Origin of the sequence: Planifilum fimeticola (assembly GCF_003001905.1) — a bacterium.
GTDB lineage: Bacteria > Bacillota > Bacilli > Thermoactinomycetales > DSM-44946 > Planifilum > Planifilum fimeticola.
The window spans coordinates 1-114,081 of the sequence record NZ_PVNE01000005.1 but is presented as its reverse complement, the minus strand read 5'-3'; the positions used below and the strand labels follow the sequence as shown (position 1 = coordinate 114,081).

Here is a 114,081-nt window from a genome sequence, read left to right as displayed (position 1 = left end):
GAGGAGTCGGAAAATGGCTCCTCCGGATGTTTTGTGTTGTTTCCGACAGCCCAGGGTTACGCCCCTTTTCCATTTCCGGTTTTGTGATATAATCCACCACAACCTGAAGAAAGCCGTCACAGGAGGGAAAGGGATGCGGCAACGGAATCTTATCATCCTGATCGGCTTCATGGGGACGGGCAAGACGACGGTCGGAAAGGCCCTGGCCGACCGCCTCAAGCTTCCCTTGACGGACACGGATCAGGAAATAGAGAGAAAAACGGGAAAAAGGATTTCCGAACTGTTTCGGGAGTTCGGGGAGGAGGGGTTTCGCGATCTGGAAAGCCAGGTGCTCAAACAGGTGTTGGATGGAACCCCGGGTGTGGTGACGACGGGTGGGGGGGTTGTGCTCCGCCCTGAGAACGTGCGGTTGATGAAGGAGACCGGATGGGTGGTCGCCCTGCACGCGAGTGAGGAGGAGATCCTCCGGCGATTGGCCGGCACTGCGGATCGGCCCCTCCTGCTGGGGGATGTCAGGCAGCGCGTTTCACGCCTTCTCAATGAACGAAGAGGGCTATACGATTTTGCCCACGTTCGGGTGGACACCACCGGGATGACGGTGGCGGAGGTGGTGGATAAAATCTGCCGGTTGGCCGAAAACGAGGCGTTTAAACCGGACCGGTCCCGTCCATCCTAAGTGCTGGGGGGTGATCATGTGTCGTTCAAGGATTGGATCACGTATCTCCTGGAGCGGTTGGTCTGGTTTATGGAGACCCCCCGGGAGGAAAGGAAAAAGGAGAGAAACGTCCGGAAGGAGCCCTGGGCGACACGCTGGTTCGGCTTAATTCCCCTTTCCATGAAAATGGCCGTCGACAAACAAAAATCCCGATTGAGGAGCCGATCGTAAATGGAGAGTGACCGTTCGCGGAATTACAAGCTGGTGGATTTGCGGGACCACCCGGAGGTGATCCGGCAAATCACCGAAGCCGAGCAAAAATTGAATCAGATGATCGGCGAAGATGTCGCCTTGATCGCCTACGTTCGTAAGCAATGAAGAAAGGCCGAAAACGTAACGAAGTGTGCCGTTCACGGTACGGATCCAAAGCGGAACGTCCTTTGTCCGTGCCGGTCGTCGCCGGGAGGAAGAATCCGGGGAGGTCATTTCCCCGGATTCCCATGCGGGTTCGGCTCAACTCGGCTTGTGGTGTGTCGGCGCGAGCCGATGCGACCGTTCCCGATTTCCCGCAAAAATGGATAATGATATGGGCGAAACGACCTTGGTGGAAGCGTGCTTTCCATCGGGTCTTTTTTTGTATATTTAAAGGGACGATTCCCAAGGTGGACTTGCAACGGGGCACGTTCTGCGAAGCGTTGGGAGGGCGGCCCAAAAAAATCAAGGGAATCCATACGGGAGGATGTATGCTTAAAGTTACCAAGGATCTACTTGACTGCTGCCGATATAAACGACCTGATGGCCCTCGGGTGGAGGTGTATTTGTCGTTCATAGAGGATTTTGGCGGCGAGGAAGACGCGGAAGCTCTCCTGGATCTTTACTTGATGTATCCGGATGCTTTTCAGCTGTTATCAACCCTTCGAAAGATCGGCGGCGAAAAGACAGCGGAACGGCTTTTTGTCCAATGCATTGAAAATCATCGTGTCAAAGAGGAGTTTGTCGGGGATGTTTTCACGACCCTCGCGCATATGGGTTATCAGCCCGTAGAAGAAGTCCTTTATCACCGTTTGCGACACGAACAGTGTTTGAACAGTGACGAATGCGTGGCATTGCTCCACTTTTCCTGTTCCGGTTATGAAGCGATGATTCGTGAGAAAATCCTTAAATATAAAAATCAACACCTTTTCCCGGAGTTCCATCCGCTTCTCGCCAGCAAAATCCCGGATCCGGAACTGCCGGATTTGCTTTATCATTGGGGAACCCATTGGGCTTCGACGGATTGCAACGGCGGCCTTGTGTTGGGGTTGGCTCTTTATGGCGATTCGGAAAGAGACCGCTTCAGACAAATCCTTTGGGATCCCCGCTGGGAGGCAAATGGAGTCAGTACCGGAACCATCCATTGGACATTCACCGGGATGCAATACCTGGGCATCACGTTCCGGGAGTTGTTTCGGGAGGTCAAAGCTTCTGCTGAAGAGGGGACGGACGAAGAAGAAGTTGGATATCGTTTGTTTGTGCTCCGGGATTTGCTGGAACACCGGATCCACTCATCCGCTGAATTGCCGCTCCGTTTTGTCCGCATGCAGGAGAGTTGCGAACAGATTTATGATGAACTGGAGAATTTTATCGAATGGTCGATTTGCAATGTGAAAGAGGGGTATTCCGATTTTTACGGCACGAAAGATCTTCTGCGCATGAAAATGGATCAGGAATTGCGAAAGGATTTTGTGCTGAGGGAGTTTGTCGGATAAGAAAGGCATTGCTTTCCTGGGGTGCTTTCTTGTCACGGCTATTCGGTTGTTTGATGAGGGGCCTCAAAAGGCGCGGGATTTTTCATTCCTGCGCCGTGCAGCCGGTTCAATCGGCGGAACCGATAAACACTGCCGGGGTCCGAGAACTTTTTCGGTGAAAATTGTGTTATACTTGGATGAACAGGCTATCGGATCGGTGGTCTTTCTGATCTCGCACCCCGCCCCTGAATGGGCGGTTCGGGGATCGGCCAACCTCCGGTCCGAATGCTATAATATGTTTAACCGACTTTCCCATTTAAAGGGGCGAATGATTTCATGTTTCATCGCAGGGAAACGCGGCCGGTGAAAGTGGGAAACATCCAGATCGGCGGCAACGATCAGGTGGTCATTCAGAGTATGACCACCACCAAAACCCACGACGTGAAGGCCACGGTGGAGCAGATCCGCCGGCTGGAAGAGGCGGGCTGTCAGATTGTCCGGGTGGCCGTTCCGGACATGCGCGCCGCCGAAGCCATCCCGTCCATCAAGAAGGAAATTTCGGTCCCGTTGGTGGCGGACATTCATTTTGACTACCGCCTGGCTCTCAAGGCGATCGAGGGCGGGATCGATAAAATCCGCATCAATCCGGGGAATATCGGGCGCCGGGATAAGGTGGAAGCGGTGGTGAAGGCGGCCAAGGAGAGGGGGATTCCCATCCGCATCGGCGTGAATGCTGGATCCTTGGAAAAGCGGATTTTGGAAAAATACGGCTATCCGACGGCGGACGGCATGGTGGAGAGCGCCCTGTACCATATCGGCATTCTTGAGGATCTCGATTTCACAGATATTGTAGTCTCCCTGAAAGCCTCCGATGTCCGGCTGGCCATTGAAGCCTATCGAAAGGCGGCCGCCGCTTTTCGGTACCCCCTCCATCTGGGCATCACCGAATCCGGTACCCTGTTTTCCGGGACGGTGAAAAGTGCCGCCGGCCTCGGAGCGCTTCTGGCCCAGGGGATCGGCTCCACCATCCGTATCTCCCTGAGCGCCGATCCGGTGGAAGAAGTGAAGGTGGCCAGGGAACTTTTGAAGGCCTTCGGCTTGGCGGCCAACGCCGCCACCCTGATCGCCTGTCCGACCTGCGGGCGCATCGAAATCGACTTGATCAGCATTGCCAACGAAATCGAAGAGTACATCGCCAATATCAAAGCGCCGATCAAGGTTTCGGTTCTCGGCTGCGCCGTCAATGGTCCCGGCGAGGCCAGGGAGGCGGATATCGGAATCGCCGGCGCCCGCGGTGAGGGTCTGCTGTTCAGACACGGCAAGATTGTCCGAAAAATCCCCGAGGAGAAAATGGTCGAGGAACTGAAGAAGGAAATCGACAAGCTGGCGGAAGAGTATCGCCACAAGCAGTCTGTCGAGCAGAAAGCTTGATTGGTTCCGGGAGCGGCGCGAAGGGCGTCGCTCCTCCTTTATTGCCTGTTTCCGTATAAATCCTCCCGGGGGTTGACATACTATGGGCGAACCACCAAAAAGGGGGTTGCAAGATGCGTCGATTGGCTCTGCTACTGGTGATTATCGGAGCACTCAATTGGTTGTTGGTGGGTTTGTTTCAATGGGATCTGGTTTCGGCGATTTTCGGGGGAGACGCGACGCGTGAATCCTCCATGATCAGCCGAATCATTTATGCTCTGGTGGGGTTGGCCGGTATTTACGCGATCAAGTTTTTGTTTGAAGATCGCGTGCCCGCCGGGGATGCCGGAGGCGATCAGTAACCCTGGGAGTTGCGAAGGCTGGAACAGAAGAACCGTTTCCACGGGAGACGGTTCTTTTTTCATGGGGAAACAGCGGGCGGGAAATCAAAGCGGCAAGGTCGTATGGATATAAGGGAGAAATCATCATGCGGGACCGTCGGGGGACGCCCCCGGACGGTTTCGTCCAGACGGAGGGGAGAACATGAGCATGCCTGTCATCGGAGTGACCGCCTCCCGGGATGATCGGGGAACCCTGTCGGTCGGCAAGGAATATCTGGAGTCCGTCTTGAAGGCGGGGGGGCTTCCGCTGATTGTTCCCTATGTGGAGGATGCCGAGTCGATTCGGAGGATCGCGGAGCGGATCGACGGATTGCTGTTGACCGGAGGTGGAGATATCGATCCCGCATGGTTCGGTGAAGAGCCGATTCCCGGACTGGGGTGGATCGATCCGAAGCGGGATCATCTGGAGATCTGCCTCGTCCGAAGGATGTTGGAGGAAAACAAACCGATTTTGGCCATCTGCAGAGGGTGTCAAATTCTGAATGTGGCCGCCGGCGGGGACATGTTCCAGGATTTGTACGGGCAGCGGGAAGGACTTTTGCAGCATCAGCAGAAGGCGCCCCGTTTCCACCTTTCCCATTCGGTGGAGGTGGCTGAGGGTTCACTGCTGCACCGAATCGCGGGGAGTTCCGCCATAAAGGTAAACAGTTTCCATCACCAAGCCGTTCGAAAGGTGGCCCCGGGTTTCATCGCCTGCGCTACGGCGAAGGACGGAGTGATTGAAGGGGTGGAAAGCGTCCGTCATCCTTTCGTCCTGGGGGTGCAATGGCATCCGGAACACCTGTCCGCGACCGACGACGTCTCCCGACGTTTGTTCGAGGCCTTTGTCCGGGCGGCTTCATCGGACTGATTCCGTTTTGAGCAAGTAGCTGCATAACTTCCCCATGATACCCCCCTTCCCTTTGGAGCACACTACAACCAGAAGGGGGGTGTGTGTGATACGGGTGCTCTTATCCTTGTTATGCCTGCTGTCTTTGCTCGGATGTCATTCGGTTCACGAGGAACAGTCCGCAGAGCGCCTTCTGCCCATCACCCACCAGCGGGAAGTCACCCGTCCGATTCCCTTTATCCTGAGGGCGGATGGGAAAGAGTGGATCCTGGATCTTCGCCGGATGGGCTATGATGGAGTCGATCCCACAACATTGGACCGCGATGCCTTTGATCGATGGCTTAGGCCCATCGAACGGGAACTTTATCGTCCTCCCCGTTCCGCCCACTTTCGCAACCGGGTTCTCCAGCCCCATCAAACCGGAAGGAAAGTGGACCGGCAGGCGATCGAAGAGTGGTTGGACGTGATCCACGCATACATCGGACGGCCCATGGAGGTTCCCTTCATTCCTCTGAAACCGTCCATCACCACATCCGATCTCAAGGGGATCCGCCAAAAGCTGTTGGGGACCTACACCACCCGCTTCAATCCCGGAAACATCAACCGGACCCACAACATCCTGTTGTCCACGAAGGCGATTGATCATGTGGTGGTCGGCTCCGGAGAGGTGTTTTCCTTCAACAAGACCGTCGGACCGCGCACGCGGCAACGCGGATACAGACCGGCTCCGGTGATCGTCAGGGGAGAGTACAGTGAAGGAATCGGAGGCGGCATTTGTCAGACCTCATCCACGTTATTCAACAGCGTCGACCAGGCCGGGCTCCGGATCATCCAAAGGGTCAGCCACAGCAAGGAGGTCACCTACGTGCCCCCCGGAAGAGATGCCACGGTTTCCTGGGGCGGACCCGATTTTCAATTCCAGAACCAATTGGATCGGCCGATTCTGCTGGTGGCATCCGCACGCGGGGGATGGTTGACGGTTTCCGTCTACAGCTCCGCGGACATTCAGCACCGAAAGCGATCGGTTCCCGCACCGCCCGAGGAAGAACCGGACACGCAGCGGACCCGGCCCGATGAACCCAATGCCCGCTTGGGAAATCCATAGCGGGCAGGGATTCCGGCTTGTGCCCCTCCAGATCAGGGGCACTTTCATTTTTCAGGAAAAACTTTCATGGAACCGAGTGAGGAAACCCATCGCGTCAAATCGTCGTTAAGTTATTGAGAATGCGCATTTGGTAATATGGAAAAGGCCGTATCTCATTTGCTATAATAAAAGGCGCTATTCGAACTAATCTGTTGTTTGTGCAAAAGGAGGCCTTGGATGAGGAAAATCGCATTGATCGCCCTGGGGGTCATCGTTCTACTCCTCTCCGGCACCTTGGCCGTATATGCAATGCGAAAAGAGGTTACCGTCTCCTTTACCGATAAAGAAAAACCGGTAAAACTGCAGGTCCTGCGGGGTACGCTGGCCGAGGCATTGGAGGGGCACGGTTATGATGTGAATCAGCTGAAGAAGCAGTACATATCCAGCGTTCCGTGGGATCAGCCCATCAGCGACGATTCGGTGATTCAGCTGACCTGCAATTGTTCCGTCTCCCTGGAGATGGGAGGCAAACGCGTCGGCACCTACAAGACGAAGCAGCTCACCGTCGGAGATTTCCTCCGGGAGCGGAAAGTGGACTTAAGTCCCTGGGATGAAGTAAACACACCCCTGGATGAGCGGATCAAGAACAACATGCTTATCGTCGTGGACCGCGTTGAAAAGCGGATCAAGAAAAAAGTGGAGACGGTTCCCTACAAGACCGTGAAAAAGAAGGATCCCCAGCTGGCCGACGGGGAAGAAAAGGTGGAGAAGGAAGGCAAGAAAGGAAAGCGGATTTTCGAAGTCATCGTGACCTACAAAAACGGAAAGTCGATCGACACCGCGGAAAAATTGATCGAGGAAATCGATCCCGTCAACAAGGTCGTCAAAGTCGGAACGGGAGAGAACGTGACCGCCGCGGAAACCACTGCGAGGGCGGCGGCGGGACGCATCGCCGGCCACGAATATGTCAAGACGATGATGGCGGAAACCACGGGGTATACCCACACGGGCAGTCGGACGGCGACCGGAACGTGGCCGAAAAGGGGAACACTGGCCGTCGATCCCCGGGTGATTCCCCTCGGAACCAAAATCTACATTCCGGGATACGGCGTGGGGGTGGCTGAAGACACCGGGGGCGCCGTGAAGGGAAATGTGATCGACCTCTTCTTCGAGACCCGGAATGAGGCCATCCGGTGGGGAAGAAGAAACGTGACCGTCTATATCCTGAAGGATTGATGGAGTGGAAACACTCCGATTTTTTTCTTTTTCTCTTCTTTCTGGAAAAGATTTGGCGTCCGGCGCAGGTTGGTGCTTTGTTTCCGCGGGGGTTCGTTGTATACTGAAAAGTGGAGGAGATTTCCTGTGAGGTGTGGATTTCATGGTCGGGCGCAACGATCCCTGTCCCTGCGGAAGCGGACTCAAATACAAAAAGTGCTGTGAACGGGTGGTGGCTTTCCGGTCCGCCGAGCGCGCCCGGGAATCGCGGGAATCGGAAGTGAAATTGGCCCTTTTGACTGAGCTGAACGAGTGGTTTGATCGACAGATGACGAAAAAAGCGGTTTCCGAATGGGTCGATCATTTCAAAACCGCCATGGGTCTCCCCCTCCATCAACCGATTCCTTCCAATTATTTTCACACTTTTCGTTTCTGGCTTCTCTTCGACGCTCCTTGCATGGACGGAAGGCGCCCCGCCGATCGCTGGAGGGAAGTGGTGACTCCCCTTCCGGATCGGGAAAAATGGGTTGAGGAACTGTGCCGAATCCACCTCGGTTGTTACGAGGTGTTGGAGGTCGGAGGGGATGAGGCCCGCGTCAGACCTCTGCCTTGGGGGGAAGAGCTTCCCGTCCGCGTGGCTGAACCGATAGAAAAAGGGGCAATCGTCATCGCCCGCCTCTCTCGGTTGGGTAACCGGTACGAATGGTTTGGCCCTTATACTACCTTTTTCCACGAGATGAGAGGGGAGATACTCTTGTATCTGAAGCAGTTCGCGGACAAGGAGAAGGAACTCGGTCGTGATTTCTGGGTTCGGGAAGGACTCGGTGTCCTGGGATGGTCGATCCGACGCGCCAAAGACCGTGAGGAGATTTCCAAGATCATTGAATCGGTGGAAGAAGTGGCGCCGGCGGCGGAGAATTTGATCCCGGCCTCCCTGCCGGAATTGCCCGAAGGGGAGCGGAATTGTCCGGAAGCGGTGAACCATCAGTTGCAGCTGTTTTTCGAGGATGTGGTATCGCCGCTGCAGCGGAGAACTCAGGAGCTGTATGGACGGACGCTTCGCTTTTTCCGCGATTATGTTGCCACCCATTTTGGAAAAGCGTTTCATTGGCGTCTTTTGACCGAGGATGTTCTGGAGCACTTATGCGGCGTATGGTACGTGGATCAAGCAGAGGGGACCCCGGTCGGTTCAAAGATTTTTCTAAACACGCTGAAGCAACTGTTCCGCTGGTTGAATGAACAGGGAATGGCCTCCGTGTATTCCGCTTACCGGCCGGTATACATCAAACTGATCCGGTCGTTGCCGATGGCGCTGGAAGCGAAGCGCTGGATCAGGGAGCACGGGGTCCAACGGGGGGAGATCAAAGCTCCGACCTTGACGGGCACTTTCATGTTGACCCTTTCGGCGTCGGGCCCCCTTCTGGCTGTGGGCGGCAAGTGGCTGCCCATCAACCTGCGGGGATATCCTCCCAACTGGACGGACAACCGGTTTTGGGTGAGGGGGGTGGTGGCGGTCCGGCAGTGGGACAGCTTCCTTACGGACGTGGAAGGGGTTTACCCCGTGACCAAGGAGTGGAGCGCCGCCGCACCCGAAGCCAAGATGTCCGTGGAGAATCATCCCTGAGAAGCGGCCCGAATGGAGGAGGCCGCTTTTTTCTTTGGTTAAAAACCGTCGGAATGACAAAAATACCTAGGGAGGCGGGCGAGGACGACCGCCCAATCCTTTGCGGGACGGGAGTGAAGGGCGTGGCCGTCACCCTCCATCTGCCTTCCCGAAGTCTGGTTTTGTTGTGCGGGGCTCCGGGATCGGGAAAATCAACTTTTGCCGAGCGGCATTTTTTATGGTCGCAAGTCGTTTCCTCGGACCGATGCCGGGAGATGGTTTGCGACGACGAGGAGAATATGGCCGTTCATCGGGAAGCCTTTTCCCTATTGAGGCTCATCGTCCGTTTGCGCCTCTCCCTGGGGCGTTTCACCGTGATTGATTCGACGGCTCTGGAAAGAAAACATCGGACGGCGTACGTCTCGATGGCTGCGCAATACAACTTCCATCCGGTGGCCATCGTCTTCGACGTCCCCTATGAGCTCTGCCTCCGGCAAAATGAAAGCCGCAGCCGCCGGGTTCCTCCCGAGGCGATTCGGCACTACCACAACCTGCTGCAAAAGACGAAAATCTCGGTGAGAAATGAAGGCTTTGACAGGGTGTTCATCCTGAGCCCGGAACAGATTCGGACGGCGCGGATTGCCTTCGAGGATAAGGATGAAAAAGAAGGGGACAATAAACGGAGGAATTCACGGGAAAGGGGAGGATGAAATTGATTCGTTTCTTGCGAAGATACATGGGTCGCAGGCGGGAGGAACAGATCAAGGAATTGGTCAACGAAGTGGGGCGGGAGTTGGGAATGGAAGAGAAACCAGACCAACGGAATGCCGGCCGAGAAAAGGAAAAGGAGCAGGATCGCCCTTAAATCGCGCCATCATCTCCCCTGAATAACAGCCGGGGAAAAGCGATGATCCCGGTGGCTCAAAAACGCGGCCAGCCCCCTTTCGGTTTAGTTGATGGAATGGGCAATCCCCGTTCCCGATTCGTCACGCCCTTCGGGGGTTGTTGAAGGATCAAAAGGGACGTTTTTCATCAAGGCGCTACAGCTGCAAGGAAAAATTGATCGACCTGGCACTCCGAAAGGGGTGCTCTTTTTTGTGTCTGCAGGACGCATGCCCATTTTCACATGTCCGCAGTTTCCGCATTCGTCCTAGACGAATATACCTGTGATTAAGATCGGGATGAAAGGAAGGATAACGTGAAGAAGCGAAGGAGCGCCAAGCAGCATCCAAAGAGGAATCTCTTCCCGGACGAGCGGATTCTGGACATGTTGGACCGGATCGCGGATGAGGAACAGAACGAGCTGTTCCGTCGCAACAAGAAAACTGCGCAACGAAGTTCGGAATCGATCGGCCGGTCATCCGCTTGGCTAAAACCTGCAGAGGAGGCGAATATCTCCGGAGCGGAGGAAACCAAGGAACAAAAACCTTACTCCCGTGAACCCGGAGAGGCCAGCTCGACGCCGTCCGATCGCCGCTTGTTCATTTACACGGATCAATTGGCGAACAACGCCGTTACCAACGAGAAATTGGCCAATCGGTCCGTCGACGGTTCCAAAATTCAGTACGGGAGCATCAGCAGGGACCATTTGGCCGACTTCTCTGTGGATGAATCCAAATTGGCGGAAGGGGCGGTCATCGACGCCAAAATTGCGCCCGGATCGATCAAGGAGCATCATCTTGCCCCGGAATCGGTCAGCGGGGATCACATCCGGCGGGAGACCATCCAGGCGAAACATCTGAAGGAGAACAGCATACCGGGAGATCGTCTGACCGATCGTTCGATCCATGGAACCAAACTGAAGGAAGGCAGCATTCAGTCGCATCACTTGGCCGTCGGTCACGTTCAGGGCAAACACCTGGAAGATGAGACCATCACGGCGCAAAAGATCAAAAGCGGTTCCATCCTCTCGCGCCACTTGACCAACGACAGCGTGGATGGCACCAAGTTGGCCGACGAATCGGTATCCGCATCCAAATTGCAGAGGGGAGCCGTCACCTCCGAGAAATTGTCTCCCGGGTCCGTGAAATCGACACACCTCGCCCCTTCCTCCGTCAAAAAGGAACATCTGACGGACCGGGTCATCGAGAGCCGACACCTGATTGATGAAGCGGTCACCTCCTCAAAAATCGCCGCCAATTCGGTCGGAAAGGTTCATCTTCAGGAGCAGTCGGTATCCGGTGAACATCTCGTTTCCAAAAGCGTTCAGGAGAAGCATCTGGCCGACCGCTCGGTGACCCGCTCGAAGATCGCCGAGCGCGCCGTGGCCTCCGATGCGATCGACGACGGAGCCATCCAGGGTCGGCATATTGGTGACGGCGCCATCGGAGAACATCATCTGGAAGAGCGTTCCGTTGGCAGCAACCATCTCAAGGAGGGAGCCATCCGGGGTGAAAATCTGGCGGATAATTCCATCCCCGGCAGCAAGCTGGTCGATCGATCCATCACCACGTCGAAGATCGCTCCCGAATCGATATCCACCGACAAACTGGTCGACTATTCCGTCACAACCATCAAGTTGGGAGAAGGTGCCGTCACCTCAGGAAAACTGGCCCATGCGAGCGTGAAGGATTATCATCTGGAGAACGGTGCGGTCAGCGCCGACAAGCTGGCTTCCGAGAGCGTGTTGGGACACCATTTGACGGATTCGGCCGTCACCTCCGAGAAACTGGCTCTCAACAGCGTAATGAATCATCACTTGACGGACGAGGTCATCACCTCCGAAAAACTGGCCCCCGAAAGCGTGATGCGGCACCATCTGGCGGACGGGGCGATCAGTTCCGAAAAACTGATGCAGGATAGCGTGACGGAGCAGCATTTGGCGGACGGTGCGGTGAGCTCCGGGAAGCTGGCGCCGGAGAGCGTGACGGAGCAGCATCTGGCGGAAGGAGCGGTCAGCTCCGGGAAGTTGGCTCCCGAGAGCGTGATGCGGCACCATTTGGCGGACGGGGTGGTGAGCTCCGGGAAGCTGGCGCCGGAGAGCGTGACGGAACAGCACTTGGCGGACGGTGCGGTGAGCTCCGGGAAGCTGGCGCCGGAGAGCGTGACGGAGCAGCACTTGGCGGATGGTGCGGTGAGCTCCGGGAAAATGGCCGCCGGGAGCGTGACGGAGCAGCATCTGGCGGACGGTGCGGTGAGCTCCGAGAAACTGGTGCCGGAGAGCGTGACGGAGCAGCACCTGGCGGATGGTGCGGTCAGCTCCGGGAAGCTGGCGCCGGATAGCGTGACGGAGCAGCACTTGGCGGATGGTGCGGTGAGCTCCGGGAAGCTGGCCCCCGAGAGCGTGACGGAGCATCATCTGGCGGAAGGAGCGGTCAGTTCCGGGAAATTGGCTCCCGAGAGCGTGATGCGGCACCATTTGGCGGAAAGGGCGGTCAACTCGGCGAAGTTGGCTCCCGAGAGCGTGATGCGGCACCATTTGGTGGACGGAGCGGTCAGCTCCGGGAAGCTGGCCCCGGAAAGCGTCATGGAGCACCATTTGACGGACGGCGCCGTCACGTCTGCGAAGATCTCCGTCGGGAGCGTGACGGAAGAGCACCTGGCGGACGGAGCGGTCGGCTCCGGGAAACTGGCGCCGGAGAGCGTGACGGAAGAGCACCTGGCGGACGGTGCGGTGGGCTCCGGGAAGCTGGCGTCGGAGAGCGTGACGGAGCATCACCTGGCGGAAGGAGCGGTCAGTTCCGGGAAATTGGCTCCCGAGAGCGTGATGCGGCACCACTTGGCGGATCGGGCCGTCAGCTCCGGCAAACTGGCCCCCGAGAGCGTGATGAAACACCATTTGGTGGACGGAGCGGTCAGCTCCGGGAAGCTCGCCCCGGAAAGCGTCATGGAACACCATTTGGCGGAGGGTTCGGTCTCGTCCCGGCACATTGTTCAGGGCGCGATCTCATCCGAACATCTCTCTTCGCAGTGCGTCACCGGCGAGGCCCTGGCTGACTTGTCCGTGACCGGTGAAAAGATCGCCGACGGATCCATCGGGCCGGAAAAACTGAGTTTCCCGATCTTTTCCCAGCCGGTAATGCAGTGCGGAACCGCCGCCTTTTCCATCGCCGAGTACGAACGGGAAACCGAAGTGGAGGTGCCGCTGGATTTCCCCTTTGCCCATGAAGGATACGTGGTCGTGGCGATGACCGATCGGTCCGGGTGCTGGTCGGTTCTTCGGGAGAGAAGGGCGGCGTCTTTCACCCTGGTTGTGCAACGTGACGGCACCGTCGGATCGCGGGTGGAGGGTACAGTCTTCTGGATCGGAATGCACCACCGGCCGATCGGCGAAGCGCTTCAACCCGAGGAAACCGAACCGGTTTCGCCGACGGAGGAAGATGAACAGGAACAGGATGTGCTCCTGTTGAACGGAGGAGCAACGGAAGCCGCCGAAGACATCTCTTCGGATGAAGCGGTTTCCACGATTCAATCGATCGATCCTTCCGGCGAGACCGAGAAGGAAGATTGATCAACGGACAAAAGAAACCCTTTTTCCGTCATCGGCGGAAAAAGGGTTTCGTCATGAAACGCACTTTTCTCAGCGGTATGACGGAGTGCGCAGGTATGAGGCGATTTCAGCGATTTTTTCGTTGGCGGCGGTCAATACGGAGGAGGGAATGGGCTGGTCCCGTAAATTGCCCTTATTGCGGTGGATGGAAGGTCGGCCCAATCTCAGCAGGGTTTCGTCGGAGGAACCGGAGTTCGGATGAGGGGAATCGGTGGGGATGCGCAGGCGATAAACCGTTCCGGAGGCGACATCTTCAATCCGAATGTCATAAATGGGCGGATGCTGTTTCCGGCGAACAAATCCTTGGGATGTCAGCGTCTGATCGATCACCCGACGGGGACAGACGATACCCGTGATGCGCTTGGCCAGTAACCGCATGTCGCTCCTCCTTCAAAGGAATGGTTTCCCTACCCCTTTTCCCTTCCTGGACGAGATTAAATCGCATTTTTCATGAATTTCGGTAAATAAGGGGACGACTATTTTAATTTATGCGTCCATGGTTTACGATATGATCAGTGACGATGGGAGGGATTGCATTGAACCGAGCGGATCTTCACACGCATACCACGGCTTCCGACGGATTATATTCTCCGGAGGAGCTGGTGCGCGCGGCCCGGGAAGCCGGGTTGGCCGCCGTCGCCGTGACGGATCACGACACGGTGGCCGGGGTGGAGCAAGCGATGAGGGCGGGCGAGAAATGGGGGATCGATGTGATCCCCGGCGTGGAAATCAGTTCCCTCGCGGAGGGAAAGGAGATCCACGTGCTCGGTTATTTTCCGAAGGGAAAAATCGATCAGGAGTTCGTGGAGAAGCTTCGCTCGCTTCGGGAAGTCCGCCGAAAGCGGAATGAAATGATCGTGGAAAAGTTGAGGGAGCTGGGGATCCCGATCACGATGGAGGAAGTGATGGCCAAGAAGCGGGGACAATCGCCGGAGGCGAACGTGGGCAGACCTCATATCGCGGAGGTGCTGGTCGACAAGGGCTTCGCATCATCGATCGATGATGCCTTTCATCGCTTCCTGGGGAAAGGCGGAGCGGCCTACTGCACACCGCGCCGCATTTCCCCCGTCGAGGCAATCGGTTGGATCTCCGAGGCGGGAGGGGTTCCCGTTTTGGCCCATCCGGGAATTTATGAGGACGATGAATTGGTTGAGACGCTGATTCAAAACGGCCTCGCGGGACTGGAGGTTTATCATCCGGATCATGACCCGGATGCGGAACGCCGTTATGAAGCGTTGGCCGTAAAGCACCGACTGATCATGACAGGGGGTTCCGATTTCCACGGGGAACGCCACGGCATCCCCTATCACGGCCCCCTCGGAAGCCGCACCATTGAATGGAATGGCTTGGAAGCCCTATTCGTCCTGAAACGGTGAAAATGATTCCACCGGCAAACGCTTGGACATTTTCAGGTGGGGGATACCGGCGTCCATAAAGGGAGCACCCTGAACCCGGTACCCCAATTTTTCGTAAAAGGGGACCGCGTGGTCCTGGGAGTGCAGGATGATTTCCGAAACTCCCGATTGGGCGGCGTAACGTTCGATCCGTTCCATCAGCACGCGTCCGATTCCCCGCCCCCGGTATCGGGAGAGGACGGCCACCCTTTCCACCTTGCCTACCTTTGGCGCGATGAGACGGAATCGGGCGGTTCCCACAACGGTATCCGAAACATAAACTAGAAAATGGGAAGCGGTGGCATCCCACTCATCTTGCTCCAGCGATTCCGGGACTTGCTGTTCTTTTACGAAGACGTCCCGACGCAGGGCGAGGGCGGCGTTCTTTTCCTCTTCCTTTTCGGCCTTGATGATGCGGATCTCCATGTAGCCCGTCCCTCCCGGTGCCTGTTTCCCTTTTTAGGGAGTTGTGATCAGTTTCTTCCCCTGAGCAGGAAGCTTTGATAGACGGTCCAGGACTCGTTTTCCAGCTGATACAGCAGGTGAAACCGGTCGACGATGCTCGTCAGGTCGAATTTTTTCATGCGAAGGCTGCCGTAGACGTCGTGCAGCTCATCGTTGGACAGATCCTGCCCGATGGTCAGGTGCGGGGTGTAATCGAACCGGCGTTCGTGGTAGATGGGGTCCGAGTTGATTTTTTCATGAAGCCTGGTCACCGGTTCGCCGTCGGTCAAAGCCAGATAAATGACGTTGTTGATGGGATGGAAAGTGCCGACCTTGTGAAAATGGATGGTAAAAGGTGCGGTTTCTTCGGCGACCCGTTCCAGGTGTTTCACGACTTGGGGCAATTGTTCATCCTCAAGCTCAAAGGCTTCCTTCAGGGTGATGTGCGGCTGGATCAGCGTGTAGCGGGGATCGTAACGTTTCCGGAACGAGTTGGCCACATCCTGCACCTTTTTTTGCGGAAAAATGGCGACTCCGTATTTCATAAAATTCCTCCTTCATGACTTCATGATAAGATAAGCTGAAAAAACACCGTCGGGGTGCGGAGGGGGTGTACCGCCAAAGCTCCGCATGACAATTACTAAAGCGGCGGCACACCCCCTTCAGCTGTCTTCCGTCCTTGAGAGCGGGTCGCCGACAGAAAAAAGGCAATCATTCTTATTATACCCCGACCAGTTGGAGGGATAAAGAGCAGATGCCTCCGGACATTTCCGATCCGAATTGTGGTATCATGAAGGGGATCCTTCCCAAAAATTCACATGGCAGTGGAAAAGGAGTGAATCGGATGGAAAGAAGACGGGTTCACAGCCGGGAAGTGAAAGAGGCCGCATTGAAACGGCTGCGCGAACGGGGGGTGACGATCGAAGAGATTGCGGAGATCGTCTACCGGATGCAGGCGCCCTACTGTGATTATTTGACCTTGGATCACTGCGTCGAGAGCGTGCTGGCGGTCTTGGAGAAAAGGGAGATCCAGCACGCCATTCTCGTCGGTATTGAATTGGATCAATTGGCGGAAAAAAAGCGATTGTCCGAACCCCTCCAATCGCTCGTCGAAGGGGACGAAGGGTTGTTCGGCTGCGATGAGACCCTGGCGTTGGGATCGGTTTTCGGCTACGGCAGCATTGCCGTCACGACTTTCGGCCATCTGGACAAACAGAAGATCGGAGTCATCGGCCGGTTGGACAACAAGAAGAACGGGAAGGTCCATACGTTTTTGGATGACCTGGTGGCTAGCATCGCCGCTTCGGCATCCAGCCGGTTGGCCCACCGGTTGAGGGACGAACAGGAGCAGTCGGACGCGGAGAAATTGAAGGATATCAGTGCGGGATGACCCCCCGCGCGGGAAAATGAGGGACTGCGGGAGTGCATTCGTTTCATAAAAGTGCTTGGGCCCGGGCGGCATGAAACCGGCATCGGGTAGATACACTATTTCGTGGAGAAAACGGATTCCGTTCATCCCGAAGGAGTGGAGATCATGAGCTGCTGGATTTACTGGGCCAAACTGTACGATTCCCGCTTTCAAGCCCGATGTCTGGCCGCGCGGATGATGGAGGACTGGTGGGTTTACGGGTATGACAGCCCGGCGGAAGTGGAGGTGTTTCGTTCAAAGGGCGGACGTTACGGGGTTCGTTACATCTGGCGAAAGGATGAAAAAGGAAGCAAAAAAAATTAAAAATACCCCTTGCATTGTTCGGCGACATGTTGTATATTTATAGCTGTCCTCACTTGAAGCCATCGACGCGGGGTGGAGCAGTCGGTAGCTCGTCGGGCTCATAACCCGAAGGTCGCAGGTTCAAGTCCTGCCCCCGCAACCAAATGAAACGAGGAAAACGGGCGTTCAGCCCGATTCCATGGAGCTGTGGTGTAGAGGCCTAACATGCCTGCCTGTCACGCAGGAGATCGCGGGTTCGAATCCCGTCAGCTCCGCCAGGATGTGGGCCTATAGCTCAGTTGGTAGAGCGGTCGGCTCATAACCGATTGGTCACAGGTTCGAGTCCTGTTGGGCCCACCATGATCCACCGTTTTGGGCAGTTAGCTCAGAGGGAGAGCGCTTCCTTGACACGGAAGAGGCCATAGGTTCGATTCCTATACTGCCCACCACAAAAAAGCACCTCGCTTGCGAGGTGCTTTTGCTTTTTTCGTTATCCGGTCTTTCACGCCTGTTTTTGGATGGGGGTTTCTGGTCGGTACATCCCGACTGTGTTAAAATGAGATGGATAAAACTCGGGTAAGGAGATACCCATGGGAAGACCTACTTTACTCGTTGCGGTGGCGATCCTCAGCGTTTTTCTGTGGATGTTTGTTCCGTTTAACCTTTTGAATCAGCACCTGCCCTGGCTTCGCACACCGGAGAAGCCGCAGGAGCAGACGGCTTCCCCTCCCCGTCCGGCGCCCTCCAAAAAGGCGGAGAAGTTGTCGGCGAAAGTGGAGGTTCCCTTCCGGAAGGAAGACGGAGTCATCACCTTCCGGCTGTCCGACCTGAAGGAAAAGTTGCGGATCGATTACGATTATGACGCCAAGGAAGGGCTTCTCACGATCCGCCAAGGAAAGGTCCACCTGACCATGTTGAGGGAAACGCCGGTTTTGAGCCGAAACGGCGTTTATTTACCCGTCGAGGCGTATCCCATCATCCGTAAAGGAGAAATACGGATCCCCTCCGTCGTGGTGGAAGAGGGATTGGGCAGGCAGGTGGAGATTCGCGATGAATATGCACTGATCGAACAAAACGCTTCGGTCCCGGTCATGGCGGAACCCAAGCGACTTGAAGTCCCCAAGGGTGACGCTCGGGGGCTGATCGATTACCTCTCCTTTCTGGACACGCCGATTCGGGGGGCTCGGGTAAGCACGAAGGATTCCCACCTTCCCGGCGCCCCGCGTCCCTACCGGAACGGAGTTCATGAGGGGCTGGATTATTTCAGCTGGACCAGCAGGATATCCATCGATTCCCGGACTCCGGTGATTGCGGTGGCGGATGGGGTGGTTGTCCGCGCCGACCACGACTATCAGGAGATGTCGGAGGCGGAGCGGAACCGCTATCTTCAGATCGGCTCTCAAAACGGGGGGCAGACGCCGCAATACATCCTCGACAAGATGCGCGGACGGTCCGTATGGATCCAGCACGAAAAGGGGGTCCTCTCCCGGTATTGCCACTTAAGCCGCATTCACGGCGACATCACCGTTGGGAAAAAGGTGAAAAAGGGAGAAGTCGTCGGTTATGTGGGAAACTCGGGCACCAGCGACGGGGCCAAGCGCAGCAACGCGGGGATGCACCTTCACCTGGACCTGTTCATCTACGGCGAGTGGCTTTGGGATGACTTCACCCCCGCCGAGCGTCGCCACATTCTCCAGAGCATCCTGGACCGGTAGGTCAGATGCGGTGCCCGCCGATTTTGCCGGCCCGGTCGACGAACACGCTGGCTCCGGTGAGGGAGCGGGCCCAGAAGATGCTGGTCGTTCCGAACCGGTTGCGGATGGCGTCGATGGCCTCCGCCAACCGTTGCTCCCTTTCCCGTTTCCCGAACAGGTCCAGCTGCATCACCCGGTCGGAGGACAGGTTGCTCAGGGTGATTCCGATCAGGCGAACGGGCCGGTGATCCCAGTGACGCCGGAGCAGAACCTCGGCCGCTTCAAACACTTTTCGGCCGATGTTCGTGGGTTCGGAAAGGGTGAGGGAGCGGTGGACGGAACCAAAATCGAAGCTTCGGAGGGTGAGGGAGACCGTCCGGCCCGTATAGCCGGCCTTGCGGGCCCGGGCGGCCACTTCCTCCGCCAGTTCGCGCAGGACGGTCCGAAGGTCGCTCACCTTCGTGTAATCCCTCGGAAGGGTGAATTGATGTCCGATGGACCGGTTTTTATCCAGGCTGCAGGGATCGACCGGGCTGGAATCGACGCCCCGTGCCGAGCAGTGAAGAACCCGGCCGATGATGCCGAATCGCCGTTCAAGCATCGCAGGATCCGCTTGAGCCAGATCTCCGATGGTGCGGATGCCCATTCGCTGCAGGTGTCGGGAGATCCTCGGACCGACTCCGAACAACCGGATGACCGGAAGGGGCCACAACCGTTTTGGAACGTCTCGTTCCGTCAGGACGGTGAGCCCGTCCGGTTTTTTCATTTCAGCGGCCATTTTGGCCAACAATTTGTTGGGGCCCACACCGACGGAACAACGGATCCCCGTCTCCCGCAGGATTCGTTCCTTGATGCGGCGGGCCGCCTGGATTCCGTCCCCGAACAGCTTTTCGCACCCGGTGAGTTCCACAAAGGCCTCATCGACGGAAAACGGCTCCACGAGCGGGGAGAACTGGTGTAAAATGTCCACGATCTGCGATGACACGCGGAGATAGGTGGCCATGCGGGGAGGAACCAGCTCGGCCGGGGGACAAAGCCTTTTCGCTTCGAACACGGGCATTCCGGTTTCCACTCCGTATTCCTTTGCCTCGTAGGAAGCGGCCAGCACGATGCCGTGCCTCCGCGAGGGATCGCCGCACACGATGATCGGACGGTTTCGCAAGGAAGGGTTGAGGGCTTGCTCCACACTGGCGTAAAAGGCGTTCATATCCGCCAACAGAACGGTCCGCCTCCGCTCCATACCTCGCCACACCTCCGAACAAACGTTCCTAATATAGGATATCCGCTTTTGGCGCGGATGAGAAGAGGAATATTTTTACAAGGGAGGGGAGGCATGGGCTGATTTAACCGAATAATCGAAAAAAAAGAAGCGACGGGCTGAGGTCGCCCGTCGCCGGGGAAGCGGCTGAAGGGTTTCCCGGATCATTTTCGGGGGTAAAAATACATAATCCGACCGTTAAACAGGCGGAGTTCCCCCTGGAACGCCTTGGCGAGATAGCGGCAAAATTCATTGGCCTTCGACTTATCTCCGTGGGTGGCGCCCGGAGGAATGAGGATTTGAATGGTATGGCGGCCTCCCTTTTCGGCGGGTTCCTGCTTCACTCCGATGAGCAAGCCGCGGTACATCTTGGGATCTTTTCCCTTGAGGACCAGCCAGCTGTTTTCGTTTTCCGTCCGTTCCTCCACCGTATAGGGAAAGGCGGCCTCCTCATAAGTCCAGCCCAGCTGGCGCCCGGTGCGGGAAGCCATGTCGACGTACCGGTCCAACTGTTCCTTGACGTCTTTCAGGGAAACCTCCGTCTGCGTCGAATTTTCCACCAACCGTATCCATGCGCGGTTGTCCATGTTTTCCACCTCTGATTTGTAGAAAAAGTCCCTTTTTGCTTTGGGCCGGCTGCCCCTTTTCATCTTAACACTTGGATGGATTCCATTACAATCGGGGCGGGTATGGAATGTAAGAGAGGTTTCGTTGACGAGTCGATTCCAATCATATAAATATTATGAAAATATGTTGTTCGGTTGTTCGGCATGTGATACACTGAGAAAACATCCGGAGGAGTCGATGGGGGATGGATCCGATGCGCAAGGCGGACCTCATGGATGAAATCCGCTCGAAGATCGGCGTCATGGCGGACAAGTTGGAAGGGGATATCGAGGCCTTATACAGGTATGTGATTGAGACCCTGTATGAGCACGTTTCCACCTATCGTTACGTCGGCATCTACCTCACCCGGGGATATGAATTTGTGCGTTTTCATTATGCCGGTTACAGTTCACACCCCCCCGTGATCCGGTTTGGACAGGGATTGCACAGCTTGACGGCTGCCCGGGGCAAACTGGTTCGGGAGCGGGTCGGCCGGTGGACGGAAGTGCTGGTGCCCTTCTACAAAGGGCATCATCTGATCGGAGAACTGGTCGTCATCGGGGAGCCGGAGGACGGCATCGACGAGGAAGATCTCGCTTTGTTCCGAGAAATCGCCTCCCTGCTGGAAGCGAAGGTGAAGGAATGCAATTCTTCGAGGGATGATTGAACGTTTGGGCGTATGAAAAATGGGGTAAAGAAATGAGACGCTGATTTCTTGGATGAGCCGATATCACATACAGGAAAGTGAGGGTGATTTGACGAGAAGAAACTTCAGCGCGAAGGGGGATTGCTGATGAGCCACTACGAGCGCCTGTACGATGAGTCCGAAAAGGTGAAGGTCCGTTTCGTGGGTTTTGTTTCCGAGCACGGACGTTACGATTTCGGGATCATCTATACCAAGATGTTTTTCGGAAAGCCCCTGGTGGTCTGCATGCAGACCGGGCGGTCGTCGCTCCTTTCCCTGGAGGACGCGGAAAACCTGGAATATCTCCAGCGGGTGTACAATTTGCGGTCCCGCGAGGAAGCGGAGGAGTTGTCCGTTTTCCTCCGCACCAATCTCCCGGCGCTGACGATGGAGTCCGAATCGGAGATGTGAGATGCCGGGATGAAGCCGGGTGAATCGATTTTCCCGCCGAATCGGAAAGGCGCGGAATCCGGAAGGAGACCGTGCCGGCGACCGGGTGAATCGATTCACCCTTTTTTTGTTTTTTTATGGGGGATATGATCTTAATCGACCCCTGTTGACGATTATGGTATAACTTATTATACTATAAGTGTCATACCAATTAAAGCGCTTTCAGTCAAGCTTCCGGGAGAGGAGACGAAAGTACGATGGAAGTGATCGTCTGCCAAAGCTGTGATGAGATCATCGATTACCTGGAGACGGAAAAGGCCGGAGTTCTGTACGGAAAGTGCCCGGGGTGCAAGGAAGAGAATTCGATGGAAGAGCGTTGACAAACCTTTTCATGTAAGGAAATCGGCCATCCCCATACAAAAAAACCCGTGTCCGGAAAAGACGCGGGTTGAACCCCAGAGGGGGTTTTTTATTTTGTGCTATTCTTTGTCCTATTCGTCGATGACGCGGATCATCCGGATTTCCGGGTCTTCCGGTCCCTGGACAGGGAGTCCCACCCGCATGTGTTCCCGGATGTAGTTGATGTTGGTGCGGGTGATTCGCTCTCCCGGAAGGAGAACCGGTATGCCGGGAGGGTAAATCATGATGAATTCGGCGATGATTCTTCCGGCGGATTCATCGAAGGGAACCGTGGTGGTTTTCGCGTAGAAGGCGTCCCGCGGAGAAAGGACCAGTTCAGGGATATCCGGCAAGCGGATGCTGATCCGGTTCCTTCGGCCTGCTGTGTAGTATTCTCTGGAAAGTTCCGCAAGCGCCCGGACCAGGGTGTCGATCGTCTCCGGGGTGTCCCCCGGGGTGATAATGCAGAGGATGTTGTAGAGATCGCTCAATTCCACCTCGATGTTCCAGCGGCTCCTGAGCCACTTTTCCGCATCGTATCCGTTAATTCCCAGTCCTTTCAGGTGGATGGTCAATTTGGTTTCATCCAGGTCGTAAACGGCGTCGCTCCCCAGGATTTCCCTGCCGACGCAATTGAGGCCGGGGATGGCATTGATTCGCTCCCGGGCCAGGGCGGCGAGAGAGAGGGTTCGGTCCAGCATTTCCTTCCCGCGCGTGGCCAGATGCCGCCGGGCGGCATCGAGGGATGCCAGGAGAAGATACGACGTGGATGTGGTGGTCAGCATGCTGATGATCGACTGTACCCGCCGCGGGTTGACCCGCTGAGACCGGATGTTGAGGATGGAACTTTGCGTGAGGGATCCGCCCAGCTTGTGCATGCTGGTGGCCGCCATATCCGCTCCGGCCTGCATGGCGGACAGGGGCAGCCGTTCGTGAAAGTGGGTGTGGACCCCGTGGGCTTCATCCACCAAAACGGGGATGTTCCATCGATGAACCGTCTCGACGATTTCCGCCAAATTTCCGGCAATCCCGTAGTAGGTGGGATTGATGAGAAGAACCGCTTTGGCATCCGGGTGCGTCCGCAGGGTTCGTTCCACGTCCTGGACGGTGACGCCGTGGGCGATGCCCAGCTGCTCGTCCATCACCGGATGAACGAACACGGGATGCCCCCCGGCCAAGATGATGGCGGTCAATACCGATTTGTGCACGTTACGCGGAACGATGATCTTGTCGCCGGGCGAACAGACGGAAAGGACCATCGTCATGATCGCTCCGCTGGTGCCCTGGACGGAAAAAAAGGTGTGATCCGCCCCGAAGGCTTCGGCCGCGAGCTTTTGCGCCTCCTGAATGGGACCGTGGGGATGGTGCAAATCATCCAGCGGTGCGATGTTGATCAAATCGATGGACAGGGCGCGCTCTCCCATGAAATCGCGAAACTCCGGGTCCATCCCCTGTCCCTTTTTGTGTCCGGGAATGTGGAATTGAAGGGGGTTTCTTGCTGCATGTTCTTTCAGCCGCGTAAACAGTGGCGTGAGTTGTTGCCGATTGTTCAAGGGTGTTTCCGCCTGCCTTTCCAGAATTAACGACAATAAGTATATCAGATGCCCGGAGAGATCAAAAGGCATAATCGGCCCCTGGGATGCCGGAAAAATCCGCCTTTAAAGCGGACGGGGAGGGCGGGTCAAAACCCGATCGGATTTCCGAATGTTTTTGCAAGGGAATTTCGGGGAAAGAAACATGATGTAACACCTCGTCGGCATTGATTGGGACAGTTTTCTCGGATCTCGGCAAAAAATGAGGCCGGTTCCCCCTTCGACCTGTTGAAAAACATGGTTTATTTCGATAAGCTTAGCTTGACAGGGAGCGGCTGAAACCGCTGTCCGCCGAAAAACGCGGAGGTCTGTTATATATCAAAGTCGGAGGAAGGTGAAACAGACCATGACAGAATTGACCTGGAAAGTGGGCGGTGCCCAAGGGGAGGGGATTGACAGCACCGGCGAGATTTTCGCCATGGCGCTGAACCGGCGGGGACATTACGTCTTTGCCTACCGTCACTTCATGTCCCTGATCAAGGGAGGACACACCAATTACAAGGTTCGCGTCACTCCCCGGAAGACGGGATATCACGGAGACGGGTTGGATATTCTGATCGCTTTCGATCAGCGGACAGTGGACGAAAACGGCTGGGAGCTGAATGAGGGGGCGGCTCTCATTTACGACTCGAGCCGGATTCGGTCGCTCAAGGCCCCGGAGGGAAAGAACATCCGCCTCTGCCCGGTTCCGGTGACGGAGATGGCCAAGGAAGTGGGCAGCCCGATCATGAAAAACATGATCGCTTGCGGCGTGTCCGCCGGTTTGGTCGGTCTTTCGCCGGATGCCTTCGATTCATTGATTGAGGATCGTTTCGGCAAAAAAGGGGAGCAGGTGGTTGCAAAGAACAAGGAGGCCGTGCAGAAGGGATACGACTATGCCCTCGCCCATTTCGGCCAGCTGAAGGAGCTGCCGGATCCGGAACCCGAGGAAGACGGGGGAGGACACCTTTACCTCTCCGGAAACGAGGCCGTCGCGTTGGGGGCGTTGGCTGCCGGATGCCGTTTTCTCGCCGCTTATCCGATCACGCCGGCGACGGAGATCATGTATGCGGCGCTGGCTCACTTCCCCCGGTTCGGCGGGAAAGTGATCCAGGCGGAGGATGAGATCGCTGCCTGCATCATGGCGATCGGCGCCAACTATGCGGGCGTGCGGGCGATGACTTCCACTTCCGGCCCGGGCATTTCCCTCATGCAGGAGGCGATCGGCCTGTCCGGCATCACCGAGACTCCGCTGGTCGTGGTGGATGTGATGCGGGGCGGTCCGGGAACCGGTTTGCCGACCAAGACGGAGCAGTCCGACCTGAATGAATTGTTGCACGGTTCCCACGGGGAGATTCCTCGGATCGTACTGACCCCCACCACCGTGGAGGAGTGCTTCCGATACACCGCCGAAGCCTTTAACCTGGCGGAGAAGTATCAATGTCCCGTGATCGTGGCCACCGACATGTTCCTGGGCATGTCCAAGCAATCGGTGCCCGTGAAAGCGATTGATTTCTCGTCGGTCCGCATCGATCGCGGCGAGTTGATTTCCGATGAAGAGCTGGCCCAGTTGGCTCCGGGGGCATATCGCCGCTACACCGTGACCGAGTCGGGAATTTCCAAACGCTCGATTCCGGGTCAGAAAAACGGCCGCTTCGTCGCTTTGAGCAACGAGCACGATGACGGTGCCATCGAGGAGATCGAGGATCCCCGGACCCGGGTGGAGCAGATGAGTAAGCGCTTGCGCAAGTTGAAGGGATTTGACGCGGATGCCATCGGATACAGCTACGACGGCCCGGAAACCACCGAATGGACGCTGGTCGGTTTCGGATCCACCGCCGCCCAGATTCGAGAGGCCGTCGAAGTCCTGCGCAGCAAGGGAATCCGGACGGGACACCTGCAGCTCCGGGTGTTGAATCCCTTCCCGGATGCTTCGGTGAAACGAGTTCTTGAGGGAGCGGAGCGCATTCTGGTGGTGGAGAACAACGCCACCGGCCAGCTCGCCGAACGGATCCGCGCCCGGGTCGGGTTCCACGACAAAATCGTCAGCTGCCTGAAGTTCAGCGGAGATCCCTTCACGGTGAAGGAGATCCTCGGGCATGTTCATCAGGAGGAAGGGGTGACGGCGTGATGGCGACCATCAAGGATTTCCGAACGAACAATCGACCCACCTGGTGTCCCGGGTGCGGCGACTACGCGGTGTTGTCTTCCCTGCAAAAGGCTTGTGCCGACCTGGGGTTGGCTCCGGAGGAAGTGGTTCTGGTTTCGGGGATCGGATGTTCGGGGAAAATCTCCCAACACTTCGGTTCCTACGGTTTCCACAGCCTCCACGGGCGGGCATTGCCAACGGCGACGGGGGTGAAACTGGCCAACCAGGACCTCACGGTGATCGCCGCCGGGGGAGACGGCGACGGATACGGGATCGGGATGGGGCACTTCGTCCACGCGGTGCGGCGCAACATCGACCTGACCTACATCGTGATGGACAACCACATCTACGGTCTGACCACCGGACAGCTTTCCCCGACCAGCGAACGAGGGTTCAAGTCGAAGACTTCGCCGCAGGGTTCCGCGGAGGAGCCGGTCAAGGCGGTGGAAACCGCCATTGTCAACGGCGCCAGCTTTGTGGCTCAGGCCTTTTCCGGAGATGTAAAGCAGATGACGCGCCTTTTCGAAGAAGCGATCCGCCATCGCGGTTTCGCCTTGGTCAACTGCTTCAGCCCGTGCGTCACCTTCAACAAGGTGAACACCTATGACTGGTTCAAGGAAACGCTGGTCAATCTGGACGAACGGGAGGATTACGATCCGACCGATCGGGAAGGAGCCCTTCGCCTCCTGCATGAAACGAAAGGAGTGGTCACCGGGGTCCTGTATAAACAGGAACGCCCCGTCTTCCACGAGGAGATGATCGGGGCGAGCGAGGTGGCTACGGCCAAGGTGGATCTCCGACTGAAGGAGGAAGACGCACAGGCCCTGCTGCAGAGCTATCGCTGATCGAGAGCACCCAAGATCTCCCGCCTTCGGGCGGGTTTTTCTTTTTTTGTCCGGCAGGGCCTGTTATATAATTTATGTTTATATTATATTATTGTTATAATACAACATCAAACAAAAGGTGCGAATGGCCAAAGAATTTCCGTGACCGGATGTTTCCGGCTCCGGAAGTTTCCCATCCAATCCTCATCCGGATACCGAAAGGAAATCGGAGATGGAGATGGCGGAGGAATCGGAAATGAAAAAGGTTTTTCTGGCCCGGGTGTTTCACCGGGAATCGATGCAGGGGAATTTGACGGGGGTGGTGGTTTGTCCCGAGCCGCCCAGTCCCGGGGACTGCCGGTATATCGCCCGTCGGCTGGGATTTCCGGACACCTGTTTCGTCTGGAGGGGCGAATCGGGAAATTGGATTCACCGGACGTTTTCCCCCTTCGAGGAGCTGTCTTTCTGCACCCAGACCCTCCTGGCCGGGGCGGCGACGCTGCAGGAAATGGCGGGGCCGGGGGGTTGCTCCTTTGAAACGGCGGTCGGTGCGGCGGTGGTGCACCGGGACGAAGGTCTTTATTGGATCCGTCAGGAGGTGGAGGCGGCCCGTCCGCTGGAGGACCGATCCGTCCTCTCCCGGCTGGGACTGGGGGAGGGGCTTCTGGCCGGGGAACCAGCCGTCACCGGCGGAGCCCGGCCGCGGCTGTACATCCCCCTTCCTTCCCCGGACGCTCTGTATCGGTTGACCTTATCGCCGGAAACCGTCTTGAAGATTTGCCGGGAGCAAGGTTTAAAAGGGCTTTGCTTTTTTGCCGTGGTGGATGGGGGGCTCATCGCTTTGCGGGTCTTCACCACTTCCCTGGGGGGAGGCGAAGATGCGGCGACCGGAGGGGCGGCTCTCGGATTGATCGGTTACCACCGGTTTCGGCCGTTGGGTTTGTCCGGGCGGGTGCGGGTGGAGCAGGGGCAGGCGGAAACGGAAAAAAGGGGATGCCTCCGGCTCCGGTGGAGCCCCGCCTCCCCGTCGGTGTGGCTGGGGAGTCCGGTGGACGTGTTGGTGCGGGGAACTCTTGTCGAGTCGGATTGATCGGAAAAGCCCATCGATGGACGGCGCAGATTCCGGATGAGAAAAACCCGCTGTTGGAGCGGGTTTTTCTCGCTCTTGCCTCTCCGGAAAGCGTGACGAGGGACAGTTTCCGGCGCGGGTTCGCAGGAAATCCCTGTTTCGCTTCCGCGAGGGCATTTTTTCGATTATCCTCCCGGGTGCACCCCTACTTTCGCGGCGAGCCGGTAGAGGGGAAGAAGTTTGTCGATGGTCTCTTCAATGGTGTTTACGAGTCGGTCCGGGTCTCCCACCACCGGGTCGTTGCGGTCCAGGTGGATGCCGCACAGGAATTCCGCCTTCTTTACGGTTTCCAACCGGTCCAAGCGCTGCCGCACCTGGTCGAGGGACAGGTCCCCCTTCCGAACCGCATCCGGCTTCGTGTGATCATCCGACAGCAGGAAATGGTCGGGAATCGACGGCCAGATTTCATTCAGCCGTTCTTTCAGATTGCGGGCGAAGGCCCCCTTGTCCGGGGACTCATAAATCAGGGCGAACACAATGAACAGATGGGTTTGCCACAGACCCGTCTGAAAATGGGGATGAGCTTTGTAGCCCCGCTTGTTGGTTGCCCAGGCCACCCAGGTGTCATCCGGGGGATGAACGGTCCGCCGGGCATGTTTGGCCACGTGCGCGTAGACCGGTTCCCCGAGCCGGGAGGACAGGAAGGGAACCACGGTTTCCCCGATCGCTTCCAGTTTCGGACGGACGCGCTCCTTCAGGGCCGCCATCCGGGAGTCGAGACCGGGGATGGTGAATACATCGAAATCTTCCTCGGTGAAACCGACCGGTTTCATGGATTTTCACCTGCCAAGCGCTTTTCTTCATTCTAGCATAAAGGAAGACGGGACCCAAAAAGCAGAACGGAAAGGCATGTATGGTGTGAGGTTGGGGGAAAGGGGCCGTTACCTTCTTTGAGAATTGAACGTATTGTGGAAGAAAGAGTTCCCGTTCCTCCGTCGAGAGGAAGAGGCTCCTCGGGAATCGGAAAAGCGGGTATGTCATTTTCCCCGTCTTCGGGCTGCCGGCACCCGTTTTGGCGAGCAGGGGTTTATTTTGATCATCAGGGGGGCATCCTGTATCCAGAATCGGTCATGGAAAATGATGGAGATGGCGGTCCCGATCCGGGTTGGCACCAAACCATGAAAAAGGGGTGCAGCGGAACTGTGGAAGAGGTGATTAAAGCGTACAAGTGCCGGGAGCCGGAGAAACGGATCCCCGTTCTCCGACTGGAGCTGGATTACGAGCTGGCCCTGCTGTACGAAGCTTTGATTGAAAACAACACCCATCGCATAGATCAGTGCAAGGCACGCCTGGAGGAACTTCGCCGGGAAATGTTGATGCTGGAAGCCCTGTAGGCAGCTGTTGCTTCATGGAACCGGCCTCTCGGAAAAAAGGATTGGGAAACATCGTGTCGAAGGTTGAAGTGTATCTCGCAAGAGGTGCACTTTTTTCTGTTGCGGTGAAAAATGGGAAGAGGAGGCCGGAACTTTGGAGTGGAAAGTGACCCAGGAATCGTTGCCCCAATTGGCTGTCGACGGGGTCGTCGTCCTGCACACCGAAGGCGGCAAGACCGTTCGCGAAGATGCGAGGGCAGTGGACGAGGTGTTGGATTTCCGGATTTCCCGATTGATTGCGGATGGAGAGATCACCGGAAAATACGGGGAAATCACCCTGCTGCACACATGGGACAAGATTCCCGCCAAACGGGTTTTTGTTCTGGGAATGGGGAAGGAAAAGGAGCTGGATGTGGACCGTCTGCGCAATGGGCTTGCTGCCGTCGCCCGGAAGGCGGTGGAACGGGGGTTGAAGCATCTGGGAATTGCCTTGCCCGAGTCCCTCGCGGAGGGAAAAAACGCTTCCGATCTCGTTCAGGCGGCAGTGGAGGGCGTGGAGCTCGGGGCGTATACTTACGAGGGATACAAGGAGGAAAACAAGGAAGCGTCCCTATCCACCGTTTTCCTCTCCCTCTCAGGCTTGTCCCCGTCCGGAGCGGATGCCGGCCTGGTGCGGGGGAGGGTGTTTGCCCGCGCCACCAACTTGGCCCGCACCTGGGTCAACGAGCCGGCGAATCTGCTCACCCCTGCAGCCTTGGCGGAGCGGGCCGCGGACGTGGCGAAGCGGCACGGTCTAGAGGTGGAGATTCTGGATGAAAACCGGCTTGAAGAGATGAACATGGGCGCGCTGTTGGCCGTTTCCCGGGGAAGCGAAAATCCTCCTCGAATGATCGTCCTTTCCTATATCGGAGCGCCGGAGAGCAAAGAGGTGCTGGGACTGGTGGGCAAAGGCATCACCTTTGACAGCGGAGGCATTCAGGTGAAGCCTGCCAAGTCCATGAACCGGATGAAGGAGGATATGGCCGGTGCCGCCGCGGTGATCGCCGCGATGGAGGGAATCGGCTCCCTCAAGCCCCACAGCAATGTGGTCGCGGTGGTTCCGACCTGTGAGAACTTGGTGGACGGAAGGGGATTTCGACCGGGGGACGTGATCCGGTCTTTCAGCGGGAAGACCATCGAAATCGAGAATACCGATGCAGAGGGAAGGCTGATCCTGGCCGACGCTCTCGCCTACGCCCGTCGGCTGGGCGCGACCCGTTTGGTGGACGTCGCCACCCTCACGGGAGCGGTGGTGGTTGCCTTGGGCAGGGAAGTGACGGGTCTGATGACCAATGACGCCTCCTGGGGCGAGGAAGTGAAAATCTCCGCCCGCCTGGCCGGAGAGAGGGTGTGGGAGCTTCCCCTGGTTCAGGAGTACGAGGAATGGTTGCGCAGTTCGGTGGCCGATTTGAGAAACCACGGCGGAATCTCTGAAGCCGGGGCGATTCAGGGGGCGATGTTCCTCAAACAGTTTGTCGGTGAGACACCATGGGTTCACCTGGATATCGCGGGAACCACCTATTCCCGAAAGGCACGGGGCATTCACAGCGAAGGAGGAACGGGGGTCGGCGTCCGCACGCTGATCCAGTTGGCCATCCGCTTCGCCGGCCATTGAGCTTTTGAACCCTGCAAAGATTCTTGCGAACCATCTGGAGAAGGGGATGCACGATGAAAATTGTCCGATACGAGCATCGAGGAACTGTCGGTTACGGAGTGTGGCGCGAGGGGATGATCCATCCGGTGGAGGGCCGGCTGTTCGATTCCTTCGCCGAAACGGGGGAGCGCCTTCCGGAGGGCGATGTTCGACTGCTCTCTCCCCTGGTTCCCAACAAATTGATCGCCATCGGGCTCAACTACCGGGAACATGCCCGGGAGCAGGGCAAGCCCCTGCCGGAGGAACCGTTGATGTTCATGGTATCCCCCACCGCCGTCGTCGGCCCCGGCGAGGCCATCCGCCTTCCCAACCTGGAGGATCGAATCGATCATGAGGCGGAATTGGCGATCGTGATCGGCAGGAGAGGCAAGAACATTCCGCGGGAAAAGGCGGAGGAGTACATCTTCGGTTACACCTGTGCCAACGACGTTTCCAACCGGGTTTTGCAGGCCCGCGACGGCCAAAACACCCGGGCCAAATCCTTCGACACCTTCAAGCCCCTTGGGCCGGCGATCGCGACGGAGATCGACCCGTCGAATCTTTCGGTTCGCTGCCGGGTGAACGGGGAGATCCGGCAGGACGGCCGCACCTCGGATTTGATTCATCCCGTTCCCGTGCTGGTGGAGTTCATTTCCTCCGTCTTCCCCCTGGAACCCGGCGACGTGATTTTGACCGGGACCCCGAGCGGGGTGGGACCTCTCCGCCCAGGCGATGAAGTGGAAGTGACCATTGAGGGAATCGGAACCCTTTCGAATCGGGTGGTAGCGCCGTGAGCAGGCGCACCTGCGGAAAGAGCCGATCCCCGATTTCCGCACTGCGTGCGGAAGGGGATGCCGGCGGGAAGATCCGCGGAGGGCCGCCGTTTTGAAGCGCAGCTGGAGCCTGCTCGGGGAGGAGCTGGCCCGCTGGAAACCGGGGATGACGGCGGATGAATGGTGGGAAGGGGAGGATCGCTTTTTCCGGTGCCTGGGAAGCGTGTTGGTTCAGCGGACCGCCTGGCACAATGCCAAACAGGCGATCGGAAGAATGAGAGAGCTCGGTCTGACCGACCCGGTTGCAGTCCTTCAGGCGTCGGAGGAGGAATTGCTCGCGGCCGTCCGGCCGGCGGGGTTTTACCGGAGCAAAGTGCCGGCGATCCGCGAGGTGTGCCGCTTTCTGCTCCAGGTCGGTAAGGAGGAGGGAAACGCATCCGATCTTCGCCACCGACTGCTTCAAATCCGAGGAATCGGCCCGGAGACTGCGGACACGATCCTGCTTTACGTATTCGATCTGCCGGTGTTTGTCGGGGATGCATACGCGGAACGAATCGCTTCCCGCTGGTTTGGAGAGGATTTGCCGAAAGAGAGGATCCGCGAAGAGGTGCTTTGCGAAATCTCGGATCCCGTTCAGCTCCAGTTGCTGCATGCGCTCCTCGTGGAGCTGGGGAAGGATTTCTGCCGAAAACGGGATCCCCTTTGCCCGGCATGCCCGCTGCGGTCCACCTGCCATTCGGGGACGGCGGGGGAGAATCCGGCAGTCGGACGGTCTGACAGCCGGCAAGGGGAGTGAAGGCTTCCTGTTGCGGCAAAGCCGGGGAAAATGGTATCATGGAAAAGGTCTTGGGCGCCCGCCGGGGATGCAGGCGCCCTCTTCTTTCAGGAGGCGATTTCCCATGAAGATCGGTTGTCACATCAGCGTGTCCAAGGGATTTTTGAGGGCATCTCAGCGGGCCAAGGAGTTGGGAGCCGAGGCCTTTCAGGTGTTTACGAAAAATCCCCGGGGCTTGAGACCCAAAAAACTGGATCGCGAGGATGCGGAAAAAGGGGTTCGCTTTTGCCGTGAAAACGGGCTGGTATTGGTGGCCCACACGCCATACATCACCAATTTGTCCACCCCCAAGGAGGACCTGCATGAGGTGACAATCCGTTCCATCAAAGAAGATTTGCGGATTGCCGAGGCGTACGGGGCCGTCGGGGCTGTCGTCCATTGCGGGAAACACGTCGGAAAAGGCGTGGAATACGGCACCCGCCGCATGATCGAAACCCTCAACCTGATACTGGAAGAGTATGAGGGCGAGACCAAACTCCTTCTGGAAAACACGGCGGGGCAGGGGTCGGAATTGGGGTTGACCATCGCCGATCTGGTGGCGATCCGGGAAGCGACGGATTATCCCGAAAAAATCGGTTTCTGCTTCGATACCTGCCACGGATTCGCCGCCGGTGCCTGGTCGGAGGAAAGCTTCGACGAGTTGGTACGCACCATGGAGGAGACGGGATACCTGGACCATCTGGTGGCGATCCACTTCAATGACAGCAAGGCGCCCTTCAACAGCCGGAAAGATCGGCATGCCAAAATCGGCCAAGGGGAGATCGGTTCGGCGGCGCTTGCCCGGTTTTTGACCTGCGAAGCCTTCACAGGATTGCCGGTGATTCTCGAGACCCCCGTGGAGGATGAGGAGGAATATGCGGAGGAGATTCGCTATCTCCACTCCTTGAAGGAGAACGGGGTCGATGACTGATCGGAGGGAACCCGGATGGAAATCATAAACCAGGCTCTTGAGCGACCGTTTGTCGCCTATTTCGTCATTCTCATCCTGACGGGAATCGTCTACAAGGTCGCCTTCGCCCGTCCCCTCCCTCCCCTGAAGGCGCTGGTGGTGTATGTGTTCCTGGCGCTGGGGTGTTTCTTGCTCCTCCTCTTCCACATGCTTCGGTTCCCGATCGTTCCCATCCTGGTCATCAGCGTGGTCTTGATCGGTGTGGCACGTATCCGCATGGCCATGACGGAGAAAAAATCCCAGGCGGAAGAGCAAGGAAACGGGAGGAAGGTGTAAGGGCGTGAAGCTGATGGACGCTCTGTTCAATTGGTTGCAGATCCGAATCGTGGGGGATGCGCGGCCGCGGGATCGCTCAGCCCGGGACACCGTGCAGTTCTTTGAGCAGATTTTGAAGGAAGATCATCAGGTGAAGGAACTGAAACTGGAGTCGGATGACTCGGTCTACAGGGTCCATTACCTGCAGGGGGAGGAATGGAAATCCCGCGAGTTTGACCGGGACTCCGCCGAGCAACTCCTGAGGGATATCGAGGCGGAACCCCGGTTCAACCTTCCGGATGACGATTGAGGGGTTGTTGTCTTTTCCGCTTGCGGACCCGGTCCGCAATCCGCTCGTGACACTCCGGACAGAGGATGATCCGGTGAGGGTGTTTGCGGATCTGCTTGACCTGCTTCTTGTCAGGGGTAAAATACTGATCACACAGGATGCAACAAATTTTCATCGGTCCCTTGTCGCCCACTTTCTTCAGGCTTTGGATTATCACCGTTTCCATTTGGATGATACTAGTATACTAGGGATGGGGAAATCCCGTCAAAACGGGGATGGCTTGCGGGTCCGATCCGGCCGTCGGCCTTTTTTTGCGCCCATCCGTCGTGTCTGATGTCACAAGGAGGATTTGCGATGGCCGAAATGATTGCGGAAGTTTTGACAGACCAGCTTCATGACAAACTGCAGAAGGAACAATTTGTTTTGCTTTCCACCATCGATGCGGAAACCGGCGGCCCGTGGGTCAGTGCCGTTTCCTGGGTGTATGCCCCGGAACCGGGACGGATTCGCCTCGCCGTGGGACATCGCTCCCGGATTGTGTCCAATGTGGAAGCCGATCCACGGGTGGTGCTGACCGTGGTCGGCCCCGACTCCACCTATGCCGTCTATGGAAAAGCACGGGTGGCGGAGAAGCCGATGGAAGGGGTGTTGATCAAGCTGGCCCGGATCGACGTGTCGGTGGAAGCGGTTCGCGACGCCATGTTTTACGGGGCCAAGATCGTGCAGGAACCGGCTTACGAAAAGACGTACGACGAAGATGCCGCGGCCAAGCTGGATCGTCAGGTTTTGAACGCGCTGAGGAAGTGAGGACAGAAGCATCCACGCAGCAGATTTTGATTTGCTGTGGTGGATGCTTTTGATTCAAGAAAAAAGGCCCGGCGCACAGCCGGGCTTTCAGCGGGGCATTTCCTTCCTCGGTGGAGAGGGATTGGGCGTTTGGTTGAGGCGTTCCTGATCCAGCCGGTTGGGCGTCTGTTCCTGTCGGGGGACTTCCTTGGAGGGTTGGGGCATGATCCGGCCGGCGATCTCCGCCAACTCCTCGGCTATGCCGGCGGCAGGGCGACCGGCGCGCATGTCGTCGGCCAGTTCCCGAAGCCGTTGCACCAAATCCACATCGGCCGTCACCAGGGCGTCCTTGCCCTGGGGATCTTCATGAAGGGCCTGTGCAACACTGTATTTGATGGTTCCCACGCGCCCGCGGTCCAAGGTGGGATCCACGTCGATGCCGACGATGGTGTACCTTCCGGCCACGACCGCGGTGGCGTTTTTCACCTGCGGAAAACTCGTGGCAATGCGCACCATCCGCTCGGCGATGGCCTGATTCCGATCGGTGCGGCGGCTTTCGGGAGCGGTTTGGTCCACCCGAACCTTTTGGGGCCCCGTTCCCGGGGGAGGGGCGGACTCGTTGGCCGGGGGCTTGTTGGCCGGTTGACATCCCAACAGGCACACCGTGGCGATGAAAATCAGGGACAGGACTCGAATCATGGCCTTTCTTCCTTTCCGAATTCTGTGGTTCGTTCCTAGTGTAACCGCTTTGGATCAATCCATGTATTCGCACCGAATGGGCCTTTTTGATCCGCAGGAATCCGCCGTGTAGAATAGAAGAAAGTCGAGCATGACCGAGAGGTGGTGTGGCCGTGCGCATCGAATCGTATGCCTTGGGGCCGGTGATGGCCAACTGTTACTTGCTGTACGACGAAAGTTCCCGCCACGGCGTGGTGGTCGATCCGGGGGCGGAACCGGATCGGGTGCTGTCCAGGATTGGGGAACTGGGGCTTCAGGTGGAGGCCATTCTGTTGACCCATGCCCACTTTGATCACATCGGGGCCGTTGAGCCGGTCAGGGAAAAGACCGGAGCTCCCGTTTACATTCATCGCCTCGAAGGGGATTGGCTGACGGATCCCCGGAAAAACGGTTCCGGATTGTGGCCGGGGATGGAACCCATCCGCTGCGGGGAGGCGGACCATCATCTGGACGGCGGCGAATCCCTGGTCTTTTTCGGGCAAACTTTTCGGGTTCTGCATACCCCGGGACACTCGCCGGGCAGCGTCACCTACGCCCTCGACGGATTGGTGTTGAGCGGCGATGTGCTGTTTGCCGGCTCGATCGGGCGGACCGATCTTCCCGGCGGCGACTTTGACACCCTGATGCGTTCCATTCACGATCAGTTGATGGTCCTGCCCGAAGAGACCCGGGTGTATCCGGGACACGGACCGGAAACCACCGTCGGCCGGGAGCAGGAGGCCAATCCTTTTCTTCACGGGTTCAGGTGAAGGAGGGAACAAGTCTTGATTGAGGCGGAGCCCGTCCGGTTGGGCCCTTTTCTTCTTCCCGTCGCCACTTTGGCGGTCGCCGTTCTCGTCTATTTTTCGGCCAAAGCGGCGGATCGACTCCTCCCGGAAGAGCGGGCCCTTTGGTCGGAGCGGTTCGGCGTGGCGATCCTTCTGTATCTGATCCTTTATAAAATCAGCCCCCTGTTAACGGATCCGACATCCGTCCTTCACCATCCTTCCTCCATCCTGTATCTGAGCGGTTCGCCCAAGGGAGCGATCGTCGCGGGCGGAATCACGGCGGTTTATCTCGCCGCCGCTTTCCGGCGCCTTCAAATTCCCTTTTCCCGGTGGCTGGACGCTGCGGCCCTCGTCGCCCTTTTCACCGGGATCGGATATTCGATCATTTTTCATAAATGGGGAAAGCCCACCGATTTGCCTTGGGGTATCTTTATAGGGGAAGGGGTAAGGGTTCATCCGATCCACGGTTACCGTTTCCTGCTCCTTGCCGTCATCCTTTTTTGGTGGTGGCGCAATCGGAACCGTTTGCACCCCGGGGAGACCTTCGCATGGACATCCCTGGCAGGGGGAATCGGCCTTTTGATCCTGTCCTATTTCGACTGGGAGCCGCTCACGGTTTGGCTGAACCTATCCTGGAGCCAATGGGCGTTCATCGGTATCGCCGTCGCCGGTTGGTTGGGCAGTTTGGTTTTTGCAAGACCCGAAAGGAGAAATCGCTATGAATCTGCGTAACGGATTGATATTGCTGGTGATCATCCTCGCGGTGGTCGGAGCGATTTGGATGGGTGGAAACAAAGGGGAAACGGAAGACGGGGCGCCGGCTGTGAAAGCCCCCGAGGAATCCACGGCAAAATCCGAGGAGGCCCCTTCCTCATCCCCCCAGGAGTCCAGCGACGTGGAGCAGCCGCAAAAGGGCTTTCGCGCCCCCAATTTCGAGCTGAAGACTCTGGACGGGAAGACGGTGGAGCTGGCGAAGAACGGCGGCAAACCTTCCTTCATCAACATTTGGGCCTCCTGGTGTCCTCCCTGTAAGATGGAGATGCCCTTCATCCAGGAGGCTTACGAAAAATACGGGGATCGTGTCAATTTTCTCATGGTCAACCTGACGGAGACGGATGATCTGGACAAGATGAAGGATTACCTTTCCTCCAAAGGGTACACCTTCCCGGTGCTGTTGGATGAAAAGGGCGAGGTGGCCGATCGCTACGGCGTGGTATCGATTCCCGTGACCTACGCGGTGGATGACAAGGGAGTAATTATTCACAAGCATATGGGCGCGATGTCAAGGGGACAGATTTTTGATCTGATGGAGCAATTGACGAAGGAGAAGTAGGGCAGAAAAACGGAGGGGAGGGATGATTGGTGGCGGAAGTGACGTGGTGGCTCGCCTTCGGAGCCGGGGTGCTTTCCTTTGTCTCCCCGTGCTGTCTCCCTTTGTATCCCTCGTACATCTCTTACATAACCGGTGTTTCCGTCAGCCAGCTGACGGATCGTTCCCAATCCTTTCAGATTCGGCGGGCGACGATGTTCCACACGCTGTTTTTCATCTTGGGTTTTTCCGTCATCTTCTACGCCTTGGGCTTTTCGGTCAGCTGGCTGGGACGGTTTTTTCAGGAATATCAAGACACGATCCGCATGCTGGGGGGCGTTCTGATCTTCGTGATGGGGCTGTTTTTGCTGGGGCTGTTCCGGCCTTCCTTCATGATGCGGGACGTGCGGATCGGAGCCCTTCAAAAACGCCGTCTGGGATACATCGGTTCCATCCTGGTCGGGATGGGATTTGCGGCCGGATGGACGCCCTGCGTGGGACCGATCCTCGCCTCCGTCCTGACCCTGTCCCTGACCGATCCCGCGTCGGGGTTGGGGTACATCACCGCCTATACGCTGGGTTTTGCCATTCCCTTTTTCGTCATGGCGTTTTTCCTGGGGAGGACCCGGTGGATCCTCAAATATTCCAACCGGTTGATGAAGGCGGGGGGCGCGCTGATGGTCCTTTTCGGCATCCTTCTCTATTTCGACCAGATGACGGCGATCATCGCTTGGATGACGAAGCTGACCGGGGGATTTACCGGATTCTGACGGCGGGATGAACAGGCCCTTCAAGGTCGGATGAGGCCGGTGGGCTTGTTATCCCGTAGTGAAGGGGGGAGGCGGATTGGAATACGGTGAAGACATTCTGAAGCGCCTGCGGCGGATCGAGGGGCAGGTCCGCGGGGTATTGCGGATGATGGACGAAGGAAAAGACTGCAAGGATGTCGTGGTACAGATGACCGCCATTCGCTCGGCGATGGACCGGGCCATCGCCGTCATCGTGTGCGAAAATTTGGAGCGCTGTCTCCGGGAGGAGATCGCAAAGGGAGAATCGGGAGATACGGGAAAGTTGGTCCTGGAAGCCATCAATTTGTTGGTGAAGAGCCGTTGAGGTTTAGTCCGTCAAGGAAGCAACGATCGAGCGGGTGAAACCATGAATCGACGAACGCGTTTTTGGGTCAGAAGGTTGCTCATGCTTGCCATGCTGGCATTGATCGGCTTTGCCCTCTATCAGACGGGGGAATCGGAAGCGGTGGAAATCGGCCAGACGGCCCCGGATTTCGAACTGACCACCCTGGACGGCAAGACGGTCAGGTTGAGCGAAGTCAGGGGGAAAGGAGTGCTGATCAACTTCTGGGCCTCCTGGTGCAAACCCTGCCGGGACGAAATGCCGGCTATCCAGCGGGTATACGAACGCCACAGGGACAAGGGGCTGGAGGTGTTGGGGGTCAACATCGCCGAGACGGGGGTGACCGTGGACGGATTCGTGCGGCATCTGGACCTGACCTTTCCCATCCTGCTGGATCAAAACCGGGAAGTGACCCAGTTGTACGGGATCGGTCCCATTCCTTCTTCCATTTTTGTCTCTCCGGAGGGCAAGGTGGTGCGGAAGGTGTCGGGGCAGATGCAAGAAGGCCAGATCGAGTCGATGGTCCTGGAGATTTTGCCGAAATAGGGGGCATGGACCGAGGGATTGCATCGAAGTAAGGGGGTGTCTGAAGAAGGTGTCGGAGGAACTGGTACGGATCATATCCGACGAAATCGCATCATCTCCGGACCGGGCCATCCCCTTTCGCCGGTATATGGAACTCTGCCTGTACCACCCCCGATGGGGGTATTATCGTCGGGAAGGGACCAAGATCGGCAAGGAAGGGGATTTTTACACCAGTTCCCATGTGGGAGATCTCTTCGGCCGCGTGATGAGCGACGTCCTCGAAGAGATGCGCCGTTTTTTTTTGCCGCATCCGCACTGGATGCTGGTGGAAGTGGGAGCGGGGGACGGACGGCTGATGGAGCAGATGATAAAGGGACTGAAGGAGAAAGGAATCGGCCGGGACGAATTGATGTGTTGTCTGGTGGAAACGAGTCCCTATCACCGCCGTTTGCAGGAGCGCCGCCTGGAGGGTGCTCCCTATCCCCTCCGTTGGGCGGACCGGCTTTCCGACCTTCCGGGAGGGATGCCCGCGGTGGTTGTCAGCAATGAACTGCTGGACGCTTTTCCCGTGCACCGGATCGAGCGAAGGAAAGGAGCCCTTCGGGAGATCTACGTCACGAGGCGCGACGGCAGGTTTTTCGAAACGGACGGCCCCTTGTCCACCGGCGCCCTGGAGGATTATGTACACCGCTTCGGCCTCCGGCTGGAGGAAGGGCAGCAAGCCGAGGTGAACCTGGATGCCCGGGATTGGATGCGGGAGCTGGGGCAGTGGCTGGAAAAGGGGTTTGTCATCACCGTCGATTACGGCGGTGAGACGGCAGAAGTGGCCGGTCCCGGCCGACCTCGGGGGACCCTGCGCTGTTTTTCCAGGCATCGGGTGCACGGGAACCCCTATCGGGCTCCCGGCGAGGAGGATCTCACCAGCGACGTCAATTTTGAAGCGCTCCGGGCCTGGGGTGAAGAGGCGGGGCTGAAACCTCTCCTGTACACCACCCAGGGGGATTGGCTGGTCCGCTCCGGCATACTGGATTACCTGGAGGATCACCAAAATCCCGATCCTTTCAGCGAAGTTGCCCGGCGGAACCGGGCCGTTCGACAGCTGATTCTGCCCGGCGGAATGGGGGATGTCTTCAAGGTGCTCATCCAGTGGAAGGGGGAGGGGCATCCTACCTTGAGGGGAATGAACAAAAATGAGGCCGGATGAAGATCCGGCCTCAGATTTGCTCCAGCTTGGTCATCATCCCTGGGGCATCATAAAGAAGGAATAGGAGACGATCCCTAGGAAGGAGACGATCATGTAGCCCCAAAACAGGTACATATAAGTACGTTCCGTGAAGCCCATGTAGCCGAGAATGACGAAGAGCGCCGTCTGCACGAAGAACAGCAGGGCGGGGGTGTACAACTGTCCCGCGAGAAACATCAAAGCGATAACAAAGGTCCAAAAGCCGAGGACGCGAAACATGCGGTCCATGGGTTCCACTCCTTCCGAATATCGAGCCCCTGACGGGCTTTTTTTCTTTTGAGGTTTGCTGCTGTGAATGGGCGAATGGGAGCCGCTTGGCCTGTGCCCTCTCCGGCGTGCCGGAAGGCCGCTCCAAACCGGTGGCAAGGTTTAGGCTGGTCCGATCGGCCGAATTTCATGCCTTCCGCAGGAGGATGTCGGGAGCGCCGCTGATCCGGCCGTGAAGCCCGTGGGGGCTCATCCTTTTCCCGTCCCGGATTACAGACTTATTATATACTTGGGACAAACGGGGATCAAGCGACGGCTTTTTGACAGTTTCGTCTCGCCGGAGCCGGAAAGGGCGTGTCGCGTATGATGCCCCTTTTCCGGGCATGAGAAAACATCCGTTTCATTCTTTCGCAAGGTGGGGAGGAATCATGGAAACCATTCAGCTGGATCGCCATCGCGGCATCGGACATATCCGCTTTCACCGGCCGGAGGTGAGAAATGCGGTCAATCTCCGGATGATGGATGAATTGGAGGAAGTGCTCCGGGAGTGGCGGGAGGATGACGCGATCAAAGCCGTCATGTTGACGGGGGATCGTCATGCCTTTGTTTCCGGGGGGGATCTGAGCGAATTTCACCGGTTGACCCGGGAAGAGGAGATTTATCCGGTGATGGCCCGGATGGGACGTCTTCTCCTGGAACTTCAGGATTTGGGGAAACCGACCATCGCCGCCGTCGAGGGTACCGCCGTGGGGGGCGGGTGTGAAATCGCCGTCAGCTGCGATTTTCGCCTGGCTTCGGATCGGGCCCGCTTCGGTTTTATTCAGGTTCGACTGGGCATCACGTCGGGATGGGGCGGAGGGACCCGCTTGCTGTCGCTGCTGAAACGGAGCGATGCCCTTTACCTGCTGTTGACCGGTGAGGTGATCGACAGCGAGACTGCGCTTCGCATCGGTCTGGTCGATCGGGTCTTTCCGAACGGGGAGGAGTTTGCAGGGGCCGCCTGGGATTTCGCCGAACGGGTTGCATCGGCTCCCCTCGGCGTCATTCGGGAATATCTCGCCATCGCCAATCGGGTTCGACGAGGAGGGATGTCGCGGCACGAGATGGCCGAACTGGAAAGCCGGTCCTGCGCCCGGCTGTGGGAGACGCCGGAGCATCGCACCGCCGTGGAGGCATTTCTGAAAAAAAGCACCGGGACAAAAAAATCCCCTTGAGGCCACAATCCCCTCATTGGGAAGATGAAGGAGCGCTGGAACACCGACCGTCCTCCGGATGCGTCGGTTTCTTTTGATCTTTTTTCGCTCCTCCTTTCCCGAGTATATATACAAGCCGATTCGGCAATAAATTTAATAGTTACATATACTACGTTTTATATCAGATGCATAAAATATAGAACAAAAACCCAGCTGGGCGGAATGGGTCGAATGACACGGGAGGTTAAGTGTATGGCTGTAAAGAGACAGGACGCTTGGACACCCGATGACGATTTGGTGTTGGCGGAGGTGACTCTACGCCATATTCGGGAGGGGAGCACCCAGTTGGCAGCCTTTGAAGAAGTGGCTGAAAAATTGGGCAGGACTCCCGCCGCCTGCGGCTTCCGCTGGAACAGCTGTGTCCGAAAGAAATACGAAGCCGCCATTCAAATCGCCAAAGCTCAACGCCAGAAGCGGAATCAGACCGGGCGATCGCGTCTTTCGGGTCAGTTGCAGGGAGACCAAGAGGCGTTATCCTCCCTGGATGCGATCATCCGCTATTTGAGACGCCACAAAAATGAAGTGGCGGAGTTGCGCAAAAGACAAAAGGAATTGGAGAAGGAACTGAAGCAACGGGAAGAGAAAATTGAACAGCTTGTCAAAGAGAACGAAGAGATGAAAAACCGTCTCGACCATGTGGAGACGGATTATCAGACCGTAAACGACGATTACAAAACCCTGATTCAGATCATGGACCGGGCTCGGAAGTTGGCCTTGTTGGAAGAAGAGCAGGAGGAGAACAAACCGAAATTTCGTATGGAGGAAAACGGAAATCTGGAACGGGTCGACAAATGATTTCGCCGGAGATGCCCGGCGGAAGGAAGTCTTGCCACTTGACCGGAGACAGAAACACCCCTTCAGGCAGCCGCAGGAAATTCCTGCAAAGGCTCGAGGGGTGATTTTTATTTTTGGAAGCAGGACGCTCCGAAAGCCTGAGTCCCCTTCGGAGGCGCCCCGCGGCGGTCGAGGAATCCCCTTGAGGGATTCCCGATCACTCCTGAAGGCCCACCCCCGGCGGAGTCCATACGTACGGATTCTCTCCGCGGTCCCGGATCGGGTCGTATTTCACCGGACGGAATCCCATTTTGATCCAGAAAGGATCGGAACGGCGCCGGGCGTTGGTCTTCACCGGAAGTCCGAAGCTCTGGGCATGGCGAACCAGGGCGCTTCCGTACCCCTTGTTTCGGTATTGGGGCAACACTTCCAACTTCCACAGCTCGTAGTAGTCCTGGGGTGGATCGAAATAGCGGTCGTATTTGGCGTCGATCCGGTACAGGCTGATGCGGGCCACCAGATTTCCGTCCTCATAAATCCCGTAAAAAGGAGAGTTGCTGTCGTTTTCGATGATGTTGGCTTTCAAATCTTCCAACATGGACAATTCTTGGAGCCCATACTCGTGGAATTTTTGAAACTCTTCCAGCGTTTTATAATTAATCTTCAGTCGTTCAACCTTTGGTTTGTCCATGATTTTTGACCCCTTTCCTGATTGGATGGGTTTGATATCATTATACCTGATCGGCCGTCCAATTGCTCCCATCAAGTTTGCTGCCCATTATTGGAATTCGGATCGGTGGCAGGACATCCGGAAAATTTGTCGAATGAGGAGTATCGTGTGCCGGTTTGGAAGCGCTTGCCGTTGTCCTTTTCGGAAAGCTTTCGGTATATTGAAAGTGACCATTATTGAACCATTGAGGTGAAACATGGCGCTCAGAAAAATATTGATAGCGAACCGTGGTGAAATCGCCAGACGGATCGCCCGCACCTGCCGTCAGCGCGGCCTTGCGGTGGTGGCCGTCCATTCCGAAGCGGATCGGGATTTGCCCTTCGTCCGGGAAGCGGATGAAGCGGTTGAAATCGGTCCGCCTCCGGTTGCGCAGAGCTATCTGAACATGGACGCGATCCTGGAGGCGGCCCGGAGGACCGGCGCCGACGCCGTTCACCCCGGATACGGCCTTCTTTCGGAAAATGCCGCCTTTGCCCGCAAGGTGGAGGAGGCGGGCCTGGTCTTCATCGGCCCGCGCCCCGAAGTGATCGAAGCGATGGGGGACAAGGTGAACGCCCGCAGGACGATGGAACGGGCCGGCGTGCCGGTGGTTCCCGGTACGCTGGAGGGCGTGTCTTCCGTGGAGGAGGCGGCGGAGCAGGCGGAGTCGGTCGGCTATCCGCTGATGCTGAAGGCGAGTGCTGGCGGAGGCGGGATCGGCATGCAGATCTGCCGCTCTCGGGAAGAGCTGGCCCGCTTCTTCCCCTCGGCCCAGGGAAGGGCGAAGGCTTATTTCGGTGACGGAACCCTTTTTTTGGAAAAGTACATCGAACATCCCCGTCACGTGGAGGTCCAAGTGGCCGCCGACGGGAAAGGAAATGTGATTCACCTGTTTGAGCGGGAATGCTCCATCCAGCGCCGCAATCAGAAGATCGTGGAGGAAAGCCTTTCGCCGTCCATACATCCCGAAACCCGCGTGCGATTGGTGGAAGCGGCCGTGCGGGCCGCACGTTCCGTGGGATATACGGGTGTGGGCACGGTGGAGTTTCTGGTGGATGCCGAGGAGCGGATTTACTTTTTGGAGATGAATACCCGTCTGCAGGTGGAGCATCCGGTGACGGAGATGATCACCGGACTGGATCTCGTGGCCATGCAGCTGGACATTGCGGAAGGGAAGGATCTGTCCCTCTCCCAGGAAGAGATCCGGCCCGAAGGACATGCCATCGAGTACCGGATTTGCGCGGAAGATCCCAAAACCTTTCTGCCGTCCCCCGGTTCGGTGGAGCTCTTTCAGCCGCCGGAGGGGCCGGGAATTCGCGTCGATGCCGGGATCGAGTCGGGCAATTCGGTGACGCCCTTTTACGATCCCCTCGTCGCGAAGTTGATTGTAAGCGGTTCAAACCGGGAGGAAGCCCTCGCCCGAAGCCGTGAGGCGCTGGCTGCATTTCGAATCGAGGGCATCCGGACCAATCTCCCCCTTCACCGCAGGATTGTGGATGATCCGCGTTTTATCCGGGGAAAATATGATACCCGTTTTCTGGAAAGCCTTTGATTTCGAGGATTGAACAACTTGATCGGAAAGGGTGAAGCCTGTGAAAAAGATTGAAGCGAACATGGCCGGTACTGTACTTCAGGTGTTGGTGCAGCCCGGGGATCGGGTTGAGGCGGGGCAGGATGTGGTGGTGTTGGAGTCGATGAAGATGGAAGTGCCGGTTCAGTCGGAAATCTCGGGAACCGTGTCCGGCGTGAAGGTGGAGACGGGCTCTTTTGTGAATGAAGGGGACGTGTTGGTCGAGCTGGAGGACTGAAGCATACTCTTTGACGGGCAGAGGAGGGTATCCATGCCGGAGGTCCGAATCGTCGAGGTGGGACTCCGCGACGGATTGCAGAATGAAGCGGCCATTCTCCCGACGGAAGTGAAAAGGGAGATCGCCGAGGGATTGATCGCCGCCGGGGTGAGGGATATCGAAGCGACTTCCTTCGTCCATCCCCGGTGGATTCCCCAACTGGCCGACGCTGAGGAGCTTGCCGGGTCCCTTCCCCGGGGGGAGGGCGTCCGTTATCGGGCGCTGGTTCCCAACCGGAAGGGGCTGGAGCGGGCCCTTGCGACCCCGATCGACGAGTACGCGGTGTTTATGTCGGCCAGCGAAACCCACAACCGGAAAAACATAAACAAGAGCATCGACGAAACCTTTCCGGTTTTGGAGGAGACGGTCCGGCTCGCCCGCGAGCGGGGGAAGCGGGTCCGGGGATACGTGTCGACGGTGTTCGGCTGTCCCTATGAGGGGGAAGTTTCCGTGGCTCAGGTGGCGAAGGTGTGCGACCGCCTGTTTGAAATGGGAGTATACGAGGTTTCCCTCGGCGACACGATCGGCGTAGCTCATCCGCGGCAAGTGAAGGAAGTGCTCCGGGAGCTCTTGAAGCTGTTTCCCGCCGACCGATTGGCCGGACATTTCCACGACACCCGGGGAACCGCCCAGGTGAACGCCTATGTCGCTCTGGAGATGGGCATCACCACGCTGGACAGCTCCTTCGGCGGCTTGGGGGGGTGTCCTTACGCACCGGGAGCCGCCGGGAACGTGGCCACCGAAGACCTGGTCTACATGTTGGAGGGCATGGGCGTGTCAACGGGAATCGATCTGGAAGCCCTGTGCCGGGTTAGCGCCTCGGTTCAGGAGCGGATCGGCCGAAAGCTTCCGTCCAAGGTGTTGCAGAGCACCCTGGCATCACGCCGCGGGAAAGGGGAGAAGAAGGATGAACGAGGTTGAATGGGAACGGAAGGAAGGCATTTCCGTCATCACCCTGAACCGCCCCGAGGTATACAATGCGCTCAATTTCGAAACGTTGAAGGAATTGATGAAAATCGTGGAGGAATTGACCCATTCCAAAGCCACGCGGGCGGTGATCATCACGGGTGCGGGGGAGAAGGCCTTCTGTTCCGGGGCGGACCTGAAGGAGCGGCGAACCTTTACGGAAGATCAGGTCCGGCGATATATCCACCTGATTCGCGAGACCTTCACGGCGATCGAGCGCCTGCCCCGGCCGGTCATCGCCGCCGTGAACGGCGTCGCCCTGGGCGGCGGGATGGAGCTTGCCTTGGCCTGCGACCTGAGGCTGGCGGATGAGCGGGCGATCTTCGGATTGACGGAAACCTCCCTGGGAATCATACCGGGAGCCGGAGGAACGCAGCGCCTGCCCCGGATCGTCGGAAAGTCCAAGGCGAAGGAACTGATCTTTACCGCTCGCCGGATCGATGCCGCCGAAGCGGAGAAGATCGGTCTGGTCAACCACGTGGTGCCCAAGGGAGAGGTGCTGGATGCCGCCCTCGAGATGGCGGCGATGATCAACGAAAACGCCCCCCTGGCCCTGGCCCAGGCCAAATTTGCCATCGATTACGGGATGGAAACGGATCTGGCCACCGGTTTGGTGATCGAGACCAAGGCCTACGAAGCCCTGATTCCCACCAAGGATCGCCTGGAAGGGCTGGAGGCCTTCAAAGAGAAGCGGAAACCGATCTACCGGGGGGAATAACGGGAAGAGGAGGGGGACCATGGAAGAATCCACAATCAGAAAATGGGAGGAGCAGACCGAAAGGATCAAGCGGGGCGGCGCTCCGAAATACCATGAAAAGCTGGAAAAGCAGAACAAGCTGTTCGTCCGGCGTCGGTTGGAGCTCCTCTTTGATCAGGATATGGAATTGGAGGACGGGTTGTTTGCCAACGCCCTGGCCGAAGGTCTGCCGGCGGACGGGGTGGTGACGGGAATCGGGCGCATCAACGGTCGTCCGGTCTGCGTCATGGCCAACGATTCGACGGTGAAGGCGGGTTCCTGGGGCGCGCGCACCGTTGAAAAGATCATTCGCATTCAGGAAACGGCGGAGCGCCTGCGCATCCCGATGGTCTACATGGTGGATTCCGCGGGAGCCCGCATCACCGACCAGGTGGAGATGTTTCCTGGCCGCCGCGGAGCGGGACGCATCTTTTACAACCAGGTGAAGCTTTCCGGGGTGGTTCCCCAGGTGTGCGTGCTGTTCGGGCCGTCCGCCGCCGGCGGAGCTTATATCCCCGCCTTCTGCGACGTGGTGATCATGGTGGACAATAACGCCAGCATGTATCTCGGTTCTCCTCGGATGGCGGAGATGGTGATCGGCGAAAAAGTGAGCCTGGAGGAAATGGGCGGCGCGCGCATGCACTGCAGTGTCAGCGGGTGCGGCGACTTTCTGGCGAAGGACGAGGAGGAAGCCATCTCCCTCGCTCGCCGCTATCTCTCCTATTTTCCGGCGAACTATGCGGAAAAGCCCCCGGTGGAGCAGGGGAAAAACCCCTCGCCTTCGGCGCGCAAAATATCGGAGGTCGTGCCGGACAATCAAAACGTTCCCTTCGACATGCTGCAGGTGATCGAGGCGATCGTGGACGAGGGTACCTTTTTCGAGGTCAAGAAGCTCTTCGCCCGGGAACTGATCACGGGATTTGCCCGTTTGGACGGCCGTCCCGTCGGCATCATCGCCAACCAGTCGAAGGTGAAGGGCGGGGTGCTGTTCGTCGACTCCGCCGACAAGGCGGCCCGGTTCATCACCCTGTGTGATGCTTTCCACATCCCCCTTCTGTTCCTGGCCGATGTTCCGGGATTCATGATCGGCACCCAGGTGGAGCGGGCCGGGATCATCCGGCACGGGGCGAAGATGATCGCCGCGATGTCGGAGGCCACCGTCCCCAAAATCTCGGTGGTCGTCCGCAAAGCGTACGGTGCCGGCTTGTACGCCATGGCCGGACCGGCCTTCGAACCGGATTGCTGCCTCGCGCTCCCCACCGCCCAGATCGCCGTGATGGGACCCGAGGCGGCCGTGAACGCGGTGTACCGGAACAAAATCGAGGAGTTGTCCGAACCGGAACGCACGAAATTTGTGATGGAGAAGCGGGAGGAGTATAAAAAGGACATCGACATCTACCGTTTGGCCCACGAATTGATCGTCGACGACATCGTTCACCCCGATCGGTTGCGCGACGAGTTGATTCGGCGGCTGGAGGCCTATTCGAGCAAGCAGAAAATTTTCAGCGAGAGGAAGCATCCGGTATATCCGGTCTGATCAGACACACGACCCGAAACGGATGGCGAGGTGTTCATTTCGGAGCCGCAGACGGCTCCCTTTTCTGTTGAACGAATCGGGTCAAACGGAGGGGTCCAGGTTGCGCATTGCCGTATGGGGAGGCGGTTCCCTCGGATTGCTGTGGACTGCGAGACTTACTCCCTTGTTTCCGGAGGCGGTGCTCTTGGTCCGGACCGAGAAGCAGCGGGACTGGATCCGGGAGCGGGGGATTCTCCTCACCCGTCCCTCGGGTGAAAAAGAAAGAATTCCCGCTGCTGTCCGGTGGATCGGAGAGGTCGTCAACGAATCCTTCGACTGCCTGTTCATCATGGTGAAACAGCGGGACCTGCGGGAGGTGGCCGAAAGCCTGACCGCATTTTCCCGCCCTCCTTCCTTGGTGCTCTTGTGGCAGAACGGTCTGGGGCAGGATGGGCCTTTTGGCTCCGTTCTCCCCCCGGGGGTGCTCTGCGGGGCGGTGACCACGGAAGGAGCCCTTCGCGAGGGGCCCGGGGAGGTGCGGCACACGGGGGAAGGCACGACGTGGATCGGCCCCTTTTCAGAGGAGCTCGCCCACCCCGGGATCGCTGCCAAGCTCATGGGAAAATTGAAGGACGCGGGGATTTCCATCGAATGGGAGAACCGGATCGTTCGAAGAATATGGGAAAAGGTGATGGTCAATTGCGCGATCAACCCGCTCACGGCTTTGCTCCGGATTCCGAACGGCGGATTGCTCCACAGCGACGACGCCCGGTTTCTGATGAAGTCCATCGTGGAAGAGGCGGTGTCGGTGGCCCGCGCCGAGGGAATCGCGTTGGAGGCGGAGGACATGTTGAAGCGGGCGGAGGAGGTTTGCCGCAAGACGGCTGTCAACCGTTCGTCCATGCTGCAGGATGTGGAGAGGGGACGGTTGACGGAAATCGACTGGATCAACGGCGAGGTGGTCCGCCGCGGGGCGCGCGCGGGGATCGAAACACCGGTGAACCAGACCCTGGTCCGGCTGATTCACCTGCTGGAGATGCGACGCGATCCGGACGAATGTCCGCCCGCGGGGAGCTCGCCGTCATGAGCGCCCATCAAAACCCCGCATGAGGGACAGGGCGCGGAGGTGAATGGAAGATGTCTCGGAGTAGGGGGCACGCCGAACCCTTCGTCATCGCGATTTTTGTGATCGCCTTGGATATAGCCCTGATGGCCCCTCTGCTGAAGACCCTGTCGGGGGACTTCGGCATCACCCATCGTTGGTCGGCCTGGGTGATCGCTCTGTATCTGGCCGTGTTTTCCTTTGCGTTGCCCTTTGCGGAGAGTTGGATGCGGAGCATCGATAGCCGGCGCCTTTTTTCGGTTTCTCTGCAGCTTTTGGCGATCGGGTCGGTGGTGGGTGCGGTGGCTCCAGCGTGGCTGTTGCTCCTGGTCGGGCGGACTTTGCAGGCGCTGGGGGCGAGCGGCGTGGTTCCGGTGATGTCGCAGGGGCTTCGTCAATCCAGACGGCCGTTGCTGGTCCGGACAGGAGGACTGTTGTCCGTACTGTTGATCGCCGCCCCCCTTCTGTCCGCCTTCCTCAACAGGCAATTGGGGTGGCGCTGGGTTTTTGCCGCCTTTCTCCCGCTGATTCTTCTTCTCTTTCTCATCGCCCGGCGACTTCCCGCACCCTCCCCGTCCCGGCTGCAACGATTGGAATCGGGAAGCACTTTTTTCTTTTTGGGTTCCCTTCTCTTTGCGATGATCGCCGTTACGCGCATGGAGCCGCTCGCCGGTTGGGAGGAGATGCTCCATCCCGAGGTTTTTCCCTATTGGATTTTGTCCGTCGGATTGATCGTGCCCCTGATCATGGTGGAAAAACGGGTGGATCATCCGCTCTTTATTCCCAGAGCGGCCAACCGGAGTTTCATCTTCGTCCAGATGATGGCGGCCATTTCGGGAATGTGCCTGATGGTGCCCGTGATCATTCCGGGATGGATCACCCCCCTGTTTCCGGATACGCTGGAGATGGGAGGGATCGGCCTGGCTGCCGTGGCAGCGGCGGTCGGGGGGAGCATTCCCCTCGCCGGGTGGATCGCGGGTCGATGGGGATCCCGGATGGTGCTCGCCGCCGGCTTCTTCACCCTGTCTCTCGCTTCCTTTATTCTGGGCGTATCCAAAAACTTCGCCCTGTTGTTCCCCGCTCTGCTTCTGCTGGGCGGGGGAATCGGTCTGATCATGTCCGCTCCTCTGCACGACCTCTTGTTCGGTCGGTTGCCCCTTCGGCGCGTGAGGACGGGCCTGGTGGTGTTGGGCATGTTCCGGGCGGCGGGGGGAGCCCTCGGTCTCCTGTTGATCACCCGGTTGATCGACGAGCGGAACTTCCAGGCCGGAGAAGCGCTGATGCTGGTGACGGCGGCATCCCTCGCCGGGTACTTCCTCGCCCTGCTTCTGCCCGGATGTCGCACCGACCGCGAGAGGCGGTGATTTCCCCCCGTTGGGGTTCATGCTATACTGGGGGAGGGTAGGGCTTAGGACATAAAGAAGGGGTTTTTCCATGAGGATCGAGCGTATCCGCCTGGATTCGTCAGGAGGACTCTCCGACGAATACCTTTTTTCCTTTTCAAAGGTGCAGCATCTGTACGGGTTGGACCCCGGAAAGGGGGAGAGCTTTCGGAAGCGATACGATGAATTGTCCCGCAGGGAAACTTCTTTATCCCGCTCACGGCTGGCCGGGGTGCTACGGGAGTTTCATTCCGGGGAGCTTTATCATCCGGCTGTGGAGCAGAACATCCGTCGGCTGGAGAAACCCGGAAGTGTTGTGGTGATCGGAGGTCAGCAGGCGGGACTGCTAGCGGGGCCGTTATATACGGTGTATAAGGCGATATCGGTGATCCAGCTGGCCAGGAGAGAAGAAGAGCGCCTGGGCGTCCCGGTCGTACCCGTTTTTTGGATTGCCGGGGAGGACCACGACCTGGATGAGGTGGATCATATTTATGTGCCCGGTCCGGAGGGGCGTTTGACAAAGCACAGGCTGCCACTTTCCGAGGGAGGAAAGCGGATTTCCGCCGGCCATGTCCTCCTGGATCCGAAGTCCGTCGGCGTTTGGCTCCAGGAATTGGGCCGAATGCTTCCCGACACGGAATTCAAGGAGGATATGCTGGAGGAGCTGACCCGACTGGCGGCGGAACCCGTTTCCCTGACACGGTATTTTGCGAAGCTTCTTCACCGCCTGTTCGGGCGATTCGGACTGATCCAGATCGATTCGTCTTTTCCGCCTCTCCGCAGGCTCGAAGGTCCCTTTTTCGAGCGCTTGATCGCGGAAAACGCCGCTTTGGACGAGGCGGTCGGGCATCAGATAAAACAGGTTGAGAAAATGGGGCATCCTTCCCCCCTGGTTCTCCATCCCGGCTGCGCCCATCTCTTCGTTTATGTCGAGGGGGAGCGGCAGCTGCTTCTGCGGGACGGAGGCGGTTTCGTCACCCGTGACGGACGGATGCGATGGAGCCGACGGGAGCTGTTGCGGATGGCGCGGGAGGAGCCGCATCGTCTCAGCAACAATGTGGTCACCCGTCCGCTGATGCAGGAATTCCTGTTTCCCACCCTTTCCGCGGTGGTGGGGCCGGGGGAAATTGCCTACTGGGGCTGTCTCCGGCAAGCCTTTTCCGCGATGGGCATGACGATGCCCGTGTTGATGCCCCGGAGCGGAATCACCTTGATCGACCGGGCCACGGAACGGTACCTGGGCCTTCTCGGCCTGTCCGTGGAGGACGTTTTCTCCGGCCTGGACCAAAAAAAGAGGCAGTGGATCGACGAGCGCGCCCCCTTGAACGTACAGGAGCTGTTCGCCGGTGCGAGAAAGCAGGTCGAAGGGCTTTACGATTCCTTGATCGAACGGCTGTCGCCGTTGGGCCCGGATATGAGGCGGTTGGGCGAGAAAAACCGCCTCAGGGTGATGGAACAGCTGAATTATCTCAGGGGGAAGGCGGAGCGGATGATCCGGATGCGTCACGAAACCGCCCTGCGCCGTTTCGATCACATTTCCCTCCGCTGCCTGCCCGAGGGGAAATTGCAGGAAAGGGTGTACAACATCGCTCCCTACTGGAACGAGTACGGGATTGAATGGGTCGGACGGCTAGCGGAGACGCCGCTTTCCTTTTTTGAACATCAGGTCGTATTTTTGTAGGGGCTTTTCCTTTTTTGTTGAAATCAGGTATAATGACAACGTCCTGATGTCGATTTGTTCCGATCCTTCGGATGGATAGACCCATGCCCCGCCTGTCGACAAGGGATCATCGGGGCGTTCGAATAAAAGCATTACTAACAGCATTACGATTTCGCGATGCGAGGGGGATATGGATGAGTGCCGAAAAAAGCGTGGTACGAAACCTGAGTCTGGCTCCCCAGGGTCGGCTGAAGATGGATTGGGCCTGGGATCATATGCCGGTATTGAGACGCATTCGTGAACAGCTGATTCAGGAGAAGCCGCTGAAGGGCAAGCGAGTGGCGATCTCCCTACACCTGGAGGCAAAAACCGCTTGTCTGGCGGAACTCCTGCGGGATGCCGGGGCGGAGGTGGCGATCACCGGCAGCAACCCGCTTTCCACCCAGGATGATGTGGCGGCAGCTCTGGTGGAATCGGGAATCACCGTATTTGCCAAATACAATCCGACTCCGGAGGAGTACAAGGAACACCTGATTCTCACCCTGGAGACCCGCCCGGAACTGATTATCGATGATGGCGGCGATCTGGTCGGCATCCTGCACGGGGAGCGCCCGGATCTTCTGGATCAGGTGTTGGGCGGTTGCGAGGAGACGACCACTGGGATCCTGCGGCTCCGGGCCCTGGAGAAATCCGGTGAATTGCAATTTCCGATGGTGGCCGTCAACGATGCCTATTCCAAGTTCCTCTTCGACAATCGTTACGGCACCGGCCAATCGGTGTGGGACGGCATCAACCGGACGACCAACCTCGTCGTCGCGGGGAAAACGGTAGTCGTCGTCGGTTACGGATGGTGCGGGCGCGGCGTGGCGATGCGCGCCAAGGGGCTGGGCGCCCGGGTCATCGTCACCGAGGTGGACGCGATCAAGGCGACCGAAGCCCACATGGACGGATTTTCCGTCATGCCGATGGAGGAAGCCGCGCCTCTGGGAGACTTTTTCATCACGGTTACAGGGAACCGTTCCGTCATCAACGAGAAGCACTTCCCGCTGATGAAAAGCGGAGCCATCCTGGCCAACGCCGGCCATTTCGACGTGGAAATCGACAAAGTCGCCCTGGAAGAGGCGGCTGTCTCCAAGCGGGTGGTGCGGAAATACATCACCGAATACGAGATGGAGGACGGCAGGAAACTGTATTTGCTTTGCGACGGCCGTCTGGTCAACCTGGTGGCCGGAGACGGACACCCCGCCGAAATCATGGATATGACCTTCGCCCTGCAGGCCCTCTGCCTGTTGTACGTCAACGACAACCACGAGAAAATCGGCCGACGGGTCATCGACGTGCCGTATCACCTGGACGAGCAAGTGGCCAGTTACAAACTGGAATCCCTCGGCATCCGGATCGATGATCTGACGGAGGAGCAGGAGGAGTATCTGGCCAGCTGGAAGGTTTGAGGCGGATACACCGACGGCGGGAGAGGTTTCACCGAGTTCCGGCATGGACCTTTCCCTTTTCCTCCTGAAGCGGAGACTGCTGACGCGTGTCAGCAGTCTTTTTTCTTTGCGCGCGGGTCTGCGGCGCCGGACGCGGCCTCCGATTTTATCGTTTTCGTGAGGCAGGATTTTTTGGTATGCATGTGGTATAATTTACAGTGTGGTGGAAAGTGGGGGAAAGTGGGGGGAAGGGGAGACAGCGGAATGTTCATGGGGGAATACCGGCATTCCCTTGACGATAAAGGGCGTTTAATCATCCCTTCCAAATTCAGGGAAGGTTTGGGCGCCTCCTTTGTCGTCACCCGTGGTCTGGACCACTGTCTCTTCGCCTATCCCCGGTCGGAATGGTCTCTCCTCGAACAGAAACTGAAGTCCCTTCCGTTTACCCGGGCAGATGCCCGAGCCTTCACGCGTTTTTTCTTTTCCGGAGCGATCGAAGTGGAACTGGACAAACAGGGGCGCATCAGCCTCCCCGCACACCTTCGCGAGTTTGCCAAGCTGGAAAAGGAATGTGTCGTGATCGGCGTTTCCAACCGTGTGGAGATTTGGAGCAGGGACAATTGGGAATCCTACTACGCGAGCTCGGAACAATCCTTCAATGAAATCGCAGAAAAGCTGGTCGACTTCGACGTGGAACTGTAAGGGGGAACGCCGTTGTTCCGCCATGAGACGGTACTGAGAGAAGAAGCCGTGGACGGCTTGAATGTCCGCCCAGAGGGGATCTATGTGGATTGCACCCTCGGGGGAGGGGGGCACAGCCTGCTGATCGCCGATCGCCTCGGCCCCGGCGGACTGTTGATCGGCATCGATCAGGATCCTCAAGCGCTGGACGCCGCCAAAGAGCGGTTGGCCGGAGCCGGATGCCGGATCCGTTTGGTCCGGAGCAATTTCCGCCGCCTGGGGGAAATCCTGGACGAGCTTCAGATTGATGAAGCGGACGGATTTTTGTTTGACCTGGGAGTCTCTTCCCCCCAATTGGATCAGGAGGAACGGGGCTTTAGCTATCACCGGGATGCTCCCCTGGACATGAGAATGGATCCCGATCGCGATTTCACGGCCTATGATCTCGTCAACACATGGCCGGAAAAGGAGATTGCCCGAATTTTGTCGCAATACGGCGAGGAGCGCTTCGCCCGCCGGATTGCCGCCCGCATTGTCGAACGACGAAGACACACCCCCATCCGAACGACCCGGGAGCTGGCGGAAATCGTCAAGGAGTCGATTCCCGCTCCTGCCCGGCGCAGCGGACCTCATCCCGCACGCCGTTCGTTTCAGGCGATTCGCATCGCCGTCAACGATGAGCTGGAGGCCTTTTCCTCGGCCCTGGATCAGGCGATCCAACGGCTTCGTACGGGCGGACGAATTTGTGTGATCACCTTTCATTCGCTGGAGGACCGCATCTGCAAGCGGGCCTTTCAGGAAGGAGAACGGGGGTGCATCTGTCCTTCGGATTTTCCCGTTTGCGTTTGCGATCAGCGTCCATTTCTCCGATCGGTGACAAAAAAACCGATTCTCCCCTCGCCGCGGGAGGTTGAACAAAATCCGCGGGCCCGATCGGCGAAATTGCGCATCGCTGAAAAGATATAGGAGGGTCAAAGATGATGGAGAACCGGGGAAGCGCCGCCAGAGCGGTCGCTTTTGAAGAGACCGCTGTCGAAAGAAAGAGAAGGCGGCTTCTGCAGGCGAGGGGATTGCCCGCCAGCGAGAAACTGTTGTATTTGTTCAGCGTGGTAGTATGCGTCGCGTTGGCCGCCCTGGTGATTTCCCAATATGCGGAAGTGACCGAACTTAATGTGGAAATTCAAAAAGTGGAAGAACAAACAAAGCGGGTCCAGGAGATCAACCGGCAGCTGGAAGCGGAGAAGAACATGCTGAGCAGCGGGGAACGGATTCGCCGGTTTGCGGAGATGAAAGGCATGGTGCCGGCGGAAAATGTGAAGCCCTTTCCCTCATCCGGCGACCGGAAAAACCTGAGCGAACAGGCGGACCGGGATAAGCGGGGATGAAGGGAGTCGTCGAGATGGAGGGAAACCGGAAGACCATCAAGTTTCGTATCCTGTTGGTCTGTTTGTTGATCGTGGGATTGGCCTTATCGATCACCCTTCGTCTGTTGTGGATCCAGACGGTGGAGGCCTCCGACCTTCGCAAAAGAGCGGAAAAGATTTGGGAGAAGGAAGAGCTGATCGAGCCGAGCCGGGGTTCGATCACCGACCGGAACGGCGAGCCCCTGGTGCGGGACATCGTGAAATATATCATCGCCGCCGATCCGACTCAGGTGGAAGATCCGAAGAAGGCGGCCGAAAAATTGTCGCCCATTCTGAACATTCCCCGAGATGACCTGTATCGGAAACTGAGCAACAAGGGGCTCAGGCACGTGAAGCTGATGGGCGGGGGTACCTACAAGGTTTCCCGGGATGTTCAGAAGCAGGTCATGGATTTGAAGCTGGAGGGCATCTACGCCATCCCCACAGTGGGACGGCAGTATGTGGAAGGGAACCTCGCGGCCCACGTCCTCGGCTTCGTCAATCTGGACAACAGCGGAGTCGGGGGAGTGGAGCAGCGTTACAACGATCAGCTGAAGGGGGAACCGGGGGAGATTCGCTTCAAAAAGGATGCAAAGGGCATCCGTTTTTCCGACGGGCCGGAGGAATTCCGCCCTCCCCGGCACGGCGAGGACCTGATTCTCACCCTGGACCGCGAAATCCAGTTTCATGTGGAGCGGGTACTGGATCAGGCGATGGATCGTTACCGTGCCAAGGGAGCGACGGCGATCGTCGTCAATCCCCGGAACGGCGATGTGTTGGCGATGGCCAACCGTCCCACCTTTGATCCCGAACGGTACGCCACCACCCTGGAGACGGGCGTGAACGACGTCAACATTGCCATCAGCAACGTGTACGAGCCCGGATCCACCTTCAAGATCGTCACTTTGGCCGCGGCGATCGAAGAGGGGGTGTTCCATCCGGAACAGACCTTTCAATCCGGGTCGATCCGGGTGGGAGGGCGCTTGATTCGCGATTGGAACGGAGGCCGGGGTTGGGGGGAGATCACCTACCGGGAAGGGGTGTATCAATCGAGCAACGTCGCCTTTGTGCTGTTGGGACAGCGCCTGGGGCAGGACCGGCTGATCGGATATATCGAACGCTTCGGCTTCGGGCGGATCACCGACTCCGCCGGCCGAAAGACGGGGATCGATCTGCCCGCCGAGGCGAAGGGGTATTTCTTCGGCCGCCGGCTTTACGAGTCCGAACTGGCCACCACCTCCTTCGGACAGGGGATTGCCGTAACTCCTATCCAACAGGTGATGGCCGTCTCCGCCGTCGCCAACGGCGGGACCCTGTATAAACCCCGCGTGGTCAAAGCGGTTCGGGATCCGCAGACGGGAAAGCTGACGGAGTACAAACCGAAGAAAGTGACCGAACGGGTGATTTCACCGGAGACCGCAGCCCAGGTCCGACAAATTTTGACCGGTGTGGTGGAGCAGGGCACCGGCTCCGAGGCGGCGCTCAAGGAGTACACGGTGGCCGGGAAAACGGGGACGGCGCAAAAGCCGAAAAACGACGGGGGATACGCCTCCGACCGGCATTTCGTATCCTTCGTCGGTTTTGCTCCCGCGGAGTCCCCGCAGGTGGTGGTTTATGTGGCCCTCGACGAACCGTCGGCGGAGAGCGGCTCGGTCTCGGGGGGAACGGTCGCCGCCCCGGTTGCCCGGGAAATTTTGCAGGGAACTTTGAAGGCTTTGCGAATCAAACCCCAACTTTCCTCTCTGGATGAAAGGGTAAACTTGGACTGAAATGGTATGATCGTTTCAAAGGGATTTCTCCCGACGGAGAAATCCCTTTTTTCATGGCGGGAAATGGATGAGAGCGCAGCGTCCGGGAAATGGAAGGTCCCCGACGGGTCAACCGGAGGACGGCGTCCCGGCTTCCGAAGGGGAGCTTGTTCTAACTGCCCGTTCCGAAGAATATGGTGCAATAAGGGGACTGCAATTAAAAGGGGGAGAAACGGTTGCGCGTACCCCATTCCTTCGTGCGCAGGCGTCTGTTTGCCGCACTTCTGGTGATGACTCTGGTTTTTCTTGCTCTCTTCGGACGATTGGCCTATGTGCAGCTGATCCATGGGGACTGGCTGGTGGAGCGCGCGCAGGATTTGTGGACGCGGAATATTCCCTTTGAGCCCCAAAGGGGAAGGATTGTGGACCGGAACGGCGATGTACTCGTCGATAATGTGAGCGCTCCTTCGGTCATGGCCATTCCTGCACAGATCAAGAATCCCGCGGAGACGGCCCGCACGTTGGCCCGTTTGCTCCAGGCCTCCGAGCAGGAGATCTATCGCAAGATCACCAAGCGCGAGATGATTGTCCGCCTTTCCCCGGAAGGGAGGAAAATCTCGGAGGAGCTGGCGCGGAAAATCCAGGGCCTTCGCCTGCCGGGAATTGTCGTTGTTGAGGACAGCAAGCGCCATTATCCCCACGGTTCCCTGGCAGCTCATCTCCTGGGCTTTACCGGAATCGACAACCAGGGATTGTCCGGCATCGAGCTGGTGTACGATGAACAGCTGTCGGGCACTCCGGGATACGTCTCCTTTTCCGCCAACGCCAAAGGGGAAAAGCTCCCCGGCGGAAATGACAGGTATACGCCGCCCCAAGACGGAATGGAACTGATGCTGACCGTCGACCGGACGATCCAATCGGTGTTGGAGCGGGAGCTGGATCAGGCCATGGCCCAATATCAGCCGGAGAATGCCTTGGCCATCGCCATGGATCCCCGGACGGGGGAGATTCTCGGGATGAGCAGCCGTCCCACCTTCCGTCCCGACCGCTATCAGGACACCGACCCCCAGATTTATAACCGAAATTTGCCGATCTGGAAAACTTACGAGCCCGGATCCACCTTCAAGATCATCACACTGGCGGCGGCTTTGGAGGAAAACAAGGTGGATCTGAAGGACAGCTTTTTCGATCCGGGTTATGCGGAAGTGGGCGGCGCGCGCTTGCGCTGTTGGAGGAGCGGGGGGCACGGCAGCCAAACCTACCTGGAAGTGGTCGAAAATTCCTGCAACCCCGGTTTTGTCAGCCTGGGTCAACGGCTGGGAAAGGATACCCTGTTTCGATACATCCGCCAGTTCGGCTTCGGGCGAAAGACGGGGATCGATTTGAGCGGAGAGGCGCGGGGAATCCTGTTCGCTCCGGATCGGATCGGTCCGGTGGAGCTGGCAACCACCTCCTTCGGCCAGGGGGTGTCGGTGACCCCCATCCAGCAGGTGACCGCTGTCTCCGCGGCGATCAACGGGGGGAAATTGATGGAACCGCATCTGGCGAAGGGGTGGATCGATCCGAAGACCGGGAAGGTTGTGAAGGAGATTCCTCCCCGGATGAAAAGGCGGGTGATCTCGGAGGAGACCTCCCGGGAGGTGCGGCGCGCCCTGGAGAGTGTCGTGGCCAAAGGGACGGGGCGCAGGGCGTTCATCGACGGATACCGGGTGGGGGGAAAGACCGGTACGGCGCAAAAGGTCGGACCGAACGGCCGCTACCTGCCCAACAACCACATTGTCTCCTTCATCGGGTTTGCTCCGGCGGATGATCCGCGGATCGTGGTTTACGTCGCCGTGGACAACCCGAAGGGCGTGCAGTTCGGCGGCGTGGTGGCCGCGCCGATCGTGCGAAACATTCTTGACGACTCTTTGCGTTATCTGGGAGTGAAAAAGCGGAAGGACCAAATCCCTCCCGAATCGGTGCCGACGGAGGAGCCCTACGTGACCGTTCCCGATCTGATCGGGGAGCATGTGGATGACATCCGCACCAGCCTTTTTTCCGAGCCGCTGGAGGTGGTCGGGAAGGGGAAAGTGGTGATCAACCAGCTTCCGAAGCCTGGGCAGCGGGTGAAAAAGGGGACGCCGATTCGAATCTATTTGGGTGACAAAACCACGAAAGGAGATTAAAATAGGGAGTGTGAAAAAAGCCATCCCTGCCAGGAGGAAACCTGGCATTTATCGTGTCTTTCCCCGTTTTTTCGCGGGCATAATGGTGGGAAGGGCAGCGTTGAGGAGGACAGCGATGAGACTGAAGGAATTGATCCGACCGCTCCTGCTGAAAGAGGTGACGGGAGATTCCGGGGTCGAGATCCGGGGGATGGAGACGGATTCCCGCCGCGTTCGGCCCGGAGATCTGTTCATCGCATTGCGCGGGTTTACGGTCGACGGCCACCGGTATCTGCCCGAAGCGGTCGAGCGGGGTGCCGCCGCCGTCGTGGTGGAGGAGACGGTGAACGTGCCCGTCCCGGTGGTGCGGGTGCCCGACACCCGGCGCGCGATGGCCGTCTTGGCCGCCACCTTTTACCGCCATCCTACGCGGGAGCTGAAGCTGATCGGAGTGACCGGGACCAACGGCAAAACGACCACCGCTCACCTGATACAGACCATCCTGAATGACAGGGGAACACCCGCAGGACTGATCGGTACGATTCATATGCGCATCGGCGATCGATCCTATCCTGTCCGGAATACGACGCCGGATGTGGTTGACCTGCAGCGGAGTTTTCGCATGATGTGCGATGAAGGATGTCGTTATGCGGTGATTGAAGCATCCTCCCACGCTCTTGATCTCGGTCGCACCCGGGGCTGCGAGTTTCATGCAGCGGTTTTTACCAATCTGACCCAGGACCATCTCGATTACCACGAGACGATGGAGAAGTACCGGGAAGCCAAGGGCTTGCTGTTCAGCCAAATGGGGAACCGATTCTCCGATGAGCCCGAAAAAACCCGGTATTCGGTGCTGAATGCGGATGACGAGGCATCCGCCTATTTTGCCCGGATCACCCCTCAGCAGGTGATCACCTACGGCATCGAGCGGCCCGCGGATGTCCGGGCGGAAAACATTCAAATCCGCGGCGAGGGAACCTTCTTCACCCTGCGCTCTTTTCGCGGATCGATCGATGTCCGGCTTCAACTGGTGGGAAAGTTCAGCGTATACAATGCGCTGGCCGCGGCGGCCGTCGCCCTGGCTGAAGGGGTATCCCTGGAGGCGATCAAACGCAGTCTCGAGGCGGTCCCCGGGGTGGCCGGGCGCTTTGAGAAGGTGGACGAAGGGCAACCCTTTACCGTATTGGTCGATTATGCCCACACGCCGGACAGTTTGCAGAATGTGCTCGTGACGATACGCGGGTTTGCCCGCGGATCCGTATATTGCGTCGTGGGATGCGGCGGGGACCGGGACCGGAGCAAGCGGCCCCGGATGGCCCGGATCGCCGCAGAGCACAGCGACGTGGTCATCCTTACTTCAGACAATCCCCGTTCCGAGGATCCCGAGGCGATTATCGCCGATATGACGGAGGGGCTTGACGGGGAGATGCGGAAGCGGACCGTCACCCTGGTGGATCGGCGGGAAGCCATCCGCTACGCCGTGGATCGCGCTGCTCCCGGAGACGTGGTGCTGATCGCCGGAAAAGGGCACGAGACCTATCAGGAAATCAAGGGTGTCCGCTACGATTTTGACGACCGGGAGGTAGCCCGTGAGGCCCTTCGCGCCCGGGGCCGGCGTGGATGAGTGGCGCAAGATTTGCTTGGGAGGCCGCGTGATGCAAGAAACTTGTCATTGGATTCAAAAGCGGGTGGGGGGAGACTGGATCGGTTCCGTTTCCGACCGTCATCTGTTGGTGGACGGCGTTTCCACCGACACGCGGATGCCGATGACCAACCGATTGTTTGTTCCCCTCATCGGCACTCGTTTCGATGGACACGATTTTTTGGCCGATGCCGTAAAGCAGGGGGCGGCGGCCGCCCTCTGGCAGCGGGATCACCCGCATCCCGAACCTTCACCCATTCCCCTCATCCTGGTGGATGACACCCTGAAGGCCCTTCAAGAGCTGGCTGCGGCGGTTCGCCGGGAATGGGAGATTCCGGTGGTCGGTGTCACCGGAAGCAACGGAAAAACGACGACCAAGGAGCTGATCTCAGGCGTCTTGTCTTCCCGGTACCGTGTACATAAGACCGAAGGGAATCTGAACAACCACATCGGGTTGCCCCTTACCCTGCTCTCCGCTCCCCCGGATGCGGAAGCGGCAGTGGTGGAAATGGGAATGAACCACCGGGGTGAGATCGCTCTTCTCTCCCGGTTGGCAGCCCCCGATATCGGGGTGATTACCAACGTCGGCGATGCTCACCTGGAGTTTTTGGGCAGCCGGGAGGGAATTGCCGAGGCCAAGCTGGAAATCCGGGAAGGGATGTCGGAGGAGGGTACGCTGATCATTCACGGGGACGAACCCCTCCTCACCGAGCGAATCCGTCCGGAGTCCCGAAAGGTGGTCCGCATCGGCTGGGGGAGGGAAAACGATGACTTCCCCGAGGAGCTTTCCGTATCCGAGGAAGGGATCTCCTTTCGTTCGGCGGCGTACGGGACCCGATTTGAGTTGTTCCTTCCCGGCAGGCACAACGCCCTCAATGCATTGATGGCGGCGGCCGTCGGCCGCTCTCTGGGCCTTTCGGAGGAGGCGATCGCCGAAGGTCTCCGGCGCGTCCGCCCCGCAGGGATGCGGTTGGAGACGGTCGTCGCGGAAAACGGAATGCGCATCATCAATGACGCTTACAATGCCAGCCCCACTTCGGTCCGCGCCGCCATCGATTGGCTCGCGGACCTGGAGCCGGAGAAGGAAAAGTGGGTGTTGCTCGGCGACATGGCGGAATTGGGGGCGGAAGAAGAGCGTTATCACCGGGAAATCGGCCGGTATGCCGTTGCAAAAGGCGTCCGGCGAGTGTATACTTTCGGCGACCGGGGAAAATGGGTTGCCGAAGGGGCGAAGGAGGCCGGGAAGGGGATTCGGGTGGAGCATTTTGTTTCGCCGGAGGATGCGGTGACAACGTTGAGGGACCAGGGAAACGAAGACGTGTTGCTTCTGGTGAAGGCCTCCCGGATGGTCCGCCTGGAGCGGGTCGTGCAGGATTTAATGAAAAGGGAGTCGTCGGGGACATGATGGATATCCGGATTATACTTATCACGATATTGGTGGCATTTTTCATCGGCGTCTTTTTGGGACCGATGTTCATACCCATTCTGAAGAGGCTCAAATTCGGGCAGAGCATCCGAGAAGAGGGACCGAAGGCACACCTGAAGAAGGCGGGGACACCCACGATGGGCGGCACGATCATCCTCACGTCCATCGTCCTGACGGCGCTTCCTTTCACCAATTTGATTGAACTTGAAATGGTGAACGCCGACTTGTTCTTCCTTCTCTTCGCCACGTTGGGTTACGGGATCATCGGTTTTCTTGACGACTACATCAAAGTGGTGATGAAGCGGAATCTGGGACTGACCGCCAGGCAAAAGCTGCTGGGACAACTGTTCATCGGATTGGTCCTCTTCTGGGTTCTGCTGAAAGTCCGGGTGATCGAGGGGGATTGGAACGCCATTTCCACCATTCACATCCCCGGAACGGACCTGGAATTCTGGCTCAACTGGCTGTATCTGCCGCTGTTGATGTTGATGATGATCGGTTCTTCCAACGCTGTCAACCTGACCGACGGGTTGGACGGCCTTTTGGCGGGGACGGCGGCGATCGCTTATGGGGCCTATGCCGTCATCGGTCTGGTTCAGAGCAATTATACGGTAGCCATTTTTTCTGCGGCGGTGGTCGGGGCGCTGCTCGGATTTCTCGTCTTCAACGCCCACCCGGCCAAGGTGTTCATGGGAGATACCGGCTCCCTGGCCCTGGGAGGAGGTCTGGCGGCCTTGGCGGTGATCACCAAGACGGAGCTCCTGTTGCTCGTGATCGGCGGCGTGTTCGTTCTCGAAGCGCTGTCGGTGATGATTCAGGTGACTTCCTTCAAACTCCGGGGCAAGCGGGTGTTTCGCATGAGTCCGCTGCACCACCATTTTGAACTGGGCGGCTGGTCCGAGTGGCGCGTCGTCACCACCTTCTGGTTTGTCGGATTTCTTTTCGCCGGGCTGGGCATCTACCTGGAGGTGTTTCTCCGATGAGCTCGTCCCCGGTCCGGTGGGAGGGCCGTTCCGTCGTCGTCCTCGGAATGGCCAAAAGCGGCATTGCGGCGGCAAAACTGCTTCATTCCCTCGGGGCGAAGGTTTTGGTCAACGACCGGAAGCAGCGGTCGGATTGTCCTGAAGCGGAGGAACTGGAGCGGATGGGTATCCGGGTGATTCTCGGGGGCCATCCGCCAAACCTTTTGGACGGGGACGTGGATCTCCTCGTCAAGAATCCGGGGATTCCCTACCGGGTTCCTCCCGTCAGGGAGGCGATCCGGCGGGGGATTCCCGTCGTGACGGAAGTGGAGATCGCCGCGCAAATGATTCCGTCGCCCATTGCGGCCATCACTGGCTCCAACGGGAAGACGACCACCACCTCGTTGGTCGGTCACATGCTGAGCACCGGCGGCTTGAAGGCCCGGGTGGCGGGCAATATCGGGCGTGCCCTGTCCGAGCTGGTCGGTGAGGCGAAGCCCGAGGAGTGGCTGGTGGTGGAGCTGAGCAGTTTTCAGTTGAAGGGGACGGAAACCTTTCACCCCCGGGTGGCCGCGCTCCTCAACATCGTTCCCGCCCACCTGGATTACCACGGAACGATGGAGGATTACATCGCCTCCAAAATGCGGCTTTTTCAAAACCAGACCGCCGCAGATGAGGCCATCCTCAACCGGGACTGCCCCACCGTTCGGGAAATGGCCTCCCGGCTGGAGGCCCGCGTGCGGTGGTTCAGCCGGCGGTCGGAGGTTCCGTGCGGGGCTTTTGTGCGGGAGGGATGGATGGTGTTGCGCACGTCGGAGGGAGAGGAAAGAACTCTCCTCTCCGTGGAGGAGCTCTCCCTGCCGGGGGTGCACAACCTGGAAAACGCCCTCGCCGCCGTGACGATCGCTTCCGCCTGCGGCTGTCCTGAGGAGGGAATGATCGAAGGGCTCCGAACCTTTCGCGGGGTTCCCCATCGACTGGAATACGCGGGAACCGTGGAGGGTGTCCGCTATATCAACGATTCCAAGGCGACCAACGCCCAGGCGGCCATTCGGGCCCTGGAGTCCTTTTCGGAACCGATCGTGTGGATTGCCGGAGGTTTGGACCGGGGGGACGATTTTGCCGAATTGGTCCCCCATCTGGCCCGGCGCGTCAAAGGGGTGGTCGCCTACGGAGAAGCGGGTCCCCGCCTGCTGAAACGGGCGGAGGAGGCGGGCGTTTCCAGGCGCCGGGCGGCGAAAGATGTGATGGAGGCGGTCGAACTGGCGCGACGAATGGCCGATGAAGGGGATGTCGTTCTGTTGTCCCCCGCATGCGCCAGTTGGGATCTTTACACCTCTTTCGAGGAACGGGGCGACATTTTTAAGGAGGCGGTGCATAGGTTGGTAAAGAAAGCTTGACCAACCCGTTCCGAGAGGTGAAACGCCCATGTCCAAAAATCGGACGTCTCCGGATTTCGTGATCATCATCGCCATTCTGCTTTTGGTGACCATCGGGGTGATCATGGTATACAGCGCCAGCGCCGCCTATGCTCATCACAATTACGGGGACAGTTTGTATTACGCCAAGAGGCAGCTTCTGTTTGCGGCCGTGGGCGTTTTTCTGATGTTCCTCACCGCCCAGGTCGATCCGAAGCTGTTTGTCAGGTGGGCCAAACCGGGTCTTCTTTTATGTTTTCTCCTGTTGTTGGTGGTGCTGATCCCGGGAGTGGGGATACTGCGCAACGGCGCCCGCAGTTGGCTGGGGATCGGCGCCTTCAGCATCCAGCCGTCGGAATTTACCAAACTGGGCATGATCGCCTTTCTGGCCCGCTATCTCTCGGAAAATGCCTCTCGCCTCCATTCCTTTTTCCGCGGTCTGCTTTTACCCCTTTCCGTCATTGGAGCCGCGTTCGGATTGATCATGTTGCAGCCGGATCTGGGGACCGGAGCGGTGCTCGTGGGAACGGGCATTGTGATGATCTTTTGCGCCGGTGCCCGCATGAAGCACCTGATCGGTTTGGCCATGGTGGGGCTGGCCGGCTTTGCGGGGCTCGTGCTGGCCGCTCCGTACCGGATCCAGCGGATCGCCGCCTTCCTCAATCCGTGGCAGGATCCCCTGGGAGCGGGCTATCAGGTGATTCAATCCCTCTATGCGGTCGGTCCCGGAGGGTTGTTCGGCCTCGGGTTGGGGATGAGCCGGCAGAAACACCTCTATTTGCCTGAGCCTCACACGGATTTCATTTTTTCCATTTTGGCCGAGGAGTTGGGTTTTTTGGGCGCCGGCACGGTGATCCTCCTGTTCGCCGTGCTGGTTTGGCGGGGCCTCAGGGTGGCCATCGCCGCACCGGATCGCTTCAGCGCGTTGTTGGCCGTCGGGGTGTCGGCGATGATCGCCATCCAGGCCATCATCAATATCGGAGTGGTGACCGGAGCCTTTCCCATCACGGGAATCACCCTTCCTTTTCTCAGCTACGGAGGGTCGTCTCTCATTTTGACGCTGACAGGGGCCGGCATTCTGCTCAACCTCTCCCGAACGATTCGTTAGAAGAGGAGAAAAGGACGTTTTCCGCAAGGGGCGTTCCGAGGGAATGCCTCACCCCCTCTCGCCGCTTCGAAGCGATTGGCTGAAAAGCGGGGAAACAATCGAGGCGCCCTTCCCGATTAAAAGAATATGGGGGATCGTCATGAAGAGAATCTTGCTTTCCGGCGGAGGAACGGGTGGACATATCTATCCCGCATTGGCTGTTGCCAATGCCGTACGCAGGCGTTATCCCGACGTGAAGATCGCCTACATCGGCACCGAGAACGGTTTGGAGGCCCGGATCGTTCCCCGCTCGGGGGATATTGCTTTTTACACCGTGAAGATCCAGGGTTTCAAGCGATCGCTTTCCTTGGACAATCTGCGCACGGTCAGCAAATTCGTGCGGGCAGTGAAGCGTTCCAAGGAGCTTCTCAGGGAGTTCCGTCCGGACGTGGTCGTCGGAACGGGGGGTTACGTCAGCGGTCCGGCGGTTTTTGCCGCCCATCGCCTGGACATTCCCACCCTGATCCATGAACAGAACGTTGTTCCGGGCCTGACCACGCGATTTTTGGCGCGATATGCCGATGTCACCGCCGTGAGCTTTTCCAGTTCCGAAGCCTATCTGGAACATGCGAAACGCCTCGTCCACACGGGAAATCCCCGGGCGACCGAAGTGATTCACGGAGATGCCGAAAAGGGCAGAAAATCCTTGGGACTCGAAGGTTCCGACAAGCCGATCGTTCTCTTTGTCGGAGGAAGCCGGGGCGCCCGCCCGATCAATGAGGCGGTAATGCAAATGGTTCCGCGGATGGAGGAGCTTCCGGACGTTCATTTTGTTTACGTAACCGGTGAGATTCACTTCGAGGAGATCCAGCGCAGGCTGGATGGACGAGCTCCCGGAAATCTCCGGGTGGTGCCGTTCATCTACGATATGCCGGATGTCTTGGCAACCACTTCGTTGGTGGTCGGCCGGGCGGGTGCCTCCACTCTCGCCGAATTGACCGCCCTCGGCATTCCCTCCATATTGATACCCTCACCCTATGTGACCAACAATCACCAGGAAGCCAACGCCCGCTGGCTGGAAGAGCAGGGTGCCGCGCGAGTGATTCTGGAGAAGGAATGCACGGCAGAAAATCTGTGGAGAGAGATTTCGGACATTATGAAGGATCCGTTGAAACTCCGTTCGATGGGGGATCAGGCCAAAATTCTCGGCCGGCCGAAGGCGGCGGAGGTGTTGGTGGATGAATTGGAAAGGATCTGCCGCTAGGGGCAAAATTGGACTCGGTCCCAATGGGCTTTCGTCACAAAAAGCGATGCGGGGCATAAAATATCGTAAACCGCGCTCGATTCAATGGATCCCGCAGGGGGAACGCGAAGGGGGGCACGCCGGTGAAACCGATCGTCCGGGAATTGATTGATGCAGGGGTAAGGGATGTTCGCGTCGATGAACCTTTGTCCCAACACACCACGTGGAGAGTAGGAGGGCCTGCCGACCTCTTCATCTATCCCCGAAGCAAAGAGGAACTGGAACGGGCGATGCACATCGTCCGCAAACACGGACTTCCGTGGCGGGTGATCGGACGCGGTTCCAACTTGTTGGTCCGGGATGGTGGAATCCGCGGTGTCGTATTCAAGATCGGAGAGGGACTGGACGGTCTCTCGATTGATGGCACCCGGGTTGTCGCAGGTGGGGGCTGTTCGCTGATCAAGCTGTCGCGTCAGACGGCGCGACAGGGCTTGACCGGGCTGGAGTTCGCCGAAGGAATTCCCGGCACGGTGGGGGGCGCCGTTTGCATGAACGCCGGCGCCCACGGGTCCGAAACCTCCCGGGTTTTAACTTCTGCAGAGATGATCCTGGGTACGGGGGAACGGGTCGTTTTCAGCAAGGAGGAGTTGGGGTTCCGCTATCGAACGTCCGTGTTGCAAGGAAAAGTGCAGGGGATTGTCACGGAAGCATCCTTTCAGCTGGCCTACGGAGATCCTCAAAAAATCGCCTCTGAAATGGCCCGTTACAGGGACCGGCGCAAGCAAACTCAACCCCTTCAATATCCCTGCGCGGGAAGCGTCTTCCGCAATCCACCGGGCGATCATGCTGGGCGTCTGATCGAGGCATCGGGACTGAAGGGTTATCGCGTAGGAGATGCCGAAGTGTCGACCCAGCATGCCAACTTCATCATCAATCGCGGGCAAGCCACGGCAACGGACGTGCTGGCGTTGATCGACCACATCGTCCGTACCGTTGAAGAGCGATTCGGTGTGAGGTTAAAGACGGAAGTGCAAGTGGTGGGCGAGGCCGACGCTCCCCACTCCTGAAAACCGGGGAACAGTGAAGACTCAGGGGTATGCCAACCAGAATTCGGTACAATGTCGAAGACATGAACCGAAGCCTGCAGGATGAGCATCGCTGCATGTGCCTCTCATTGCACCGAAAAGGGTTGTTCTGTCCACCCCCATCAAGGGGGGATCAGCTGCGCTTGCCTTGCGATCCTGGGCCGTTTGGGAGGGGGCTGACGGCGGATTTGTAAACGGGGGTGGAACATTGGAACAATTTGTCATTGAAGGCGGAAAACCTCTGTACGGAACGGTCCGCATCCATGGTGCCAAAAACGCGGCCCTGCCCATCCTGGCTGCCACGCTTCTGACCGGAGGCATTCATGAAATTCACGATGTTCCCCGGTTGAAGGACATCGAAGTGATGGGCCGCATTTTGGGAGCGCTGGGCGCCCGCTTTTCGAGGGCCGGAACCCGGATCCAGGTGGATGCATCCACGCTGCGGACCTGTCACATTCCCGATGTTTTGATGCGTCAGATGCGTTCTTCCATCTTTCTGATGGGGCCGCTGCTGTCCCGGTTGGGGGAAGTGAGCGTGACTCGTCCGGGAGGATGCGCCATCGGCAGCCGTCCCATCGATCTCCATCTCTACGGTTTGCAGAGCTTGGGGGCGCATATTGAGGAGAAGGACGGCCTGATCCGCTGTTCCGCCAGCAAATTGACCGGGGCGACGATTCACTTTAAAACTCCCAGCGTGGGAGCCACGGAAAATGTCATGCTGGCGGCGGTGAAGGCGGAGGGCACGACGGTGATCCGCAACGCCGCGCGGGAGCCGGAGATTGTCGATCTCCAGTCCTTTTTGAACCGGATGGGTGCGGATGTCCAAGGGGCCGGGACGGACACGATCATCATTCATGGGGTTCGGGAGCTTCACCCCGCTTCCCACGAAATCATCCCGGACCGCATCGTTGCCGGAACCCTGGCCGTGGCTGCGGCGGCTGCGGGGGGCGAGGTGACGCTGACCAACACGATTCCCGATCATCTCCGTTACACCCTACACCTGCTGAACAAGGCGGGTGTGAGCGTCAGCCCCGACGGGGATGCGATCCGCATTCGATCCGACGGCCGCCACCGGGCGGTGGGACGGATCGAAACCCAGCCCTATCCCGGTTTTCCCACCGACATGCAGCCGCAAATGATGGCCTTCCTCTGCCTGGCGGATGGGACCAGCGTCATTTGCGAGCGGATCTTCGACGCCCGACTGAAGCATGTCAGCGAGTTGGCACGTATGGGAGCCGACTTGACGGTGGAAGGCAATACCGTTTGGATTCGCGGGGTTCCCCATCTGACCGGTGCGGATGTGGAAGCGACCGATCTGCGGGCGGGAGCGGCTCTGGTGGTCGCGGGCCTGTCCGCGAGGGGAGTCACCCGGGTCGGCGGCGTTCAACACATTGACCGGGGATATGAAGGATTGGAAGAAATGCTAAGTTCCCTGGGAGGAAGAATTTACCGAAATTCTCGTTCCGATTCCGATTGACACAGCGGCACGCTACGTGCAGCTGTTTTTTGTGCCCTGGGCGGGCTTGACAATTTCCGTTTTTTTGAATTAAGCTGGGGAAAAGCCGCAGCGTTGCCCCTGTGGCAGAATGGGGCAAAGGGGGAAAATGCGCAATGGACGATCGGGTGCCGCCTTACCGGGAACTTCCCGGGCAGAACCCTCCCCCGTCCCGATGGGCCGTTCCCTTCACCCTTCTTTTTTTCACCTCGCTGTTGATCGCCTTTTTTTTGCACTCTCCATTGGGAAAAGTGGAAACAATCGTCATTGAAGGAAATCGTTTGCTGAGCAAACAGGAAATCCTGGATGAAATCCGCCTGAAAAAGGGGGCTTCTTTTTTTCGATGGAATGCCCGAAGGGCGGAACAGGTCCTCGAGGATATGCCTGAAATCGACGATGCGACGGTGGACAAGTCCTTCCCGGGGACGATCCGAATCCGCATCAGGGAAAGCCGTCAGGTTGCCCTCTGGAAGCAGGAGGACAAGCTGGTTCCCGTTCTCGCCAACGGTCGGTTTTTGACGAAGCGCCCTTGGGGGGAGCGGCCGCCTTCCGTACCGGTCCTTTCCGATTGGGGATCGAAAATGGAGGAAGGGGCGGCATTGGCCCGGGAATTGGGGCTCCTGCCCCGGAACAGGCTGGAGGAGATTTCCGAGATCCGTCCCGGAGTGGATCCGGTCTATCGCGACGTGGTTCGCGTCCATACGCGATGGGGGCACGAAGTCCGGTTGAGAATCAAGGAGTTTCATAAGAAAATGGAGTTGTACTCCGACTTTCGCCACCATCCTCCAGGAACGCTTTATCTCATCGACTCGATTCGCTTTGTTCCGGAACGACGGGGAGGGGAGTAGGCGGGCAATTTTTACCTGTTTACGGACTTTTAAACAAAAAATAGGGATAGAAAGAGGGGAAACCCTTTCCGGTGTTGAATACATGAACCAGCGAAAGTTTCCCTTGTCCCCCCTTTGGGAAACGCCTCCCCATTTTCCACCACCACTTTCGGGCAAGGAGGTGCCCATCATTTGCGCGGAGATTACATCGCCACATTAGATATCGGATCATCCAATGTACGAGTGATCGTGGCCGAAATTGAAAACGGAAAATCGCACATTGCCGGAATCGGTTCGGCAATCTCCAGGGGGATGAAGAAGGGAGCGATCATCGACATCGACCATACCGTCGAGTCCATCCAGGAAGCGGTGGACAAGGCGGAGCAAATGGTTGGGATAGACATCTCCGACGTGTACGTGGGGATTTCCGGGGATCATATCTCTCTGCAGCCCAGTCATGGAGTTGTCGCCGTTTCCAGCGAAAGCCGAGAGATCGGAAGTCACGACATCGAACGGGTCCTTGAGGCCTCGCGCATGACTGCGTTGCCGCCGGAGCGGGCCATCATCGAAGTGGTCCCGAAGCAGTTCATCGTCGACGGCCTCAGGGGAATTCGGGATCCCTCCCGCATGATCGGCGTTCGTCTCGAAGTGGATGCCATCCTCGTCACGGGCACCAAGACCATCATTCACAACGTCTTGCGTTGTGTGGAACGAGCCTCCCTCACAGTTGCAGGAATAGTCCTGCTTCCCCTTGCAGCCGGCGAATATTGCCTTTCTCCCGACGAGAAGAACCTGGGTGTCGTCTTTGCGGATATCGGAGGTGGAACGACCTCGCTCGCCATTTTTGAGCAGGGTCATTTGGCCGCAACCGCCGTGGTTCCGATTGGGGGGGAGTACATAACAAACGACATCGCCATTGGACTTCGTACCCAGAAGGAGACGGCGGAGCAGTTAAAAAGGAAATACGGGGTTGCGTCCGTCGAACACGCTTCAAGCGATGTGACATTTCCGGTTTCGTCCATCGGCAACCGGGAAAAGACAATAAGCCAAGTCGATTTGGCTCACATCATCGAACCGCGGGTGGAAGAGATCTTTCATCTGATTCGTCAAAGGGTCGAATCTCTCGGGTTTTCCGGTGAACCAGCCGGTGGTTATGTGTTGACGGGTGGGGCGGTGTCGATTCCCCACATGTTGACGGTGGCACATCAGTCCCTTGGACCGGCGGTCCGCATCGCCACCCCGACGGAAGCGGGTGTCAAGGATCCCTCATTCACGGGAGGGGTGGGCATGGTCCATTATCTTCTCAGGGGACCGCTGAACCGGCAGGTTTCTTCCAGTTCGGAAAAACCCACCCGGCAGAAGAGTCAGCGGGGTCCCTCACCCCTGGAACGGATGAAGAAATGGTTGAGCGAGTTCATCTGAAGTAGCAATCCTTTACACTTCGGGAGATCGACAAAAATGGAGGGACATGCGATGTTGGAGTTTGATATGGATGTGGAACAAATTGCCCAAATCAAAGTGATTGGCGTCGGCGGGGGCGGCAGCAATGCTGTCAACCGGATGATCGAGGCGGGGGTGCAGGGTGTTGAATTTATCGCCGTCAACACCGATGCCCAGGCGCTCAACAACTCCTTGGCTCCGATCAAGTTGCAGATCGGGGAAAAGCTGACGAGAGGGTTGGGTGCCGGGGCAAACCCGGAGATCGGCAAAAAAGCGGCGGAGGAAAGCCGTGAAAGCATTGAAAATGTTCTCAAGGGGGCGGATATGGTCTTTGTGACCGCCGGAATGGGCGGAGGAACAGGGACAGGAGCCGCTCCTGAGATTGCGGCGATTGCCCGGGAGCTGGGGGCCCTCACGGTCGGAGTCGTCACCCGTCCCTTCACCTTTGAAGGGAGAAAACGTTCGCTCCAGGCCGAGCAGGGCGTCGCAGCCCTGAAGGAAAAGGTGGACACCCTGATCGTAATTCCCAACGATCGCCTGCTGGAGATCGTGGATAAAAATACTCCGATGCTGGAGGCCTTCAGGGAAGCGGACAATGTGTTGCGCCAAGGGGTGCAGGGCATCTCGGATCTGATCGCGGTTCCCGGGCTGATCAACCTCGATTTTGCCGACGTGAAGACGATCATGACCGAGCGGGGATCGGCCCTGATGGGGATCGGCACCGCCACCGGCGAAAATCGGGCGGCGGAGGCGGCGAAAAAGGCCATTTGCAGCCCGCTGCTTGAGACTTCCATTGACGGGGCCCGGGGGGTGCTGATGAACATCACCGGGGGAACCAATCTCAGCCTCTATGAGGTGAATGAATCGGCGGACATCGTCGCGTCGGCCGCCGATCCGGAAGTGAACATGATTTTCGGGGCGGTGATCAATGAGGATCTCAAGGACGAGATCATCGTGACGGTGATCGCCACCGGTTTTGACCATAAAAACCAGGAGGAGGCTCCGCGGAGAAAACCGCACATGGATGTGCGGGACGATAAACCCTCCAAGGGGTTGGTCATCACCTCCTATTCGGAAAATGACGATCTGAACATCCCCACCTTCCTGCGCAATCCCCGGCGCAAAAAATAGCCCGCCGGCGCGCCCGCCGAAAATCGGCGGGCGCTGTTTTTTTACTCCCAACGTTCGACGAAAAAAGTTGGATTTTAACGCAAGTTTAGACAGACTTTGAAATATAGATTGTAATATACTGTTTTCACCAAGCTGTCGGGAGAAGGGGGGCAGTGGATGGTCATCTATGCGGACATGGTCTTCCTCTTCAACCTGTGCGTCGACGGGTTGATTCTGTGGATGACCTCGGCCATCCGCCGTCAACCCACTAGATGGTGGCGGATCCTGCTGGCGTCCGCCCTCGGGGCGGGATATTCGGTCATGCTCCTGTGGCCGGTCTTTTCCGTCGCCTTCGTCCTTCCGCTGAAGGTGCTCGTTTCGGTGATCATGGTATGGACCGCCTTCGGTTTTTCCTCTCCCGTCGCCTTTTTGCGGAGCGTCGTGGTGTTTTACCTGGTTTCCTTTGTGATGGGAGGGGCCATGTTCGCCCTGCATTACTTCGTCACCGGAAGCGGACAGGTGGAGGGAGGAGTGTTTTTCACCCAATTCACGGGATGGGGCTCTCCCGTTTCCTGGCTGTTCGTATTGGTTGCCTTTCCGATCGTTTGGCTGTACACGCGCCACGCTTTCCGCTCTCTCCAGGAACGGCAGGCCGTTCATCAGTTCCTGGTTCCCCTCTCCATCGATCTGGGGGGAAAGAGCCTGGAATGCACCGGTTTGATCGACACGGGCAACCAACTCCGGGATCCCCTGACGCGGACGCCCGTCATCATGGTGGAATTGAGGGCTGTCGCCCCGTGCCTTCCCGACGAGCTGGTGGCTTATACGCAAAACGGGGATTGGTCCTCCGACTGGCCTTCCCTTCCGCAGGAGTGGATGACCCGGATCCGGCTCATCCCCTTCCGGGGGGCGGGAAGCCGCGGGGGCATGATGATCGCCCTGAAGCCTGATCGAATCATGATCTGCACCGGCGGGGTGTGGCACGAGGTGGAGCGGGCGCTGCTCGGTCTGGATAGCGGTCGCCTTTCCTCAGACGGCAGTTATCATGCGATCATTCATCCCGCCTGCCTGCCGGCGGTAGGTTGAGCTTCGGGCGATCCAACCCTGAAAACTGTACAAGGAGGTCGGATTGATGCTGGTCAGGTGGAAATTGGCCATCCAATTGTTCTGGTACCGGCTCCTGATCATCTTGGGTTTCAGGGGGGAAGAGATCTATTACATCGGAGGGAGCGAAGCGCTTCCCCCGCCGCTTACCCGGGAGGAAGAGGAGATTTTGCTGGAGAAGCTCCCGAGCGGAGACGCGGCCGTCCGGGGGATGCTGATCGAGCGCAACCTTCGGCTGGTTGTCTATATTGCGCGGAAGTTTGAAAATACCGGGATCAACATTGAAGACCTGGTTTCCATCGGAACCATCGGCTTGATCAAAGCGGTCAACACCTTTGATCCCAGTAAGAAGATCAAGCTTGCCACTTATGCCTCCCGCTGCATTGAGAACGAGATCCTGATGTTTCTTCGGCGCAACAACAAGGTGCGTTCCGAAGTCTCCTTCGACGAACCCCTCAACACCGACTGGGACGGAAATGAGCTGCTTCTTTCGGATGTGTTGGGAACGGAGGACGACATCATCTATCGAAACATCGAAGAGGAAGTGGACCGCACCATTCTCCGGGACGCCCTCAACAAATTGTCGGACAGGGAAAGGGAAATCATGGAACTCCGCTTCGGACTCAACGGGGGTGAGGAGAAGACGCAGAAGGATGTGGCCGATCTCTTGGGAATTTCCCAATCTTACATTTCCAGGCTGGAAAAGAGAATTATTAAGCGGCTCCGCAAGGAATTTAACAAAATGGTGTAAATGTCTGACCCTCTCCGGGTGAATTATAAATTTCCCTCCTCAGGAGATACTGTCAAGTAATGCTTCCCTGAGGAGGGTTATCCATGGCGCGAAACAAAGTTGAAATCAGCGGAGTGGATACATCCAAACTGCCGGTACTGACCAATGAACAAATGCGGGAATTGTTTCGGGCATACCAGGCCGGGGACCGATCTGCCAGGGAAAAGCTGGTAAACGGCAACCTTCGGTTGGTCCTCAGCGTGATTCAGCGTTTCAACAACCGGGGAGAAAACGCCAACGATCTGTTTCAAGTGGGTTGTATCGGCTTGATGAAAGCAATCGACAACTTCGATCTGGGTCAGAACGTCAAATTCTCCACCTATGCCGTACCGATGATCATCGGGGAGATTCGCCGTTATCTCCGCGACAACAACCCGATCCGCGTGTCCCGCTCCCTGCGTGATATCGCCTACAAGGCCCTGCAGGTTCGGGATTCGCTCACGAACCGGTTTTCCCGTGAGCCGACCATCATGGAGATTGCGGAAGCGATGGGGGTCTCCAAGGAAGAGGTGGTGTTTGCCCTGGATGCCATTCAGGATCCCGTTTCCCTGTTTGAACCCATCTATCAGGACGGGGGAGACCCTATCTATGTGATGGACCAGTTGAGCGATGACCGGCAGAAGGATATTTACTGGGTGGAAAAGATTGCTCTCCGGGAAGCGATGAACAAACTGAACGATCGGGAAAAGGCGATTTTATCCATGCGATTTTTTGAGGGAAAAACGCAGATGGAAGTGGCGGAGGAGATCGGGATCTCCCAGGCCCAGGTCTCCCGCCTGGAAAAGGCGGCCATTCAGCAAATGCAGAAGTACATATGACGGGCCGTGCCCGTCTTGGCCGCGTACATTTTTCCGATCGGGCTCATATACTTGAAGTAAACGACTAAAGCAAGGTGAGCCCGATGATCAAGATTTCCGAATTGCAGTCCAAAGATGTGGTCAGCATCACGGATGGCCGAAAGCTTGGGCAGATTCACGATTTGGAGCTGGATCTCAGGGAGGGTCAAATCACGGCGTTGGTGGTTCCGGGAGAATCCCGGTTTTTTGGATGGATGTCCGGGGGGAAAGAGTGGGTGATCCCCTGGAATCAGATCGTCAAAATCGGTGCCGACGTGATACTGGTTCGCCTGGATCCCCAGACTTTGGAAGAGGAGCCGTCGCCGAAACCGCTTCTTAACCGTCCATCCGACAATTATCGACCTACTTAACCCTTGTCTCCTCTCCGATATGTGGTAAGATAGGATAAAGGAGGGGAGGACGTGGAACCTTTTCGGTACCGGGAAGATGCGAAGATTCCCTGTTTTTCTTTACATCCCTGGGAAAATGCTTTTCCCAACCTCGTCGCGGGGATGAGCGCCCGCAAGGCATCCCCGGACCCGTACCGGCACAACTATGCACTTCACGTCGGAGATGACCCGGACCGTGTACGGTTGAACCGTCAGAAGCTGGCTGAGCAGCTGGGGATGTCCTTTTCCGCTTGGACCTGCGGGGAGCAGGTACACGGCGCGGATATCGCAGAAGTCTCCTCCGAGGATCGCGGAAAAGGTCGGAACTCGCTGGAAACCGCCCTGCCCTCCGTTGACGGTTTGCTTACGGACCAAGAAGACATACTGCTTACCTCCTTTTATGCCGATTGTGTTCCTCTCCTGTTTTACAGTCCGGATTCAAGCATCATCGGGTTGGCCCATGCGGGATGGAGGGGGACCGTGGGCAGAATCGGTCCGCGAATGGTGGAAAAGATGGTCCGGCGGGGAGCGAAACGCGAGGGCATTCTCGCGGCGATCGCCCCGTCCATCGGCGGTTGTTGCTACGAAGTGGACGAGCATGTCGTGGGTCCCTTGAGTCAATCCCTTTCCGATCTGTCAGGAGTTATCAATCCATCCCGACCGGGTCGATGGATGTTGGATCTGAAGGCAGCCAACCGAAAACTGTTGCTTGAGGCCGGGATCCGGGAAGAAAATCTCCTGGTCAGCGGATGGTGCACCTCTTGTCACGAGGAGCATTTCTTTTCTCACCGCCGGGATCAGGGACGGACCGGTCGCATGGTGGCGTGGATCGGTATGCGGAAAGGAAGGAAGGTGTAATGGACGAACTTCGGCGACGCTGGAATGGGATCAAGGAAGAAATCGAAGCAGCCTGCCGTCGATCGGGCCGCGATCCCCGGGAAGTCCGGGTTGTGGCGGTGACCAAGTATGTGGATTCGGAAACGATCCGACAAGTGTTGGATATGGGGCTGAGGGACATCGGCGAAAGCCGGGTGCAGGAAGCGGTTCCGAAGTGGAAAGCCCTTGAGGGCCGCGGCGATTGGCATTTCATCGGCCATCTGCAGCGGAACAAGGTGAAGGATGTGGTCACCCGATTTACATATATTCACTCGCTTGACCGCTATTCCCTGGCCGAGGAGATCAACCGGCGGGCCAGGCAGGTTGACCGCAAAATGCGCTGTTTCATTCAGGTCAACGTTTCCGGAGAGGAGTCGAAATTTGGCCTGCCTCCGAGTGAAGTGGCCGAATTTGCGCGGGAGGTGGCGCAGCTCCCTTACATCCAGCTGGAGGGATTGATGACGATGGCTCCTCGTTCGGACAATTCTGAAGAAGTCCGCCCCATCTTTCGGCGTCTGCGGGAGATCCGGGATGAGATTCGCCTCTCCGGAGACCCGAGGCTCAGGCTTCCTCACTTATCGATGGGGATGTCGCAGGATTACACGGTCGCCGTGGAAGAAGGGGCCACGTGGCTTCGTCTGGGATCGGTCCTGGTTGGCGAATCGCGGTGAGGGCGAGTAGGGAGGCGGTTCCGATCGGCAACTTTATGGATCGAATCATGGGTTTTTTCGGGATTCCCGAGGATGATGTTCTGGAGGAGGTAGAGGAAACAGAATCCGGACAGCCCCAGGGGCGGGGGCGGAACAAAGTGGTTTCCCTCCACACCCAGAAGCAGATCCGTGTCGTTCTGTCCGAGCCGCGTTCCTACGAAGAGGCTCAGGAAATCGCCGACAATCTGAAGAGCCACCGCCCAGTGGTCGTCAATCTTCAGCGAGTCCGCAAGGAACAGGCCATCCGAATCATCGACTTTCTCAGCGGCACGGTTTACGCGCTCGGAGGGAGCATTCACAAACTGGGGAGCCACATCTTCATGTGCACCCCGGCCAACGTGGACATACAGGGAACAATCTCCGACATGCTGAATGAAGACACGAAAGATTTGTTGAGGTGACCCGATGGATATCGTTTTCGAGCTAGTCTCATGGGGTTTCTACGCCTACTACCTGCTGATTTTCATCTACATCATCATGTCCTGGATTCCGCAGGCGCGGGAATCGGCGGTGGCTTACGCGATTGCCCGGTTGGTGGAACCGTATCTGTCGGTGTTCAGGAGCATCATTCCGCCCATCGGCATGATCGACATCTCCCCGATTGTGGCCCTCATCGCCCTTCGCTTCGTTGAGCAAGGTGTCTACGCGATTCTCAAGTGGGTGCTCGGTCCCTTCATGTTATGAGCAGGCGGGAATCAGCGATCTGGGAGCATTTTCACCCCGAGGAGCATCCCTTTGTGGAGCGCGTTCTGGATTGGACCGACCGCGCAGCGCGCGGCCAGCCGGTCCGGACCCCGTTCCTCGATCCGCGGGGGAAGGCGATCGTCGAGTCTCTGGTCGGTCAAGGGGGGGAAATCCAGCCTTTCTTTGACGGAGGCTATGAAGGGGCTGAACGCTGCCGCTGCTTGATCGCTCCCTGGTGGATTTCCCCGAAGGAGGAGGCCTTCGGCTTGTCGTTCCTGTCCGTGCGGACTGGGAGACGATCCGGCCATCTTCGCCATCCGGACGTACTGGGGGCTCTGTTGGGATTGGGCATCAAGCGGGAGATGATCGGAGATATTCTCATTTCGCAGGATTCGCAGGAAGGGTGCTTTGTGATCGTCGCCCATGAAATCGCAGACTTTGTCGTCCTTCACTTGGATCGCATCGGCTCGGAATCGGTCTCTCTAGAGTTGTGCGACCGGGACGATTTGGTGGTGCCGGAACGCCGGGTGGAGCAGTGGACCGTCACGGTGGCTTCCCTGCGGGTGGATGCCCTGGTGTCCAGCGTCTTTCGCTTGTCCCGGGCCAAAGCCTCCGAGGCGATTCGCAGCGGAAAATGCCGGGTCAACTGGCAGGTGACGGAGGACCCTTCCCGCACGCTGGGGGAGGGGGATACCGTCTCCCTGCGGGGGTGGGGACGGTTTCGGGTCGACGCCGTGGAGGGAAAAACGAAAAAGGGAAGATTTCGGGTGAGGGTGGAGCAGCCGAGATGAAGGCCGGCCGAATTGGTACTTCATTCCGATTGAAAGGGTATTTTCCCCAAAAAAAAAGGAACGCAACCATTTTTTACCCGGAATTTGGACAAGTCGGTATGGCTTTCCGGCAGGATTTTTGTTAGTATTGTCGAATAGAGAACGTTGAAGCACTCCGGAGGAGGTGTCGATCATGCCGCTTACGCCATATGATATACACGATAAAGAGTTTAAACGCTCTTTCCGCGGTTATGATGTGGACGAAGTGAATGATTTCCTTGATCAGATTATCAAGGAGTTTGAATTCCTGATCCGGGAAAAGCAACAACTGGAACAACAGGTGGAAGAACTGCAGGCGGAATTGGAACGGGTGATGGAGGAGCAGTCGATGCAGGCTCCGGTTCCGTCGCGCGATACCCAGCAAGCAGCCCAACCGCCGCAGCGTTATCAGGAAACACAGGTTACTTCCACTTCCGCTCTGACTTCGATGGAACAGAGCATTCACAAATCGATTCGCGTGGCTCAGGAAGTGGCGGAGGAAGTTCGCCTGAACGCCAAGAAAGAGGCCGAGTTGATCGTCCAGGAGGCGGAGAAGAACGCCGACCGGATCATCAACGAGGCGCTGCAAAAGGCCCGGGCCATCCACAGCGAGCTGCTGGATTTGAAGCAAAAGGCGACGATTTACCGCGCCCGTTTCCGCACCTTGGTCCAGTCCCATCTCGATATCCTGGAGAACTCCGATTGGGAGTCCCTGGAGGAACTGGAGGAAGGGCTTGAGGAAGTGGGCAAACAGTTGGAGGAGTACACGGAACATCAGGAAATGGATGAGAACCAAGTCCCGATGGATAATTTCCATACCCAGGAATACGAATCGCCGGTCTTTGAAGATGAGCCCTCCTATGAGCTGGAAGAGGAGGATGAACCGAGGCGGGAGCTGCGACGCACTTCCCGTAAGCTGAAGAAAAAAGCGATGTTCTGATGATCATCGACGCAAGCTGCATATGATCCCTTGACACACCCCTTTGGGATGGGTATAATTGCCAAAAAACCAGTTCAGGTAAAGGCGAAGAACGGGACGAGTAGACAGAAAGCCTGCGGACCAGCGAATTAGGGTAGGGTGGAAGCCTAATCCAGACTTCTGTCCAAAATCCCCCGGGAGCCGTCGCCTGAAACTTTACCGGAGTAGGGCAGACCGGGTCATTCACGTTACGAATGAAAGAGCGGGTGCGTTTTTCCCTTTGTCGGAAAACGGACCTATTAGGGTGGTACCGCGGGAACCTTCTCGTCCCTAGGGGGATGGGGGAGGTTTTTTTCTTTTTATAGGAGAGTGAGAGAGCATGGATTACAGCCAAACCTTAAACTTGCCGAAGACCGATTTTCCCATGCGAGGCAACCTGCCCAAAAGGGAGCCGGAGATTCAAAAATGGTGGGATGAGATCAATATCTACCATCAGGTGCAGAAGCGGCGTCAGGGAAGGCCGAAGTTTGTGCTCCACGACGGGCCTCCCTATGCCAATGGCGATATTCACATCGGTCACGCCCTGAACAAGACCTTGAAGGATATCATTATCCGCTTCAAATCCCTTCAAGGCTACGATGCCCCCTATGTGCCCGGGTGGGACACCCACGGATTGCCCATCGAGCATGCGATCGTCTCCAAAAAGGGGATCGATCGGAAGAGGGTGGACCCCGTCCAGTTTCGGGAGATGTGCAAGGAATACGCCTTGTCCTTCGTCGAGAGGCAAAAGGAACAGTTCAAGCGGCTGGGCGTGCGCGGAGATTGGGAAAACCCCTATCTGACGCTGCGTCCCCGATACGAGGCGAGACAAATTCGCCTGTTCGGCGAGATGGTGCGAAAGGGGTACATTTACCGCGGGCTCAAGTCCGTGTACTGGTCTCCCTCTTCGGAAACGGCGTTGGCGGAGGCTGAAGTGGAATATCGGGACAAGCGTTCGCCGTCCATCTATGTCGCTTTCCCCGTCAAGGACGGCAAGGGCGTACTGCCTGAGGAGAATACGTCCGTGGTGATCTGGACGACGACTCCGTGGACGATACCCGCCAACCTGGGCATCGCCGTTCATGCCGATTTTACCTACACCCTCGTCCGCGCCGGGGAGCGTCAATATCTTTTGGCCGAAGAGCTGGTGGACGAGGTCATGGGGACGATCGGCATCGAAAGCTTCGAGCGGCTCGGCTCCTGGAAGGGAAGTGAACTGGAGGGGGTCGTCTGCCGGCATCCCTTCTACGACAGGGAAAGTCCGGTAATCCTCGGAGATCATGTCACCCTGGACGCAGGGACAGGCTGTGTACATACCGCCCCTGGTCACGGGGAGGAAGACTTCCTTCTGGGTCAGAAATACGGACTTGGAGTGCTGTGTCCGGTCGATGAAAAGGGCCGGTTTACCACGGAAGCCCCGGGTTTCGAAGGGATGTTCTACGACGACGCCAACAAGGCGGTCACGCAGAAGCTGGAGGAAGTGGGGGCCCTTCTGAAACTCAGCTTCATCACCCACCAGTATCCCCATGACTGGCGGACCAAGAAGCCGGTAATCTTCCGGGCGACGGAGCAATGGTTCGCTTCCATCGACGGCTTCCGCCAGCAGATGCTGGAGGCGATCAAGGATGTCAAATGGACGCCGTCCTGGGGTGAGGTCCGTATCGGCAACATGATCGCCGAACGGAGCGACTGGTGCATCTCCCGCCAGCGGGTATGGGGAGTTCCCCTGCCCATCTTCTACTGCAAGAAGTGCGATCACCCGCTGATCACGGAGGAGACGATCGACCGGATCGCGTCCATTTTCGAGAAGGAAGGATCCTCCGCCTGGTACGCCAAGGATGTGGAGGAGCTGCTTCCGCCGGGTACCCGCTGTCCGGAATGCGGCCATGATTCCTTCCGCAAGGAAACGGACACCATGGATGTCTGGTTTGATTCGGGGAGCAGCCATGCCGCTGTGCTGATGGAGGACGAGCGGCTCACTTGGCCGGCGGATCTCTATCTGGAGGGATCCGACCAGTACCGGGGATGGTTCAACTCTTCCCTGTCGACGGCGGTGGCCACCACCGGCCGGGCTCCCTACAAGGGTGTGCTGAGCCACGGTTTCACCCTGGACGGTGAAGGGCGGAAGATGTCCAAGTCCCTGGGCAACACGGTGGAGCCCAAGAAAGTGATCCAATCCTACGGAGCGGACATTTTGCGCCTCTGGGTGGCATCCGTGGAGTACCAGGCCGACGTGCGGATCTCTGACGACATCCTGAAGCAGATTGCCGAAGTGTATCGGAAGATCCGCAACACCTTCCGTTTCCTCCTGGGCAACCTGTATGATTTCGATCCCGCTTCACACCGGTTGAACTGGGAGGAGTTGAACGCGATCGATCGATACGCCCTCATCAAGCTGCAGCGTTTGATCGATCGGGTAACCAAGGCCTACGAGGGCTACGAGTTCCACCTGGTGTACCATTCGATCCACACCTTCTGCGCGGTATTTCTCAGCCAGTTCTATCTGGACGTGCTGAAGGACCGGCTGTACACGCAACCGGCGGACTCTAAGCTGCGCCGCTCCTCCCAGACGGCGATGTACGAGATTCTTCTCGCGCTGGTCAAAATGGTGAGCCCGATCATTCCCCACACGGCGGATGAAGTGTGGCGCCACATTCCCGGAACGGAGGAAGTCAGCGTACAGTTGACCGATTTCCCGACGGTTCGTACCGAATGGCTGACGGCTTCCCTCGAGGAAAAATGGGATCGATTCCTCGACCTGCGGGACGTGGTTCTCAAAGCCCTCGAGGAGGCACGTCGGGAAAAAATGATCGGCAATTCCCTCGGGGCGATGCTGACCCTTTATCCCTCGCGGGAGGTACGGGACCTTCTGGAAGGAATGGAGGAGAAATTGGAGCAGTTGTTCATCGTCTCCAAAGTGGAATTCGCTCCGCCCGAGGCGAAACCGGAAGGTCGCGTGTTCACCGAGGACGGTCTTTCCGTCCGCGTCTCGCCGTCGCCGGGAGAAAAATGTCAGCGCTGCTGGATGATTCTCCCTTCGGTCGGAAACGATCCCGACCATCCCGAGCTGTGCGACCGCTGTGTGGAAACGGTTCGCCAAGTAGGCATGCAGGCGGGATGAAGCGGCATCACCCCCTTCCCATGGAAGGGGGTTTTTGTTTTATAGCGGAGCCGACGGGCGATTCCGCGGGGCTCATGCCCAGGTACAAAGGAGCGGACATTTTTTGGCGGTGATTTTCTGGCGGAAAAAACCCGTGGGAAAGGGGTAATCTAAGGAAGAATTCGTTGGGGGGAAATCGGAATGAGCGGCGACGAAAAGGAACTGGAAGAGAGGTTGCGCCGAATCGATGAGCGGCTGAAGCGGATTGCCCGCCAGATGGAGATGGGTGAAATCGCCGAATATATTCAGCTGTTAAATCGCCCCAGGCGATTGATTTTGATCAACATCGTCGCCGGCATCGCCCGGGGGGTGGGTATCGCCATCGGGGTCACCCTGTTTACGGCAACAATCATCTACGGATTGCAGAAGCTGGGGGCGCTCAACCTTCCCATCATCGGGGATTTCATCGCGGAAATCGTCAAGATTGTGCAAGCCCAGCTGGAATTGGACGGAATCCAATATTGACCAGAAGGAGGAGCGATGGATGACGGAAGAGCAGATGTTGAAGTTGCGGGAGCAGCTGCTTGAAGAAAAGCGTCACCTGGAAAAACGGCTGAAGAAAAACCGAAATTACGGCCTGGAACAAGGCATGAACGATTCGATCGGGGAGCTGTCCGGCTACGACAACCACCCCGGAGACATCGGAACGGAGCTGTACGAGCGGGGGAAGGATCTGGCCCTGAACGCGGAGGACGAAGACCGGCTCAAGGAAATCCATCAGGCGCTGGACCGAATGGAGAGAGGGGAATACGGAATCTGTGCGGTGTGCGGCCGTGAAATCCCCGTCGAACGGCTGGAAGCGGTGCCCGAGACGGCCTATTGCGTGGAGCATGAGCCGGAGCGGACGGTTTCGGGAAGAAGGCCGGCGGAGGAAAAGGTGATCCATCCGCCCTTCGGAGAACACAGTTACGACGGCCTGGACCGCACCATGTACGATGCCGAAGACGCCTGGCAGGATGTGGAGAGGTATGGGACCTCCAATCCCCCGGACATGTATCCGGAGGGGAGAGACTACAATCGGCTTACCGTCGACCCGGATGAGAGGCGGGGATACGTGGACGATCTGGAGGCGGTGGCCGTCTCGGATCTGACGGGCCGCAGCAGCCAACCCCTTCCGGAAATCACCCGAAATCGTGCCCATGATCGGGCGGTCGAAAACGAAGCGGAAAAAGAGGATGAGGGCTGGGACCGGATCTAGAGGGACGGGGTGTGCGAAGGCCGAGGCTTCACCGCCGGGGCGCTTCGGCGGCACCCCCCTTGTTTCGGACGATCCCACTTCAAAAATGCAAAGGGCTGACGGATGCGCCCGGGGCGCTTCCCGTCAACTGTTGTTCCCCGAGGGACGCCTGTGCTAAAATTTAAGGGAGCGTGAGGCAGTTTACGCGAAGGTGGCGGGGAGGCAATCAACTTTGAGGTATTACGGGATTTCTCTGGCGGTTCTCCTGCTCGATCAGGTGACAAAATGGCTGGTTCTGGACCGGATGAAGCTCTATGAATCGATTCCCGTGGTGGACGGGATTTTTTACATTACATCGCATCGAAATCGAGGGGCCGCTTTCGGGATTTTGCAAAATCAGCAATGGTTTTTCATCCCTGTCACGTTAATCGTGGTGGCGGTCCTCATCTATTATTTGTGGGTTTTCCGTCGGGCGCGCCCCTTAGCTTCCTGGTCCTTTTCCCTGATCCTCGGCGGGGCCGTCGGCAATCTGATCGACAGGATACGGATGGGAGAAGTGGTGGACTTTCTGGATTTTCAACTGATCAATTATCCGATTTTCAACGTGGCCGATTCGGCGATCGTCATCGGCGTGGCCCTGTTTATTCTCGACATGATTAAAAACCCGGCCAAGGAAACCGGCAATCGATTTTCCGAAGTGAGGGACGGACGTTGACGGAAGGGGAAGAATGGCGAAATTGGGTAGTGGATGAAGGGGGAAACGGTCAGCGGATCGACAAATGGTTGGTTTCCCTCGACGGAGTGACCTGGTCCCGGATGATGGTCCAGGCTTGGATCCGCGCCGGTCGCGTCCGGGTGAACGGACGTGAGGTCAAGGTCAACTACCGGTTGAAGGAAGGGGAGACGGTGGCTCTATCCGTTCCCCCGGTGGAAGAGATACATATTGAACCGGAAGCGATTCCCCTGGACATCCGCTACGAAGATCAGGATGTCATCGTGGTCAACAAGCCGCGGGGCATGGTGGTCCATCCCGCACCGGGCAACCCCCGCGGGACGCTGGTGAATGCCCTGCTGGCCCACTGCAAGGACTTGTCCGGCATTGGCGGGGTGATCCGCCCGGGGATCGTGCATCGGATCGACAAAGACACCTCCGGTCTGATCATGGCCGCGAAAAACGACGAGGCGCACCAGGCGCTCGCCGCCCAATTGAAGGCGCATCGGGTGGAGCGGGTATACACTGCCGTGGTTCACCACGAAATTCCGCACGATCGGGGAACGGTGGACGCGCCGATCGGACGGGACCCCCACCATCGGCAACGCATGGCAGTGGTGCACCGGACGGGGAAGCGGGCAGTGACCCACTTTGTGGTCCGGGAACGATTCCGGGATGCCACCCTGATCGAATGCCGCCTCGAGACCGGGCGAACCCACCAGATTCGAGTGCACATGCAATATATCGGCCATCCGCTCATCGGGGATCTCGTCTACGGTCCGAAAAAGTGCCGCTATCCGATTCGGGGACAGGCCCTTCACGCCCGGGTCCTCGGCTTTGAACACCCCCGGACGGGCGAGCGGATTCGTCTGGAAGCGGAACTGCCCCAGGACATGGAGCGGCTTTTGGCCCAACTGCGGGCCGAGTCCCTGTAAAGGATTGGATAAAATTCTTTCTTGACAATGCACCAAATCTCGGAGATAATCCCTTTGAAGGAAAACCACCTTTAAACCCAGTCCCGTGAGGCTGGCAAGGGCCATATTCCGTGTTCGTTCGTCGGAAACGGCGGCTTCTTGCCCTGCGGGCGGGAAGCCTTTTTTGATGCAGACAGAAGGAGGAGGGCGAGTGGCTGCGGGAAAGATCATTCTGGATGAGGCGGCGATCCGCCGGGCTTTGACGCGGATTGCCCACGAGATCCTGGAGAGGAACAAGGGTGTGAAGGATTGCGTCCTGATCGGAATCCGGACCCGTGGCATCTACCTGGCCAGGCGGTTGGCGGACCGGATTCGGACGATCGAGGGCGAATCGGTGCCCGTTGGGGAGCTGGACATCACCCTGTATCGGGACGATTTGTCGGAGAAGGCGGAGCAGCCCGAGGTGCGGGGCACGGAAATCCCCTTCGAGATCCACGGGAAAAAGGTGATTTTGGTCGATGACGTCCTGTACACGGGTCGGACCGTGCGGGCGGCGATGGATGCGCTGATCGACCGGGGACGCCCCCAGATGATCCAGCTCGCCGTCCTGATCGACCGGGGGCACCGCGAATTGCCGATCCGTCCCGACTATGTGGGAAAAAACGTGCCCACCTCCCGGGATGAAGTCATCTCGGTCCTCGTTTCGGAATTTGACAAGGAAGATCAAGTGATTCTCGGAAAACGGAACACCCCCCTTTAAGGCGGTCCCGTGAGGCCGGCAAGGGAGGCGCTGATGGGTGTGCTGCGACCTCTTTGCCGGCCGGCAAAGAGGTTTTTTCATGACAGGAGGCGATTTGCATGAACAAGTCCATCGTGATGGATGTCCGCGAGCGGCCGAGGCCGCTTCAGTGGCTGGCGCTCAGCTTGCAGCACCTTTTTGCGATGTTTGGCGCCACGATTCTGGTTCCCGTCCTGACCGGGCTCAACCCGGCGGTGGCGCTTCTTTCCAGCGGTATCGGCACCCTGACGTACCTGATCGTGACCCGGGGAAAGATTCCCGCCTACCTGGGTTCGTCCTTCGCTTTCATCGTACCGATCATTACCGTGTCCCAGACGGAAGGAACGGGCGCCGCGCTGTTCGGCTGTTTTCTGGCCGGGCTGGTCTACGGCGTGGTCGCGCTCTTGATCTACCGGTTCGGTGTGGATTGGCTCCATCATCTGCTGCCGCCGGTGGTGATCGGATCAGTGGTGATCGTGATCGGTCTCGCCCTGGCCGGGGTGGCCGTCGACATGGCCAGCACGGAGCAGGTGACCCGGGAATTGCCGAAAACCGTGGAAGGGTTCCACTCCCTGCCCGGTACCGTGGAAAACGTGGATACGGAGGCGGGAACGGTCACCCTGAAGGTTTACTCCCTGAAACATTTCTCCGTCGCCTTGGCCACTTTGGCCATCGCCATCATCGCCAGCATCTTTTTCCGGGGCTTTTTGAACCTGATTCCGGTGTTGATCGGAATCGTCGGAGGATACGGGGTGGCGGCTGCGGCCGGATTGGTGGACTTTACGCCGGTGAAGGAAGCGGATTGGTTTGCCCTGCCCTCCTTTGACACCCCGATCCTTTCCTGGAAAGCGGCTTTGGTCATCGTTCCGGTCGCCCTCGTGACCCTGGCGGAACACATCGGCCACCTGATGGTGACCAGCGGCATCATGAATCGGGATCTCGCCAAGGATCCGGGTCTCCACCGCTCCCTCCTCGGCGACGGGCTGGCCACATCCATCGCTGCTCTGTTCGGAGGTCCGCCCAACACCACCTACGGGGAGAACATCGGCGTGATGGCGATCACCCGCATCTTCAGCGTGTACGTGATCGGCGGTGCGGCCCTCCTCGCCTGCAGCTTCGCCTTCATCGGCAAGCTCTCGGCCCTGATTTCCACGATTCCGCCCGCCGTGATGGGAGGCGTGTCCATCCTCCTGTTCGGAATCATCGCCTCGGCGGGGTTGCGCATGCTGGTGGACGACAAGGTGGATTTCAGCGACCGCCGCAATCTGGTGATCGCCTCTGTCGTTCTGGTGATCGGAGTGGGCGGGGCCGCCCTGAAATTTGCGGGGATTCATCTCGAGGTGGAGGGGATGGCCCTGGCGACCATCGTCGGCATTCTGCTCAACCTGGTCCTCCCCAAATCCCAGCGGGAACAGGCTCCGGCGTTTGCGCAGACGGTCGGAAAATCGGGATAAAACGCATATACGAGACCATGCATCCTTTAATCCGGTCCCGTGAGGCCGGAAAGGGGCAAACGCTTCCGGTGCGATCGCGTTGTCGCACCGCATTCGCTCCTTCCGCGCCTGCGGAGGGAGCTTTTTTTGAACAAAAGGAGGAGGGGTTCGGATGGTGTTTGCACAGACGAGGCGCTTGCATCACCTGATCGACACGAAGGATCTGAGCCGGGAGGAGATCGACCACCTGCTCGAGCGGGCCCGGTACTGGGAGGGGAAGGGAGAAGCGGAGGAAAGTCCCTTCCGCGGCCGGTTTGCCGCCAACCTGTTTTTCGAACCCAGCACCCGGACGCGGTTCTCCTTTGAAGTGGCGGAGAGGCGACTCGGGATGGAGGTGCTCCGGTTTGAGGAAGGGACCTCCAGTACCGTGAAAGGGGAATCCCTCCTGGACACCCTGCGCACCCTGGAAGCCCTCGGCGTCGATGTGGCCGTGATCAGACGCGGCGCCCCCGACATCCTCGGGGAACTGGCCCGTCGCATCCGGGACATCCGCCTGGTAAACGCCGGGGAGGGGTGCACGGCCCATCCGACGCAAGCCCTTCTCGATTTGTACACCCTGCAGAAGCACTTCGGAGAGGTGAAGGGGCTCACTGTGGCGATGATCGGCGATCTCCGGCACAGCCGGGTGGTCCGCTCCAACCTGTGGTCCCTGAAAACGTTCGGCGCCCGGGTGATTCTGAGCGGGCCGGAATCGATGCGGGCGCCGGAGCTGGAGGAGTACGCTCCGTACGTCCCGCTGGAGGAAGCGATTCGTCAGGCGGACGCGGTGATGATGCTCCGGGTTCAGCTGGAACGGCACCGGGAAGCGCTGTTTTCGTCGGCGGAAGAGTACCACAGGGCCTACGGATTGACGGTGGAACGGTTTGCCCGCATGAGCCCCCACGCGGTCATTATGCACCCGGGTCCGGTCAACCGGGGAGTGGAGATCGCCGATGAGCTGGTCGAACATCCCCGTTCCAAAATCTTCGAGCAGATGGCCTGCGGCGTGCCGGTGCGGATGGCCGTACTGGAATGGGCGATGGAAGGAGGAGAGAGGGGATGAAAGCGCTGCTCCTCAAAAACGGACGCATTCTGGATCCCGCCACGGGAGATCTCGCTGATGCGGACATCCGGGTGGAAGGCGGCAAAATCGCGGCGATGGGCAGCGTCCTCCCCCGATCCGGGAGCGAAGTGATCGATCTCGGGGGTCGACTGGTCCTGCCCGGACTGATCGACCTGCACGTCCACCTTCGGGAGCCCGGATTTGAATGGAAGGAGACGATCGCGACGGGAACCCGGGCGGCGGCCCGCGGCGGTTTTACGACGGTGGCCTGCATGCCCAACACTCGTCCCGTGGCGGACAGTCCGGAGGTGATCCGTCGCATCCGGGAAACGGCCGATCGGGAAGGTTCGGTGCGCGTCCTTCCGATCGGAGCGATCACCCGGGGCGAACGCGGACGGGAGCTGACGGACATGGCCGCCCTGAAGGAAGCGGGCGCCGTCGCCGTTTCCGATGATGGAGTGGGCGTCCACGACAGCCGGGTGATGAGGGACGCGATGCGGATGGCCGCTTCTCTCGGCCTGCCGCTGGTGGCCCATTGCGAAGACGATTCCCTGGCCGCCGGTGGTTCCGTTCACGACGGCGACTTTGCGGCCCGGCACGGACTGAAGGGAATTCCGGGGGAAGCGGAATCGGTCCATGTCGCCCGGGACATCCTCCTCGCGGAAGCCACCGGGGTCCACTATCACGTTTGTCACATCAGCGACGCCAATTCGGTCCGTCTGGTGCGCGAGGCAAAGCGCCGCGGACTGAAGGTGACCGCGGAAGTGACACCCCATCACCTGCTCCTGTGTGAAGAAGATATCCCCGGACCGGATCCCGATTACAAGATGAATCCGCCCCTTCGTTCCCGGCGCGACCGAGCGGCCCTGATCGAAGGGCTGAAGGATGGAACCATCGATGTGATCGCCACCGATCACGCTCCCCACACCCCGGAAGAAAAAGGGGTGGGAATGGATCGGGCGCCCTTCGGCATCGTCGGTCTGGAAACGGCTTTTCCCCTGCTCTACACGCATCTGGTGCTGACCGGTGAGCTTTCCCTGGGGCGGCTGGCGGATCTGTTGACCCGCCGCCCGGCCCGGTTGTTCGGCCTCCCCTGGGGAGGGCTGACCGTGGGGAGTGACGCAGATCTGACGGTGATCGACCTGGAAGAGGAGCGAATAATCGATCCGGAGGCGTTTCTCTCCAAGGGTCGAAACACCCCCTTCGCCGGATGGCGGGTCAAGGGCTGGCCGGTTCTCACCCTGGTGGCGGGCCGGGCAGTCTGGGACGGTCTGGGGTTGGAGCCGAGATGATCGAGGAAAAGGAGGCTATTGCGATGCGGGGCCGTTTGTTGTTGGAGGACGGAACGCTGTTTGAGGGAGAGTCCTTCGGAGCCGAAGGGGAAGTCGTCGGGGAGGTCGTCTTCAACACCGGGATGACCGGGTACCAGGAGGTGCTGACCGACCCCTCCTACTGCGGGCAGATTGTCGCCATGACGTACCCTTTGATCGGAAATGTCGGGTTGAACCGGGACGAGGGAGAGGCGTTTCGTCCCTTCGTTCACGGTTTCGTCGTGCGGGATTACGCCGAATTTCCCAGCCACTGGCGGAGTGAGCAGACGCTGGCCGGGTGGCTGAAGGAACACGGAATCGTGGGCATCGCCGGAATCGATACCCGCATGTTGACCCGGAAAATCCGCAACCAAGGAACGATGAAGGGGCTTTTGACCACCCGGGAGAAATCCTTGTCCGGGATGCTGGAGAAGCTGGAGCGGACGCCCCTTTTGCGCGATCCCGTGTCCCGGGTGAGCACCCGGAGCGCCTATACTTCACCCGGATTCGGAAAGCGGGTCGTGCTGGTCGATTTGGGGGTCAAATACGGCATCCTCCGGGAGCTGGTTCGCCGCGGCTGCGACGTGGTGGTCGTCCCCCACGACACGCCGTCGGAGGAGATAGACCGTCTCCGGCCCGACGGCGTGCTCCTGTCCAACGGGCCGGGAAACCCCAAGAATCTTCCGCGGACCATCGATACCGTGACGAAACTGTTGGGGCGATACCCCTTGTTCGGCATTTGCCTGGGGCACCAGGTGCTGGCCCTGGCCTGCGGCGCCGACACGGAGAAGATGAAGTTCGGCCACCGGGGCGGCAATCATCCGGTGAAGGACCTGGAGAGCGGCCGAACCGTGATCACCTCGCAGAACCACGGATATGCGGTGAAAAAGGAATCGGTGGCGGGCACCCCTCTTGAAATCACCCACATCGCCCTGAACGACGGAACGGTGGAGGGGCTTAGGCACAGAGAGCTGCCCGTCTTTTCCGTACAGTACCATCCGGAGGCGGCCCCCGGCCCCCGGGATTCCGGCTTCCTGTTCGACCGCTTTCTGGAGCTGATGGACCGCCGCCGTCGGAAGGAGGAGACCGATGCCTAAGGATTCGAGGTTGAAAAAGATTTTGGTGATCGGCTCCGGTCCGATCGTGATCGGACAGGCCGCCGAGTTCGATTACGCCGGTACCCAGGCGTGCCAAGCCCTGCGGGAAGAAGGGGTGGAGGTGGTGCTGGTCAACAGCAACCCGGCGACGATCATGACCGACACCCACATGGCGGACAAGGTGTACATCGAACCCCTCACTCCCGACTTTCTCATCCAGGTGATCCGCAAGGAGCGGCCGGACGGCCTCCTGCCCACCCTGGGAGGTCAGACGGGGCTCAACTTGTCGGTGGAACTGGCCAAACGGGGCATTTTGGAAAGGGAAGGGGTTCGCCTTTTGGGTACGGATCTCGCCGCCATCATCCGGGCGGAGGATCGAAAGCAGTTCCGGGCCCTGATGGAGGAACTGGGGGAACCGGTGCCTCAGAGCGCCATCGTCCAATCGGTGGAGGAGGCCGTTCGCTTTGCCGACGGCGCCGGGTATCCCGCCATCGTCCGCCCCGCCTACACCCTGGGCGGAACCGGCGGGGGGATCGCAGGCAGCGAGGAAGAGCTCCGGGAGATCGCCGAGAACGGGTTGAGGTACAGTCCCATCCGTCAGTGCCTCATCGAAAAAAGCATCGCCGGCTACAAGGAGATCGAATATGAAGTGATGCGGGATGCCGCCGACAACTGCATCGTGGTCTGCAATATGGAAAACGTGGACCCCGTGGGCGTCCATACCGGGGACAGCATCGTGGTCGCCCCCACGCAAACGCTGTCGGATCGGGATCACCAGCGGCTGCGCTCCGCCGCCCTGCGCATCATCCGCGCCCTGGACATCCGCGGCGGCTGCAATGTCCAGTTCGCCCTGGATCCCCAAAGCGACCAGTATTACGTCATCGAAGTGAATCCCCGGGTCAGCCGGTCCAGTGCCCTCGCCTCCAAGGCCACCGGATATCCGATCGCCCGGATTGCCGCAAAAATCGCGATCGGCTACACTCTGGACGAGCTGATGAATCCGGTGACCGGCCAGACCTACGCCTGTTTCGAGCCGACCATCGACTACGTGGTCTGCAAGATCCCGCGCTGGCCCTTTGACAAGTTCTCCTCGGCCAACCGCAAATTGGGCAGCCAGATGAAGGCGACGGGAGAAGTGATGGCCATCGGCCGCATCCTGGAGGAATCCCTCCTGAAGGCCCTGCGCTCCTTGGAGATCGGAGCGGACCATCTCTTTCTCGAGTCGGCGGAGCATTTGGCCGATGAAGAGCTGAAGCGGCGTCTGAAGGTGCCGGACGATGAACGGCTCTTCCTCCTGGCGGAGTGGTTCCGCCGGGGTGGAAGCGAAGAAGAAGCGCACCGGCTCACCGGAATCGATCCCTTTTTCCTGCACAAGATCGAAGGAATCGTGGAGATGGAACGCCGATTGGCGCAGCAAGGGGAACTCGAACCCGACCTGCTGCGGGAGGCGAAACGGATGGGTTTTACCGACCGCGTCATCGCCCGCCTGTGCCGGACCACGGAGAACGCGGTCCGTTCACTGCGCCGGGACCTGGACATCCGACCCGTTTACAAGATGGTGGATACCTGCGCGGCCGAGTTTGACGCCGCCACCCCGTACTATTACGCCACCTACGAACGGGAGGACGAGGTGATCCAGGGGAGAAAGCCGACCGTCCTCGTCCTGGGTTCGGGCCCCATCCGCATCGGGCAGGGGATCGAGTTCGATTACGCTACCGTGCACGCGATCCACGCCCTCCGGGAGGCGGGATACGAGGCGGTGATCATCAACAACAATCCGGAGACGGTTTCCACGGATTTCAACATCTCCGACCGGCTCTACTTCGAACCCCTGTACATCGAGGACGTTCTCCACGTGATCGAAAAGGAAAACCCCGTGGGCGTCATCGTCCAGTTCGGAGGGCAGACTGCCCTCAATCTGGCCCGGGAACTGGCCCGGGAGGGGATTGACATCCTGGGCACGCCGCTGGATGCGATCGATCGGGCGGAGGATCGGGAGAAGTTCGAGCGGCTGCTGGCGGAAGCGGGCATTCCCCAGCCTCCCGGCGCGGCGGTCACATCGGTGGAGGAGGCCCTGGCGAAAGCGGAAGCCCTGGGATTCCCGGTGCTGGTCCGCCCCTCCTACGTACTGGGCGGACGGGCGATGGAGATCGTCCACAGCCCAGGAGAGCTTCGCTCCTACATGGAGGAGGCGGTCAAGGTGAATCCGGAGCATCCGGTGCTGATCGACCGCTATCTCAGGGGGAAAGAGCTGGAGGTGGACGCCCTCTGTGACGGGGAGACCGTGCTGATTCCCGGTATCATGGAACACATCGAACGGGCCGGGGTCCATTCCGGCGATTCCATCGCCGTCTATCCCACCCAATCGGTCACCCCCGACCAGAAGGAGCGGCTGGTGGCTATTACCACCCAGATTGCCCGTTCCCTCCGCATCCGGGGGCTCGTCAATATCCAGTTCGTCCTCTACGGCGGAGAGATCTACGTCCTGGAGGTGAATCCGCGCGCTTCCCGCACCGTTCCCTTCCTCAGCAAGGTGACGGGAATTCCCATGGCGCAGGTGGCCACCCGGATCATGTTGGGGGAAAGTCTTCCCTCCCAGGGATATCGGAGTGGGCTGTGGCCGGAGAACGGAGACGTGGCGGTGAAAGTGCCCGTTTTCTCCTTCGCCAAGCTGCGCAGCGTCGATGTTACCCTCGGGCCGGAGATGAAATCGACCGGCGAGGTGATGGGGCGTGACAGGGACGTGGCCCGCGCCTTGTACAAGGGGCTTCTCGCCGCCGGCCTCTCCCTGCCGAAATTCGGGACGGTGATCGCCACCATCGGCGACAAGGACAAGGAGGAAGCCGTGCCGCTGATGCGCCGCTTTCACCAGCTGGGCTACCGGATCGTCGCCACCCATGGGACGGCGGATGTGCTGGAGAAGGAGGGACTTCCGGTGGAGCGGGTCAACAAGTTGAAGGAAGGCTCTCCCCACATTCTGGACTATATCCGGCAGGGTAAGGCCGATCTGGTGGTGAACACCTGGACCCGCGGACGGACGCCGGAGAGGGACGGCTTCCGCATCCGGCGGGAAGCGGTGGAACACGGCATCGCCTGTCTCACCTCGCTGGACACGGTGTCGGCGCTGCTTGACACCTTGGAGTCGATCACCCTCACCGCCGAACCGATCGGTTTTCAGTCTTCGCCGGCTCGGTCGCGGAAAGAGGTGGTGGTCGGATGAATTGCCGCGTGGTCATCGCCCTGGATTTTCCGACGGCCGAGGAGGCGGAAGCCCTTTTGTCCCGACTGGAGGCGGAGGAAAATCCCTTCGTCAAGGTGGGCATGCAGCTCTTTTACGCCTCCGGCCCCCGCTGGGTGGAGCGGTTGAAGGAGCGGGGATACGGCGTCTTTCTCGATTTGAAGCTGCATGACATTCCCAATACGGTGGCCGGTGCGGTGGATTCCGTCGCCCGGTTGGGGGTGGATCTGTTGACCCTCCACGCTTGCGGAGGGAGGGCGATGATGGAGGCCGCCCGGGAGGCCCGGGATCGGTCCGGGGCCTCGGCCCTTCGGCTGTTGGCGGTCACACAGCTCACCAGTCTTGATCAGCGGGTGCTGAACGAAGAGATCGGCATTCCGGGAACGGTGGAGGCGTGCGTGCGCCGCTATGCCCGAATGGCCCGGGAATCCGGGATGGACGGAGCGGTCTGCTCCGGCTGGGAAGCGGAAGGGATCAAAGCGATAGGCGGTCCCGACTTTTTGGCGGTGGTTCCCGGCATTCGGCCGAGTGGGGAGGCGACGCAGGATCAGAAACGGGTCATGACGCCGCAGGAGGCCGTGGCCCGGGGAGCCGACCTGCTCGTCGTCGGCCGGCCGATCACACGGGCCGCCGACCCGGCGGCGGCCTACCGGACGATTGTTAGAGCCGTACAAAACGCGGGGAGGGATCGATGTGGACTGGAATGTTGAAGAGGCGATCCGCAGGACCGGAGTGCTTTCGGAGGGCCATTTCCACCTGTCCTCCGGCCGTCACAGCGGACAGTACATGCAGTGCGCCCGGCTGCTTCAGTACCCGAGGGAGGCGGAGCAGGCGGGCCGGGCCCTGGCCGGCCTGTTCCGGGAAGAGCGGGTGGAGGCGGTGATCGGTCCCGCCCTGGGCGGCGTGATCATCGCCCATGAGACGGCCCGGTCCCTCGGCGTCCGTTGTCTGTTTGCCGAGCGGAAGGACGGGGTGATGCAGCTGCGCCGCGGATTTTCCATCGGCGAAGGAGAACGCGTCCTGGTGATCGAAGACGTGGTCACCACGGGGGGATCGGTCCGGGAAGTGATCGACCTCGTCGAATCCCTCGGCGGCCGGGTGGTCGGCGTCGGTTCCATCGTCGACCGGAGCGGCGGCGTTTCCCCCTTCGCCGTGCCGTACCGCTCCCTTCTCCGCCTGGACATCAAGAGCTATGCCCCCGGGGAATGCCCCCTATGCCGCGCGGGAATCCCCGCGGAAAAACCGGGGAGCCGGGAGGAATTGGTGAACCGGAGCAGGGGATGAGAGGAGTTCCAACAGCAGCTTTAAGGTCCGCTTCTTCCCTTCAAGGCGCTACATTGTCGAAGAATAACCCTGTCACCTTCCGTGCGTGACGGGGTTTTGTTTTCGGCTGGGAGACGATCCGATTTTATAAAGGCGGAGGCGATCGCTTTTCGCCAAAAAGGACCGACAAAATCCGCACGGGCCGCCGAACATTTCTGAGAGGTTTCGCAATGCGCAACCGGGTTGCGTGGCCTTTTCTGCGTCTGCACTCCCGATAGGTGGTAGGGATTGACAGGAAAAATCACCCCTCATATAATGAAAGCGACTAACGAAAAAAATATTTTTTTCGATAAAGGGGTGTATTGCGGATGTCCCGTCTGGTCCGGGTTTTGAAAAACCGAAACTTTTCGTTTTTATGGACTGGACATACCCTTTCCCATTTGGGGGACAACATTTTCCGGGTCGCCCTGGTCTGGTTGATCGTCACCGAAACCAACTCCGCCCGAGCGACGGCTCTGGTGTTTATGGCCTTTTTTATTCCCAATATTCTGGTGTCTCTGTTTGCCGGCGCCACGGTGGACCGGTTTTCGCGCAAAGGGGTGATCCTCGCGTCGGACGGCGTGAGGGCGCTGATGACCGTTCTCTTGGCCGCTTTGGTGCTCCTTGACAAGGTGGAGCTGTGGTCCGTCCTGTGCCTATATGTCTTCTTCGGAATCGCGGACGCCTTTTTCCAGCCGGCCTATACCGTGATCATTCATGAGCTGGTCGATCGCGACGGGCCTCCGCCAACTCGATGAACGGAATCGGCCGGCAAATCGGCGTCATCCTGGGACCGGCGCTGGGGGCGGTGCTGGTGGAGACGGTCGGCACGGCGGCAACCTTTCTCCTCGATACCCTTTGTCTGGTCGGTTCCCTTTTGGCCATCGCGATGATCCGATACCGTCCGAAGGCGGGAAAAGAGGGGGCGGGGAATGGTTCCCGCAGTTACCTGTCGGAGATCCGCGAAGGGTTGAAGCATACCTTTTCCGTCTCCTGGTTGTGGATCACCATGATTGTCGCCGCGTTGATCAATGCGGCGACGACCGGGACGTTCAATGTGGCCCTGCCCTTTCTGGTGAAGGAAACGCTGGGCGGCGGAGCGGGAATCTTGGGGACGGTAATGACTCTCTATGGAGCGGGAGCGTTATTGGGCGGTCTGTTCATAGGGAGCATCCGCTTCCAGAGAATTTCCCGGCCGGGCGTCACCCTTTATCTGTTGCTGTTCGCGATGGGGGTCGCCACGCTGGCCATTGGAGCGGTCCCCGCCGTTGCCGTGTTGATCGCAATGGCTGTCCTGCTCGGATTTCTCCTGGAATGCTTCGGGGTGGTCTGGATCACCCTGCTCCAGGAGCGTGTGCCTCCGCACCTTCTCGGACCGTCATCCCTGTCGGTCTCGCTTTGGCCGGTGCGGCGGTGGCCGCTTTTGGCCCGGCTTGGACGTTCATCGCCGGAGGCGCCGTTGTGGCTATGATGCCCCTGCTGGGGCTTTTGTCCCGATCCATCCGGAATCTGAAAGTTGAAGATCCACAGGAAGACGCAGCAGGGGTGATGGGAGCGAAATCCAGGTGAAGGCTCCGGTTTGAGGATACGGATGGATGCAGGTACATGTCCGGGATGAAGCGGACGAATCTTTGACGAGGAAAAAGATATTGGGCCAGTAACCCTCGTCAGCGGATGGGAGAGGGATTTTTAGGCGGTGTCCCTCCGAATAATGCCGGAAGCGGTAAAAAATAAGCGGTAATGAGTGCGCATCGGCGAATGCGCACCAAAAGCGCCTCCGCAACGGCGGGCATGGTCTGAGGACCGATGGGGCAGAAGTAAGTCAGAGTGCGGATTCCAAAAAAAGGTCACCGACACATCGACACTTCTACAAAGGCTCCGAGTGCCTGGAATAGGATAGTTACGCGATCCATCTCAGGCCGATGACGCAGGCGATGATCCCCAGCATGCACAGGATGCGCCCCGGGCTTTTCGATTCATTGAAGAACAGGATGCCGACCACCGCCGCTCCCATCGTTCCGATTCCCGTCCAGACGGCGTAAGCGATGGACAGCGGAATCTCTTCCAACGATATGCGCAGCAATGTGAGGCTGACGAGAAAACCGCCGATCAGCAGCAGATACATGAACCAACTTCCTTTTTCCGATGCTTTTTTGAGCCCGACGACACCGATCACTTCGGTCAAGCCGGCCAGAACCAAACAGATCCAGCTCATGGATGAGATCCCTCCCGACTGTCGGATGTCCATTTCAATCCGATGATAAAAAGGACGAGCAGCGAGATGAAAAACATCTTCAGAAAGCTCAACGTCTCCTTGAAAAATGCGACATCCACCAGGACAAGCCCCGCGGTACCGATTCCGGTGAAGACGGCATAGGCGGTGCCGACCCCCAACCGCCTCACGGCTTTTATCAGAAAGTCAAAGCTGAGGATCAGCGCGAGGATCAGCGGTCCCCCCAGCATATCCATCTTCAGAGCGGTGGCCCAGACGATCTCCAACAAGCCGGCGAGCAGGAGATAAGTCCATGCAGTACCCGGATTTTTATCCGGTTTTTTGGCCGTCGCCGCCTCCTCGCCGTACCTTTCAGCATCCCCCTCGTCTTTTTGAAGATGTCGGGCGGGTGTTTTTTTCTTCCGGGGAAAGATGGTTTCGATGATGTCCAAGATGAGGTGCACGAGGAGGACGGTTTTCCAGATGCCGCTGAGCTCATTGACCGTTTGGTTCGAGTAGATATTGACGCCGTGATTCAAAAAGTTCTCTTGAATGTGGTCCAAATAGGATTCACTGCCGAGCTGCGACAGCGGCTGGACGCCGAAAAATGCGGCAAACACACAGTGCATGGCGACAAAGAGAACCAGATGATAAAAGAAGTGGTCCCATCTTGCCGACGCCTTATCGTTTTTCTTCGCCATGTTTGTCCCCCTCACCATATTTCTGATACCAATCGAGAATTTGCTCGATGTACTCCATGGTTTCCTTATCCAGGCCGATCACCTTTTCCGGCTGTCCGTCCTCCGGCTTGATCTTTTCCCAATATTTGTCGACCAGTGAATCTTCCATTTGCAGATACTCGCGGATGAAACGCATGATTTCCTCCGCCAGCCGTTGCGAAACGGGGGAGTCGATCGGTTCCCCCTTTGTTTGGCGGATTTTTTTCAGCAGTTCAATCCATTTTTCCGTCTTTTCATCACGAGCGGTCAGATCCGGCAATTGCTGAAGCAGGATTTCCTGTTCTTCTTCCGTAAAGTGGCGGGATAGAAAGCTATCCGCGTCATTCAGTTGGATCGACTGAATAATGGCCAGGATCTCGTCATTCGAAACATCTCCCGTCAGTTCAAGGGAATGGCGGATGACGTGGAGGCTTCGTTCCAGAAGTTCCAGCCTCCGCTTTTCTTCCCGGATTTTCTCGATTTCCATATCGAAGATTTCCATCCATCGCTGCGCTTTCTCGGCGTTGTCCGCGGTAACCTGCGTCATTTCTTTTATTTGGCAGAGTTTGAATCCCAACTTTTTGAGGACGATGATTTGCTGCAGTTTGACGAGGTCATCCTTGGTGTAGTATCGGTAGCCCGCTTCCGAGATTCTTGACGGTTTCAACAGGCCGATTTCATCGTAATAATGGAGGGTCCGTATGCTCACATTGGTGATCCGGGAAAGCTCTCCGACCCGGTACATCGGTTTCTCTCCTTTCGAAGGGTTTCCGCAATCGTATGATAAACCCTTACGCCAGGGTGAGGGTCAAGGGGGCGCGGTGAAGCCGTTCTGGACCGCCGCCCTTGAGGAACTTCCAGGTATACTTCATGATCTGGTTTTTTCCCATCGCGATGCAGGGAGGAGCGGGTCCCCGCTTGAAGGGCTGCCGAAGAGATGATAGGAGGCGCCATGTTGTCCTTAGCCTTCCCCAACCGTTGAGGGATCTGATGATCCCGCACAGCCGCTTACGGGACCGGGATCGTCCGAAGCGGCCGACTAGTGCCCGGAAAACTTCATGATTATACTTAAGACATGGGAGGGTGCAAAAAATGTTGAAACAAAGAAGCAAATTCGTCACGCTGACGTTCGAGCTCGTCGAAGCCGGTGTCAGGGTGGAGCATAAAACCTGGTTCGGTCGGAAGGCATTTCTCGTCAAGTATGAGACCATTCCCACCAGCGTCAGCCATATCACCGAGAAGTCAAAGACATGGTTTTGGCTGGGGCTTGTTTCGGCGCTGATCGGCCTGTGGGTCTTTGCCGGCAACCCGTATCAGGGCAATCATCCCGTGTTTTACTTGATCTTATCCCTGATGTTTTGGTTTTTATTTTGGCAGTCCCGCCGCAAGTGGATCGGCTTTCAATGCCTCGACGGCAGCGGTCTCTTCTTTATTGCCGGAAATCCCTCCGATGAGGCGGTGGAGGAATTTATCAGGCGAGTTCAGGAAGCGAAGGAGAAGTATTTGCGGAGACATTTGATGGAGCGATTGGGGGATATATACCCGTTCGTGGGGGAGATGGCCTGGACCAAGATATACGACGACCTGACGAGATTGAAAGCGCTGGATATCGTTTCGGATTCGGTTTTTAGCCGATTGAAAAAGGAGATGATGGACAATTTCGAGCACTTTACGAATGAAAAGCATAACGATTTTCACCATTTGCACTGACGCCGCATGCTTCGAAAGCCGCTTTTTTCGCCGTCCGCTAATTTCTACATCTTCGGTTGTTAAAGGTGATGTCCATGAAAGTCGTCGTGACCACGCTGAATGCCAAGTATATTCACACCTGTCTGGCTCTGCGATATTTGAAAAGCTTCACCGAGCCGGAGTTTCCGGTGACCATCAAGGAATACACCATCAAGGATCCGGCGATGAGCATCGCCATGGACCTGTACCGGGAAGCTCCCGATGTGGTGGGCTTCAGCTGTTACATATGGAATATCGAGGAGACGATCCCGGTCCTGCACATTCTGAAAAAAGTGAAACCCGACGTGAAAATCGTCCTCGGCGGCCCGGAAGTCACCTACGACGTTGAGCACTGGTTCCGGCGCATTCCCGAACTGGATTTCATCGTTTACGGAGAGGGGGAGGAGACCTTCAAAGAGCTGCTGGAGGAATTGGCCGGAGAGGGCAAATTCCGGGACGTTCCGGGTCTCGCACACCGCGGCGAGGACGGGGAAGTCATCATCAATCCGCCGCGCCCCAAGCTGGATCTGCACCGGATCCCCACGCCGTACCGGTTCCCCGAAGATCGGCCGCACCTCTCCAGGCGCATCGTGTACATGGAGACCAGTCGTGGATGCCCCTTTCACTGCCAGTTCTGCCTTTCCTCCATTGAAAACGGGGTGCGATATTTTGATCTCGACCGGATCAAGGAAGACATCCTGTACCTAATCCAAAACGGGGCCAAAACGATCAAGTTCGTCGACCGCACCTTCAATATTCACCGCACCTATGCCATGGAGCTGTTCCGCTTTTTGATCGACCATCACGGCGGATGCGTGTTTCAGTTTGAGATCACCGCCGACATTCTTCGCCCGGAGATCGTCCGGTTTCTGAACGAAAACGCACCCCCAGGCATCTTCCGCTTCGAGATCGGAGTCCAGTCGACCAATCCCCTCACCAATGAGCTGATCCAGCGTCGGCAGAACTTCGACAAACTCGCCCGCACCGTGAGCAACCTCCGGGACGGCGGGAAAATCCTCCAGCATCTGGACCTGATCGCCGGGTTGCCGGAGGAGGATTACGCCTCCTTCAAAAAAACCTTCAACGACGTTTTCGCCCTGGAGCCGGAGGAGCTGCAGCTGGGCTTTCTGAAGCTGCTCCGCGGCACGGGATTGCGACGCGAGGCGGAAAAACACGGCTATGTCTACGTCGACCGCGCCCCTTACGAGGTGCTTTCCAGCCGGGTGCTCTCTTTCGATGACATGATCCGCATCAAGCGGGCCGAGGACATCCTGGAAAAGTACTGGAACTCCCATCATCTCGACGAGACGGTCCGGTTTTTGACGCGACACGAGTTTGAGACGCCCTTTGATTTTTTCCAATCCTTCGGGGATTATTGGGAAGAGCGGGGGTGGAAGCGCATCGGTCACCAGTTGGAGGATCTCTTTCTCCGTCTGCGCCAATTTCTGCGGGATCGGGGAACCCCCCATCTGCCCGTGATCGAAGGGCTCATGAAATACGATTATCTGACCCATTTCAAGCACCGCCCGCGCTCCGTATGGTGGGAGGGGATGGAAAAAGAGGAGCGGCATACCCTTCTCCGCCGCCTGGCTGCTGAACCCGCAACCGTTTCGGCGGACTTTGCCGCCCTGCGCCTATCGGAACAGGAGCTGAGCAAGCATTGCCGGGTGGAGGTGCTCCCCTTTGATTTCGCTCATTACCGAAAGACGGGTAGTCTTCGCCGGGAACCGAGTTGCCTGATCGTCCATTACAATCCCGCAGAAGGGAAGGGGAGAGCCTTCGCGGTACCCATGGCACAGCTCGGCGTCCATTTCCCTCTGACCGCGACATGACATGAAGAAGGAAAAGTTGATTTTTAGTCCCCTTGCCCCGTCCGCCATGGCACGGGGCTATTTTCTTGCTGTTTTTGTGAGTGAACGGAAGAAGGGCTCAGGAATCACGGTGTTCTGGCCCCATCGTACAGAAGGGTCCTGCCCTTATACGGCAGGACCCTTCTGCGGATACAAATTGCTAGGTTCGCAGATCAGAGATCCAGCACCAGGCGGTCGCCGGCCGCCCGTGAGACGCAGGCGATGATTGAGCGGTTCGAGGCCTTTTCTTCATCCGTCAGGTAAAAATCGCGGTGATCCACCGCCCCTTCGAAGACGCCGATCTCACAAGTGCCGCACCCCCCGGATCGGCAGGCGTAACGCACCCGAACGCCGGCGCGCAGGAGAGCGGCGAGCAGCGTCTCGTGCGCCGCCACTTCCACTTCCCGACCCGATCTGTGCAGCAGTGCCACGAACGGGCGCGGGTTGTCCGGCGTCGGGGTTGTGAATCGTTCCGCATGGATGTTGCTCTTCGGGAATCCGATCTCCTCCGCATGCCGCGAAAATTCCCGGATGAAGGGAGCGGGACCGCACAAATAAACGTGCGTTCCCACCCTGGCGCCGCGGAGAACGTCCGGCGTAAGACGCGTTCCGTTCTCGGAAAAATAGAAGCGGCTCTTCGGGTAACGGGCTTGAATGAATTCATAAAAGGCGCAGAACGAGCGGGAGCGCGCCGCGTAGTGCAGCTCGAAGGACCCGTTTTTGGTCCGGAGGGCCGCCATCATCGACAAAAAGGGCGTAATGCCGATCCCCGCTGCCAGGAACACATGGTGCCTTGCACGAGCGCTCAGCGAAAAATGATTTTTCGGCGGGCTGATGCGCACCAAATCGCCCACGCGGACACGGTCGTGCCAACCGGCGGAGCCCCCCTGCGAACGATCCGAACGGCGAATGGCGATCTCGTATGCGTCACGCCTGCCCGGATCACCGATCAGCGTGTAGTTTCGCTCGAAAATCTGCCCGTCGAAATCAACGAAGGTGGTGATGTGGCTTCCGGCTGAAAACGGTGGCAAACGGTCCGTCTCCACCGGTACCAGGGTGAATCGTTTCACCACCGGTGTCTCTATGTCGATCCGCGCGACGCGGACGGTCAGAAGGGCATCTTTTCTCATGTTTCCTCCTTTTTGGGCATGGTGTCCAGCGTCAGGTAGCCGAGAACGGCATCCAGCCGTCGGGAATAGTGATCCGACACTGCAATCGTCTTTCCACACTGTCGGCAAAGAACGGTCGGTGCGTCACCGATGGGGTTGATCGTGTAACAGGCAATACAGAAAACTTGATCATACCTTTGTCCATGGCCTCGGATTTGGATGTCTTCTTTCGCATAACCCAGCATCTCCGCGATGCGGGCGAGCGCTCGGGCCGACGTCCAGGAAGCCGCGATGTACAAGTGGGTTCCCATGGGCTGTTTTTCCAGATATATCCGGAGTGCGTCAGAGTCGTCGATTCGCGGCCACGTGCGCCTGGCGGAGATGAGGGAGGCAATGACGACGTGGGCGTCCGTGTCTTTCTCCCTTTCCCCGATAAGGTTCCATTCGACGGGATATCCCGTGGCGGCCATCCGCCGGACATCGGGAATCACATCCGCCACTCCGTGCGCGTCGACAAAGACCAAATGTTTTCGCGAGCGGCGGTGGATCACGAAGCGTGACGGCGAATCCGGGTGTCGCTTCGTCATAGGCATCGCTCCAGGTAATCGATGACCTGCTTCCGGTATGCGGACAGGCCTTTGTACGCGATGATCGCTTCCGGGAGCGTGGTGAGCACCGAATGGACTTTGTGCGCCCAATCCGGGCGTTGGCTCAGTTCTCCCACCGATTTCAAATAGGTGTGGATGCTGAACAGCAGGGCATTGCTTCCCGGCAGCCGCAGCACGCACTGTTCCTCGACGCGCAAGTGTACCGTGTCGGCCACGTTCTCCTGCGTTACCCGGTATCGCTCCGGTCCCCACTCGTCAAACGTTTCCGGCGGAATGTGGAGCCGTCTGCCCGCCTGCATGGCCCAGTTGAGGCGCGTCCAGGGCTGACCCGCTTCGACACGCAGCAGAAACCGCCGGATTTTTTCGGACAGCTCGTTACTCCACGGCACCGGATGATGGATTTCCTGGAATGACATTCCGAGATCAAAGGTGAGGGACCAGACGCTGGGAAAACACAGCTGCCCGGCTTCGAGGAAGATGTCGTCGTCCCGTTGGACCATGATCAACAAATCTTCCTGCACTTGCCGGCCGATCCAGTCAAGGGGCTGCACCGGAAGCGTGTTTGCGTCTCCAAACGTGAATTGGTGGGTCTCGTCCAGCAACCGGTTTTGGAAGGTCCATCTGTCCTCCCGCTTGTCGAGCCAAAAGCAGTCGGGATAGTTTTGCACCAACTGGTGTACAACCGTGTCCACCGCTTCCCACTGCGCTTCAAGGGTTCCCGGAAGCGCGTGGAAGCAGCGTTCCGGATGCGCTTCGAGCAAGCGGCGCTTTTCGGAGACTTCGTCGAAATATTCGGCGGTGATCTGAATACAGCACGGTGGTTCGAGCGGTTTCAGATTGTTCGAATAGCGATGCCGATCCTCCTCAAAGGGAAACGGAAAACGCTTTTTAAGGGAAACCATGCGGCAATTTTCCCCTCTTACCGCGAGATGTTCAGGTTACACCGGCCACCTTGGCCGGGGAGTTCACGCATTTGAAACGGTGTGGCGATGATGCCGGTTCCTGTGTAGGTAAGCATGGTTTTTGGATACACACAGTTGCTTGCAATTCAAGTGTTCGTTTCGCCTTCGGTGCGAAGTGCAGGGCGGTCCAGGGAGAAGAGGGACAGGTCCAGACCGGGCTTTCCGGCGGCGACCCATTGACACAGCGCCTCCCCGAGGGAACTGGAAAATTTGAAGCCGTGTCCCGTTAAACCGGCGGCGATGAGAATCCGTTCGTCTTCCGGATGGCGATCGATGATGAAGTGTTCATCCGGCGTCCGCGTGTAGATGCAAACCGAGCCGCGCAACCGTTCGCCGGCCGCCTGCGGCATCGTCCGCTCCAGGAACCGGCGCAAATCCCCCTCGTCTTCCGGTGCGCCGCCGAAGGTGCGGTCGAACCGGTCGGGATCGATCGGGGGGCCGCCGTCGTGACGCCCCACCTTGACCCCGCTTCCGGCAATGCTGGGAAAACCGTAGTACTGTTCGTCCGGGAAATCGAAGAAGAAGGCGGGAAAGCGGCGGGCATCGTACAGCCCTTCGTCGCACCGGAACCAGCCGACCGTTTTCCGCACGGGCGTGAGGGGCAGGGAGAGATCGGACAGCAGTTTGCCCGCCCACGCCCCGGCGGAGACGATCACCTGCTCCCCGTGGAAGGCGCCTTCCGGGGTCCGCACCGTTATGCCGCCCGCGTCCCCTTCGATGGTCAGGACGGGGGTGTTCGTGACGAGGACGGCGCCCAGGTCAAGGGCGCGCCTCCGGAAGGCGCGGAGGCAGGTTTCGCTGAACAGCACTCCCGCATCGGGTTCCAGGCATCCGATAAAGCTTTCCGGTATCGAGATCCCCGGCCAGCGCCGCATGATCTCTGCCGAAGACAGCCGTTCGAGGGGGAGGGAATGGGCCTCCGCACCGGCGATCACCTCCTGGATGAAGGGGGAATCCGGGAAGCCGACCCCCAAGACGCCCGTTTTCGCAAACAGTTTCTCTCCCGCTTCCTCCTCCAGTTCATACCACAGCTGTTGCGCCCGCAGGGCCAGCGGGATGTACTCCCGGCCCTCTCCGTAAGCGTGGCGGATGATTCTCGTGTCCCCGTGGTGGCTGCCGTCGGTGTGGGGCGGGTCATGGGCATCGATCATCAGGACCCGAACCCCTTTTTTGGCCAGGAAATAACCTGCCGCCATCCCGACGGATCCGGCACCGATGACGACAACGTCAAAGCGATTCCCCATGCTGGATCGTCCTTTCCTGCAGATTGGAAATGGCGGAACGCGGCGGAGGGCGCCCGCGAGCCGAAACATCGGTTGGGCACGCCGCGGGCGGGCGGAGGGAGGCAATGCCTCCGCGGCGCCGGGTTCAACGCTCCCTTGAAAACCGGTAGATTCCTCCGAACATTCTCCAATCCTCATCCTGTTCCGCTCCGGAGAAGACGACGAGAAAGGGCCTTTCTCCGCGGGTTTGCAGAACCCTTGCCACGGGACCCTCCCCGATCGGGGCGCAGAAAAGCAAATTGCCGCCCGACAGCTGCAGTTCCCGACATACCGCATTCAAGATCTTGTCCACGTATTCCCTTTCGGGTTTCAAGCCGAACCCCTTTTCCCATTTTGCCGCACGGCCGAGGTCCCGGACGGCGATGGCGACGTGATTCAGCCGCAGGTTCCCCCTCGGGTGGTGCGCGATGGCTCCGCGCCGTTCCAGATCCATTTTCCGTTCTTCGTCAGATCGCTCCCACTGGATCAGGAAGGGGGGAGGCAGCTCATCGGCCGGACCCTCGGGAAACAGCAGGGACCAACGGAGAAGAGTGCCGTCGGGTCGGGTGCGGCTGCCGGGGAAGGGACCGGAAGCCTTCCAGCCCTGTTCTTCAAGCAGGCGGGCTGCCCTGTCCAGGTTGTCCGTCCGCAGGGCGATCCGCGCCGGCCCTTCATTCCCTTTGGCCAGGTCTTCCAGGGCTTGACTCACCAGGGGATTGCCCTTCGCTTTCTCGGCAACCGCGGGATTTTCCACGCCCAGATATTCGATGTAGCTCAGGTCGAAATAGCAGAGGGTGTTGGCGGTACCCCAATCGGGGTGGCTGCCGCCTTCCACCGCGCGGAGCCCGCATTCCCGGGCGGTCCGCATCGCTTTTTTCGGGTCGCGCACGAGATGGACGAGATGATCAAAGGCGTACAACAGGGATCACCTTCCCGGATGAGTCGTGAATCCGAAAGGATGTGCCGCTTCAGTTGCCCGGATGGCAGGCAAAGGCATTCCGCGGTTTTTTCCGCGAACATCGGTCCTCCGAAGGAAGTGGATGCGGAATTTCGCGCTTGGAAAAAGATTCTTGGTTTGCCCTCCATTCTCCTGCCCCTCCAAAGAAACGGCTGGACCCCCGCCCTTTTCGTGATATTCTTGATGGAGAGCCCACCGTGGAGAGGGGATGGAGATGGACAGAGAACCATTAACTCTTCTCGTGGTCGATGATGAAGAAAAGTGGCTGGAGGTGGTGGCAAACTACCTGGAAGGGGAAGGGTATCGCGTGATACGCGCCCTGGACGGGCATGAAGCCCTTTCCCAAATTGAACAGCATCCGGAGATCGATGCGGTGCTCCTCGACTGGATGATGCCGGGGATGAGCGGCCTCGATGTGTGCCGGCGGATCCGCAGTTTCTCCGATGTTCCGATCCTCTTTTTGACGGCCAAGTCGGAGGAAGTGGACAAGCTGCTGGGATTGGAGCTGGGAGGGGACGATTACCTGACGAAACCCTTTTCCCTGCGGGAGATGGTGGCCCGGATCCGGGCGGTGCTCCGGCGGACCCGGGCCGGAAAGGGTCGCGGGACGGGAAATTCGGAGGATGAGCGCCTCCTGCGCGGGCCGCTGGAGATCGACGTGCCGGGTCACCAGGTGTGGCTGAACGGACGGGAGATTTCCCTGACGCCGACGGAGTTCAAGCTGCTCACCACCTTGGCGTCCAAGCCGGGGAGAACATACAGCCGCCTGCAATTGCTGGAATCCGCCCTCGGCGAGGAATATGCCGGTTACGAGAGGTCCATCGACACCCACATTCACAACCTGCGCAAAAAGATCGAGGAGAATCCGGCGGATCCCCGCTTCATTCAGACGGTGTTCGGAGTGGGTTACCGGTTTGGTGATGTCCGGTGAGAATGCGCACCAAGCTGTTCACCCTCTTCGGAGGATTGTTGGTGGCGGGGGTGTCGGCGGCATTTTGGGCGGGCGCCCATTGGGAGGAAGCGAGGTTGGGAGGGGAACCGACCGACCTGCCGTTGACGATTCTGCTGGCGATCGTCCTGATCGGCCTGTCGGCGGTGTACGCGGCGGCGTTGGGGATGACCCGGCGGCTGGAGCAATTGAGCGTGTCGGCGGAGGAAGCGGCCTTTGCCCCGGATCTGACGGAAGTGAAAGTCCCCGGCACCGATGAGTTGGCCGCGGTGGCCCGTTCGATGGAAAAAATGCGCCGGGAATGGATCCGGGGGGAGGAGGCCCGCAACCGGCTGGTCGCCGATGTGGCCCACGAACTGCGGATGCCGCTGGCGATTTTGCGGGGGCAGCTGGAGTCGCTCCTGGAAGGGAAGGAGCAACTGGCCCCCGACCGCTTGCTGCCCCTTATCGATGAGACGATCCGGTTGTCCCGCCTCGTGCAGGATCTGCAACAGATCGGTTTGGCGGAGGACGGACGGCTGCGCCTCGAACGCAGCTGGGTCCCCTTCGGCGCTTTGATCGATGAAGTGGTCGATGTGCTGCGGGTGGAAGCGGAGGCAAAGGGGATGGCGCTCGAGGTGGAGGGATCGGCGTGTTGTGAAATCTATTGCGATCCCGGGCGGATTCGTCAGGCGCTCATCAATTTGATCGGCAACGCGATTCGCCACACGGAAGCCGGAAATTGGGTGAAGGTGCGCCTGATGGCATTTGAAGGGGAAGTGCGGGTGGACATTGTGGATCGGGGGCCGGGGATTCCTCCGGAGAAGCTTCCCTACCTGTTTCAGCGTTTTTTCCGGGTGGACGACTCCCGAAACCGCCGTTCGGGAGGGACGGGACTGGGCCTGGCCATCGCCAAGGGATTCGTGGAGGCGCACGGGGGTACGATCGCCGTCGACAGCGTGCCGGGGGAGGGAAGCACCTTTACGGTCACTCTGCCGAGATTCCCCGTTTCTTGACAACTTCTTAAGAACTTCCCGAAAAGATCCCGAAACCTCCCCTTTATGATGGGGGCGAAGGGAGGAATCACAGATGGAACCGATCGTGGAAGCGGACGAGCTGTGGAAAATCTTCGGAGACGGGGAAAGTCGCGTGGAGGCGCTGCGGGGGGTTTCCCTTTCCGTTTTCCCCGGGGAGATGGTGGCGGTCATGGGCCCGTCGGGATGCGGGAAGACCACCCTCTTGAACGTGCTGTCCGGCATCGATACCGTCACCCGCGGCCGGGTGCGGATCCGGGGGAGGGATCTGCACGGGATGAAGGAGCGGGAGCGGGACCGCTGCCGTGCAGAACAGATGGGATTCGTCTTTCAATCCTACAACCTGATCCCCGTCCTGTCGGCGGTGGAGAACGTGGAGCTGCCCCTGTTGGCGACGGGGGTTCCCGCCCGGGAGGCTCGACGGAGGGCGGAGGAGGCCCTCGCCCGCGTCGGCTTGAAGGAGCGGCGCCACCACCGGCCGGCGGAGCTGTCGGGGGGACAGGCGCAGCGGGTCGCCCTGGCGAGGGCGATCGTCAACCGTCCCGCCGTCGTTTTTGCCGATGAGCCGACGGGAGCCCTCGACCGGAAGACCACCGAACTGGTGATCGATTTGCTGGATCATCTCAACCGGGTGGACGGTCTCACCATGGTCCTGGTGACGCACGATCCGGAGGTGGCGGAACGGGCCCACCGCATCCTGTACATGGACAGCGGTCAAATCCTCCGGGAACGTTCGACAAAGCGGCAGCCCCCTACGCTCCGATCTGCGGGGAGGGAAGGCTGATGGCGGTAATCTTCGCAGGTCTGCTTGCGGCGGCCATCCTGGCGACGGCCTTTTTCCCGGGGCGCGATCCCCATCTGCGGCGCATGGCGGTCCGGAACCTGGCGGTGCGCAAAAGCACGACGGTCTTCACCGTGGTCGGGGCGATGACCGGAACGGCGTTGATCACGGCATCGCTGCTCATCACCGGTTCGATTCAGGCCAGCGTTGACCGGTTTTTTGAGGAGCAGTTCGGCCGAATCGTCGGCGACATTTCGGCCGGCGAGCAAAAGGGATTGAAACGTCCCTACATGACGGCGGAGGATGTGCGGGACATCGAGCGCCTGGCGGAGAAGGAGGGTTACGATTGCGTATTGCCCACGGTCGGTTTGACGGTGACCCTTGTCAAGTCGGATGAGAAGGGCAGACCCCTTCTCCTCAGTCCGAGAACCTACGTGCACGGCTGGGACCCGGCGGCGGCCGGGAAGTTTGATCCCGAAGCGGTGAAGGAGATCCCCTCCGACCTCGGGGAGGGGGAAATCGTGTTGTCCGACCGGGCGGCGAACCGGCTGGAGGCACAGGAGGGAGACCGCCTTTTCGTCCTGGATGCCGGCGGCCGGATGCAACCCTTTACGGTGAAAAAGGTGGTGACCGAACGGGGATTGACCGGATACCGCGGGCTGGAAAAAGCGCAGGCGACGGCTCTGGTCTCCCTCGATGCGGCGCGGACCCTCTCAGACATCGGGGACGGTTATAACCATGTCCTTCTCGGCCGTTCCCCGAATCGGCTGGACGCATCTTCCGGCCTGTTGTTTCGGAGTGCCGGGGTGTTCAAGTCTGAGAAGGAGGGATGGGTCGTTTCCCATGTCCGCGAGGTGGCGGTTCACGACCTGGACCAATTGTTCAAATTCATCCCGGTCTTTTTTATTGCCGGTCTGAACGCGGTTCTGATCGGTTTGGCCCTGATTGTCAATATCTTTCGGATGATCGCCGAGGAACGCCGCCGGGAATGGGGAATCCTCCGGGCGATCGGAATGAACCGGCGCGATCTATCCCGCCTTCTGAGGACGGAGGGGCTTTTGTACGCGGGGTTGTCCGCCTTGCTCGGAGTGATCGCGGGCATCGGTCTGTCTTATTTGCTTCTCATGCTGTTGAAGGACACATTCCGCCGCATGGCGGAATACGGGAATCAGCTGACGGTTCGCTTCCTGTTTCATGTGGATCCCGCATTCCTCCTGGCCGGCTTTACGATCGGCCTTCTCACCGTTCTCCTGTGTGCCGCACTGGCGGCCCGCAGGGCAGGGAGGGTTTCCATCGTCGAAGCCCTGCAGCGGAGCGGGAGTCAGGAACGAAGAGGATTGACCCGGGAACGTTCGGTTCTCCGGGGGGCGGGGGCGCTCATGGTTTTCGCCCTGACCTTTTCCCTGTTCACCGTCACCATGACACGGGGATTTCGCGAATGGGTCGGCGAAACGGGCCAACCGCTCATCGTTTTTGCCGTCGGATTCTTGTTGGTCGTGCTGTTGATGATCTCTGTCATCGCCATTATGCCCCGGCTCTTTGCGGGAATCGCCCGCCTGTTTCGTCCTTTTCCCCGCCGGTTCGGGGAGCTCATACTGGCCTTCCGCTATCCGGAAGTGAATCGTCTTCGCACGGGCCTGCTCTTTTTGATGTTTACGCTGGTGTTGTATCTCACCAGTTTTTCCAGCGTGTTTGTCTCCTCCTTTGCCGCCTTTTTCGGCGATTTCGACGCCCGCAGGGCGACGGGGGGATACGATTTCACGGCTACCGCCGGCGGGGAATTTTCCACGCAGGATCTGGAAAACCTGTTCCGGTCCTCGGAATATGTGGATCCCGCGGACATCGATGCGGCGGTGGCGGTCCCCTATGTTCAGTCCGTCGAATCGGTCAACGGGGTCGATATACGGTATGCGGAGACCAACGGCATTCGCCTGGTGAAACGGGACGAGCGCTATTCGAGCGATCGCGCCGTGTGGGCAGAGGTGGCGCGCAATCCCGATGTGGCCGTGGTGGAGGAGAAATTGTTGAAATGGTCCTGGGACGAAGAGCACAAAGGCATGGTTTCCCGCAGCAAGCCGCTCACGGTGGGGGATGATTATCCCATCGTCGCAGACGGTCGGGTGGTCGCCCGCAAGAAAATCATCGGCATCGCCCAAAGCGAAAAGGAAAGTTACGGGTATCCCGCATCCGGCGGGGTATGGGTCAAAGCCGGTGAAATTCGCAAGCTGGCCGGAAGCAGGAAAAACATTCAAACCGCCCTGTTGATCCGGGCCCGATCGGCGGATTCGCTTTCGCAGCTGAGCAGGAATCTTGAAAAAACCTTCAACCTGAACAATATTTTCGGCCTGAAAAATCCGCGGGAGGAATTTTTACTCTCCAATCTCAGCTTCCGCACCCTGTTCTCGCTTTTTGAGGGATTCAGTGCCTTGGCCACGTTCATCGGCATTGCCGGGCTGATGGTGGTGATGTTCCGCACGGTGCAGGAGCGTCGCCAGCAGATCGGCATGCTCCGCGCCATCGGGCTTTCGGCACCGTCGATTTTCCGTATCCTGCTGATGGAGGGGGCCTTTATCGCCTGGACGGGGATTGCGGCAGGCATGGGAATCGGCTGTTACAGCGGATACTTGATGATCCGGGCACTTTCCCCCGAGGGAAGTGTGGCCATCCTCTTCCCTTGGCTGAAGCTCGCCGTTTATTTCGGCGGCGCCCTTTTGATCACCCTGTTGTTCGCGATGATTCCGGCTCGGAAGGCGGTTCGCCTGTCCCCCGCCGAGGCGACGCGGTATGTGGGGTGAGATGGGCAGACTGTTGAGATGGGAGAAAGCCCCCTGATAGGGGGCTTGAGATTGATGACAAACCCCCTGGCTCTTTTCGCAAGAAAAGCGCCAGGGGTTGCATGTTTATGGGAAATAAACAGATAAAGGAAATTAGATTTGGTAAATTAGGCGGATCACAAAGCCTTTTCCTCTCTTCGAGAGGAGCAAGGCCATTTTTTTGATGTTT

At 58.5% G+C, this 114,081-nt stretch carries 113 protein-coding genes, 4 tRNA genes, 1 pseudogene and 1 other annotated feature; of the genes and pseudogenes, 99 read left to right on the top strand and 19 right to left on the bottom strand.

Annotated elements, in window-relative coordinates; all coding sequences use genetic code 11:
* Positions 1-133: 133 nt before the first annotated feature.
* The 13 genes from CLV97_RS04955 to CLV97_RS04900 all read left to right on the top strand — a co-directional run bounded on the left by CLV97_RS04955 (position 134) and on the right by CLV97_RS04900 (position 13,374).
* On the top strand, positions 134-676 hold the full coding sequence (locus CLV97_RS04955) for a shikimate kinase (RefSeq protein WP_106344417.1): 543 nt from the start codon (positions 134-136) through the stop codon (positions 674-676).
* A gap of 18 nt (positions 677-694) precedes the next feature.
* Positions 695-886 carry a YqzE family protein gene (locus CLV97_RS04950; protein ID WP_170070362.1) on the top strand — a complete coding sequence of 64 codons (192 nt, stop codon included), beginning with the start codon at positions 695-697 and terminating at the stop codon, positions 884-886.
* Positions 887-1,033: an RNA-binding protein gene (locus tag CLV97_RS18045; RefSeq protein WP_170070361.1), complete on the top strand. Its 147-nt coding sequence runs from the start codon at positions 887-889 to the stop codon at positions 1,031-1,033.
* 122 nt (positions 1,034-1,155) lie between these two features.
* Entirely contained in the window at positions 1,156-2,403 is a 1,248-nt protein-coding gene (locus CLV97_RS04940; protein ID WP_146130406.1) for a hypothetical protein, read from the top strand.
* 315 nt (positions 2,404-2,718) lie between these two features.
* Entirely contained in the window at positions 2,719-3,813 is a 1,095-nt protein-coding gene (gene ispG, locus CLV97_RS04935) for a flavodoxin-dependent (E)-4-hydroxy-3-methylbut-2-enyl-diphosphate synthase (protein ID WP_106344413.1), read from the top strand.
* A 113-nt stretch (positions 3,814-3,926) separates the two neighbouring features.
* Positions 3,927-4,154, top strand: a complete 228-nt coding sequence (locus CLV97_RS04930) for a DUF378 domain-containing protein (protein WP_106344412.1) — start codon at positions 3,927-3,929, stop codon at positions 4,152-4,154.
* A gap of 181 nt (positions 4,155-4,335) precedes the next feature.
* Positions 4,336-5,043 carry a gamma-glutamyl-gamma-aminobutyrate hydrolase family protein gene (locus CLV97_RS04925; RefSeq protein WP_106344411.1) on the top strand — a complete coding sequence of 236 codons (708 nt, stop codon included), beginning with the start codon at positions 4,336-4,338 and terminating at the stop codon, positions 5,041-5,043.
* An 85-nt stretch (positions 5,044-5,128) separates the two neighbouring features.
* Positions 5,129-6,127 (top strand): VanW family protein, encoded by a 999-nt coding sequence (locus CLV97_RS04920; RefSeq protein WP_245891377.1) that lies wholly within the window; start codon positions 5,129-5,131, stop codon positions 6,125-6,127.
* 216 nt (positions 6,128-6,343) lie between these two features.
* On the top strand, positions 6,344-7,342 hold the full coding sequence (locus CLV97_RS04915; RefSeq protein WP_106344410.1) for a 3D domain-containing protein: 999 nt from the start codon (positions 6,344-6,346) through the stop codon (positions 7,340-7,342).
* Between the two features lie 142 nt (positions 7,343-7,484).
* The gene (locus CLV97_RS18510; RefSeq protein ID WP_245891376.1) at positions 7,485-8,945 is read left to right on the top strand and encodes an SEC-C domain-containing protein; all 1,461 of its coding nucleotides are present in this window, start codon (positions 7,485-7,487) and stop codon (positions 8,943-8,945) included.
* 53 nt (positions 8,946-8,998) lie between these two features.
* A complete protein-coding gene (locus CLV97_RS04905) occupies positions 8,999-9,634 on the top strand; it encodes an AAA family ATPase (RefSeq protein WP_106344409.1) in 636 nt (211 codons plus the stop codon).
* A gap of 2 nt (positions 9,635-9,636) precedes the next feature.
* Positions 9,637-9,789, top strand: a complete 153-nt coding sequence (locus CLV97_RS18040; RefSeq protein ID WP_170070359.1) for a hypothetical protein — start codon at positions 9,637-9,639, stop codon at positions 9,787-9,789.
* A 333-nt stretch (positions 9,790-10,122) separates the two neighbouring features.
* Complete coding sequence (locus CLV97_RS04900; RefSeq protein ID WP_106344408.1) at positions 10,123-13,374, top strand: WIAG-tail domain; 3,252 nt, start codon at positions 10,123-10,125, stop codon at positions 13,372-13,374.
* Positions 13,375-13,443: 69 nt separating this feature from the next.
* Here the strand turns inward: CLV97_RS04900 and CLV97_RS04895 are convergent, their stop codons facing one another.
* The gene (locus tag CLV97_RS04895) at positions 13,444-13,791 is read right to left on the bottom strand and encodes a hypothetical protein (RefSeq protein ID WP_106344407.1); all 348 of its coding nucleotides are present in this window, start codon (positions 13,789-13,791) and stop codon (positions 13,444-13,446) included.
* Between the two features lie 158 nt (positions 13,792-13,949).
* Between CLV97_RS04895 and CLV97_RS04890 the strand changes: the two genes are divergently transcribed.
* Positions 13,950-14,789, top strand: a complete 840-nt coding sequence (locus CLV97_RS04890) for a PHP domain-containing protein (protein WP_106344406.1) — start codon at positions 13,950-13,952, stop codon at positions 14,787-14,789.
* Here CLV97_RS04890 and CLV97_RS04885 read toward each other — a convergent pair.
* Both CLV97_RS04885 and CLV97_RS04880 read right to left on the bottom strand, forming a co-directional pair.
* A complete protein-coding gene (locus tag CLV97_RS04885; RefSeq protein WP_106344405.1) occupies positions 14,769-15,233 on the bottom strand; it encodes a GNAT family N-acetyltransferase in 465 nt (154 codons plus the stop codon). The two genes, CLV97_RS04890 and CLV97_RS04885, sit on opposite strands and share 21 nt — an antisense overlap.
* Before the next feature lie 47 nt (positions 15,234-15,280).
* Positions 15,281-15,796 (bottom strand): YjcG family protein, encoded by a 516-nt coding sequence (locus CLV97_RS04880; RefSeq protein WP_106344404.1) that lies wholly within the window; start codon positions 15,794-15,796, stop codon positions 15,281-15,283.
* Between the two features lie 299 nt (positions 15,797-16,095).
* Between CLV97_RS04880 and CLV97_RS04875 the strand changes: the two genes are divergently transcribed.
* The 7 genes from CLV97_RS04875 to CLV97_RS04845 all read left to right on the top strand — a co-directional run bounded on the left by CLV97_RS04875 (position 16,096) and on the right by CLV97_RS04845 (position 18,677).
* Positions 16,096-16,641: a phosphatidylglycerophosphatase A family protein gene (locus CLV97_RS04875; protein WP_106344459.1), complete on the top strand. Its 546-nt coding sequence runs from the start codon at positions 16,096-16,098 to the stop codon at positions 16,639-16,641.
* A 144-nt stretch (positions 16,642-16,785) separates the two neighbouring features.
* The gene (locus CLV97_RS04870) at positions 16,786-16,983 is read left to right on the top strand and encodes a hypothetical protein (RefSeq protein ID WP_106344458.1); all 198 of its coding nucleotides are present in this window, start codon (positions 16,786-16,788) and stop codon (positions 16,981-16,983) included.
* Positions 16,984-17,049: 66 nt separating this feature from the next.
* Positions 17,050-17,125 (top strand) — tRNA-Met (locus CLV97_RS04865).
* A 38-nt stretch (positions 17,126-17,163) separates the two neighbouring features.
* Positions 17,164-17,240, top strand: a tRNA-Asp gene (locus CLV97_RS04860).
* Positions 17,241-17,246: 6 nt separating this feature from the next.
* Positions 17,247-17,322: transfer RNA gene (locus CLV97_RS04855), tRNA-Ile, on the top strand.
* Between the two features lie 14 nt (positions 17,323-17,336).
* Positions 17,337-17,411 (top strand) — tRNA-Val (locus CLV97_RS04850).
* Positions 17,412-17,552: 141 nt separating this feature from the next.
* Positions 17,553-18,677 (top strand): peptidoglycan DD-metalloendopeptidase family protein, encoded by a 1,125-nt coding sequence (locus tag CLV97_RS04845; protein WP_106344403.1) that lies wholly within the window; start codon positions 17,553-17,555, stop codon positions 18,675-18,677.
* Position 18,678: 1 nt separating this feature from the next.
* On the opposite strand, the gene dinB is transcribed toward CLV97_RS04845, so the two are convergent.
* Both dinB and CLV97_RS04835 read right to left on the bottom strand, forming a co-directional pair.
* Positions 18,679-19,896 carry a DNA polymerase IV gene (gene dinB, locus CLV97_RS04840; RefSeq protein ID WP_106344402.1) on the bottom strand — a complete coding sequence of 406 codons (1,218 nt, stop codon included), beginning with the start codon at positions 19,894-19,896 and terminating at the stop codon, positions 18,679-18,681.
* A gap of 182 nt (positions 19,897-20,078) precedes the next feature.
* Positions 20,079-20,501, bottom strand: a complete 423-nt coding sequence (locus tag CLV97_RS04835; protein WP_106344401.1) for a DUF1885 family protein — start codon at positions 20,499-20,501, stop codon at positions 20,079-20,081.
* 224 nt (positions 20,502-20,725) lie between these two features.
* Between CLV97_RS04835 and CLV97_RS04830 the strand changes: the two genes are divergently transcribed.
* The 3 genes from CLV97_RS04830 (at position 20,726) to CLV97_RS04820 (ending at position 21,975) form a co-directional block, all read left to right on the top strand.
* Positions 20,726-21,187 (top strand): hypothetical protein, encoded by a 462-nt coding sequence (locus tag CLV97_RS04830; protein WP_106344400.1) that lies wholly within the window; start codon positions 20,726-20,728, stop codon positions 21,185-21,187.
* Between the two features lie 126 nt (positions 21,188-21,313).
* Positions 21,314-21,616 (top strand): DUF3055 domain-containing protein, encoded by a 303-nt coding sequence (locus CLV97_RS04825; RefSeq protein WP_106344399.1) that lies wholly within the window; start codon positions 21,314-21,316, stop codon positions 21,614-21,616.
* Between the two features lie 236 nt (positions 21,617-21,852).
* Positions 21,853-21,975, top strand: a complete 123-nt coding sequence (locus CLV97_RS04820; RefSeq protein ID WP_106344398.1) for a GapA-binding peptide SR1P — start codon at positions 21,853-21,855, stop codon at positions 21,973-21,975.
* 111 nt (positions 21,976-22,086) lie between these two features.
* Here CLV97_RS04820 and CLV97_RS04815 read toward each other — a convergent pair whose 3' ends face one another.
* The gene (locus CLV97_RS04815) at positions 22,087-23,619 is read right to left on the bottom strand and encodes an aminotransferase class I/II-fold pyridoxal phosphate-dependent enzyme (protein WP_106344397.1); all 1,533 of its coding nucleotides are present in this window, start codon (positions 23,617-23,619) and stop codon (positions 22,087-22,089) included.
* Between the two features lie 313 nt (positions 23,620-23,932).
* On the opposite strand from CLV97_RS04815, the gene CLV97_RS04810 reads away from it, so the two are divergent.
* The 3 genes from CLV97_RS04810 to CLV97_RS04800 all read left to right on the top strand — a co-directional run bounded on the left by CLV97_RS04810 (position 23,933) and on the right by CLV97_RS04800 (position 27,628).
* Entirely contained in the window at positions 23,933-25,696 is a 1,764-nt protein-coding gene (locus CLV97_RS04810; RefSeq protein WP_106344396.1) for a 2-oxoacid:acceptor oxidoreductase subunit alpha, read from the top strand.
* The gene (locus tag CLV97_RS04805) at positions 25,696-26,559 is read left to right on the top strand and encodes a 2-oxoacid:ferredoxin oxidoreductase subunit beta (protein ID WP_106344457.1); all 864 of its coding nucleotides are present in this window, start codon (positions 25,696-25,698) and stop codon (positions 26,557-26,559) included. Before CLV97_RS04810 ends, CLV97_RS04805 begins: the two co-directional genes overlap by 1 nt.
* A 235-nt stretch (positions 26,560-26,794) precedes the next feature.
* A complete protein-coding gene (locus tag CLV97_RS04800; RefSeq protein ID WP_170070358.1) occupies positions 26,795-27,628 on the top strand; it encodes a PhzF family phenazine biosynthesis protein in 834 nt (277 codons plus the stop codon).
* Positions 27,629-27,792: 164 nt separating this feature from the next.
* On the opposite strand, the gene CLV97_RS04795 is transcribed toward CLV97_RS04800, so the two are convergent.
* A complete protein-coding gene (locus tag CLV97_RS04795) occupies positions 27,793-28,440 on the bottom strand; it encodes a YktB family protein (RefSeq protein ID WP_106344394.1) in 648 nt (215 codons plus the stop codon).
* 369 nt (positions 28,441-28,809) lie between these two features.
* Here CLV97_RS04795 and CLV97_RS04790 point away from each other — a divergent pair, with 369 nt between their 5' ends.
* The 7 genes from CLV97_RS04790 (at position 28,810) to CLV97_RS04760 (ending at position 33,774) form a co-directional block, all read left to right on the top strand.
* Complete coding sequence (locus CLV97_RS04790) at positions 28,810-29,001, top strand: hypothetical protein (protein WP_106344456.1); 192 nt, start codon at positions 28,810-28,812, stop codon at positions 28,999-29,001.
* Positions 29,002-29,134: 133 nt separating this feature from the next.
* Positions 29,135-30,634 carry a leucyl aminopeptidase gene (locus CLV97_RS04785; protein ID WP_106344393.1) on the top strand — a complete coding sequence of 500 codons (1,500 nt, stop codon included), beginning with the start codon at positions 29,135-29,137 and terminating at the stop codon, positions 30,632-30,634.
* 53 nt (positions 30,635-30,687) lie between these two features.
* On the top strand, positions 30,688-31,446 hold the full coding sequence (locus CLV97_RS04780; protein WP_106344392.1) for a fumarylacetoacetate hydrolase family protein: 759 nt from the start codon (positions 30,688-30,690) through the stop codon (positions 31,444-31,446).
* Between the two features lie 91 nt (positions 31,447-31,537).
* Positions 31,538-32,221 (top strand): endonuclease III domain-containing protein, encoded by a 684-nt coding sequence (locus tag CLV97_RS04775; protein WP_106344391.1) that lies wholly within the window; start codon positions 31,538-31,540, stop codon positions 32,219-32,221.
* A 103-nt stretch (positions 32,222-32,324) separates the two neighbouring features.
* Positions 32,325-33,170, top strand: a complete 846-nt coding sequence (locus CLV97_RS04770; RefSeq protein ID WP_106344390.1) for a deoxyribonuclease IV — start codon at positions 32,325-32,327, stop codon at positions 33,168-33,170.
* A 15-nt stretch (positions 33,171-33,185) separates the two neighbouring features.
* Entirely contained in the window at positions 33,186-33,485 is a 300-nt protein-coding gene (locus CLV97_RS04765; RefSeq protein ID WP_106344389.1) for a YlaH-like family protein, read from the top strand.
* Positions 33,486-33,489: 4 nt separating this feature from the next.
* Entirely contained in the window at positions 33,490-33,774 is a 285-nt protein-coding gene (locus CLV97_RS04760; RefSeq protein WP_211295680.1) for a hypothetical protein, read from the top strand.
* Here CLV97_RS04760 and CLV97_RS18900 read toward each other — a convergent pair.
* Entirely contained in the window at positions 33,752-33,928 is a 177-nt protein-coding gene (locus tag CLV97_RS18900; RefSeq protein WP_425440545.1) for a DUF2197 domain-containing protein, read from the bottom strand. The two genes, CLV97_RS04760 and CLV97_RS18900, sit on opposite strands and share 23 nt — an antisense overlap.
* 179 nt (positions 33,929-34,107) lie before the next feature.
* Here CLV97_RS18900 and CLV97_RS04750 point away from each other — a divergent pair, with 179 nt between their 5' ends.
* A complete protein-coding gene (locus CLV97_RS04750) occupies positions 34,108-34,560 on the top strand; it encodes a pyridoxamine 5'-phosphate oxidase family protein (RefSeq protein ID WP_106344387.1) in 453 nt (150 codons plus the stop codon).
* Between the two features lie 87 nt (positions 34,561-34,647).
* Here the strand turns inward: CLV97_RS04750 and CLV97_RS04745 are convergent, their stop codons facing one another.
* Positions 34,648-35,238 carry a YhcN/YlaJ family sporulation lipoprotein gene (locus tag CLV97_RS04745; RefSeq protein WP_106344386.1) on the bottom strand — a complete coding sequence of 197 codons (591 nt, stop codon included), beginning with the start codon at positions 35,236-35,238 and terminating at the stop codon, positions 34,648-34,650.
* A gap of 152 nt (positions 35,239-35,390) precedes the next feature.
* Between CLV97_RS04745 and CLV97_RS04740 the strand changes: the two genes are divergently transcribed.
* The 7 genes from CLV97_RS04740 to CLV97_RS04710 all read left to right on the top strand — a co-directional run bounded on the left by CLV97_RS04740 (position 35,391) and on the right by CLV97_RS04710 (position 40,213).
* A complete protein-coding gene (locus CLV97_RS04740; protein ID WP_245891374.1) occupies positions 35,391-36,026 on the top strand; it encodes an MBL fold metallo-hydrolase in 636 nt (211 codons plus the stop codon).
* Positions 36,027-36,041: 15 nt separating this feature from the next.
* Complete coding sequence (locus tag CLV97_RS04735) at positions 36,042-36,776, top strand: prolipoprotein diacylglyceryl transferase family protein (protein WP_106344385.1); 735 nt, start codon at positions 36,042-36,044, stop codon at positions 36,774-36,776.
* Positions 36,763-37,377, top strand: coding sequence for a TlpA family protein disulfide reductase (locus tag CLV97_RS04730; RefSeq protein ID WP_106344384.1), 615 nt, complete (start codon positions 36,763-36,765; stop codon positions 37,375-37,377). The genes CLV97_RS04735 and CLV97_RS04730 overlap by 14 nt, the downstream gene beginning before the upstream one ends.
* A gap of 29 nt (positions 37,378-37,406) precedes the next feature.
* A complete protein-coding gene (locus CLV97_RS04725; RefSeq protein ID WP_106344383.1) occupies positions 37,407-38,123 on the top strand; it encodes a cytochrome c biogenesis CcdA family protein in 717 nt (238 codons plus the stop codon).
* 76 nt (positions 38,124-38,199) lie between these two features.
* On the top strand, positions 38,200-38,466 hold the full coding sequence (locus tag CLV97_RS04720) for a metal-sensitive transcriptional regulator (protein ID WP_106344382.1): 267 nt from the start codon (positions 38,200-38,202) through the stop codon (positions 38,464-38,466).
* 42 nt (positions 38,467-38,508) lie between these two features.
* Entirely contained in the window at positions 38,509-39,030 is a 522-nt protein-coding gene (gene resA, locus CLV97_RS04715) for a thiol-disulfide oxidoreductase ResA (RefSeq protein ID WP_106344381.1), read from the top strand.
* Between the two features lie 49 nt (positions 39,031-39,079).
* Entirely contained in the window at positions 39,080-40,213 is a 1,134-nt protein-coding gene (locus tag CLV97_RS04710) for a class I SAM-dependent methyltransferase (RefSeq protein WP_106344380.1), read from the top strand.
* Between the two features lie 33 nt (positions 40,214-40,246).
* Here the strand turns inward: CLV97_RS04710 and CLV97_RS04705 are convergent, their stop codons facing one another.
* Positions 40,247-40,480 (bottom strand): DUF2626 family protein, encoded by a 234-nt coding sequence (locus tag CLV97_RS04705; RefSeq protein WP_106344379.1) that lies wholly within the window; start codon positions 40,478-40,480, stop codon positions 40,247-40,249.
* Between the two features lie 407 nt (positions 40,481-40,887).
* Between CLV97_RS04705 and CLV97_RS04700 the strand changes: the two genes are divergently transcribed.
* Together CLV97_RS04700 and CLV97_RS04695 are read left to right on the top strand one after the other, a co-directional pair.
* Positions 40,888-41,673, top strand: coding sequence for an enoyl-CoA hydratase/isomerase family protein (locus CLV97_RS04700; protein ID WP_170070357.1), 786 nt, complete (start codon positions 40,888-40,890; stop codon positions 41,671-41,673).
* Positions 41,674-41,904: 231 nt separating this feature from the next.
* Positions 41,905-42,507, top strand: coding sequence for an RsfA family transcriptional regulator (locus CLV97_RS04695; RefSeq protein WP_106344377.1), 603 nt, complete (start codon positions 41,905-41,907; stop codon positions 42,505-42,507).
* 196 nt (positions 42,508-42,703) lie between these two features.
* Here CLV97_RS04695 and CLV97_RS04690 read toward each other — a convergent pair whose 3' ends face one another.
* Positions 42,704-43,177: an N-acetyltransferase gene (locus CLV97_RS04690; RefSeq protein WP_106344376.1), complete on the bottom strand. Its 474-nt coding sequence runs from the start codon at positions 43,175-43,177 to the stop codon at positions 42,704-42,706.
* A 235-nt stretch (positions 43,178-43,412) separates the two neighbouring features.
* Between CLV97_RS04690 and CLV97_RS04685 the strand changes: the two genes are divergently transcribed.
* From CLV97_RS04685 to CLV97_RS18895, 49 genes and pseudogenes are all read left to right on the top strand, one after another.
* Complete coding sequence (locus tag CLV97_RS04685) at positions 43,413-44,747, top strand: acetyl-CoA carboxylase biotin carboxylase subunit (protein WP_106344375.1); 1,335 nt, start codon at positions 43,413-43,415, stop codon at positions 44,745-44,747.
* Positions 44,748-44,787: 40 nt separating this feature from the next.
* Positions 44,788-45,003: an acetyl-CoA carboxylase biotin carboxyl carrier protein subunit gene (locus CLV97_RS04680; RefSeq protein WP_106344374.1), complete on the top strand. Its 216-nt coding sequence runs from the start codon at positions 44,788-44,790 to the stop codon at positions 45,001-45,003.
* A gap of 33 nt (positions 45,004-45,036) precedes the next feature.
* A complete protein-coding gene (locus CLV97_RS04675) occupies positions 45,037-45,963 on the top strand; it encodes a hydroxymethylglutaryl-CoA lyase (protein WP_106344373.1) in 927 nt (308 codons plus the stop codon).
* Complete coding sequence (locus tag CLV97_RS04670; protein ID WP_106344372.1) at positions 45,950-46,726, top strand: enoyl-CoA hydratase; 777 nt, start codon at positions 45,950-45,952, stop codon at positions 46,724-46,726. The genes CLV97_RS04675 and CLV97_RS04670 overlap by 14 nt, the downstream gene beginning before the upstream one ends.
* Positions 46,727-46,745: 19 nt before the next feature.
* Positions 46,746-48,281, top strand: coding sequence for an acyl-CoA carboxylase subunit beta (locus CLV97_RS04665; RefSeq protein ID WP_106344371.1), 1,536 nt, complete (start codon positions 46,746-46,748; stop codon positions 48,279-48,281).
* 100 nt (positions 48,282-48,381) lie between these two features.
* Positions 48,382-49,347 carry a ketopantoate reductase family protein gene (locus CLV97_RS04660; protein ID WP_170070356.1) on the top strand — a complete coding sequence of 322 codons (966 nt, stop codon included), beginning with the start codon at positions 48,382-48,384 and terminating at the stop codon, positions 49,345-49,347.
* A gap of 50 nt (positions 49,348-49,397) precedes the next feature.
* Positions 49,398-50,726: an MFS transporter gene (locus tag CLV97_RS04655; protein WP_106344369.1), complete on the top strand. Its 1,329-nt coding sequence runs from the start codon at positions 49,398-49,400 to the stop codon at positions 50,724-50,726.
* 70 nt (positions 50,727-50,796) lie between these two features.
* The gene (gene bshC, locus CLV97_RS04650) at positions 50,797-52,425 is read left to right on the top strand and encodes a bacillithiol biosynthesis cysteine-adding enzyme BshC (RefSeq protein ID WP_106344368.1); all 1,629 of its coding nucleotides are present in this window, start codon (positions 50,797-50,799) and stop codon (positions 52,423-52,425) included.
* A gap of 173 nt (positions 52,426-52,598) precedes the next feature.
* A complete protein-coding gene (locus CLV97_RS04645) occupies positions 52,599-53,855 on the top strand; it encodes an adenosylhomocysteinase (protein ID WP_106344367.1) in 1,257 nt (418 codons plus the stop codon).
* 243 nt (positions 53,856-54,098) lie between these two features.
* Positions 54,099-54,536 carry a division/cell wall cluster transcriptional repressor MraZ gene (gene mraZ, locus CLV97_RS04640; protein ID WP_106344366.1) on the top strand — a complete coding sequence of 146 codons (438 nt, stop codon included), beginning with the start codon at positions 54,099-54,101 and terminating at the stop codon, positions 54,534-54,536.
* A gap of 12 nt (positions 54,537-54,548) precedes the next feature.
* Positions 54,549-55,481 (top strand): 16S rRNA (cytosine(1402)-N(4))-methyltransferase RsmH, encoded by a 933-nt coding sequence (rsmH, locus tag CLV97_RS04635; protein WP_106344365.1) that lies wholly within the window; start codon positions 54,549-54,551, stop codon positions 55,479-55,481.
* 11 nt (positions 55,482-55,492) lie between these two features.
* Complete coding sequence (gene ftsL / locus CLV97_RS04630; protein ID WP_106344364.1) at positions 55,493-55,900, top strand: cell division protein FtsL; 408 nt, start codon at positions 55,493-55,495, stop codon at positions 55,898-55,900.
* Entirely contained in the window at positions 55,897-57,687 is a 1,791-nt protein-coding gene (locus tag CLV97_RS04625; protein WP_106344363.1) for a peptidoglycan D,D-transpeptidase FtsI family protein, read from the top strand. The genes ftsL and CLV97_RS04625 overlap by 4 nt, the downstream gene beginning before the upstream one ends.
* Before the next feature lie 215 nt (positions 57,688-57,902).
* Positions 57,903-59,834 (top strand): stage V sporulation protein D, encoded by a 1,932-nt coding sequence (locus CLV97_RS04620; protein ID WP_106344362.1) that lies wholly within the window; start codon positions 57,903-57,905, stop codon positions 59,832-59,834.
* A gap of 115 nt (positions 59,835-59,949) precedes the next feature.
* Positions 59,950-61,437 carry a UDP-N-acetylmuramoyl-L-alanyl-D-glutamate--2,6-diaminopimelate ligase gene (locus CLV97_RS04615; protein WP_106344361.1) on the top strand — a complete coding sequence of 496 codons (1,488 nt, stop codon included), beginning with the start codon at positions 59,950-59,952 and terminating at the stop codon, positions 61,435-61,437.
* Positions 61,438-61,468: 31 nt separating this feature from the next.
* Entirely contained in the window at positions 61,469-62,860 is a 1,392-nt protein-coding gene (locus CLV97_RS04610; protein ID WP_106344453.1) for a UDP-N-acetylmuramoyl-tripeptide--D-alanyl-D-alanine ligase, read from the top strand.
* Entirely contained in the window at positions 62,860-63,864 is a 1,005-nt protein-coding gene (gene mraY, locus CLV97_RS04605) for a phospho-N-acetylmuramoyl-pentapeptide-transferase (protein WP_106344452.1), read from the top strand. The genes CLV97_RS04610 and mraY overlap by 1 nt, the downstream gene beginning before the upstream one ends.
* Positions 63,861-65,243: a UDP-N-acetylmuramoyl-L-alanine--D-glutamate ligase gene (murD, locus tag CLV97_RS04600; protein ID WP_106344360.1), complete on the top strand. Its 1,383-nt coding sequence runs from the start codon at positions 63,861-63,863 to the stop codon at positions 65,241-65,243. The genes mraY and murD overlap by 4 nt, the downstream gene beginning before the upstream one ends.
* A gap of 28 nt (positions 65,244-65,271) precedes the next feature.
* Positions 65,272-66,369, top strand: coding sequence for a stage V sporulation protein E (gene spoVE / locus CLV97_RS04595; RefSeq protein ID WP_106344359.1), 1,098 nt, complete (start codon positions 65,272-65,274; stop codon positions 66,367-66,369).
* Between the two features lie 139 nt (positions 66,370-66,508).
* Positions 66,509-67,612 carry an undecaprenyldiphospho-muramoylpentapeptide beta-N-acetylglucosaminyltransferase gene (gene murG / locus CLV97_RS04590; protein WP_106344358.1) on the top strand — a complete coding sequence of 368 codons (1,104 nt, stop codon included), beginning with the start codon at positions 66,509-66,511 and terminating at the stop codon, positions 67,610-67,612.
* Between the two features lie 122 nt (positions 67,613-67,734).
* Positions 67,735-68,658 carry a UDP-N-acetylmuramate dehydrogenase gene (murB, locus tag CLV97_RS04585; protein ID WP_106344357.1) on the top strand — a complete coding sequence of 308 codons (924 nt, stop codon included), beginning with the start codon at positions 67,735-67,737 and terminating at the stop codon, positions 68,656-68,658.
* A 226-nt stretch (positions 68,659-68,884) separates the two neighbouring features.
* On the top strand, positions 68,885-70,153 hold the full coding sequence (gene murA, locus CLV97_RS04580) for a UDP-N-acetylglucosamine 1-carboxyvinyltransferase (RefSeq protein WP_106344356.1): 1,269 nt from the start codon (positions 68,885-68,887) through the stop codon (positions 70,151-70,153).
* A gap of 134 nt (positions 70,154-70,287) precedes the next feature.
* Positions 70,288-71,019 (top strand): cell division protein FtsQ/DivIB, encoded by a 732-nt coding sequence (locus CLV97_RS04575; protein WP_106344355.1) that lies wholly within the window; start codon positions 70,288-70,290, stop codon positions 71,017-71,019.
* A 171-nt stretch (positions 71,020-71,190) separates the two neighbouring features.
* Positions 71,191-72,420: a cell division protein FtsA gene (gene ftsA / locus CLV97_RS04570; RefSeq protein WP_106344354.1), complete on the top strand. Its 1,230-nt coding sequence runs from the start codon at positions 71,191-71,193 to the stop codon at positions 72,418-72,420.
* 51 nt (positions 72,421-72,471) lie between these two features.
* On the top strand, positions 72,472-73,569 hold the full coding sequence (gene ftsZ, locus CLV97_RS04565; protein WP_106344353.1) for a cell division protein FtsZ: 1,098 nt from the start codon (positions 72,472-72,474) through the stop codon (positions 73,567-73,569).
* 156 nt (positions 73,570-73,725) lie between these two features.
* Positions 73,726-74,634: a sigma-E processing peptidase SpoIIGA gene (gene spoIIGA / locus CLV97_RS04560; protein ID WP_106344352.1), complete on the top strand. Its 909-nt coding sequence runs from the start codon at positions 73,726-73,728 to the stop codon at positions 74,632-74,634.
* 46 nt (positions 74,635-74,680) lie between these two features.
* Entirely contained in the window at positions 74,681-75,403 is a 723-nt protein-coding gene (sigE, locus tag CLV97_RS04555; protein WP_106344351.1) for an RNA polymerase sporulation sigma factor SigE, read from the top strand.
* Positions 75,404-75,486: 83 nt separating this feature from the next.
* Positions 75,487-76,260, top strand: coding sequence for an RNA polymerase sporulation sigma factor SigG (gene sigG, locus CLV97_RS04550; RefSeq protein ID WP_106344350.1), 774 nt, complete (start codon positions 75,487-75,489; stop codon positions 76,258-76,260).
* Positions 76,261-76,343: 83 nt separating this feature from the next.
* Complete coding sequence (locus CLV97_RS04545) at positions 76,344-76,649, top strand: YlmC/YmxH family sporulation protein (protein ID WP_106344349.1); 306 nt, start codon at positions 76,344-76,346, stop codon at positions 76,647-76,649.
* Between the two features lie 51 nt (positions 76,650-76,700).
* A complete protein-coding gene (pgeF, locus tag CLV97_RS04540; protein WP_245891373.1) occupies positions 76,701-77,525 on the top strand; it encodes a peptidoglycan editing factor PgeF in 825 nt (274 codons plus the stop codon).
* Positions 77,525-78,214: a YggS family pyridoxal phosphate-dependent enzyme gene (locus CLV97_RS04535; RefSeq protein ID WP_106344348.1), complete on the top strand. Its 690-nt coding sequence runs from the start codon at positions 77,525-77,527 to the stop codon at positions 78,212-78,214. Before pgeF ends, CLV97_RS04535 begins: the two co-directional genes overlap by 1 nt.
* Before the next feature lie 35 nt (positions 78,215-78,249).
* Positions 78,250-78,654, top strand: coding sequence for a cell division protein SepF (locus CLV97_RS04530; protein ID WP_106344347.1), 405 nt, complete (start codon positions 78,250-78,252; stop codon positions 78,652-78,654).
* 4 nt (positions 78,655-78,658) lie between these two features.
* Positions 78,659-78,937, top strand: a complete 279-nt coding sequence (locus tag CLV97_RS04525; RefSeq protein WP_106344346.1) for a YggT family protein — start codon at positions 78,659-78,661, stop codon at positions 78,935-78,937.
* A 53-nt stretch (positions 78,938-78,990) separates the two neighbouring features.
* Complete coding sequence (locus CLV97_RS04520) at positions 78,991-79,728, top strand: YlmH family RNA-binding protein (protein WP_170070355.1); 738 nt, start codon at positions 78,991-78,993, stop codon at positions 79,726-79,728.
* A 172-nt stretch (positions 79,729-79,900) separates the two neighbouring features.
* Positions 79,901-80,686, top strand: coding sequence for a DivIVA domain-containing protein (locus tag CLV97_RS19065; protein WP_106344344.1), 786 nt, complete (start codon positions 79,901-79,903; stop codon positions 80,684-80,686).
* Between the two features lie 78 nt (positions 80,687-80,764).
* Positions 80,765-81,000, top strand: a binding site (T-box leader).
* A gap of 44 nt (positions 81,001-81,044) precedes the next feature.
* On the top strand, positions 81,045-83,825 hold the full coding sequence (ileS, locus tag CLV97_RS04510; RefSeq protein ID WP_106344343.1) for an isoleucine--tRNA ligase: 2,781 nt from the start codon (positions 81,045-81,047) through the stop codon (positions 83,823-83,825).
* Between the two features lie 180 nt (positions 83,826-84,005).
* On the top strand, positions 84,006-84,329 hold the full coding sequence (locus CLV97_RS04505) for a DUF5665 domain-containing protein (RefSeq protein WP_106344342.1): 324 nt from the start codon (positions 84,006-84,008) through the stop codon (positions 84,327-84,329).
* 19 nt (positions 84,330-84,348) lie between these two features.
* A complete protein-coding gene (locus CLV97_RS04500) occupies positions 84,349-85,062 on the top strand; it encodes a TraR/DksA C4-type zinc finger protein (RefSeq protein ID WP_106344341.1) in 714 nt (237 codons plus the stop codon).
* Between the two features lie 211 nt (positions 85,063-85,273).
* Complete coding sequence (lspA, locus tag CLV97_RS04495; RefSeq protein WP_106344340.1) at positions 85,274-85,756, top strand: signal peptidase II; 483 nt, start codon at positions 85,274-85,276, stop codon at positions 85,754-85,756.
* Complete coding sequence (locus CLV97_RS04490) at positions 85,753-86,688, top strand: RluA family pseudouridine synthase (protein ID WP_106344339.1); 936 nt, start codon at positions 85,753-85,755, stop codon at positions 86,686-86,688. The genes lspA and CLV97_RS04490 overlap by 4 nt, the downstream gene beginning before the upstream one ends.
* Before the next feature lie 190 nt (positions 86,689-86,878).
* Complete coding sequence (pyrR, locus tag CLV97_RS04485; RefSeq protein ID WP_245891372.1) at positions 86,879-87,427, top strand: bifunctional pyr operon transcriptional regulator/uracil phosphoribosyltransferase PyrR; 549 nt, start codon at positions 86,879-86,881, stop codon at positions 87,425-87,427.
* Between the two features lie 98 nt (positions 87,428-87,525).
* A complete protein-coding gene (gene uraA, locus CLV97_RS04480) occupies positions 87,526-88,899 on the top strand; it encodes a uracil permease (RefSeq protein WP_106344337.1) in 1,374 nt (457 codons plus the stop codon).
* Positions 88,900-89,050: 151 nt separating this feature from the next.
* Entirely contained in the window at positions 89,051-89,980 is a 930-nt protein-coding gene (locus tag CLV97_RS04475) for an aspartate carbamoyltransferase catalytic subunit (RefSeq protein WP_106344336.1), read from the top strand.
* Entirely contained in the window at positions 89,977-91,272 is a 1,296-nt protein-coding gene (locus tag CLV97_RS04470) for a dihydroorotase (protein WP_106344335.1), read from the top strand. The genes CLV97_RS04475 and CLV97_RS04470 overlap by 4 nt, the downstream gene beginning before the upstream one ends.
* A 23-nt stretch (positions 91,273-91,295) precedes the next feature.
* Positions 91,296-92,387, top strand: a complete 1,092-nt coding sequence (gene carA / locus CLV97_RS04465) for a glutamine-hydrolyzing carbamoyl-phosphate synthase small subunit (RefSeq protein ID WP_106344334.1) — start codon at positions 91,296-91,298, stop codon at positions 92,385-92,387.
* On the top strand, positions 92,380-95,607 hold the full coding sequence (gene carB / locus CLV97_RS04460; RefSeq protein ID WP_106344333.1) for a carbamoyl-phosphate synthase large subunit: 3,228 nt from the start codon (positions 92,380-92,382) through the stop codon (positions 95,605-95,607). The genes carA and carB overlap by 8 nt, the downstream gene beginning before the upstream one ends.
* Entirely contained in the window at positions 95,604-96,335 is a 732-nt protein-coding gene (pyrF, locus tag CLV97_RS04455) for an orotidine-5'-phosphate decarboxylase (RefSeq protein ID WP_106344332.1), read from the top strand. Before carB ends, pyrF begins: the two co-directional genes overlap by 4 nt.
* Positions 96,319-96,909, top strand: coding sequence for an orotate phosphoribosyltransferase (gene pyrE / locus CLV97_RS04450; protein ID WP_106344331.1), 591 nt, complete (start codon positions 96,319-96,321; stop codon positions 96,907-96,909). Before pyrF ends, pyrE begins: the two co-directional genes overlap by 17 nt.
* Before the next feature lie 347 nt (positions 96,910-97,256).
* Positions 97,257-98,398, top strand: a pseudogene (locus tag CLV97_RS18895) (MFS transporter).
* A gap of 429 nt (positions 98,399-98,827) precedes the next feature.
* On the opposite strand, the gene CLV97_RS04435 reads toward CLV97_RS18895, so the two are convergent.
* Genes CLV97_RS04435 through CLV97_RS04425 form a run of 3 tightly spaced genes read right to left on the bottom strand, consistent with a single transcriptional unit; the run spans position 98,828 to position 100,603 of the window.
* On the bottom strand, positions 98,828-99,142 hold the full coding sequence (locus CLV97_RS04435) for a DMT family transporter (RefSeq protein WP_106344328.1): 315 nt from the start codon (positions 99,140-99,142) through the stop codon (positions 98,828-98,830).
* The gene (locus tag CLV97_RS04430; RefSeq protein ID WP_245891371.1) at positions 99,139-99,840 is read right to left on the bottom strand and encodes a DMT family transporter; all 702 of its coding nucleotides are present in this window, start codon (positions 99,838-99,840) and stop codon (positions 99,139-99,141) included. Before CLV97_RS04430 ends, CLV97_RS04435 begins: the two co-directional genes overlap by 4 nt.
* Complete coding sequence (locus CLV97_RS04425) at positions 99,821-100,603, bottom strand: MerR family transcriptional regulator (RefSeq protein WP_106344327.1); 783 nt, start codon at positions 100,601-100,603, stop codon at positions 99,821-99,823. The genes CLV97_RS04430 and CLV97_RS04425 overlap by 20 nt, the downstream gene beginning before the upstream one ends.
* Before the next feature lie 347 nt (positions 100,604-100,950).
* Between CLV97_RS04425 and CLV97_RS04420 the strand changes: the two genes are divergently transcribed.
* Both CLV97_RS04420 and CLV97_RS04415 read left to right on the top strand, forming a co-directional pair.
* Positions 100,951-101,568, top strand: coding sequence for a hypothetical protein (locus tag CLV97_RS04420; protein WP_106344326.1), 618 nt, complete (start codon positions 100,951-100,953; stop codon positions 101,566-101,568).
* A gap of 74 nt (positions 101,569-101,642) precedes the next feature.
* The gene (locus CLV97_RS04415) at positions 101,643-103,418 is read left to right on the top strand and encodes a B12-binding domain-containing radical SAM protein (protein WP_106344325.1); all 1,776 of its coding nucleotides are present in this window, start codon (positions 101,643-101,645) and stop codon (positions 103,416-103,418) included.
* 191 nt (positions 103,419-103,609) lie between these two features.
* Here the strand turns inward: CLV97_RS04415 and CLV97_RS04410 are convergent, their stop codons facing one another.
* The 5 genes from CLV97_RS04410 to CLV97_RS04390 form a co-directional block, all read right to left on the bottom strand.
* Positions 103,610-104,566 (bottom strand): PDR/VanB family oxidoreductase, encoded by a 957-nt coding sequence (locus tag CLV97_RS04410; RefSeq protein ID WP_106344324.1) that lies wholly within the window; start codon positions 104,564-104,566, stop codon positions 103,610-103,612.
* On the bottom strand, positions 104,563-105,132 hold the full coding sequence (locus CLV97_RS04405) for a hypothetical protein (protein ID WP_106344323.1): 570 nt from the start codon (positions 105,130-105,132) through the stop codon (positions 104,563-104,565). Before CLV97_RS04405 ends, CLV97_RS04410 begins: the two co-directional genes overlap by 4 nt.
* Positions 105,129-106,055 carry a heme-dependent oxidative N-demethylase family protein gene (locus tag CLV97_RS04400; protein ID WP_106344322.1) on the bottom strand — a complete coding sequence of 309 codons (927 nt, stop codon included), beginning with the start codon at positions 106,053-106,055 and terminating at the stop codon, positions 105,129-105,131. The genes CLV97_RS04405 and CLV97_RS04400 overlap by 4 nt, the downstream gene beginning before the upstream one ends.
* A gap of 146 nt (positions 106,056-106,201) precedes the next feature.
* Positions 106,202-107,359, bottom strand: a complete 1,158-nt coding sequence (solA, locus tag CLV97_RS04395) for an N-methyl-L-tryptophan oxidase (RefSeq protein ID WP_106344321.1) — start codon at positions 107,357-107,359, stop codon at positions 106,202-106,204.
* Between the two features lie 124 nt (positions 107,360-107,483).
* Entirely contained in the window at positions 107,484-108,296 is an 813-nt protein-coding gene (locus CLV97_RS04390; protein WP_106344320.1) for a VOC family protein, read from the bottom strand.
* 253 nt (positions 108,297-108,549) lie between these two features.
* On the opposite strand from CLV97_RS04390, the gene CLV97_RS04385 reads away from it, so the two are divergent.
* From CLV97_RS04385 to CLV97_RS04370, 4 genes are all read left to right on the top strand, one after another.
* Complete coding sequence (locus CLV97_RS04385; RefSeq protein WP_342749765.1) at positions 108,550-109,266, top strand: response regulator; 717 nt, start codon at positions 108,550-108,552, stop codon at positions 109,264-109,266.
* Positions 109,267-109,268: 2 nt separating this feature from the next.
* Positions 109,269-110,279, top strand: a complete 1,011-nt coding sequence (locus CLV97_RS04380; RefSeq protein ID WP_106344318.1) for a sensor histidine kinase — start codon at positions 109,269-109,271, stop codon at positions 110,277-110,279.
* A 73-nt stretch (positions 110,280-110,352) separates the two neighbouring features.
* Positions 110,353-111,081 (top strand): ABC transporter ATP-binding protein, encoded by a 729-nt coding sequence (locus CLV97_RS04375; RefSeq protein ID WP_106344317.1) that lies wholly within the window; start codon positions 110,353-110,355, stop codon positions 111,079-111,081.
* The gene (locus CLV97_RS04370) at positions 111,081-113,873 is read left to right on the top strand and encodes an ABC transporter permease (RefSeq protein WP_106344316.1); all 2,793 of its coding nucleotides are present in this window, start codon (positions 111,081-111,083) and stop codon (positions 113,871-113,873) included. The genes CLV97_RS04375 and CLV97_RS04370 overlap by 1 nt, the downstream gene beginning before the upstream one ends.
* The last annotated feature ends 208 nt before the right edge of the window (positions 113,874-114,081 follow it).

What these genes read in the sequence shown, in the direction of transcription:
- CLV97_RS04955 (WP_106344417.1), top strand. Translation starts at nt 134, where the DNA reads ATGCGGCAACGGAATCTTATCATCCTGATCGGCTTCATGGGGACGGGC.
- CLV97_RS18045 (WP_170070361.1), top strand. Translation starts at nt 887, where the DNA reads ATGGAGAGTGACCGTTCGCGGAATTACAAGCTGGTGGATTTGCGGGAC.
- CLV97_RS04940 (WP_146130406.1), top strand. Translation starts at nt 1,156, where the DNA reads ATGCGGGTTCGGCTCAACTCGGCTTGTGGTGTGTCGGCGCGAGCCGAT.
- ispG (WP_106344413.1), top strand. Translation starts at nt 2,719, where the DNA reads ATGTTTCATCGCAGGGAAACGCGGCCGGTGAAAGTGGGAAACATCCAG.
- CLV97_RS04930 (WP_106344412.1), top strand. Translation starts at nt 3,927, where the DNA reads ATGCGTCGATTGGCTCTGCTACTGGTGATTATCGGAGCACTCAATTGG.
- CLV97_RS04925 (WP_106344411.1), top strand. Translation starts at nt 4,336, where the DNA reads ATGAGCATGCCTGTCATCGGAGTGACCGCCTCCCGGGATGATCGGGGA.
- CLV97_RS04915 (WP_106344410.1), top strand. Translation starts at nt 6,344, where the DNA reads ATGAGGAAAATCGCATTGATCGCCCTGGGGGTCATCGTTCTACTCCTC.
- CLV97_RS18510 (WP_245891376.1), top strand. Translation starts at nt 7,485, where the DNA reads ATGGTCGGGCGCAACGATCCCTGTCCCTGCGGAAGCGGACTCAAATAC.
- CLV97_RS04905 (WP_106344409.1), top strand. Translation starts at nt 8,999, where the DNA reads ATGACAAAAATACCTAGGGAGGCGGGCGAGGACGACCGCCCAATCCTT.
- CLV97_RS04895 (WP_106344407.1), bottom strand. Translation starts at nt 13,791, where the DNA reads ATGCGGTTACTGGCCAAGCGCATCACGGGTATCGTCTGTCCCCGTCGG.
- CLV97_RS04885 (WP_106344405.1), bottom strand. Translation starts at nt 15,233, where the DNA reads ATGGAGATCCGCATCATCAAGGCCGAAAAGGAAGAGGAAAAGAACGCC.
- CLV97_RS04880 (WP_106344404.1), bottom strand. Translation starts at nt 15,796, where the DNA reads ATGAAATACGGAGTCGCCATTTTTCCGCAAAAAAAGGTGCAGGATGTG.
- CLV97_RS04875 (WP_106344459.1), top strand. Translation starts at nt 16,096, where the DNA reads ATGGAAAGAAGACGGGTTCACAGCCGGGAAGTGAAAGAGGCCGCATTG.
- CLV97_RS04870 (WP_106344458.1), top strand. Translation starts at nt 16,786, where the DNA reads ATGAGCTGCTGGATTTACTGGGCCAAACTGTACGATTCCCGCTTTCAA.
- CLV97_RS04845 (WP_106344403.1), top strand. Translation starts at nt 17,553, where the DNA reads ATGGGAAGACCTACTTTACTCGTTGCGGTGGCGATCCTCAGCGTTTTT.
- dinB (WP_106344402.1), bottom strand. Translation starts at nt 19,896, where the DNA reads ATGGAGCGGAGGCGGACCGTTCTGTTGGCGGATATGAACGCCTTTTAC.
- CLV97_RS04835 (WP_106344401.1), bottom strand. Translation starts at nt 20,501, where the DNA reads ATGGACAACCGCGCATGGATACGGTTGGTGGAAAATTCGACGCAGACG.
- CLV97_RS04830 (WP_106344400.1), top strand. Translation starts at nt 20,726, where the DNA reads ATGGATCCGATGCGCAAGGCGGACCTCATGGATGAAATCCGCTCGAAG.
- CLV97_RS04825 (WP_106344399.1), top strand. Translation starts at nt 21,314, where the DNA reads ATGAGCCACTACGAGCGCCTGTACGATGAGTCCGAAAAGGTGAAGGTC.
- CLV97_RS04820 (WP_106344398.1), top strand. Translation starts at nt 21,853, where the DNA reads ATGGAAGTGATCGTCTGCCAAAGCTGTGATGAGATCATCGATTACCTG.
- CLV97_RS04815 (WP_106344397.1), bottom strand. Translation starts at nt 23,619, where the DNA reads ATGCCTTTTGATCTCTCCGGGCATCTGATATACTTATTGTCGTTAATT.
- CLV97_RS04810 (WP_106344396.1), top strand. Translation starts at nt 23,933, where the DNA reads ATGACAGAATTGACCTGGAAAGTGGGCGGTGCCCAAGGGGAGGGGATT.
- CLV97_RS04805 (WP_106344457.1), top strand. Translation starts at nt 25,696, where the DNA reads ATGGCGACCATCAAGGATTTCCGAACGAACAATCGACCCACCTGGTGT.
- CLV97_RS04800 (WP_170070358.1), top strand. Translation starts at nt 26,795, where the DNA reads ATGAAAAAGGTTTTTCTGGCCCGGGTGTTTCACCGGGAATCGATGCAG.
- CLV97_RS04795 (WP_106344394.1), bottom strand. Translation starts at nt 28,440, where the DNA reads ATGAAACCGGTCGGTTTCACCGAGGAAGATTTCGATGTATTCACCATC.
- CLV97_RS04780 (WP_106344392.1), top strand. Translation starts at nt 30,688, where the DNA reads ATGAAAATTGTCCGATACGAGCATCGAGGAACTGTCGGTTACGGAGTG.
- CLV97_RS04770 (WP_106344390.1), top strand. Translation starts at nt 32,325, where the DNA reads ATGAAGATCGGTTGTCACATCAGCGTGTCCAAGGGATTTTTGAGGGCA.
- CLV97_RS04765 (WP_106344389.1), top strand. Translation starts at nt 33,186, where the DNA reads ATGGAAATCATAAACCAGGCTCTTGAGCGACCGTTTGTCGCCTATTTC.
- CLV97_RS18900 (WP_425440545.1), bottom strand. Translation starts at nt 33,928, where the DNA reads ATGAAAATTTGTTGCATCCTGTGTGATCAGTATTTTACCCCTGACAAG.
- CLV97_RS04750 (WP_106344387.1), top strand. Translation starts at nt 34,108, where the DNA reads ATGGCCGAAATGATTGCGGAAGTTTTGACAGACCAGCTTCATGACAAA.
- CLV97_RS04745 (WP_106344386.1), bottom strand. Translation starts at nt 35,238, where the DNA reads ATGATTCGAGTCCTGTCCCTGATTTTCATCGCCACGGTGTGCCTGTTG.
- CLV97_RS04730 (WP_106344384.1), top strand. Translation starts at nt 36,763, where the DNA reads ATGAATCTGCGTAACGGATTGATATTGCTGGTGATCATCCTCGCGGTG.
- resA (WP_106344381.1), top strand. Translation starts at nt 38,509, where the DNA reads ATGAATCGACGAACGCGTTTTTGGGTCAGAAGGTTGCTCATGCTTGCC.
- CLV97_RS04705 (WP_106344379.1), bottom strand. Translation starts at nt 40,480, where the DNA reads ATGGACCGCATGTTTCGCGTCCTCGGCTTTTGGACCTTTGTTATCGCT.
- CLV97_RS04700 (WP_170070357.1), top strand. Translation starts at nt 40,888, where the DNA reads ATGGAAACCATTCAGCTGGATCGCCATCGCGGCATCGGACATATCCGC.
- CLV97_RS04695 (WP_106344377.1), top strand. Translation starts at nt 41,905, where the DNA reads ATGGCTGTAAAGAGACAGGACGCTTGGACACCCGATGACGATTTGGTG.
- CLV97_RS04690 (WP_106344376.1), bottom strand. Translation starts at nt 43,177, where the DNA reads ATGGACAAACCAAAGGTTGAACGACTGAAGATTAATTATAAAACGCTG.
- CLV97_RS04685 (WP_106344375.1), top strand. Translation starts at nt 43,413, where the DNA reads ATGGCGCTCAGAAAAATATTGATAGCGAACCGTGGTGAAATCGCCAGA.
- CLV97_RS04675 (WP_106344373.1), top strand. Translation starts at nt 45,037, where the DNA reads ATGCCGGAGGTCCGAATCGTCGAGGTGGGACTCCGCGACGGATTGCAG.
- CLV97_RS04670 (WP_106344372.1), top strand. Translation starts at nt 45,950, where the DNA reads ATGAACGAGGTTGAATGGGAACGGAAGGAAGGCATTTCCGTCATCACC.
- CLV97_RS04665 (WP_106344371.1), top strand. Translation starts at nt 46,746, where the DNA reads ATGGAAGAATCCACAATCAGAAAATGGGAGGAGCAGACCGAAAGGATC.
- CLV97_RS04655 (WP_106344369.1), top strand. Translation starts at nt 49,398, where the DNA reads ATGTCTCGGAGTAGGGGGCACGCCGAACCCTTCGTCATCGCGATTTTT.
- bshC (WP_106344368.1), top strand. Translation starts at nt 50,797, where the DNA reads ATGAGGATCGAGCGTATCCGCCTGGATTCGTCAGGAGGACTCTCCGAC.
- CLV97_RS04645 (WP_106344367.1), top strand. Translation starts at nt 52,599, where the DNA reads ATGAGTGCCGAAAAAAGCGTGGTACGAAACCTGAGTCTGGCTCCCCAG.
- mraZ (WP_106344366.1), top strand. Translation starts at nt 54,099, where the DNA reads ATGTTCATGGGGGAATACCGGCATTCCCTTGACGATAAAGGGCGTTTA.
- ftsL (WP_106344364.1), top strand. Translation starts at nt 55,493, where the DNA reads ATGATGGAGAACCGGGGAAGCGCCGCCAGAGCGGTCGCTTTTGAAGAG.
- CLV97_RS04625 (WP_106344363.1), top strand. Translation starts at nt 55,897, where the DNA reads ATGAAGGGAGTCGTCGAGATGGAGGGAAACCGGAAGACCATCAAGTTT.
- CLV97_RS04615 (WP_106344361.1), top strand. Translation starts at nt 59,950, where the DNA reads ATGAGACTGAAGGAATTGATCCGACCGCTCCTGCTGAAAGAGGTGACG.
- CLV97_RS04610 (WP_106344453.1), top strand. Translation starts at nt 61,469, where the DNA reads ATGCAAGAAACTTGTCATTGGATTCAAAAGCGGGTGGGGGGAGACTGG.
- mraY (WP_106344452.1), top strand. Translation starts at nt 62,860, where the DNA reads ATGGATATCCGGATTATACTTATCACGATATTGGTGGCATTTTTCATC.
- murD (WP_106344360.1), top strand. Translation starts at nt 63,861, where the DNA reads ATGAGCTCGTCCCCGGTCCGGTGGGAGGGCCGTTCCGTCGTCGTCCTC.
- spoVE (WP_106344359.1), top strand. Translation starts at nt 65,272, where the DNA reads ATGTCCAAAAATCGGACGTCTCCGGATTTCGTGATCATCATCGCCATT.
- murG (WP_106344358.1), top strand. Translation starts at nt 66,509, where the DNA reads ATGAAGAGAATCTTGCTTTCCGGCGGAGGAACGGGTGGACATATCTAT.
- CLV97_RS04575 (WP_106344355.1), top strand. Translation starts at nt 70,288, where the DNA reads ATGGACGATCGGGTGCCGCCTTACCGGGAACTTCCCGGGCAGAACCCT.
- ftsZ (WP_106344353.1), top strand. Translation starts at nt 72,472, where the DNA reads ATGTTGGAGTTTGATATGGATGTGGAACAAATTGCCCAAATCAAAGTG.
- spoIIGA (WP_106344352.1), top strand. Translation starts at nt 73,726, where the DNA reads ATGGTCATCTATGCGGACATGGTCTTCCTCTTCAACCTGTGCGTCGAC.
- sigE (WP_106344351.1), top strand. Translation starts at nt 74,681, where the DNA reads ATGCTGGTCAGGTGGAAATTGGCCATCCAATTGTTCTGGTACCGGCTC.
- sigG (WP_106344350.1), top strand. Translation starts at nt 75,487, where the DNA reads ATGGCGCGAAACAAAGTTGAAATCAGCGGAGTGGATACATCCAAACTG.
- CLV97_RS04545 (WP_106344349.1), top strand. Translation starts at nt 76,344, where the DNA reads ATGATCAAGATTTCCGAATTGCAGTCCAAAGATGTGGTCAGCATCACG.
- CLV97_RS04535 (WP_106344348.1), top strand. Translation starts at nt 77,525, where the DNA reads ATGGACGAACTTCGGCGACGCTGGAATGGGATCAAGGAAGAAATCGAA.
- CLV97_RS04530 (WP_106344347.1), top strand. Translation starts at nt 78,250, where the DNA reads ATGGATCGAATCATGGGTTTTTTCGGGATTCCCGAGGATGATGTTCTG.
- CLV97_RS04525 (WP_106344346.1), top strand. Translation starts at nt 78,659, where the DNA reads ATGGATATCGTTTTCGAGCTAGTCTCATGGGGTTTCTACGCCTACTAC.
- CLV97_RS19065 (WP_106344344.1), top strand. Translation starts at nt 79,901, where the DNA reads ATGCCGCTTACGCCATATGATATACACGATAAAGAGTTTAAACGCTCT.
- ileS (WP_106344343.1), top strand. Translation starts at nt 81,045, where the DNA reads ATGGATTACAGCCAAACCTTAAACTTGCCGAAGACCGATTTTCCCATG.
- CLV97_RS04505 (WP_106344342.1), top strand. Translation starts at nt 84,006, where the DNA reads ATGAGCGGCGACGAAAAGGAACTGGAAGAGAGGTTGCGCCGAATCGAT.
- CLV97_RS04500 (WP_106344341.1), top strand. Translation starts at nt 84,349, where the DNA reads ATGACGGAAGAGCAGATGTTGAAGTTGCGGGAGCAGCTGCTTGAAGAA.
- uraA (WP_106344337.1), top strand. Translation starts at nt 87,526, where the DNA reads ATGAACAAGTCCATCGTGATGGATGTCCGCGAGCGGCCGAGGCCGCTT.
- CLV97_RS04475 (WP_106344336.1), top strand. Translation starts at nt 89,051, where the DNA reads ATGGTGTTTGCACAGACGAGGCGCTTGCATCACCTGATCGACACGAAG.
- CLV97_RS04470 (WP_106344335.1), top strand. Translation starts at nt 89,977, where the DNA reads ATGAAAGCGCTGCTCCTCAAAAACGGACGCATTCTGGATCCCGCCACG.
- carA (WP_106344334.1), top strand. Translation starts at nt 91,296, where the DNA reads ATGCGGGGCCGTTTGTTGTTGGAGGACGGAACGCTGTTTGAGGGAGAG.
- carB (WP_106344333.1), top strand. Translation starts at nt 92,380, where the DNA reads ATGCCTAAGGATTCGAGGTTGAAAAAGATTTTGGTGATCGGCTCCGGT.
- pyrF (WP_106344332.1), top strand. Translation starts at nt 95,604, where the DNA reads ATGAATTGCCGCGTGGTCATCGCCCTGGATTTTCCGACGGCCGAGGAG.
- CLV97_RS04435 (WP_106344328.1), bottom strand. Translation starts at nt 99,142, where the DNA reads ATGAGCTGGATCTGTTTGGTTCTGGCCGGCTTGACCGAAGTGATCGGT.
- CLV97_RS04430 (WP_245891371.1), bottom strand. Translation starts at nt 99,840, where the DNA reads ATGGCGAAGAAAAACGATAAGGCGTCGGCAAGATGGGACCACTTCTTT.
- CLV97_RS04425 (WP_106344327.1), bottom strand. Translation starts at nt 100,603, where the DNA reads ATGTACCGGGTCGGAGAGCTTTCCCGGATCACCAATGTGAGCATACGG.
- CLV97_RS04420 (WP_106344326.1), top strand. Translation starts at nt 100,951, where the DNA reads ATGTTGAAACAAAGAAGCAAATTCGTCACGCTGACGTTCGAGCTCGTC.
- CLV97_RS04415 (WP_106344325.1), top strand. Translation starts at nt 101,643, where the DNA reads ATGAAAGTCGTCGTGACCACGCTGAATGCCAAGTATATTCACACCTGT.
- CLV97_RS04410 (WP_106344324.1), bottom strand. Translation starts at nt 104,566, where the DNA reads ATGAGAAAAGATGCCCTTCTGACCGTCCGCGTCGCGCGGATCGACATA.
- CLV97_RS04405 (WP_106344323.1), bottom strand. Translation starts at nt 105,132, where the DNA reads ATGACGAAGCGACACCCGGATTCGCCGTCACGCTTCGTGATCCACCGC.
- CLV97_RS04400 (WP_106344322.1), bottom strand. Translation starts at nt 106,055, where the DNA reads ATGGTTTCCCTTAAAAAGCGTTTTCCGTTTCCCTTTGAGGAGGATCGG.
- solA (WP_106344321.1), bottom strand. Translation starts at nt 107,359, where the DNA reads ATGGGGAATCGCTTTGACGTTGTCGTCATCGGTGCCGGATCCGTCGGG.
- CLV97_RS04385 (WP_342749765.1), top strand. Translation starts at nt 108,550, where the DNA reads ATGGACAGAGAACCATTAACTCTTCTCGTGGTCGATGATGAAGAAAAG.
- CLV97_RS04380 (WP_106344318.1), top strand. Translation starts at nt 109,269, where the DNA reads ATGCGCACCAAGCTGTTCACCCTCTTCGGAGGATTGTTGGTGGCGGGG.
- CLV97_RS04375 (WP_106344317.1), top strand. Translation starts at nt 110,353, where the DNA reads ATGGAACCGATCGTGGAAGCGGACGAGCTGTGGAAAATCTTCGGAGAC.
- CLV97_RS04370 (WP_106344316.1), top strand. Translation starts at nt 111,081, where the DNA reads ATGGCGGTAATCTTCGCAGGTCTGCTTGCGGCGGCCATCCTGGCGACG.